Origin of the sequence: Chryseobacterium lactis (assembly GCF_003815875.1) — a bacterium.
Taxonomy (GTDB): domain Bacteria; phylum Bacteroidota; class Bacteroidia; order Flavobacteriales; family Weeksellaceae; genus Chryseobacterium; species Chryseobacterium lactis.
The window spans coordinates 691,828-807,170 of record NZ_CP033924.1 but is presented as its reverse complement, the minus strand read 5'-3'; the positions used below and the strand labels follow the sequence as shown (position 1 = coordinate 807,170).

At 37.4% G+C, this 115,343-nt stretch carries 77 protein-coding genes, 6 tRNA genes and 6 rRNA genes (2 of these 89 only partly in view); 55 read left to right on the top strand and 34 right to left on the bottom strand.

Translation table 11 applies throughout. From position 1 onward, the window contains the following. The 21 genes from topA to rrf (EG342_RS03320) all read left to right on the top strand — a co-directional run. Positions 1 to 794, top strand: partial view of a type I DNA topoisomerase gene (topA, locus tag EG342_RS03420; protein ID WP_103288418.1) — the final stretch only. It extends 1,768 nt beyond the left edge of the window; 794 of the gene's 2,562 nt are visible here — the last part of the coding sequence; the start codon falls outside the window, past its left edge; it ends in the stop codon at positions 792 to 794. A gap of 147 nt (positions 795 to 941) precedes the next feature. Next, positions 942 to 2,012 carry a formimidoylglutamase gene (locus tag EG342_RS03415; protein WP_103288417.1) on the top strand — a complete coding sequence of 357 codons (1,071 nt, stop codon included), beginning with the start codon at positions 942 to 944 and terminating at the stop codon, positions 2,010 to 2,012. A 3-nt stretch (positions 2,013 to 2,015) separates the two neighbouring features. Continuing rightward, entirely contained in the window at positions 2,016 to 3,017 is a 1,002-nt protein-coding gene (locus EG342_RS03410; RefSeq protein ID WP_103288416.1) for a glycosyltransferase family 2 protein, read from the top strand. A gap of 104 nt (positions 3,018 to 3,121) precedes the next feature. Next, positions 3,122 to 4,240 carry a glycosyltransferase family 4 protein gene (locus EG342_RS03405; protein ID WP_103288415.1) on the top strand — a complete coding sequence of 373 codons (1,119 nt, stop codon included), beginning with the start codon at positions 3,122 to 3,124 and terminating at the stop codon, positions 4,238 to 4,240. 35 nt (positions 4,241 to 4,275) lie between these two features. Continuing rightward, a complete protein-coding gene (locus EG342_RS03400; RefSeq protein ID WP_103288414.1) occupies positions 4,276 to 5,142 on the top strand; it encodes a polysaccharide biosynthesis/export family protein in 867 nt (288 codons plus the stop codon). Positions 5,143 to 5,147: 5 nt separating this feature from the next. Next, positions 5,148 to 7,640 carry an exopolysaccharide transport family protein gene (locus EG342_RS03395; protein ID WP_103288413.1) on the top strand — a complete coding sequence of 831 codons (2,493 nt, stop codon included), beginning with the start codon at positions 5,148 to 5,150 and terminating at the stop codon, positions 7,638 to 7,640. 213 nt (positions 7,641 to 7,853) lie between these two features. After that, entirely contained in the window at positions 7,854 to 8,744 is an 891-nt protein-coding gene (gene porG / locus EG342_RS03390) for a type IX secretion system protein PorG (RefSeq protein WP_103288412.1), read from the top strand. A 5-nt stretch (positions 8,745 to 8,749) separates the two neighbouring features. Continuing rightward, positions 8,750 to 9,499, top strand: a complete 750-nt coding sequence (locus tag EG342_RS03385; RefSeq protein ID WP_103288411.1) for an isoprenyl transferase — start codon at positions 8,750 to 8,752, stop codon at positions 9,497 to 9,499. 27 nt (positions 9,500 to 9,526) lie between these two features. Further along, positions 9,527 to 12,061 (top strand): outer membrane protein assembly factor BamA, encoded by a 2,535-nt coding sequence (gene bamA / locus EG342_RS03380; RefSeq protein WP_103288410.1) that lies wholly within the window; start codon positions 9,527 to 9,529, stop codon positions 12,059 to 12,061. 8 nt (positions 12,062 to 12,069) lie between these two features. Continuing rightward, complete coding sequence (locus EG342_RS03375; protein WP_103289244.1) at positions 12,070 to 12,618, top strand: OmpH/Skp family outer membrane protein; 549 nt, start codon at positions 12,070 to 12,072, stop codon at positions 12,616 to 12,618. Between the two features lie 64 nt (positions 12,619 to 12,682). Next, a complete protein-coding gene (locus EG342_RS03370) occupies positions 12,683 to 13,186 on the top strand; it encodes an OmpH/Skp family outer membrane protein (protein WP_103288409.1) in 504 nt (167 codons plus the stop codon). A 70-nt stretch (positions 13,187 to 13,256) separates the two neighbouring features. Continuing rightward, entirely contained in the window at positions 13,257 to 13,742 is a 486-nt protein-coding gene (locus EG342_RS03365) for an acyl-CoA thioesterase (RefSeq protein ID WP_103288408.1), read from the top strand. Between the two features lie 36 nt (positions 13,743 to 13,778). After that, on the top strand, positions 13,779 to 14,642 hold the full coding sequence (rfbD, locus tag EG342_RS03360; RefSeq protein ID WP_103288407.1) for a dTDP-4-dehydrorhamnose reductase: 864 nt from the start codon (positions 13,779 to 13,781) through the stop codon (positions 14,640 to 14,642). A gap of 4 nt (positions 14,643 to 14,646) precedes the next feature. Continuing rightward, on the top strand, positions 14,647 to 15,327 hold the full coding sequence (locus EG342_RS03355) for a hypothetical protein (protein WP_103288406.1): 681 nt from the start codon (positions 14,647 to 14,649) through the stop codon (positions 15,325 to 15,327). A gap of 854 nt (positions 15,328 to 16,181) precedes the next feature. Then, a complete protein-coding gene (locus EG342_RS03350; RefSeq protein WP_123868022.1) occupies positions 16,182 to 17,402 on the top strand; it encodes an IS4 family transposase in 1,221 nt (406 codons plus the stop codon). Between the two features lie 790 nt (positions 17,403 to 18,192). Beyond that, a 16S ribosomal RNA gene (locus EG342_RS03340) occupies positions 18,193 to 19,709 on the top strand. A gap of 197 nt (positions 19,710 to 19,906) precedes the next feature. Then, a tRNA-Ile gene (locus EG342_RS03335) sits at positions 19,907 to 19,980 on the top strand. A gap of 90 nt (positions 19,981 to 20,070) precedes the next feature. After that, positions 20,071 to 20,144, top strand: a tRNA-Ala gene (locus tag EG342_RS03330). Between the two features lie 52 nt (positions 20,145 to 20,196). After that, positions 20,197 to 20,269 (top strand) — tRNA-OTHER (locus tag EG342_RS25060). Between the two features lie 203 nt (positions 20,270 to 20,472). Then, positions 20,473 to 23,239 (top strand): 23S ribosomal RNA (locus EG342_RS03325). Between the two features lie 142 nt (positions 23,240 to 23,381). Next, a 5S ribosomal RNA gene (gene rrf, locus EG342_RS03320) occupies positions 23,382 to 23,489 on the top strand. The 16S, 23S and 5S rRNA genes sit together here with 3 tRNA genes alongside, the layout of an rRNA operon. A 766-nt stretch (positions 23,490 to 24,255) precedes the next feature. Here rrf (EG342_RS03320) and EG342_RS03315 read toward each other — a convergent pair. Further along, positions 24,256 to 25,254, bottom strand: coding sequence for a GntR family transcriptional regulator (locus EG342_RS03315; RefSeq protein ID WP_103294393.1), 999 nt, complete (start codon positions 25,252 to 25,254; stop codon positions 24,256 to 24,258). A gap of 88 nt (positions 25,255 to 25,342) precedes the next feature. Here EG342_RS03315 and EG342_RS03310 point away from each other — a divergent pair, with 88 nt between their 5' ends. The 13 genes from EG342_RS03310 (at position 25,343) to EG342_RS03250 (ending at position 44,119) form a co-directional block, all read left to right on the top strand. Then, positions 25,343 to 26,296, top strand: coding sequence for an aldose epimerase family protein (locus EG342_RS03310; protein ID WP_123868023.1), 954 nt, complete (start codon positions 25,343 to 25,345; stop codon positions 26,294 to 26,296). Positions 26,297 to 26,320: 24 nt separating this feature from the next. Beyond that, complete coding sequence (gene galK, locus EG342_RS03305) at positions 26,321 to 27,505, top strand: galactokinase (RefSeq protein WP_246008726.1); 1,185 nt, start codon at positions 26,321 to 26,323, stop codon at positions 27,503 to 27,505. Further along, positions 27,489 to 28,550, top strand: a complete 1,062-nt coding sequence (locus EG342_RS03300) for a UDP-glucose--hexose-1-phosphate uridylyltransferase (protein ID WP_103294390.1) — start codon at positions 27,489 to 27,491, stop codon at positions 28,548 to 28,550. Before galK ends, EG342_RS03300 begins: the two co-directional genes overlap by 17 nt. Next, complete coding sequence (locus tag EG342_RS03295) at positions 28,543 to 30,213, top strand: sodium:solute symporter family transporter (RefSeq protein WP_103294389.1); 1,671 nt, start codon at positions 28,543 to 28,545, stop codon at positions 30,211 to 30,213. Before EG342_RS03300 ends, EG342_RS03295 begins: the two co-directional genes overlap by 8 nt. Positions 30,214 to 31,009: 796 nt before the next feature. Further along, the gene (locus EG342_RS03290; protein WP_123868022.1) at positions 31,010 to 32,230 is read left to right on the top strand and encodes an IS4 family transposase; all 1,221 of its coding nucleotides are present in this window, start codon (positions 31,010 to 31,012) and stop codon (positions 32,228 to 32,230) included. Between the two features lie 790 nt (positions 32,231 to 33,020). Continuing rightward, positions 33,021 to 34,537, top strand: a 16S ribosomal RNA gene (locus EG342_RS03280). A 197-nt stretch (positions 34,538 to 34,734) separates the two neighbouring features. After that, a tRNA-Ile gene (locus EG342_RS03275) sits at positions 34,735 to 34,808 on the top strand. Positions 34,809 to 34,898: 90 nt separating this feature from the next. Continuing rightward, a tRNA-Ala gene (locus EG342_RS03270) sits at positions 34,899 to 34,972 on the top strand. A 52-nt stretch (positions 34,973 to 35,024) separates the two neighbouring features. After that, a tRNA-OTHER gene (locus EG342_RS25055) sits at positions 35,025 to 35,097 on the top strand. Between the two features lie 203 nt (positions 35,098 to 35,300). Next, positions 35,301 to 38,067: ribosomal RNA gene (locus EG342_RS03265) — 23S ribosomal RNA — on the top strand. A 142-nt stretch (positions 38,068 to 38,209) separates the two neighbouring features. Beyond that, a 5S ribosomal RNA gene (gene rrf / locus EG342_RS03260) occupies positions 38,210 to 38,317 on the top strand. Positions 38,318 to 39,299: 982 nt separating this feature from the next. Further along, positions 39,300 to 42,206 carry a SusC/RagA family TonB-linked outer membrane protein gene (locus EG342_RS03255; protein WP_103291727.1) on the top strand — a complete coding sequence of 969 codons (2,907 nt, stop codon included), beginning with the start codon at positions 39,300 to 39,302 and terminating at the stop codon, positions 42,204 to 42,206. 17 nt (positions 42,207 to 42,223) lie between these two features. Continuing rightward, positions 42,224 to 44,119 carry a SusD/RagB family nutrient-binding outer membrane lipoprotein gene (locus tag EG342_RS03250; RefSeq protein ID WP_103291728.1) on the top strand — a complete coding sequence of 632 codons (1,896 nt, stop codon included), beginning with the start codon at positions 42,224 to 42,226 and terminating at the stop codon, positions 44,117 to 44,119. A 114-nt stretch (positions 44,120 to 44,233) separates the two neighbouring features. Here EG342_RS03250 and EG342_RS03245 read toward each other — a convergent pair whose 3' ends face one another. From EG342_RS03245 to EG342_RS03200, 10 genes are all read right to left on the bottom strand, one after another. After that, complete coding sequence (locus EG342_RS03245) at positions 44,234 to 44,806, bottom strand: hypothetical protein (protein ID WP_103291729.1); 573 nt, start codon at positions 44,804 to 44,806, stop codon at positions 44,234 to 44,236. Between the two features lie 9 nt (positions 44,807 to 44,815). Next, positions 44,816 to 45,337 (bottom strand): hypothetical protein, encoded by a 522-nt coding sequence (locus tag EG342_RS03240; RefSeq protein ID WP_103291730.1) that lies wholly within the window; start codon positions 45,335 to 45,337, stop codon positions 44,816 to 44,818. Further along, the gene (locus EG342_RS03235) at positions 45,334 to 48,078 is read right to left on the bottom strand and encodes a COG1470 family protein (RefSeq protein ID WP_103291731.1); all 2,745 of its coding nucleotides are present in this window, start codon (positions 48,076 to 48,078) and stop codon (positions 45,334 to 45,336) included. The genes EG342_RS03240 and EG342_RS03235 overlap by 4 nt, the downstream gene beginning before the upstream one ends. Then, positions 48,071 to 48,871 carry a WxL protein host-binding domain-containing protein gene (locus EG342_RS03230; protein ID WP_103292150.1) on the bottom strand — a complete coding sequence of 267 codons (801 nt, stop codon included), beginning with the start codon at positions 48,869 to 48,871 and terminating at the stop codon, positions 48,071 to 48,073. The genes EG342_RS03235 and EG342_RS03230 overlap by 8 nt, the downstream gene beginning before the upstream one ends. 95 nt (positions 48,872 to 48,966) lie before the next feature. Beyond that, positions 48,967 to 49,545, bottom strand: coding sequence for a hypothetical protein (locus EG342_RS03225; protein WP_103291732.1), 579 nt, complete (start codon positions 49,543 to 49,545; stop codon positions 48,967 to 48,969). Positions 49,546 to 49,741: 196 nt separating this feature from the next. Further along, the gene (locus EG342_RS03220; RefSeq protein WP_103291733.1) at positions 49,742 to 52,087 is read right to left on the bottom strand and encodes a phosphocholine-specific phospholipase C; all 2,346 of its coding nucleotides are present in this window, start codon (positions 52,085 to 52,087) and stop codon (positions 49,742 to 49,744) included. 83 nt (positions 52,088 to 52,170) lie between these two features. Then, complete coding sequence (locus EG342_RS03215; RefSeq protein ID WP_103291734.1) at positions 52,171 to 53,691, bottom strand: SusD/RagB family nutrient-binding outer membrane lipoprotein; 1,521 nt, start codon at positions 53,689 to 53,691, stop codon at positions 52,171 to 52,173. Positions 53,692 to 53,709: 18 nt separating this feature from the next. Further along, entirely contained in the window at positions 53,710 to 56,868 is a 3,159-nt protein-coding gene (locus EG342_RS03210) for a SusC/RagA family TonB-linked outer membrane protein (RefSeq protein WP_103291735.1), read from the bottom strand. A gap of 268 nt (positions 56,869 to 57,136) precedes the next feature. Continuing rightward, positions 57,137 to 58,741, bottom strand: a complete 1,605-nt coding sequence (locus EG342_RS03205; protein ID WP_103291736.1) for an autotransporter assembly complex protein TamA — start codon at positions 58,739 to 58,741, stop codon at positions 57,137 to 57,139. A gap of 148 nt (positions 58,742 to 58,889) precedes the next feature. Beyond that, entirely contained in the window at positions 58,890 to 59,678 is a 789-nt protein-coding gene (locus EG342_RS03200) for an SDR family oxidoreductase (protein WP_103291737.1), read from the bottom strand. 343 nt (positions 59,679 to 60,021) lie between these two features. On the opposite strand from EG342_RS03200, the gene EG342_RS03195 reads away from it, so the two are divergent. The 3 genes from EG342_RS03195 (at position 60,022) to EG342_RS03185 (ending at position 66,469) form a co-directional block, all read left to right on the top strand. Continuing rightward, a complete protein-coding gene (locus EG342_RS03195) occupies positions 60,022 to 62,958 on the top strand; it encodes a SusC/RagA family TonB-linked outer membrane protein (RefSeq protein ID WP_103291738.1) in 2,937 nt (978 codons plus the stop codon). Positions 62,959 to 62,984: 26 nt separating this feature from the next. Next, on the top strand, positions 62,985 to 64,490 hold the full coding sequence (locus EG342_RS03190) for a RagB/SusD family nutrient uptake outer membrane protein (protein ID WP_103291739.1): 1,506 nt from the start codon (positions 62,985 to 62,987) through the stop codon (positions 64,488 to 64,490). Between the two features lie 152 nt (positions 64,491 to 64,642). Then, complete coding sequence (locus EG342_RS03185) at positions 64,643 to 66,469, top strand: alkaline phosphatase (protein ID WP_103291740.1); 1,827 nt, start codon at positions 64,643 to 64,645, stop codon at positions 66,467 to 66,469. A gap of 377 nt (positions 66,470 to 66,846) precedes the next feature. Here EG342_RS03185 and EG342_RS03180 read toward each other — a convergent pair whose 3' ends face one another. The 5 genes from EG342_RS03180 to EG342_RS03160 all read right to left on the bottom strand — a co-directional run bounded on the left by EG342_RS03180 (position 66,847) and on the right by EG342_RS03160 (position 71,858). Beyond that, positions 66,847 to 67,845 (bottom strand): phosphatidylinositol-specific phospholipase C, encoded by a 999-nt coding sequence (locus EG342_RS03180; RefSeq protein WP_246008725.1) that lies wholly within the window; start codon positions 67,843 to 67,845, stop codon positions 66,847 to 66,849. 218 nt (positions 67,846 to 68,063) lie between these two features. Then, a complete protein-coding gene (locus EG342_RS03175; RefSeq protein ID WP_103291741.1) occupies positions 68,064 to 68,744 on the bottom strand; it encodes a hypothetical protein in 681 nt (226 codons plus the stop codon). A gap of 83 nt (positions 68,745 to 68,827) precedes the next feature. Beyond that, the gene (locus EG342_RS03170) at positions 68,828 to 70,048 is read right to left on the bottom strand and encodes a 3-phosphoshikimate 1-carboxyvinyltransferase (protein ID WP_103291742.1); all 1,221 of its coding nucleotides are present in this window, start codon (positions 70,046 to 70,048) and stop codon (positions 68,828 to 68,830) included. Positions 70,049 to 70,122: 74 nt separating this feature from the next. After that, positions 70,123 to 70,449, bottom strand: a complete 327-nt coding sequence (locus EG342_RS03165) for a nucleotide pyrophosphohydrolase (protein WP_034731670.1) — start codon at positions 70,447 to 70,449, stop codon at positions 70,123 to 70,125. Beyond that, a complete protein-coding gene (locus EG342_RS03160; protein ID WP_103291743.1) occupies positions 70,449 to 71,858 on the bottom strand; it encodes a hypothetical protein in 1,410 nt (469 codons plus the stop codon). The genes EG342_RS03165 and EG342_RS03160 overlap by 1 nt, the downstream gene beginning before the upstream one ends. A 184-nt stretch (positions 71,859 to 72,042) precedes the next feature. On the opposite strand from EG342_RS03160, the gene EG342_RS03155 reads away from it, so the two are divergent. From EG342_RS03155 to EG342_RS03115, 9 genes are all read left to right on the top strand, one after another. Next, positions 72,043 to 72,294 (top strand): type B 50S ribosomal protein L31, encoded by a 252-nt coding sequence (locus EG342_RS03155; protein ID WP_002976190.1) that lies wholly within the window; start codon positions 72,043 to 72,045, stop codon positions 72,292 to 72,294. A 424-nt stretch (positions 72,295 to 72,718) separates the two neighbouring features. Further along, complete coding sequence (locus EG342_RS03150; RefSeq protein ID WP_103291744.1) at positions 72,719 to 73,879, top strand: GlmU family protein; 1,161 nt, start codon at positions 72,719 to 72,721, stop codon at positions 73,877 to 73,879. A gap of 99 nt (positions 73,880 to 73,978) precedes the next feature. Continuing rightward, on the top strand, positions 73,979 to 74,488 hold the full coding sequence (locus EG342_RS03145; protein ID WP_103291745.1) for an RNA polymerase sigma factor: 510 nt from the start codon (positions 73,979 to 73,981) through the stop codon (positions 74,486 to 74,488). Continuing rightward, on the top strand, positions 74,463 to 75,143 hold the full coding sequence (locus tag EG342_RS03140; RefSeq protein WP_185126897.1) for a hypothetical protein: 681 nt from the start codon (positions 74,463 to 74,465) through the stop codon (positions 75,141 to 75,143). The genes EG342_RS03145 and EG342_RS03140 overlap by 26 nt, the downstream gene beginning before the upstream one ends. Before the next feature lie 58 nt (positions 75,144 to 75,201). Further along, a complete protein-coding gene (locus tag EG342_RS03135) occupies positions 75,202 to 76,482 on the top strand; it encodes a DUF4252 domain-containing protein (protein ID WP_103291746.1) in 1,281 nt (426 codons plus the stop codon). A 10-nt stretch (positions 76,483 to 76,492) separates the two neighbouring features. After that, positions 76,493 to 76,993 (top strand): DUF4252 domain-containing protein, encoded by a 501-nt coding sequence (locus tag EG342_RS03130; protein WP_103291747.1) that lies wholly within the window; start codon positions 76,493 to 76,495, stop codon positions 76,991 to 76,993. Positions 76,994 to 77,022: 29 nt separating this feature from the next. Then, positions 77,023 to 77,727 (top strand): hypothetical protein, encoded by a 705-nt coding sequence (locus EG342_RS03125; protein WP_103291748.1) that lies wholly within the window; start codon positions 77,023 to 77,025, stop codon positions 77,725 to 77,727. Between the two features lie 199 nt (positions 77,728 to 77,926). Then, positions 77,927 to 79,387: an IMP dehydrogenase gene (guaB, locus tag EG342_RS03120; RefSeq protein ID WP_103291749.1), complete on the top strand. Its 1,461-nt coding sequence runs from the start codon at positions 77,927 to 77,929 to the stop codon at positions 79,385 to 79,387. A gap of 392 nt (positions 79,388 to 79,779) precedes the next feature. Further along, on the top strand, positions 79,780 to 81,657 hold the full coding sequence (locus EG342_RS03115; protein ID WP_103291750.1) for a GEVED domain-containing protein: 1,878 nt from the start codon (positions 79,780 to 79,782) through the stop codon (positions 81,655 to 81,657). A gap of 54 nt (positions 81,658 to 81,711) precedes the next feature. Here EG342_RS03115 and EG342_RS03110 read toward each other — a convergent pair whose 3' ends face one another. From EG342_RS03110 to EG342_RS03100, 3 genes are all read right to left on the bottom strand, one after another. After that, entirely contained in the window at positions 81,712 to 81,909 is a 198-nt protein-coding gene (locus tag EG342_RS03110; protein WP_103291751.1) for a KTSC domain-containing protein, read from the bottom strand. Positions 81,910 to 82,024: 115 nt separating this feature from the next. Continuing rightward, complete coding sequence (locus tag EG342_RS03105; protein ID WP_103291752.1) at positions 82,025 to 83,887, bottom strand: AAA family ATPase; 1,863 nt, start codon at positions 83,885 to 83,887, stop codon at positions 82,025 to 82,027. 14 nt (positions 83,888 to 83,901) lie between these two features. Then, positions 83,902 to 84,972, bottom strand: a complete 1,071-nt coding sequence (locus EG342_RS03100) for a DUF4407 domain-containing protein (RefSeq protein WP_103291753.1) — start codon at positions 84,970 to 84,972, stop codon at positions 83,902 to 83,904. A 224-nt stretch (positions 84,973 to 85,196) separates the two neighbouring features. On the opposite strand from EG342_RS03100, the gene EG342_RS03095 reads away from it, so the two are divergent. Next, positions 85,197 to 87,131 carry a M43 family zinc metalloprotease gene (locus tag EG342_RS03095; RefSeq protein ID WP_103291754.1) on the top strand — a complete coding sequence of 645 codons (1,935 nt, stop codon included), beginning with the start codon at positions 85,197 to 85,199 and terminating at the stop codon, positions 87,129 to 87,131. A gap of 58 nt (positions 87,132 to 87,189) precedes the next feature. Here EG342_RS03095 and ruvC read toward each other — a convergent pair whose 3' ends face one another. Next, the gene (gene ruvC, locus EG342_RS03090; RefSeq protein ID WP_103291755.1) at positions 87,190 to 87,744 is read right to left on the bottom strand and encodes a crossover junction endodeoxyribonuclease RuvC; all 555 of its coding nucleotides are present in this window, start codon (positions 87,742 to 87,744) and stop codon (positions 87,190 to 87,192) included. Between the two features lie 103 nt (positions 87,745 to 87,847). Here ruvC and EG342_RS03085 point away from each other — a divergent pair, with 103 nt between their 5' ends. Both EG342_RS03085 and EG342_RS03080 read left to right on the top strand, forming a co-directional pair. Then, positions 87,848 to 88,345: a hypothetical protein gene (locus tag EG342_RS03085; RefSeq protein ID WP_123868020.1), complete on the top strand. Its 498-nt coding sequence runs from the start codon at positions 87,848 to 87,850 to the stop codon at positions 88,343 to 88,345. Further along, on the top strand, positions 88,342 to 89,703 hold the full coding sequence (locus EG342_RS03080; RefSeq protein WP_103291757.1) for a T9SS type A sorting domain-containing protein: 1,362 nt from the start codon (positions 88,342 to 88,344) through the stop codon (positions 89,701 to 89,703). The genes EG342_RS03085 and EG342_RS03080 overlap by 4 nt, the downstream gene beginning before the upstream one ends. Before the next feature lie 25 nt (positions 89,704 to 89,728). On the opposite strand, the gene EG342_RS03075 is transcribed toward EG342_RS03080, so the two are convergent. After that, entirely contained in the window at positions 89,729 to 90,262 is a 534-nt protein-coding gene (locus EG342_RS03075) for a 2'-5' RNA ligase family protein (RefSeq protein WP_103291758.1), read from the bottom strand. A 14-nt stretch (positions 90,263 to 90,276) separates the two neighbouring features. Then, positions 90,277 to 91,383, bottom strand: a complete 1,107-nt coding sequence (locus EG342_RS03070) for a serine hydrolase domain-containing protein (protein ID WP_103291759.1) — start codon at positions 91,381 to 91,383, stop codon at positions 90,277 to 90,279. Positions 91,384 to 91,548: 165 nt separating this feature from the next. Here EG342_RS03070 and EG342_RS03065 point away from each other — a divergent pair, with 165 nt between their 5' ends. After that, positions 91,549 to 92,958 carry a pyridoxal phosphate-dependent decarboxylase family protein gene (locus EG342_RS03065; RefSeq protein WP_103291760.1) on the top strand — a complete coding sequence of 470 codons (1,410 nt, stop codon included), beginning with the start codon at positions 91,549 to 91,551 and terminating at the stop codon, positions 92,956 to 92,958. 34 nt (positions 92,959 to 92,992) lie between these two features. Here the strand turns inward: EG342_RS03065 and EG342_RS03060 are convergent, their stop codons facing one another. Beyond that, positions 92,993 to 93,703, bottom strand: a complete 711-nt coding sequence (locus EG342_RS03060; RefSeq protein ID WP_103291761.1) for a Dph6-related ATP pyrophosphatase — start codon at positions 93,701 to 93,703, stop codon at positions 92,993 to 92,995. A 130-nt stretch (positions 93,704 to 93,833) separates the two neighbouring features. Between EG342_RS03060 and EG342_RS03055 the strand changes: the two genes are divergently transcribed. Next, positions 93,834 to 96,566, top strand: a complete 2,733-nt coding sequence (locus EG342_RS03055; RefSeq protein WP_103291762.1) for a M16 family metallopeptidase — start codon at positions 93,834 to 93,836, stop codon at positions 96,564 to 96,566. A gap of 59 nt (positions 96,567 to 96,625) precedes the next feature. Here the strand turns inward: EG342_RS03055 and EG342_RS03050 are convergent, their stop codons facing one another. Then, complete coding sequence (locus tag EG342_RS03050) at positions 96,626 to 99,973, bottom strand: methylmalonyl-CoA mutase family protein (RefSeq protein WP_103291763.1); 3,348 nt, start codon at positions 99,971 to 99,973, stop codon at positions 96,626 to 96,628. Positions 99,974 to 100,228: 255 nt separating this feature from the next. Between EG342_RS03050 and EG342_RS03045 the strand changes: the two genes are divergently transcribed. Beyond that, on the top strand, positions 100,229 to 100,561 hold the full coding sequence (locus tag EG342_RS03045) for a hypothetical protein (protein ID WP_103292152.1): 333 nt from the start codon (positions 100,229 to 100,231) through the stop codon (positions 100,559 to 100,561). Positions 100,562 to 100,600: 39 nt separating this feature from the next. Here EG342_RS03045 and EG342_RS03040 read toward each other — a convergent pair whose 3' ends face one another. After that, a complete protein-coding gene (locus tag EG342_RS03040) occupies positions 100,601 to 101,707 on the bottom strand; it encodes a DUF3667 domain-containing protein (protein WP_103291764.1) in 1,107 nt (368 codons plus the stop codon). Positions 101,708 to 102,058: 351 nt separating this feature from the next. Here EG342_RS03040 and rplM point away from each other — a divergent pair, with 351 nt between their 5' ends. The 3 genes from rplM to rpsB all read left to right on the top strand — a co-directional run bounded on the left by rplM (position 102,059) and on the right by rpsB (position 103,851). Continuing rightward, positions 102,059 to 102,514 carry a 50S ribosomal protein L13 gene (gene rplM, locus EG342_RS03035; protein ID WP_047385928.1) on the top strand — a complete coding sequence of 152 codons (456 nt, stop codon included), beginning with the start codon at positions 102,059 to 102,061 and terminating at the stop codon, positions 102,512 to 102,514. 6 nt (positions 102,515 to 102,520) lie between these two features. Continuing rightward, positions 102,521 to 102,907, top strand: coding sequence for a 30S ribosomal protein S9 (rpsI, locus tag EG342_RS03030; RefSeq protein ID WP_123868019.1), 387 nt, complete (start codon positions 102,521 to 102,523; stop codon positions 102,905 to 102,907). 182 nt (positions 102,908 to 103,089) lie between these two features. Then, complete coding sequence (gene rpsB, locus EG342_RS03025) at positions 103,090 to 103,851, top strand: 30S ribosomal protein S2 (protein ID WP_045501217.1); 762 nt, start codon at positions 103,090 to 103,092, stop codon at positions 103,849 to 103,851. A 71-nt stretch (positions 103,852 to 103,922) separates the two neighbouring features. Here the strand turns inward: rpsB and EG342_RS03020 are convergent, their stop codons facing one another. The 9 genes from EG342_RS03020 to EG342_RS02980 all read right to left on the bottom strand — a co-directional run. Then, positions 103,923 to 104,108, bottom strand: coding sequence for a bacteriocin-like protein (locus EG342_RS03020; RefSeq protein ID WP_103291766.1), 186 nt, complete (start codon positions 104,106 to 104,108; stop codon positions 103,923 to 103,925). A gap of 198 nt (positions 104,109 to 104,306) precedes the next feature. Next, a complete protein-coding gene (locus tag EG342_RS03015; protein ID WP_103291767.1) occupies positions 104,307 to 104,744 on the bottom strand; it encodes a DUF6759 domain-containing protein in 438 nt (145 codons plus the stop codon). A gap of 6 nt (positions 104,745 to 104,750) precedes the next feature. Further along, positions 104,751 to 105,440: a DUF6759 domain-containing protein gene (locus EG342_RS03010; protein WP_103291768.1), complete on the bottom strand. Its 690-nt coding sequence runs from the start codon at positions 105,438 to 105,440 to the stop codon at positions 104,751 to 104,753. A 17-nt stretch (positions 105,441 to 105,457) separates the two neighbouring features. Beyond that, positions 105,458 to 106,135 (bottom strand): tRNA (guanosine(46)-N7)-methyltransferase TrmB, encoded by a 678-nt coding sequence (gene trmB / locus EG342_RS03005; RefSeq protein ID WP_103291769.1) that lies wholly within the window; start codon positions 106,133 to 106,135, stop codon positions 105,458 to 105,460. A 96-nt stretch (positions 106,136 to 106,231) separates the two neighbouring features. Next, positions 106,232 to 107,005 (bottom strand): DUF6759 domain-containing protein, encoded by a 774-nt coding sequence (locus EG342_RS03000; protein WP_103291770.1) that lies wholly within the window; start codon positions 107,003 to 107,005, stop codon positions 106,232 to 106,234. Positions 107,006 to 107,299: 294 nt separating this feature from the next. Next, positions 107,300 to 108,091 (bottom strand): hypothetical protein, encoded by a 792-nt coding sequence (locus EG342_RS02995; RefSeq protein ID WP_103291771.1) that lies wholly within the window; start codon positions 108,089 to 108,091, stop codon positions 107,300 to 107,302. 266 nt (positions 108,092 to 108,357) lie between these two features. Further along, the gene (locus EG342_RS02990) at positions 108,358 to 111,759 is read right to left on the bottom strand and encodes a T9SS type B sorting domain-containing protein (protein ID WP_103291772.1); all 3,402 of its coding nucleotides are present in this window, start codon (positions 111,757 to 111,759) and stop codon (positions 108,358 to 108,360) included. A gap of 112 nt (positions 111,760 to 111,871) precedes the next feature. After that, the gene (locus EG342_RS02985; RefSeq protein ID WP_103291773.1) at positions 111,872 to 114,718 is read right to left on the bottom strand and encodes a T9SS type B sorting domain-containing protein; all 2,847 of its coding nucleotides are present in this window, start codon (positions 114,716 to 114,718) and stop codon (positions 111,872 to 111,874) included. Positions 114,719 to 115,060: 342 nt separating this feature from the next. Continuing rightward, positions 115,061 to 115,343: the 3' end of a T9SS type B sorting domain-containing protein gene (locus EG342_RS02980; protein ID WP_103291774.1), read on the bottom strand. It continues 2,570 nt past the right edge of the window; 283 of the gene's 2,853 nt are visible here — the last part of the coding sequence; the start codon falls outside the window, past its right edge; it ends in the stop codon at positions 115,061 to 115,063.

Here is a 115,343-nt window from a genome sequence, read left to right as displayed (position 1 = left end):
TTGATCCGAAAACCGGTAAAAACGTTCACGCTAGAATCGGTAGATTTGGAGCAATGATCCAGATTGGGGAGACGGATGATGAGGAAAAGCCAACTTTTGCTTCATTGATGACAGGTCAGAATATCGCTACCATCACTTTCGAAGAAGCGATAGAGCTGTTTAAACTACCTTTCGATCTGAATGAATTTGAAGGACAGCCGGTTTCTGTTGGAGTCGGAAGATTTGGACCTTACGTGAAATGGGGTGATACATTCATCAGTATTCCAAAAGGTGAAGATCCTCTTTCTGTTGGTCAGAACCGAGCTGAAGAAATTATTAACGAAAAGAAAAAAGCAGACGCTCCGATCGCAACTTACAAAGGAGAACCCGTAACTAAAGGTTCAGGCAGATTCGGACCGTTCATCAAATACAAAGACATTTTTGTAAACGTTCCGAAGAAATATAACTTCGATAACCTTTCTCAAAGTGATATCAATGAGCTGATAGATGCCAAACTGGAAAAAGAAGCCAACCGATATATTCAGCAATGGGAAAAAGAAAAGATTTCTATTGAAAACGGAAGATGGGGGCCATTCGTTAAATTTGGAAAAGCAATGTTTAAAATTCCAAAGAAAAACGATGATACCAAATACGATGCAGAAGAATTGAAAGACGTTTCACTGGATGACGTAAAAAAATGGATTACCGACCAGGATAAAAATGCCTTCGCAGAGAAGAAAAAACCTGCAGCAAAAAAGACAACCGCTGCGAAGAAAACAACAACAGCAAAGAAACCTGCTGCCAAAAAGAAGTAATATTAAAATAATAATACGAAGCCGTTAACAAATAAGTGTTAACGGCTTTTTTATGAACAAAAGACACCGCGGCCTACCAAGTTGCTGTGGTTTTTTTGTATGTTTGTTAGATCAAGAAATTAATAAATTATCACATTTAAGTAAAATATGGATTTTGAAGACTTTATCATTTCACCAAGAAATTTCAAAACAGAAAGCTGGCAGATTGGAAGTCGGATCACAAAAGATATAAAAGAAGACAGCATTGTTCTGCTATTTATATCAGATTACAGAGGTGCAGGCGGAGAAGCTGAAGTGCAGGATTTCACTGCTGTCAGAAAAGAATTTTACAAACTTTCACAATTGGATTTTGAAATTCCGATTGTTGATCTTGGAGATCTGGTTTCAGGGAAATCTGTGCAGGATACCCATTACATATTACAGGAAGTTTTATCGGCTTGTCACTACAAAAGAGCCCTTCCCGTTATTATCGGAGGCTCCAATGATTTTGCTTTTTCATTATTTTCTACGTTAAATTTCCACCAGAAAAATATAAACTACACACAGATCAGCAATATTATTTCCCTTAAACAAGGGGAGGAAATTAATGAGCATACGTTTCTCAGTAAAATGTTTGGTGCCAAGAATTTTTCTATTAAAAACTATCACCACCTGGGTTATCAGAAGCATTTGAACGAAATGGATTCTATCCGGCTGATTAAAGAAGTGGAATTTGATATCATCCGTCTTGCTGAAATGATGAATTCCACAGAAAAAACGGAACCGTTCTTCAGAAAAGCAGATCTTGTGACAGTAAATTGTGACGCGATAGAAAGCTTTAGTGAACCTTTCTCCATGAATCCACAGGTAAATGGCTTGAATAGAAGAGAGATTTGTGCTTACATGAAAGAAATTGGTTTGAGTGAAAATCTGAAATCCGTAGGGATTTTTAATTATAATATTTATTCGGAAAATCAACTGAACCATCAGCTTTTAGCACAAATGCTCTGGTATCTGATCGAAGGAATCAACATCCAACGTTCACATCCGAAGGAAAGGCATTATGAATTGTTTTATGTTCTGGTTGATGACAGGCAATATGCATTCAGGCGTGATACTTTCAGCAATTTGTGGTATTTTGGTGATGATGAAAATATAGAAAACTGTATTCCATGCTCAAGGAAAGACTTTGATGAAGCTAAGAAAGGCTGGCTGAATGCACGATTTACGAAAATTTAATGTATGACAAACGTTCCCTCAAAAGTTTCCATCATTGTTCCTGTTTATAATGTCGAAAATTATTTGGCAAAATGCCTTGATTCTCTGATTAATCAAACCCTTGGAAATATTGAAATTCTTGTGGTGAATGATGGAAGCAAAGACCGTTCTGAAGAGATCATTAAAAATTACAGTCAAAAATATCCTGAGAAAATCAAAGCTTTTACCAAAGAAAATGGCGGATTAAGTGATGCTAGGAATTTTGGAATTGATAGAGCTACAGGAGATTACATAGGTTTTGTAGACAGCGATGATTATGTTACAGAAACAATGTTTGAAGAAATGCTCTTTCTCGCAGAAAAATACCATGCGAAAATGGTGATTTCAAATATTCAAAAAGTGAATGAACATGGGCAGGTGACTCAAAAGCTCACCCAGATTCCCAATTTGCCGGAAAAAATTGAATTAAATGATCATTTTTCTGTTTTTTCAGATCTTAGCTATTTTGCCTGTAACAAATTATTCAGAAAAGATCTTTTTCAGGATAAAAGGTTTAAAAAAGGAGTCCATTTTGAGGATATTCAACTCATTCCACAACTCTTATTGGAATGTGACACCATTGCCCAGACACAGAATTTTCATTACCAATACCTTGAGCGGACCGATTCTATCTCAAAGACCCATACCGAAAAAGGACTGGATATTCTAAAGGCCGTAGAAGATGTAGAGAAAATATTTGAAAAATCTAAATATGCTCACAAAAGAAAAGAACTGAAAAATTTTCAGATTTTTGAAGGAGTTTATTCTTTTCTGGCCTATCTGGCGTTTGTAAAAAAACAAGAAACTTTTTTTGAAATGGCTGATCAATTGGACGTTTTCATGAAAGAAAGACAAATAAAAATTCAAGATATATTGAACTATAGTCGTTTTGGTAAAAATTATCTTTTATATTTGCCACTGAAAAAAAAGATTTTTTATCTGTTATTTTTTGCAGGGCAAAAGAGATTGATAAGAAAATTGATGTAAACACAAATGTAAGTACTATTGTTTCGATAGGTAACATATGATGCTTCTGTAGCGGTATTGTACGTTTTTTTACGAAACATACAAGAGTACTGGATAAGAAAAAAATGAAAAATTTTGAATTGTTCTTAAGCGAATCGGGAATCTCTATTTTCTATGTGAAAATAGGGTTTGGCTTTGTATTCTCGTTTTTAATTACTTTTTTCTCTATTCCTACCATTGTAAAGATTTCACGAAGAAAAAATCTGATGGACGAGCCGGGAATAAGAAGTTCTCACCTCAGAAAAATTCCAAATCTGGGCGGTATAGCCATCTTTTATTCAATAGGAATCTGTGCTTCTATTTTTGCCTATGAGCTATTTGACCTCTATAAGTTTTTATTTGCATCATTGATTATCCTCCTGTATGTAGGAGTGATGGATGATATTGTAGTCATGAGGGCCTATAAAAAGCTCGTGGCACAGATTATCGTGTCCTCATTGGTCGTTATTGGCTCAGATATCAGGATCAGAAGCTTATTTGGGATATTCGGAATATATGAACTCGGGTATTTTGTGAGTGTTCTGTTCAGTATCATTACTTTTATTATTCTCATCAATGCATTCAATCTTATTGATGGGATAGATGGTCTTGCGGGGGGATATTCTATTATTTGCAGTGCTTTGTTTGGTATAAGCTATTACAGATTAGGTGAATATAATTATCCGTTGGTGGTTCTTTCCGTTGTCATTATCGGAACTGTGCTGGCATTTTTATACTATAATCTTTCACATTACAGAACCAATAAAATATTTATGGGGGATACAGGTTCTATGTTACTGGGCTTTTTGCTGGCATTTACCTCTATTTGTTTCATTGATATTTTTATTGATAAAAAGCTTGCCGGCGTACCAAGATATCACCTGCAGTCTGCACCTGCCGTTGCCGTTGCTATTTTGATTTTGCCTATTGTAGATACGTTGAATGTGATCTTTGTAAGGCTTTACAATAAAAAATCACCATTTGATGCCGATAAAAATCACATCCATCACAAACTTCTGAAGCTTGATCTTACACACAGAAGATCCACATTTTATATTATTCTTTATTATTTAATGATTGTGGGGATTGCTTATTATTTAAGACATATGAACATCAACCTGTTGTTATTGGTCATTATTTTATTAGGCTTTTTCGGTGCTTACCTGCCGGATTTTGTATATCGATTAAGAAATAACAAAAATTAACAATTAAATATTACTTTTGTAAACAATATTCAAATATGATGAAGAACTTTAAGTATTTATTTTTAATATTACCTTTTTTACTTACCTCATGCATTACTACAAAGGATGTAAGATACTTACAGCCGAGTGAAAGTCTTGTCATTAACGAAGAAGGTCTTGTTCCCTACAATATTCCTGTGTACAGGATTACAAAAAACGATTTACTTAACCTTAATATTGTAACGACTCCCAAAGGAGATGCTGCACAGTTCTATTCTTCCTACAATACATCAGGAGGTGTTGGCGGATCTTCGGCAAACGCTGCAATGGCGGGAGGAAGAGTCGGGAGTACCGGTGGTGCAAGTTTCGGAGGAAACATCAACTTTTATTTTAATGGATTGAAAGTTGACAGCAATGGAGATGTTAATGTTTTCGGAATAGGCTACATAAAAGCCGAAGGAAGAACATTGGATGATGTAACAAAGGAAATCCAGACTAAGGTTAATGAAAACTTCCAGGAAGGAAAATCTGAAGTAAGATTAAACACCGACGGAATCACATACTACATCCTTGGTGACGTAGAATCTACCGGCTTATCCGGAGAAAAAGTGGCCCATAAAAATACCCTTACGATTACCGAAGCTCTGGCCATTAATGGAGGTTTGAACAGAACAATCGACAGAAAAGACGTTGTAATTCACAGAAAACTGCCGGAAGGAATCAAAATCGTCAGAATAGATCTCACCCGCGAAGATCTGATGAACTCTCCTTATTATTACTTACAAAATGGGGATGAAATCTATCTTAACACAAGAAAGAAAAGCTTGAACGGATTCGGAAAAGATCCTATTCAGACGCTACTTACCAGTGTAACGGCGATTACAACGGCATTAACATTATACACAATCCTACAAAGACTTTAATCCGTATGATTCCAGGAAAAGATACACAAGTAGGAAAAAGCGAAACCCAGAAAGAAAAGTACGGGGCATTTGCATTGTTTGATATAGAACATTTTTTAAGAAGAATACTTAAGAACTGGTATTGGTTTGTTTTTATGTTATTTATTGGTTACGCCATTTCTTGGGTGTACAGTAAATATTATGCACAAAATGTATATGCTTCAGACCTGTCTTTAAGTATATCCAATAATACTTCCAGTTACTTCACTCCTAACCAGTCTATTAACTTTATCTGGGGACAAGGAGGGAATCAGGATGGAGTATATTTAAAGAAGATGCTTCTTTCGAGATCTCATAATGAGTTCTTGGTTAAAGAACTTGGTCTTTATTTGAATTATTCTACCAAAGGAATGATCAAGTCCACTTATCTGGATAAATATGACTCTCCTGTATTTGTTGAAATTGATAAAAAACACCTTCAACAGGTTAATTATCCTATCACATTATTGCCAAAAAGTAATGGAAGTTATGAAGTGTCATTGCCGGAAGAGGGGCAATCTACTAGTTTGTATAGCTATGAATCTGAAGGTTTTCAGAACATCAATGTCTACAACAGGCCTCCAAATAAGATCATTAAGGTTAATGAGTGGTATACTACTCCTAACCTGAGGTTTAAGTTGGTTCAAAATCCGGGTACGCCTACAATAAAATTAGATAATATTATTGTCAATCTGAGTGCTGTTAATCAAAGTGTAAATGATATTGTATCAACCATAGGTGTGGATTTCGATAAAGAGATTTCTACGATTATGATTATCAGCAAAAAAGGATATAATCTTAACAGTACGGTAAGCTTTCTTAATAAATCAGTAGCAGAGCTGCAGAAAAAGAGACTTGAAGATAAGAACGTTGTCAATAGAAACACTGAAACGTATCTGCAAGGTAATCTTGATATTATACGAAGAAAGCTTGATTCCAGTGCAGCAGTACTGAACTATCTGAAGACTTCAGAAAAACTTTATAATATTAAAGACAGGGATGAGAAATCTTTAGATAGGATTAAAGAGCTTGAAGCAAAAAAAGCAGATATCGTAAGCAAAATCAGCTCACTGAATAACATCAAAAATACGCTGCAGTCTCAGAATTTTGATAAAATGATCGCTACCAATGCAGCAGGGTTCGAAGATGGTTTCTTCTCTGCTTCCGTTACAGAGCTTAAAGCATTGTATACGAAAAGAGCAGAGATGGCACAGATCTACAAACCAAATTCTGAGCCGATAAAAGAGGTGAACAGACTGATCAATGAAGCAAGAACAGGATCTTTCAACAGCTTGAAAAATTATTATACCAAGTATTATGATGATATTAACAAAATAGATCGTCAGGTATCAGATGCAAATCTTGATTTGTCTTCATTCCCTGAAAAGCAAAGGAAATATCTGGATGCTGAAAGAGGATATAATATGATAGAAGCTACTTATAACAGTCTTTTGGGAAGACAGAACGAAACCCAATTGAACGTAGCAACGAATCAGTCTGATATTACAGTCATTGACCCTGCCAAGAATTTGGGACAACATCCGATCAGTCCTAATATAAAGATGGCTAAAATAGGTATTATATCAGGAATGTTGTTGTTACCGGTCTTATTCATTTTAATCGGTGAGTTACTTGATAATAAAATCAGAAATATTAAAGAATTGCTTGGTGCTACGAAAATTCCGCTTCTCGGGGTTATCGGAAACAATAACAATGAAAATATGCTTACTGTACTTGAGCAGCCAAAATCATCTGTATCAGAAGCCTTTAGAGGAATAAGAGCCAGTGTACGGTTCCTGATGGATAACCAGGAAGAAAAAGGGAAGGTGATATTGATTACATCATCCATTGGTGGTGAAGGAAAAACGTACATTTCCATTAATTTGGCTTCCGTATTGGGATTAAGTGATAAAAAAACTATCCTGTTGGGAATGGACCTTAGAAAACCTAAGATTTTTGGAGATTTTAAAATTGATAATAAATATGGAATTTCAAATTACCTGACAGGAGAAGTTGGAATAGATCAGATTATTAACAAAACAAATATCCCTAATCTGGATGTTGCGACATCAGGTCCGATTCCTCCAAATCCTTCTGAACTTTTAATGAGCCAGAGAAATATTAATTTTATAGAAGAATTGAAAGAAAAATATGATTTTATTATCATAGATTCGCCACCTGTTGGGTTGGTAGCAGATTCTTACGAATTAATGAAGTATTCTGATGCTAATATATATGTCGTTCGTCACGAGTATACTGAAAAGTATATGCTGAAAATGATTACCGAAAAGTATCATAACAACGAAATTGAACACTTGGGTCTTATTTATAATGACTATAACATTAAACAAGGCTATGGTTACGGGTATGGATATGGGTATGGCTACGGCTATGGATATTTTGATGAAGATAAAAATTATAAAGAACCTCTGTTGATCAGAATCAGAAATAGAGTTCAGACGATATTTAATAAAAAATAGAGCTTTAAACCCTCATTTATTGGGGGTTTTTTCATACTTTGTCGGTTTTCAATCTATGAAAAAAAGAATATTTTTGCCACTTTGCCGTTTACTTTATAACAAATTATGTTTTTTTGTTTATTTTTAACTAAACATTAAGATTATCATTAATATAAAAATGTTTTATATTTGCAAAAATTAAATTTTAAAATAACCATAAATCCGTATTCTTTTATGAATAAAAAATTATTGTTTAGCTTCCTTGCCTTCCTCGGAGTGGTAAGTGTTAAGGCACAAAGAAACGAATTGGGAGTTCGTCTAGGTATGAGTAACCTAGTGGGAGATGTAGGAAGGACAAATTATATTTTACAAAAGCCGTTGGATTTAAGCAGAATGTCAGATTGGGGAATCCCATTTTACGGAGGGGTGTTATATAGATTTAATTTTAACCCGCATCAGACAATTAGATTGGATCTTGGATATAACCAGATTCAGTTTAGTGATAAAGCTGCGAAAGAAGAATATAGAAGAAATAGAAACTCATATGGGAAAAACAATGTATATGAGGCAAGTTTAATGTTTGAATATAACTTTTTCCCGGTAAATAATGAGCAGATAAGTATGGTAAGCCCATATATTTTTGGAGGTATTGGTGCCTTAATGTTTGATGCACCGAAAGCAAATCTGGTAAATGATTTTAGAAGAGATGCGGATGGGGTAGCTCAGGCTCCGATTAATGAACTGGATTTTAAAACCACAACAGAATATTCATTAGGAAAGAAAGTAACCATGCATATTCCTTTTGGAGTAGGTTTGAAATATAAATTTAACCATACCTGGGCAATATTTGCAGAAGCTACATTTAGATATACTTTGACAGATCAGTTGGATCATAGTCAGATATTATCTAAAGATGTAAAGACTTCATTTAATGCAGATATTTTAGACCCTGTTACTGGTGGCTCATTACTGCAGTCCGGCAATTATTATGCGGTGGCTAAAGAAAGAGAAAATGAGTTTGTGAACAAGAGAAATATTGGAGATACTAATTCTAAAGACTGGATGAATACTTTCAGCTTAGGATTAACTTTCTCGTTTGGAAGACCTCCATGTTATTGTGATTAATTAATATGTCGTTGATTAAAGATAAAATAGATTCTGAGAATTTACCAAAGCACGTGGCTATCATTATGGATGGCAATGGAAGATGGGCAAAATCTCGTGGCGAAGAAAGAACTTTCGGTCACAAAAATGCCATTAATGCTGTAAGAAATGCTATTAATGCTTGTAATGAGGTCAATATCCCTTATTTAACATTGTATACGTTCTCTTCAGAAAACTGGAGTCGTCCGGCCGAAGAAGTGAATACCCTCATGAATCTGCTTGTGGAGACCTTACTGCTGGAAGCAGAAGAGATTTTCAGCAAAGGATTGAGAATGCATGTCATAGGGAACCTGGAAAAACTGCCCTCTTTAGTAAGAGATCAGTTGCTGCGGGTGGTAGAACTCACAAAAGAAAACACAAAAGGAAACCTTGTATTGGCAATAAGCTATGGCTCACAAAATGAAATACTGAATGCCGTAAAAAATATAAGTTCGGATGTAAAAGAAGGGAAGGTGGATGTTGAGAATATTGATGAGAAACTATTCGAAAACTATCTTTATACCAAAGATTTTCCTCCCGTAGATTTACTAATCAGAACAAGTGGCGAAATAAGAATAAGTAATTTCCTTCTTTGGCAGATTGCTTATGCCGAATTACAGTTTTTAAATGTCTTGTGGCCCGATTTCACCAAAGATATCTTCTTCCAATGTATTGTTGATTATCAAAACAAAGAAAGAAGATACGGATTAACCGGAGAACAGCTACAAGGCCAATAATTTTTAAGAAAAGAAAGACTCGATAAAATGAAGTTTAGACTATTACCCATCATTATGTTTGCTGCTTCTGCACATTTTTATGGACAAGTTACTCCACAGGACAGCACAAAGGTAAGTAATGCTGTACACGCAGAAAATGAAGTAGGCACTTATACACTTAAGGACATTGTTGTGGATGGGGTAAAAAAATACACACCAGCCCAGATCTTAAGATTTACAGGCTTAGCCAAGGGAGAAAGTGTAGACATTCCGGGGCAAAAAATCAGTAATGCTGTTAAAAAGCTTTGGGATACTCAATCTTTTTCTGAAGTTGAAGTATACGTTCAAAGTATCGACGGCCAGACTGTAGTTCTGAGATTCTACCTTCAAGACCTGAAAGAACTTGGAGAAGTGAAATTCACTGGAAAAGGGATTGGTAAGTCTAAAAGCGAAAAGCTTGCTAAAGACAATAATCTGAAACCTGGAACCAAGATTACCCAAAATTTAGTGTCAAGTCTTAAAACAAATGTCCCTAAAGACTACATTAAAAAAGGTTTTGCAGACGCTAAAATCACTATCCAGGATAAGATAAATGCAGGAGATCCTGCTTTAGTAGACTGGACGATCAACGTAGATAAGGGGAAAAGAATTAAGATCGATCATATCGAATTTGAAGGAAATCAAAGCGTTACTGACAGTAAGCTTAGAAATAAAGCCTTTAAAGAAACTAAGCAAAAACGTTTCGGTATTGGTGGAATTCTAAAATCTTCAAAATTTATCGAGGAAAAATATCAGGAAGACAAGCAAAGTCTTGTTAACTATTATAACTCATTGGGATATAGAGACGCTAAGATCGTTTCAGATTCCGTTTGGAGAAACAAAAAGAACAACTATGAGATCAATGTAAAATTGAACGAAGGTAAAAAGTATTATATCGGAGACATTACATTCACCGGAAATACAGTGTACCCTACAGAATATTTACAGAGATTATTAGGATATAAGAAGGGAGATATTTACGATGCCGTAGGATTCAACAAAAAAGTTGGTGAAGACGGAGGTAAAGAAGATGACTCCGATATCAAGTCCGTTTATATGAACAACGGTTACCTTTTCTCTAATGTGACGCCAGTAGAAAAATCGGTATCGGGAGATGCCGTAAATCTGGAAGTTAGAATTACAGAAGGAGAACAGGCTACCTGGAATAAAGTAACCTGGCAGGGAAATACAACTACCCATGACCACGTTATCTTAAGAGCATTAAGAACAAAACCTGGAGAACTATTTAAGAAGACCGAGATAAAGAGAACTTATTTTGATTTAGCAGGGATGTCTTTCTTTGATCCACAACAGATCGGACAAGATATTCAGCCGAATCAGCAAGATAATACCGTGGACCTTAACTGGAAGCTTGTAGAAAAAGGATCCTCTCAGGTGCAGTTACAGGCTGGTTACGGTGGTAATAGCTTTATCGGTACTTTAGGGTTAACGTTTAATAACTTCTCGTTAAGAAACTTCCTTAAATTTAAAGACTTCAAACCTGTACCACAAGGAGATGGGCAAACTTTCTCTATCCAGGTTCAGGCAGGACAGTATTTCCAAAACTATGGGGTATCATTTACAGAACCTTGGTTGTTTGGAACAAGAGCAACAGCACTTTCTGTAAGTTTGAACAACTCAAGAGTAAAATATTCCGATGCATATGGAGGTTCTCAAAAACTTAACATATTCTCGGCATCAGTTGGTCTAAACAGATTATTGAATTGGCCGGATGACTATTTCTCACTTTACACTGGGATACAGTTCCAAAAGTATGACTTTAATAACTATCCGTTCCAGTTTGGTGATACTACAGAATATAACGGAAATGCGAATAACTTTAGTATCAATTTAGGATTAAGCAGAAACTCTGCCGGGATAGATCCAATCTTCCCTACAGTAGGTTCAAATATTGAACTTTCGGCAAAGCTGACACCTCCATATTCATTATTTAGCAACAAAGACTACTCTAACATGTCACAAGTTGATAAATACAAGTGGATGGAGTTCTATAAAATTAAGTTTAAAGCAGACGTATATAATGAAATCGTTGGGAAACTTGTGTTGAGATCTTCTGCTGAGATGGGATTCATGGACGGCTATAATAAACAATTGGGAGCTCCGCCTTTTGAAAGATTCTATGTTGGAGGTACCGGTTTATTTGGAGGTAGATACGATGGTAGAGAATTGATTCCTTTGAGAGGATATGAAAATGCCAGCACATATGGAGGTGAAGACACAGATATTACTCAAAAAGGAGGAGGAACAATCTACAACAGATTTACCTTAGAACTTAGATATCCAATTTCGATGAACCAGACAGCCAAAATTTATGCATTAACTTTTGCTGAAGGAGGTAACGTTTGGAATTCTTGGGGAAATTATAACCCATTCCAGTTAAAGAGATCAGTCGGAATCGGAGTTAGAGTTTATATGGGAGCATTTGGATTGATTGGATTTGACTTTGCATACGGATTTGATAAAACACTCGGAGGAAATCCATCCGGATGGAGAAACCACTTCTTGATGAACCAATCACTATAATTATAAATATGAAGAACTTTAAAATAACTTTCACATTCCTGTTGCTTTTATTTTTCGGGCTTAGCAACGCTCAGAAAATAGGAGTGGTAGATACTAATGAAATTTTAAATAAATTACCTCAGTATAAAGAAGCCGAAGCAAGATTAAATTCTCAAATCGATACCTGGCAGTCTGAACTTCAGAATTTACAGTCAGAATACGAAAGAAAAAAAGCGGCTTTTGAAAGTGAAAAAGTGTTATTGATAGGGGATCAGCTTAAACTACGAGAAAAAGAAGTCGTAGATCTTGAAAAAAATGTTAAAACGACAACAAGCTTACGTTTTGGAGCCAATGGCGAGATTACGAAGTTGAGAACAAACCTTGTTCTTCCGTTTCAGGATCAGATCTGGGGAGCCATCAAAACAATGTCCGAAAAAAATGGATTGGGCATAGTTCTTGATAAAAGCAATAACATTAGTGTTATTTTTCTTCAGGGAAAATACGATTATACAGAAAAGGTGTTGACTATTTTGCTGAAAGGATCAGATAAAAAAGAAAAAACTAACAGCAAAAAGTAATAGAAAATTAACCTTTGCTATATTTTAAAATCTAAAAACAAATTAAATTATTTATTTACCAATTATGAAAAAATTAAGTGTATTATTTGCAGCAGTGATGATGGTTGTGTCTGTAGGTATGGCAAAAGCTCAAAAAATTGCTACTTTAGATGTAATGGGAGTTCTTAATGCAATGCCTGAAAAGAAAAAAGCAGATGCAGATCTTAAAACATTCTTAGATACTAAACAAGCTGAGATTAAGAAGAAAGCAGATGCAGGACAAGCTAAATTAAAGCAGTACAGCGAAGAAGCTCCTAAGAAAACTGCAGACGAGAACAAAGCAAGAGAAGCTGAATTACAAAAAATCCAGGAAGAAATTGCTCAAATGCAAGACAAAGCTCAAAAAGACTTACAAGCTAAACAAGATGTAGCTTTTGGTCCAATTGAGAAAAAATTGAACGAAGCAGTTGAAAAAGTATCTAAAGCTAACGGATATGAGTATGTGATGGACGCAAACTCTCCAGCTTTCCTTTACAAAGCAGGGGCGGATGCTACACCAGCTGTAAAGAAAGAATTAGGAATTCAATAATTTCAGCAAATTAACAAAGATTTATAAAACTAACCACCTCTTTTAGAGGTGGTTTTTTTATTTTTGCGGAATGGAAAAAGAAGTATCAACCACGGTAAAAGTTAGGTTTAGTGATTGTGATCCGATCGGGCATTTAAATAATGTCAAATATCTCGACTATATGTTCAATGCCAGAGAAGATCATGTGGAGACATTTTACGGATTCACGTATGAAGAATATACTAAACAGACCGGCTGTACCTGGATTGCGATTCAAAATGAAATTGCCTATTTAAAAGAAGTAAGATATAATACCCAGGTGGTGATCAGTAGCAAAACCATCGATATACAGGACAGAACAGCGAAAGTTGAAATCTTAATGAAAAGTTTAGACGAAAAAACTGTTCATGCTGTGCTTTGGGTTACCGTAATTTATTTTAATGTTAAAACAAGAAAATCTGAAATTCATCCTGAAGATATAAAAGACGTATTTCAGAAGTTTTATGTAGATTTAATTCAGAAAGACTTCCAGTCAAGAGTCAAGTTCTTAAGATCTCAGAATGCAAAAAATTCTTAAGTGTAAATTTTTATAATTTAAAACTAATAAAATTAGATGAAAAAAATACTAGTAATAGGGAGTAATGGACAATTAGGAAACTGTATCAGAAAAATTGCCCCTGACTTTGAACATAAATACGAATTTTTATTTACAGATTCTACAACCCTGGATATTACAAACGAAGAGCAGGTCAATGATTTTTTCTATGATAATAAACCAGACTACTGTATCAATGCTTCTGCTTATACAGCCGTAGATCTTGCAGAAAAAGAAAAAGAGAAAGCATTTGCCGTGAATGCAGAAGGAGTAGCACATCTCGCTCAGGCTTGTTTTGATTCCAAAAGTATTTTAATTCATGTATCTACAGACTATGTTTTTGATGGAGATACCAATCTTGCCTATTCCGAAGATGATTTTACCAATCCAATAGGAGTATATGGAGAATCAAAGAGAAGAGGAGAAGAACTGGCCTTGGAAATTAATCCTAAAACAATTATCCTTAGAACCTCGTGGCTTTATTCAGAGTTTAATAAGAACTTTGTAAAAACGATGCTTAATTTATTTTCTCAAAAAGAAGAATTGGGAATTGTTGCAGATCAGTTCGGACAACCTACAAATGCTAATGATCTTGCCGAAGCAATTTTGGAAATTATCGAAACCCCTAATAAAAGCTTTGGTATATTTCATTTCTCAAACTATCCGGAAACCACATGGTTTGAATTTGCAAAAAAAATTGCTGAGTTTTCAAAGTCTTCTGTCAAATTAAACCCTTTAACTACGGAGCAATACCCAACTCCGGCGAAAAGACCGGTGAGAAGTACCATGTCATTAGATAAAATAGAAGATACCTATAAAATAGAACCAAAACATTGGGAAAATAGCCTTGAAGAATGTGTTGAAATACTTTTACAACAATAATCATATGAAAAATCTAGCAATCATCTTTTCTGTAATCTGTACCCAGCTATGGAACGCACAAAATGTTTATCTGAGTAAAGTAGAAAAAACTATTGATAATAAGGATAAATTCTTCTATAAAAAAGCTGAATCAATAAATGATGCTGTTTACTTAGGTATAATCGAAGTTCAGGGATTCTCAAAAGATGATGGAACCGTGTTTTCATTAATATATAAGAAGGCAAAAGAGATTGGTGCCAATACATTTGAATTGAAACCTTTTGAAAATATTGACGGCACACCCCAGCCATTCAATCCTGCAAACTATAAGATCGCACTATATTATACACCGAAAGAAAAGCTGACTGTCCAGAATGCAGATATGTATGTATTCGCTTCTTCAGAAAAAGATCAAAAAATAAACATCAATAAGAAGGATTATGTCCTGTCACCGAGATCTTTTTTAAAATTAAGAATAGTTCCCGGAGAGGTTTATACGATCTCAACAAAAAAACTATTAGGATCAACGATAAAGGTACAGCCTAAAACAGGAGATGATAATCTGTATTTTCAGATTTCGCCTTTAAAAGTTAAACCGGATAACACAGGAACCGGAGGTCTAAATCTGAAATCCGGTGATATTGTAGGATTAGAAAAATCCTTTGCAGAGTTTTTAAGTATGATTTATAAAGAAGATAAACAATAAAAGTATATTGTATAAATAGCTAATACCTGGTTTTAATAATAGCCAGGTATTTTTTATATATTTTGTTTACTTTTTTCATTGAAAAGATTCTTGCATCATAAATAGGTGTCTTTTATCGTTCGACAGACTTCAAATTGCACAAATAAAACATACCACCCCCTTTCGCTACTCTCCAACCCTCTTACTCTCAAACCCATTCAGGAGCTTTCTCCCGCTATCCACTCATACTCCTCGCGCCCGCGCTGTCATCCTGAGCGTAGCCGAAGGATCCAACGCTTGCTGCGGGGTATCCGTTGCTATCGGGGCTAGGGATATAAGTAATGAGTAATAAGTAATAAGTAATAAGTAATAAGTAATAAGTAATAAGTAATGTTGCATTCCCTAATACCACTTGGTTACTTTATTTTCTTTCAACTCTCTACTTTCAATTCTCCATTCTCCATTTTCAATAATATAAGTTATGATAAGATTAGGGCGACTTCAATTTGTTATCCTCATTATTATTCCGATATAAACTCTCTTTTGTCATCTCGCAGAGATCCGGGGAGCATTATCCATAATTCGGGTATTTCAGTTAAAGCGATATTATCAATAGCAACGGGCTTTAGCCCGTTGTACTTTATTTCCAGAACCTGGATCCTTCCAGGATGACAACTATAGGGTTAGATCAAAACAATAGTGACAACAATGAATAGAATACCTATATAAATACAGAATGATAATTCCTTCACATTAATAAAACGCTCGGCCATCAATAGGAGTGGGCTTTAGCCTAGTGGTGGTCGGAAGATTTTTTCTTCCGATTTTCATTTTTGGTTACTTAAGTTTTATCTTTGATAAGTATACTTATTAATATGTCCATTTTCAACGAACACAAAATTTCAGTTTCCCAGTTGTTAAGCTTTATTCCTGAAGCCCTTTTATCCCATCTTTCAGCCAATACTAAAGTAGATCATTATTCTAAAGTTCTTCAAGGCAGAAAGATGTTTTATCTTCTATTATTTGCCATTATCAGCAGTGAAAAATTAAGCCAGCGAACACTGGAAGACACATTTAAAGATCCTGTATTTAAGGCTTTATTCAATCTTGATGAAACTGAAACTGTCAGACGCAGTTCTATTTCTGAGAGGCTTTCGAAAATCGATTCAGGATACTTTAAAGAAATCTACGATTGTATTTATAATATGTTCTGTGATTCCTATAACCCGGCAGAAAGAGAAAAATATGATTTAATAAGAACAGATAGCACTGTTATTGGTGAAGCCGCTGGAAAATTAAAAGAAGGCATTGCTCAAAACGGAGGTAAGAAATTTATTAAGTACAGTGTCTTATTTGATGGACTACTTCCTTGCGGAGTTGAAATTTACAATACTCCCAAATACTGTGCAGAAGATAATGCTCTTTCTGAAGCTGTATTGCAACATGTGAAAAGAGAAAAAGAACATGCCAATATTTATATTATAGATAAAGGATTGGGTTCTGCCCAAAGAATGAAAGAATTTGATGATAAAGGGGTGTTTTTTGTTATAAGATCTAAAGAAAATAGAAAACATGAAGAAATAAAGTCTTTTATTGAAAAAGATCAGAATATCGACTTAGGAGAAATTGTACTGATAAAAGACAGTTTAGTAAAGCTATATTCGTCAAAACCTGTCCCAACTCAAAAAGGGAAAACTTATAATAAAGAGGAACAAATTGAAACACATTTCAGATTGGTTGTAGTAAGCAGCAAACAGCAACCTGAAAAAGAATTTTGGTTTCTGACCAATGACTTTCAAATCTCTGCAAAAGATATTGCGAATTATTATCGAAAAAGATGGGATATTGAAGTTTTTTTTAGATTTCTAAAACAGGAACTTCATGCAAGTCATCTTCTTTCACTCAATAAAAATGGTATAGAAGTAATGATTTACATGACTCTTATTACAGCTATGCTTATACTGATCTATAAAAAAGCAAATAATATAGGATATAAAACAGCCAAAAGAAGATTTGCTATGGAGATAAGAAACCTTGCCATATCCATATTAATAATAGGGGCAGGTGGAAATCCTGATAAAGTCTTTAAAACTTAAAATAAAATGGTCGGACATTCTTCCGACCACCACTAGGCTTTAGCCCACTCAAATAAATAAATCATATTCCCCTGGCTTTAGCCCAAACGTATTTCAAAATGATTTTTGAAAACTGCACCACATTATATATATGGCATATCTTCCATTACCCATTACCCATTACCCATTACCCATTACCCATTACTCATAATAGAAAACTCCCCAGACCCTCATTTTCCCTCCCACTCTCCAACGCTCTGACACTTCCACCTGATCCTTCAAACATTTGTTTAAAATTTTTCTTCTTGCCTACCAGTACTTTACCTTTAAATATTACGGAAAAGTAAATTTTATGTTAAATAAAGTTGCGTGGTATGATGGAAGTTTCTATCTTTGCCCCACTGAAAAACGAAAGATATTCGGTAAGCGCAGAAGGGCTTTTAGATAAGCATAAACATTAAGATCTACGAAAGAAACGAGACGAAAAAAAACTTTTACTTTTTAATAAAAAAGGTTGCGAGTTAAAATAAAGTTAGTATCTTTGCAGTCCCAATTAAGGGAGCGCAGGAGTAGATAGATTGAGGGTTAGAGAGGAATTAAGGTTACAAAATAAACTTTAAAATTTTCTTCAAAAACATTTGGTCATTAAGAAATAAAGTTTTACTTTTGCACTCGCAAATACGGAGCGCCACTGACAGAAGAGAGTGCTTCGTTGAAAAGCGAAAGACAAGAAGTTCATTGAAATATAATATAACAACCAAGTAAGGAAAAACTAAAGCGTTAAAAAACTTTGAGTGAGTCAGACAAACATACAATGGAGAGTTTGATCCTGGCTCAGGATGAACGCTAGCGGGAGGCCTAACACATGCAAGCCGAGCGGTAGAGATTCTTCGGAATCTTGAGAGCGGCGTACGGGTGCGGAACACGTGTGCAACCTGCCTTTATCTGGGGGATAGCCTTTCGAAAGGAAGATTAATACCCCATAATATATTGAATGGCATCATTTGATATTGAAAACTCCGGTGGATAGAGATGGGCACGCGCAAGATTAGATAGTTGGTGAGGTAACGGCTCACCAAGTCTACGATCTTTAGGGGGCCTGAGAGGGTGATCCCCCACACTGGTACTGAGACACGGACCAGACTCCTACGGGAGGCAGCAGTGAGGAATATTGGACAATGGGTGAGAGCCTGATCCAGCCATCCCGCGTGAAGGACGACGGCCCTATGGGTTGTAAACTTCTTTTGTATAGGGATAAACCTACTCTCGTGAGAGTAGCTGAAGGTACTATACGAATAAGCACCGGCTAACTCCGTGCCAGCAGCCGCGGTAATACGGAGGGTGCAAGCGTTATCCGGATTTATTGGGTTTAAAGGGTCCGTAGGCGGATCTGTAAGTCAGTGGTGAAATCTCACAGCTTAACTGTGAAACTGCCATTGATACTGCAGGTCTTGAGTGTTGTTGAAGTAGCTGGAATAAGTAGTGTAGCGGTGAAATGCATAGATATTACTTAGAACACCAATTGCGAAGGCAGGTTACTAAGCAACAACTGACGCTGATGGACGAAAGCGTGGGGAGCGAACAGGATTAGATACCCTGGTAGTCCACGCCGTAAACGATGCTAACTCGTTTTTGGGCTTTCGGGTTCAGAGACTAAGCGAAAGTGATAAGTTAGCCACCTGGGGAGTACGTTCGCAAGAATGAAACTCAAAGGAATTGACGGGGGCCCGCACAAGCGGTGGATTATGTGGTTTAATTCGATGATACGCGAGGAACCTTACCAAGGCTTAAATGGGAAATGACAGGTTTAGAAATAGACTTTTCTTCGGACATTTTTCAAGGTGCTGCATGGTTGTCGTCAGCTCGTGCCGTGAGGTGTTAGGTTAAGTCCTGCAACGAGCGCAACCCCTGTCACTAGTTGCCATCATTAAGTTGGGGACTCTAGTGAGACTGCCTACGCAAGTAGAGAGGAAGGTGGGGATGACGTCAAATCATCACGGCCCTTACGCCTTGGGCCACACACGTAATACAATGGCCAGTACAGAGGGCAGCTACACAGCGATGTGATGCAAATCTCGAAAGCTGGTCTCAGTTCGGATTGGAGTCTGCAACTCGACTCTATGAAGCTGGAATCGCTAGTAATCGCGCATCAGCCATGGCGCGGTGAATACGTTCCCGGGCCTTGTACACACCGCCCGTCAAGCCATGGAAGTCTGGGGTACCTGAAGTCGGTGACCGTAATAGGAGCTGCCTAGGGTAAAACAGGTAACTAGGGCTAAGTCGTAACAAGGTAGCCGTACCGGAAGGTGCGGCTGGAACATCTCATTTTAGAGCGTCTTTTAGACGATAAACAAAATTAGTATCTTAGGATACAAGTACTTACTTAAAGTAAAGCTTTAGTTTTTTGTTTGGTTGATTATATAAAAAAATACAACACCCACTAGAAATTAGTATTAGGGAAAGAGATTGAGCAATGCAGAGGAAGAAGGAATTACTTATTACTCATCATTCATTACTCATAACAAAGTCTCGTAGCTCAGCTGGTTAGAGCGCTACACTGATAATGTAGAGGTCGGCAGTTCGAGCCTGCCCGAGACTACTAATTTTGAGTACAAGAGTTTTAGAGTATACGAGAATATGAGTTTAATGCTCAAAGGCTCAAACCCTACTACTCCTACACTCGACTAGAGGGGAATTAGCTCAGCTGGCTAGAGCGCCTGCCTTGCACGCAGGAGGTCAAGGGTTCGACTCCCTTATTCTCCACATAGTTACAGTAATGTAACAAGAATAGAAGATATTTATAAAATAAAACACAGGATTTTAGCCGATAGGGGCTAGAGCGTCCCGATTCATCGGGAAGGTCAAGGGTTCGACTCCCTTATTCTCCACAGTTTTGAAAGCTTAATTTAAAAGTTACGGATAGAGCCAAAAACAATATCTGTTCATTAAGCTGACAAGAAGACATTAAGATCATTGACATTAACGGTAAAGACATCACAAAGAGATAACCGAGCACTTTCGAGTGCCGAGTTTATAAAAATATCGATAAATTAAATTTTATCAAAAAATACTGAACTAATTTAATATTAGGAAAGAAATCGTTAAGGGCGTATGGCGGATGCCTAGGCTTTCAGAGGCGACGAAGGACGTGGTAAGCTGCGAAAAGCTGCGGGGATTGGCACACACGAATTGATCCGCAGATGTCCGAATGGGGCAACCCGGCATGTTGAAGACATGTCACTCTAAATTTATTTAGAGAGCAAACCCGGAGAACTGAAACATCTAAGTACCCGGAGGAAAAGAAATCGAAGAGATTCCGTAAGTAGTGGCGAGCGAAAGCGGATTAGCCCAAAAGCTGATATATGTTTAATAGAATGTTCTGGAAAGAACGGCCGTAGAGGGTGATAGCCCCGTATATGAAAGGCATATTTGAGTGATAAATGAGTAGGGCGGGACACGTGAAATCCTGTCTGAATATGGGGGGACCATCCTCCAAGGCTAAATACTCCTGAAAGACCGATAGTGAACAAGTACTGTGAAGGAAAGGTGAAAAGCACTTCGAATAGAAGGGTGAAATAGAACCTGAAACCGTACGCCTACAAGCGGTCGGAGCACCTATATGGTGTGACGGCGTGCCTTTTGCATAATGAGCCTACGAGTTAATTTTACTAGCGAGGTTAAGGTATTAAGTACCGGAGCCGGAGCGAAAGCGAGTCTGAATAGGGCGTATAGTTAGTAGGATTAGACGCGAAACCTTGTGATCTACCCATGGGCAGGTTGAAGCTCTGGTAACACAGAGTGGAGGACCGAACCGGTTGACGTTGAAAAGTCTTCGGATGACCTGTGGGTAGGGGTGAAAGGCCAATCAAACTGGGAGATAGCTCGTACTCTCCGAAATGCATTTAGGTGCAGCGTCGTATATAAGTTTATTAGAGGTAGAGCTACTGATTGGATGCGGGGGAGTCAAATCCTACCAATTCCTGACAAACTCCGAATGCTAATAAATGTTCTACGGCAGTGAGGGCATGGGTGCTAAGGTCCATGTCCGAGAGGGAAAGAACCCAGACCAACAGCTAAGGTCCCCAAATATATGTTAAGTTGAAGCAACGCGGTTGGACTGCATTGACAGCTAGGATGTTGGCTTGGAAGCAGCCATTCATTTAAAGAGTGCGTAACAGCTCACTAGTCGAGCGGTCCGGCATGGATAATAATCGGGCATAAACATATTACCGAAGCTATGGATTTGTATCTTAGGGATACATCTGGTAGGAGAGCATTCTATTTGCGCCGAAGCAGTACTGTGAGGTATTGTGGAGCGGATAGAAAAGAAAATGTAGGCATAAGTAACGATAAAGGGGGCGAGAAACCCCCTCACCGAAAGACTAAGGTTTCCTCAGCCATGCTAATCAGCTGAGGGTTAGTCGGGACCTAACGCGAACCCGAAAGGGGTAGTGGATGGACAATGGGTTAATATTCCCATACTTGCTCACACTAAAAAGGGGACGGAGTGCCGTACTTACTGGAGACTGACGGAATAGTCAAGGCCTAGCCTTCGGGCGAAGCTGCTGTAGGGAAAGTGCTTCCAAGAAAAGCCGAAGTGAAGCAACCCGTACCAAAACCGACACAGGTAGTCGAGGAGAGAATCCTAAGGTGCTAGAGTGAATCATGGTTAAGGAACTAGGCAAAATAGTCTCGTAACTTCGGGAGAAGAGACGCCATCAGCAATGGTGGCCGCAGTAAAGAGGCCCAGGCGACTGTTTATCAAAAACACAGGACTCTGCAAAATCGAAAGATGCAGTATAGGGTCTGACACCTGCCCGGTGCTGGAAGGTTAAGGAAGGTGCTTAGGGTTAAACCGAAGGCATTAACTGAAGCCCCAGTAAACGGCGGCCGTAACTATAACGGTCCTAAGGTAGCGAAATTCCTTGTCGGGTAAGTTCCGACCTGCACGAATGGTGTAACGATCTGGGCACTGTCTCAACCATGAGCTCTGTGAAATTGTAGTCTCGGTGAAGATGCCGAGTACCCGCAATGGGACGAAAAGACCCTGTGAACCTTTACTATAACTTCGTATTGACTTTGAGTAAGTAATGTGTAGGATAGGTGGGAGGCTGTGAAGCGGGCACGCTAGTGTTTGTGGAGCCAACGTTGAAATACCACCCTTTACTTACTTGGAGCCTAACTTCCTTTGGGAAGGACATTGCGTGGTGGGTAGTTTGACTGGGGTGGTCGCCTCCAAAAGAGTAACGGAGGCTTTCAAAGGTACCCTCAGCACGCTTGGTAACCGTGCGTAGAGTGTAATGGCATAAGGGTGCTTGACTGTGAGACCTACAAGTCGATCAGGTGCGAAAGCAGGACATAGTGATCCGGTGGTTCCGTATGGAAGGGCCATCGCTCATAGGATAAAAGGTACTCCGGGGATAACAGGCTAGTCTCCCCCAAGAGCTCACATCGACGGGGAGGTTCGGCACCTCGATGTCGGCTCGTCACATCCTGGGGCTGGAGAAGGTCCCAAGGGTTGGGCTGTTCGCCCATTAAAGTGGCACGCGAGCTGGGTTCAGAACGTCGTGAGACAGTTCGGTCTCTATCTATTGCGGGCGTTAGATGTTTGAGAGGGCTTGATTCTAGTACGAGAGGACCGAATTGAACAAACCTCTGGTGTATCAGTTGTACCGCCAGGTGCACTGCTGAGTAGCTACGTTTGGAAGAGATAAGCACTGAAGGCATATAAGTGCGAAACTCGCCTCAAGATGAGACATCTTTTAAGGGTCGTGGGAGATGACCACGTTGATAGGCTATAGGTGTAAAGACAGTAATGTCATAGCCGAGTAGTACTAATTACCCGTAGATTTATAGCCTGATATGGTACTGCGAAAGTGCAGCAAGGTTAGCTCTTTGTGAAAGTTTTTATCGATTAAAATGCAAAAGGCAAACAGCAAAAAGTGATTGGCAAACAAGCCAGGAGCCCTATGCAATAAGCCAGATGCTATATACAACCTTTAGGGTGGTTTTAGCGGTGGGGCTCACCTGTTCCCATTCCGAACACAGAAGTTAAGCCCACCAGCGCCGATGGTACTGCGAAAGCGGGAGAGTAGGCCGCCGCCAGTTTTTATTTTATTTTAAAAGTCTCATACAGTCATGTATGAGACTTTTTTTTGGTATATACCCCTAGGAATAGGTAATGAGCAATGAGTAATGAGTGATAAGTAATGTTGAATTACCATATACCACTGGGTTACTTTATTTTCAATCTTTCAATCCCCAACCTTTTTTCTACTCCCTTCAACTTTCAATTCTTCATTTTCAATAATATAAGTTATGATAAGATTAGGGTGACTTCAATAATTTGTTATCCTCATTATTATTCCCTGATATGCACCTGTTTTGTCATCCTGAAAGGATCTGGACGGTTGAAAAGAGATATGCAGCATTATATTCTAATTAAATAATTGAATAATGCTGCTTGGATCTCTGCGAGATGACAAAGATTGCGGATATGCGTGTAGATAAGGTTTCTAGGTTTTGGCTAAAGCCGATGGAAGGATTGATTATTTGTACAACGGGCTAAACCCGTCGCTATTGATGATGATAACTTATACAGAACCGCAGAATTATGGTAATGCTATTCAGATCTCTACGAGATGGCAAAGATTGTATACGTACCTGTTGATTGTTGAGCCATGATTGCTCATTACTTATTACCCATTACTCATCAAATAGCCCTGATAGCAACGGATACCCCGCAGCAAGCGTTGGATCCGTGGACCAGGTTCAGGATGGCAGCGATAGCGCGAGGAGTATGAGTGGATAGCAGGATAAAGCTACTGAAATTTAAATATTACTTAAAGAAACAATAAATCAATATCTGGGACTATTATAATGATTTTCTAAGATATAGTTTGGAAGGATTTTCTATTTGGACCTTTTCATTTTTTATAACCATTTCGGCAAGCCTTTTACCCATTGATGAAAAATCTGTAGACAATGTAGTAATGCCTTCTTCAACTACTTTTTTTAAAGGGGTTTCATTATATGATATAATGCCGATGTCTGTGCCTAATTTTAATTTTTTCTCTTTACACTTTTCTACAGCCTGTACTAATTGCCGATCGTCAGGAATAAGAAACATCTGACCCTTTCTGAAGCTATGTCTTTGAAACCCGGATATGATCGAATAGTTTTTGTGGAAAGTTTCACAATATTTTACAAAGCCATTCACCATATCAATAGGCTCTTTTTCTCCGGGAAAGACAATAATAAAATGATTATATTTTTGTAATACCTGCGAGTAGGAAGTCATTGCTTCGAATATATCTTTTACAAAGTTTTGATAGATTCCCGGATATTGCTTCAACGTGTCCCGCATCTGATCTATAATGTAAACATCATCCTTTGCAAGGCTTTCCAAAAAAGGTTCAATGGCTTCTACATTTCCTGGCATTATAATATACTTGTTGTAATTTCCTGTATTATCTTTAATAAGCTTTCTGAACATGGAGTAGTTAAAGTGATGGAAAAAAATATCAACATGCCCTTTCTTTCCAATACCTTTTAAGAAGGAATTCAGTAAATCTTCTTTAAATGAATTCAGCTCATCAAATAGTAGAAAATAGCGTTTTTCGTAGGTGAAATCTTCCGTTCTTACATAATAACCCTTTGCAGGAATAGCCTGAATAATCCCTTTCTTTTTAAGTACATCATAAGCCAGTAGCACCGTATCTCTTGAAACCTGATTTTCCATACAAATTTTGTTGACAGAGGGTAATCTGTCATTTCTGAACAATCTTTTAGAAATGATGGCCTGCTCTATACATTCAATAATTTGTTTGTAGATAGGCGTATTGCTTTCTTTGTCTATAATAACAAGTTTCAAAACTGGTGGTATAAAATTAAAAACAGGTAGGTATTGGGATGTAAATATATTCAATCTTTATATCTTGAACAAGACTTTTTATTTTACCATGGAGAATATACTTTTCAGAAAGCTTGTTAATCAAAAAGGTTTTGAAGTTACATTCTGTAATTTCGGGGCAACAATTACTTCATTTAAAATTCCAACTTCTGATGGGAATCAAATTGATGTTGTTTTGGGATTTGATACTATTGAAGGGTATAAGAAATCATTTGAACTTCAGGCGCAACCTTTCCTGGGTGCTGTTGTTGGACCACATGCCGGAAGATTAGCGTTTGGAAAATATATGGACGATGGAACAGAAATCCAACTTGAAAAAAATTGTGGTGAACATCATCTTCATGGGGGAAGTATTAATCTTAGTAATCAATTTTGGGAATTAATATTACAATCAGATGATCGGTTGGTTTTTGAAATTGCCACAAATGATGGGCAGACAAAATATACTGCAGAGTATTTTTTAAATGATGATACCTTATTTACGAATTTAAGAGCAACGACTAAAGTTAATACCTTAGTGAATCTTACTCAACATTCTTATTTTAATCTTGAAGGTCACCAAGGGAGCATTTGTAATTTAAAAATGAAATTGCTATCCTCGGAATTTCTGGAAAAAAATGCTGATCTTCTTCCTACAGGGAAATTACTGAACATCAAAAATACACAATTTGACTTTTCTGAATTCGGAACCTGCCCAGCTGAGATTGATACGTCGTTTGTGCTCAGTGGAAAAAATCCCGGGGCGATCCTAAGGAATGATAAAAATGGATTGAGTCTAAAAGTCTATACCAATCAACCAATCATCCACGTATATGTGGGCGGCAATACTCAGCCTCTTATAGGAAAAGAAAATACGGAGTATCATAATACAAGTGGAATTTGTTTTGAAGCACAAAATTTCCCGGATTCTCCCAATCACAGTAACTTCAAAAACGGGATTCTCAGAGAAGGTGAGAACTATAGTAATGAAATTGCTTTTAAGTTTGAGATTGATTCAATTTAAAAATAATAAAGACCACTAATTAAGATGAAAGGACTTATTGCAGCAACAGAAGACGCATTCCGATTACATTTCGGAACCAATGCTGATCATATTTTTCTATCACCAGGTCGTGTTAATATTATTGGTGAGCATCTCGATTACAATGATGGGTTTGTACTTCCTGCTGCTATTGATAAATATATATGTTTTGCTGTGAGAAAAAATTCGGAAAGCTCGGTCTGCCGGATTTTTGCAACAGATTTCAATGAATTATTTTCTTTTGAAATTAATAATAAGGTAAACGGACAATGGCCGACATGGGTAGGCTATATTCTGGGAGTGATTAACGAAATCCGGCAACTTGGTAAAAACCTTCGTGGATTGGATGTCGTTTTTAAAGGAAATATTCCTATGGGCGCAGGAATTTCTTCTTCTGCGGCTTTAGAATGTGGCTTTGCTACAGTTTTGAACACCCTTTTTAATCTGCAGCTTCCCAAAAAGGACATTGCATTACTTAGTCAAAGAGCTGAAAATAATTTTGTAGGAGTGAATTGTGGGATCATGGATCAGTTTGCATCCGTGTTCGGGCAAAAAGATAAAGTGATCATGCTTAATTGTGATTCACTCGAATATCAATACTATGATGCAAAGTTAACAGATCATAGTTTCATTTTGTTGGATAGTTGTGTGAAGCATTCACATCTTTCATCAGGGTATAATGAAAGAAGAACAGAAGTTGAAACCGGAAAAACAATCATCAGAACTAAATTTCCTGAGATGAGATCCTTCCGGGACTGTACACCTGAAATGCTGGAAGCAACCAAAAATGAATTGGGAGAGATTCCTTATAAACGTTGCTTGTATGTCATCGAAGAAATGGCAAGAGTCGTAAAAGCAGCAAATGCTTTGAAAAACGGGGACTTAAAATTATTAGGAGAACTTTTGGTCCAAACCCATTTCGGACTTTCCCAACAATATGAAGTGAGTTGCCCGGAACTCGATTTTCTGGTTGATCAAGCTTTACAGCTTGATGGTGTGATGGGGGCAAGAATGATGGGCGGTGGATTTGGCGGTTGTTCAATTAATTTAATCGAAAATAATAAAGAACAATCTATTGTTGAGGAAATGAAACTTCGATATCATAATGAATATGGAATTGCATTAAAAGTATACAAAGTAAAGATTTCACACGGTACCAAAGAATATAAAAAAGATGAAGACCAGATTTAGTTCTAAAGATCATCCGCACAGAAGGTACAATCCTCTTCTTGATGAATGGACTCTTGTTTCACCTCAAAGAGCAAAACGACCGTGGCAAGGGCAGCAGGAAAAGGTTTTTATGGAAAATAATGAAGAATACGATCCCAATTGCTATCTCTGTTCAGGAAATACAAGAGCTAACGGAGTGCAAAATCCGATCTATAAAGGAGTATATGTTTTTGATAATGATTTTGGATCCTTACTTAATGATGAAGTATCCAGTCCAGAGACGAGTCACGAGTTTTTTATCATGAAGCCCGAGCGTGGAATAAATCGGGTAATATGCTTTTCCGAAGATCATAGTCTTACCCTTCCTGAAATGAATACGGAAGATATTGTAAAAATAATTGAAGCCTGGCAGCAAGAATATAAAGACCTTGGAAGCCTCGATTACATTAATCACGTTCAGATTTTTGAAAACAAAGGAGCAATTATGGGATGTAGTAATCCACATCCGCATGGTCAGATCTGGGCCCAATCTTCAATTCCTTCCCAAGTTATCATAACAGGAGAGAATCTTAAGAAATATTTTGAAAAAAATGGGCGTTCCCTTCTACTGGATTATTTGCATGAAGAGCAAAAAGCCGATGAAAGAATTGTTTCGGAGAACGAAGATTTTATAGCACTGGTTCCTTTTTGGGCAACATGGCCCTATGAAACCATGATCATCAGTAAAAGACATCTCAGGAATATTACAGAATTTACTCAAAAAGAAAAAATAGCATTGGCTGAAATTATTAAAACACTAACCATTAAATATGATAATATTTTTGAAACTTCTTTTCCATATTCTGCTGGAATTCATCAGGCACCTACTGATGGAACCCTGAATTCTGAATGGCATTTCCATATGCACTTCTATCCTCCCTTGCTACGTTCTGCAACAGTAAAGAAATTTATGGTAGGATATGAATTGCTTGCCGAAGGCCAAAGAGATAGTACTCCCGAACAAAGTGCTGAAATTCTGAAGAAATTATCAACCTTCCATTATAAAAACAAACACACAAATGAATAAATTAACTACAATTGATTACATCGTCTTTACATTGTATTTTGTGACGATTGTTATTTACGGAATTTATATTTTCAACCGAAAAAGAAAAAAAGAGGCAGACAGTAAAGATTATTTTCTGGCCGAAGGTTCATTAACCTGGTGGGCGATTGGGGCATCCCTTATTGCCAGCAATATCAGTGCAGAGCAGTTCATAGGAATGAGCGGAAGTGGGTTTAGTATGGGATTGGCAATCGCTACTTACGAGTGGATGGCTGCTTTTACCCTGATTATTGTTGCTGTTTTCTTCATTCCTGTCTATCTTAAAAATAAAATTTATACCATGCCGCAGTATCTCCATAAAAGATACAACGAAAAAGTAGCATTGATTATGTCTGTTTTTTGGCTGATGCTTTATATTGTCGTCAACTTAACATCCATTCTCTATCTGGGTGCATTGGCGCTCAACGGCATTTCAGGATTTAATCTCACCTTATGCATGAGCTTTCTTGCAATTTTTGCCATCATGATTACATTAGGAGGTATGAAAGTAATTGGTTATACAGATGTCATTCAGGTTTTTTTTCTGATTTTAGGAGGACTCGTAACAACCTATCTTGCGGTCACAATGATTTCAGAAGGTAAAGATTTATCTTCATTTGCAAAAGGGCTTACCTCAATGAGGAAATTGGCTGATGATCATTTCCATATGATTTTCAGGAAAACAGACCCTCATTATATTGACCTGCCAGGTATTTCTGTTCTCATCGGCGGAATGCTTATTGTAAACCTCAATTATTGGGGATGCAATCAATACATTACACAACGTGCCTTAGGAGCCGATCTTAAAACAGCCCGCAACGGGATTTTATTTGCTGCTTTTCTAAAACTATTAATGCCGGTGATTGTAGTATTGCCTGGTATTGCCGCTTATATATTGTACCAGAAAGGATTATTTCAGCAGGAAATGCTTCAGGATGGTAGCCTAAATCCGGATCGGGCTTACCCAACTTTACTTAATCTTCTTCCTTCAGGGTTAAAAGGTTTGTCATTTGCTGCCCTTACTGCTGCCATAGTCGCTTCTCTCGCCGGAAAAGCCAATAGTATTGCCACCATATTTACATTAGATATCTATAAACAATACATCAAAAAGGATGCTTCAGAAAACAAACTTGTACAGATCGGTAAATTTGCCGTAGTTGTTTCTATTATCCTTGCGGTAATCATAGCTCCTTTTTTAGGAATAGATAGAAAAGGAGGCTTTCAATATATACAGGAGTATACAGGCTTTGTCAGCCCGGGTGTCTTTGCCATGTTTATTCTGGGATTCTTCTGGAAAAAAACAACTCCCAATGCTGCACTTTTTGCAATAATTGCTGGATTTATCTTTTCAATAGGCTTGAAATTTGTTCCATTATTCGTTGATCTGTCTTTTTTATATCCGGTCAATTTTGCCGTTCCAAATGCCGAGGGAGTTTACGAAATCGCATTTATTGATCGTATGGCGGTTGTTTTTTTATTCTGTGTACTGGGAATGTATATCATTAGTATCAAGGAAACCCGACAAGGATTGAAAACAAATGCCTTGAAAATTGATTATTCCATGTTCAGAGTCGACAAGACATTCGCAATAGGAAGTATATTGATAATAATAATTCTCATTATTCTATATACGTGGTTCAGGTAGCATACAATTAAAACAATCACCTCTTTACAAAAGAATAGGGAAGGAGGAGCAATCATTTCATTCATACTCCCAGCTCTCATAATTTTACCCTCAAACCCTTAAACTCTCTCACTCTCAAACCCTCTTACTTTCAAACCCATTCAGGAGCTTCTCCCGCTATCCACTCATACTCCTCGCGCCCGCGCTGTCATCCTGAGCGTAGCCGAAGGATCCAACGCTTGCTGCGGGGTATCCGTTGCTATCGGGGCTAGGGATATAAGTAATGAGTAATAAGTAATAAGTAATAAGTAATAAGTAATAAGTAATAAGTAATGTTGCATTCCCTAATACCACTTGGTTACTTTATTTTCTTTCAACTCTCTACTTTCAATTCTCCATTCTCCATTTTCAATAATATAAGTTATGATAAGATTAGGGCGACTTCAATTTGTTATCCTCATTATTATTCCGATATAAACTCTCTTTTGTCATCTCGCAGAGATCCGGGGAGCATTATCCATAATTCGGGTATTTCAGTTAAAGCGATATTATCAATAGCAACGGGCTTTAGCCCGTTGTACTTTATTTCCAGAACCTGGATCCTTCCAGGATGACAACTATAGGGTTAGATCAAAACAATAGTGACAACAATGAATAGAATACCTATATAAATACAGAATGATAATTCCTTCACATTAATAAAACGCTCGGCCATCAATAGGAGTGGGCTTTAGCCTAGTGGTGGTCGGAAGATTTTTTCTTCCGATTTTCATTTTTGGTTACTTAAGTTTTATCTTTGATAAGTATACTTATTAATATGTCCATTTTCAACGAACACAAAATTTCAGTTTCCCAGTTGTTAAGCTTTATTCCTGAAGCCCTTTTATCCCATCTTTCAGCCAATACTAAAGTAGATCATTATTCTAAAGTTCTTCAAGGCAGAAAGATGTTTTATCTTCTATTATTTGCCATTATCAGCAGTGAAAAATTAAGCCAGCGAACACTGGAAGACACATTTAAAGATCCTGTATTTAAGGCTTTATTCAATCTTGATGAAACTGAAACTGTCAGACGCAGTTCTATTTCTGAGAGGCTTTCGAAAATCGATTCAGGATACTTTAAAGAAATCTACGATTGTATTTATAATATGTTCTGTGATTCCTATAACCCGGCAGAAAGAGAAAAATATGATTTAATAAGAACAGATAGCACTGTTATTGGTGAAGCCGCTGGAAAATTAAAAGAAGGCATTGCTCAAAACGGAGGTAAGAAATTTATTAAGTACAGTGTCTTATTTGATGGACTACTTCCTTGCGGAGTTGAAATTTACAATACTCCCAAATACTGTGCAGAAGATAATGCTCTTTCTGAAGCTGTATTGCAACATGTGAAAAGAGAAAAAGAACATGCCAATATTTATATTATAGATAAAGGATTGGGTTCTGCCCAAAGAATGAAAGAATTTGATGATAAAGGGGTGTTTTTTGTTATAAGATCTAAAGAAAATAGAAAACATGAAGAAATAAAGTCTTTTATTGAAAAAGATCAGAATATCGACTTAGGAGAAATTGTACTGATAAAAGACAGTTTAGTAAAGCTATATTCGTCAAAACCTGTCCCAACTCAAAAAGGGAAAACTTATAATAAAGAGGAACAAATTGAAACACATTTCAGATTGGTTGTAGTAAGCAGCAAACAGCAACCTGAAAAAGAATTTTGGTTTCTGACCAATGACTTTCAAATCTCTGCAAAAGATATTGCGAATTATTATCGAAAAAGATGGGATATTGAAGTTTTTTTTAGATTTCTAAAACAGGAACTTCATGCAAGTCATCTTCTTTCACTCAATAAAAATGGTATAGAAGTAATGATTTACATGACTCTTATTACAGCTATGCTTATACTGATCTATAAAAAAGCAAATAATATAGGATATAAAACAGCCAAAAGAAGATTTGCTATGGAGATAAGAAACCTTGCCATATCCATATTAATAATAGGGGCAGGTGGAAATCCTGATAAAGTCTTTAAAACTTAAAATAAAATGGTCGGACATTCTTCCGACCACCACTAGGCTTTAGCCCACTCAAATAAATAAATCATATTCCCCTGGCTTTAGCCCAAACGTATTTCAAAATGATTTTTGAAAACTGCACCACATTATATATATGGCATATCTTCCATTACCCATTACCCATTACCCATTACCCATTACCCATTACTCATAATAGAAAACTCCCCAGACCCTCATTTTCCCTCCCACTCTCCAACGCTCTGACACTTCCACCTGATCCTTCAAACATTTGTTTAAAATTTTTCTTCTTGCCTACCAGTACTTTACCTTTAAATATTACGGAAAAGTAAATTTTATGTTAAATAAAGTTGCGTGGTATGATGGAAGTTTCTATCTTTGCCCCACTGAAAAACGAAAGATATTCGGTAAGCGCAGAAGGGCTTTTAGATAAGCATAAACATTAAGATCTACGAAAGAAACGAGACGAAAAAAAACTTTTACTTTTTAATAAAAAAGGTTGCGAGTTAAAATAAAGTTAGTATCTTTGCAGTCCCAATTAAGGGAGCGCAGGAGTAGATAGATTGAGGGTTAGAGAGGAATTAAGGTTACAAAATAAACTTTAAAATTTTCTTCAAAAACATTTGGTCATTAAGAAATAAAGTTTTACTTTTGCACTCGCAAATACGGAGCGCCACTGACAGAAGAGAGTGCTTCGTTGAAAAGCGAAAGACAAGAAGTTCATTGAAATATAATATAACAACCAAGTAAGGAAAAACTAAAGCGTTAAAAAACTTTGAGTGAGTCAGACAAACATACAATGGAGAGTTTGATCCTGGCTCAGGATGAACGCTAGCGGGAGGCCTAACACATGCAAGCCGAGCGGTAGAGATTCTTCGGAATCTTGAGAGCGGCGTACGGGTGCGGAACACGTGTGCAACCTGCCTTTATCTGGGGGATAGCCTTTCGAAAGGAAGATTAATACCCCATAATATATTGAATGGCATCATTTGATATTGAAAACTCCGGTGGATAGAGATGGGCACGCGCAAGATTAGATAGTTGGTGAGGTAACGGCTCACCAAGTCTACGATCTTTAGGGGGCCTGAGAGGGTGATCCCCCACACTGGTACTGAGACACGGACCAGACTCCTACGGGAGGCAGCAGTGAGGAATATTGGACAATGGGTGAGAGCCTGATCCAGCCATCCCGCGTGAAGGACGACGGCCCTATGGGTTGTAAACTTCTTTTGTATAGGGATAAACCTACTCTCGTGAGAGTAGCTGAAGGTACTATACGAATAAGCACCGGCTAACTCCGTGCCAGCAGCCGCGGTAATACGGAGGGTGCAAGCGTTATCCGGATTTATTGGGTTTAAAGGGTCCGTAGGCGGATCTGTAAGTCAGTGGTGAAATCTCACAGCTTAACTGTGAAACTGCCATTGATACTGCAGGTCTTGAGTGTTGTTGAAGTAGCTGGAATAAGTAGTGTAGCGGTGAAATGCATAGATATTACTTAGAACACCAATTGCGAAGGCAGGTTACTAAGCAACAACTGACGCTGATGGACGAAAGCGTGGGGAGCGAACAGGATTAGATACCCTGGTAGTCCACGCCGTAAACGATGCTAACTCGTTTTTGGGCTTTCGGGTTCAGAGACTAAGCGAAAGTGATAAGTTAGCCACCTGGGGAGTACGTTCGCAAGAATGAAACTCAAAGGAATTGACGGGGGCCCGCACAAGCGGTGGATTATGTGGTTTAATTCGATGATACGCGAGGAACCTTACCAAGGCTTAAATGGGAAATGACAGGTTTAGAAATAGACTTTTCTTCGGACATTTTTCAAGGTGCTGCATGGTTGTCGTCAGCTCGTGCCGTGAGGTGTTAGGTTAAGTCCTGCAACGAGCGCAACCCCTGTCACTAGTTGCCATCATTAAGTTGGGGACTCTAGTGAGACTGCCTACGCAAGTAGAGAGGAAGGTGGGGATGACGTCAAATCATCACGGCCCTTACGCCTTGGGCCACACACGTAATACAATGGCCAGTACAGAGGGCAGCTACACAGCGATGTGATGCAAATCTCGAAAGCTGGTCTCAGTTCGGATTGGAGTCTGCAACTCGACTCTATGAAGCTGGAATCGCTAGTAATCGCGCATCAGCCATGGCGCGGTGAATACGTTCCCGGGCCTTGTACACACCGCCCGTCAAGCCATGGAAGTCTGGGGTACCTGAAGTCGGTGACCGTAATAGGAGCTGCCTAGGGTAAAACAGGTAACTAGGGCTAAGTCGTAACAAGGTAGCCGTACCGGAAGGTGCGGCTGGAACATCTCATTTTAGAGCGTCTTTTAGACGATAAACAAAATTAGTATCTTAGGATACAAGTACTTACTTAAAGTAAAGCTTTAGTTTTTTGTTTGGTTGATTATATAAAAAAATACAACACCCACTAGAAATTAGTATTAGGGAAAGAGATTGAGCAATGCAGAGGAAGAAGGAATTACTTATTACTCATCATTCATTACTCATAACAAAGTCTCGTAGCTCAGCTGGTTAGAGCGCTACACTGATAATGTAGAGGTCGGCAGTTCGAGCCTGCCCGAGACTACTAATTTTGAGTACAAGAGTTTTAGAGTATACGAGAATATGAGTTTAATGCTCAAAGGCTCAAACCCTACTACTCCTACACTCGACTAGAGGGGAATTAGCTCAGCTGGCTAGAGCGCCTGCCTTGCACGCAGGAGGTCAAGGGTTCGACTCCCTTATTCTCCACATAGTTACAGTAATGTAACAAGAATAGAAGATATTTATAAAATAAAACACAGGATTTTAGCCGATAGGGGCTAGAGCGTCCCGATTCATCGGGAAGGTCAAGGGTTCGACTCCCTTATTCTCCACAGTTTTGAAAGCTTAATTTAAAAGTTACGGATAGAGCCAAAAACAATATCTGTTCATTAAGCTGACAAGAAGACATTAAGATCATTGACATTAACGGTAAAGACATCACAAAGAGATAACCGAGCACTTTCGAGTGCCGAGTTTATAAAAATATCGATAAATTAAATTTTATCAAAAAATACTGAACTAATTTAATATTAGGAAAGAAATCGTTAAGGGCGTATGGCGGATGCCTAGGCTTTCAGAGGCGACGAAGGACGTGGTAAGCTGCGAAAAGCTGCGGGGATTGGCACACACGAATTGATCCGCAGATGTCCGAATGGGGCAACCCGGCATGTTGAAGACATGTCACTCTAAATTTATTTAGAGAGCAAACCCGGAGAACTGAAACATCTAAGTACCCGGAGGAAAAGAAATCGAAGAGATTCCGTAAGTAGTGGCGAGCGAAAGCGGATTAGCCCAAAAGCTGATATATGTTTAATAGAATGTTCTGGAAAGAACGGCCGTAGAGGGTGATAGCCCCGTATATGAAAGGCATATTTGAGTGATAAATGAGTAGGGCGGGACACGTGAAATCCTGTCTGAATATGGGGGGACCATCCTCCAAGGCTAAATACTCCTGAAAGACCGATAGTGAACAAGTACTGTGAAGGAAAGGTGAAAAGCACTTCGAATAGAAGGGTGAAATAGAACCTGAAACCGTACGCCTACAAGCGGTCGGAGCACCTATATGGTGTGACGGCGTGCCTTTTGCATAATGAGCCTACGAGTTAATTTTACTAGCGAGGTTAAGGTATTAAGTACCGGAGCCGGAGCGAAAGCGAGTCTGAATAGGGCGTATAGTTAGTAGGATTAGACGCGAAACCTTGTGATCTACCCATGGGCAGGTTGAAGCTCTGGTAACACAGAGTGGAGGACCGAACCGGTTGACGTTGAAAAGTCTTCGGATGACCTGTGGGTAGGGGTGAAAGGCCAATCAAACTGGGAGATAGCTCGTACTCTCCGAAATGCATTTAGGTGCAGCGTCGTATATAAGTTTATTAGAGGTAGAGCTACTGATTGGATGCGGGGGAGTCAAATCCTACCAATTCCTGACAAACTCCGAATGCTAATAAATGTTCTACGGCAGTGAGGGCATGGGTGCTAAGGTCCATGTCCGAGAGGGAAAGAACCCAGACCAACAGCTAAGGTCCCCAAATATATGTTAAGTTGAAGCAACGCGGTTGGACTGCATTGACAGCTAGGATGTTGGCTTGGAAGCAGCCATTCATTTAAAGAGTGCGTAACAGCTCACTAGTCGAGCGGTCCGGCATGGATAATAATCGGGCATAAACATATTACCGAAGCTATGGATTTGTATCTTAGGGATACATCTGGTAGGAGAGCATTCTATTTGCGCCGAAGCAGTACTGTGAGGTATTGTGGAGCGGATAGAAAAGAAAATGTAGGCATAAGTAACGATAAAGGGGGCGAGAAACCCCCTCACCGAAAGACTAAGGTTTCCTCAGCCATGCTAATCAGCTGAGGGTTAGTCGGGACCTAACGCGAACCCGAAAGGGGTAGTGGATGGACAATGGGTTAATATTCCCATACTTGCTCACACTAAAAAGGGGACGGAGTGCCGTACTTACTGGAGACTGACGGAATAGTCAAGGCCTAGCCTTCGGGCGAAGCTGCTGTAGGGAAAGTGCTTCCAAGAAAAGCCGAAGTGAAGCAACCCGTACCAAAACCGACACAGGTAGTCGAGGAGAGAATCCTAAGGTGCTAGAGTGAATCATGGTTAAGGAACTAGGCAAAATAGTCTCGTAACTTCGGGAGAAGAGACGCCATCAGCAATGGTGGCCGCAGTAAAGAGGCCCAGGCGACTGTTTATCAAAAACACAGGACTCTGCAAAATCGAAAGATGCAGTATAGGGTCTGACACCTGCCCGGTGCTGGAAGGTTAAGGAAGGTGCTTAGGGTTAAACCGAAGGCATTAACTGAAGCCCCAGTAAACGGCGGCCGTAACTATAACGGTCCTAAGGTAGCGAAATTCCTTGTCGGGTAAGTTCCGACCTGCACGAATGGTGTAACGATCTGGGCACTGTCTCAACCATGAGCTCTGTGAAATTGTAGTCTCGGTGAAGATGCCGAGTACCCGCAATGGGACGAAAAGACCCTGTGAACCTTTACTATAACTTCGTATTGACTTTGAGTAAGTAATGTGTAGGATAGGTGGGAGGCTGTGAAGCGGGCACGCTAGTGTTTGTGGAGCCAACGTTGAAATACCACCCTTTACTTACTTGGAGCCTAACTTCCTTTGGGAAGGACATTGCGTGGTGGGTAGTTTGACTGGGGTGGTCGCCTCCAAAAGAGTAACGGAGGCTTTCAAAGGTACCCTCAGCACGCTTGGTAACCGTGCGTAGAGTGTAATGGCATAAGGGTGCTTGACTGTGAGACCTACAAGTCGATCAGGTGCGAAAGCAGGACATAGTGATCCGGTGGTTCCGTATGGAAGGGCCATCGCTCATAGGATAAAAGGTACTCCGGGGATAACAGGCTAGTCTCCCCCAAGAGCTCACATCGACGGGGAGGTTCGGCACCTCGATGTCGGCTCGTCACATCCTGGGGCTGGAGAAGGTCCCAAGGGTTGGGCTGTTCGCCCATTAAAGTGGCACGCGAGCTGGGTTCAGAACGTCGTGAGACAGTTCGGTCTCTATCTATTGCGGGCGTTAGATGTTTGAGAGGGCTTGATTCTAGTACGAGAGGACCGAATTGAACAAACCTCTGGTGTATCAGTTGTACCGCCAGGTGCACTGCTGAGTAGCTACGTTTGGAAGAGATAAGCACTGAAGGCATATAAGTGCGAAACTCGCCTCAAGATGAGACATCTTTTAAGGGTCGTGGGAGATGACCACGTTGATAGGCTATAGGTGTAAAGACAGTAATGTCATAGCCGAGTAGTACTAATTACCCGTAGATTTATAGCCTGATATGGTGCTACGAAAGTGCAGCAAGGTTAGCTCTTTGTGAAAGTTTTTATCGATTAAAACGCAAAAGGCAAACAGCAAAAAGTGATTGGCAAACAAGCCAAGAGCCCTATGCAATAAGCCAGATGCTATATACAACCTTTAGGGTGGTTTTAGCGGTGGGGCTCACCTGTTCCCATTCCGAACACAGAAGTTAAGCCCACCAGCGCCGATGGTACTGCGAAAGCGGGAGAGTAGGCCGCCGCCAGTTTTTATTTTATTTTAAAAGTCTCATACAGTCATGTATGAGACTTTTTTTTGGTATATACCCCTAGGAATAGGTAATGAGCAATGAGTAATGAGTGATAAGTAATGTTGAATTACCATATACCACTGGGTTACTTTATTTTCAATCTTTCAATCCCCAACCTTTTTTCTACTCCCTTCAACTTTCAATTCTTCATTTTCAATAATATAAGTTATGATAAGATTAGGGTGACTTCAATAATTTGTTATCCTCATTATTATTCCCTGATATGCACCTGTTTTGTCATCCTGAAAGGATCTGGACGGTTGAAAAGAGATATGCAGCATTATATTCTAATTAAATAATTGAATAATGCTGCTTGGATCTCTGCGAGATGACAAAGATTGCGGATATGCGTGTAGATAAGGTTTCTAGGTTTTGGCTAAAGCCGATGGAAGGATTGATTATTTGTACAACGGGCTAAACCCGTCGCTATTGATGATGATAACTTATACAGAACCGCAGAATTATGGTAATGCTATTCAGATCTCTACGAGATGGCAAAGATTGTATACGTACCTGTTGATTGTTGAGCCATGATTGCTCATTACTTATTACCCATTACTCATCAAATAGCCCTGATAGCAACGGATACCCCGCAGCAAGCGTTGGATCCGTGGACCAGGTTCAGGATGGCAGCGATGGCGCGAGGAGTATGAGTGGATAGCAGGATAAAGCTCCTGAAAAGAAATGACTATTTAATCAATTTTTGTGGGTGTTCTATTCAAGATTTTTATTCTGAATTTATTATTTCTTACTACTAAGACTTATTTTTTGTATTCCAAAATTTCCAATCATGTGATAATTGTGACTTTATTTTATTATGAACTATAAGGCTAACTCACATGATATCAATGTTATTTATTGGCTTTTTATTTATTTTTTAATGCTATATTATTAAATACTGTTAAAATATTATATTTGTCTCAAACCACTGTGTATAGATATGAATAAATTAATAGTTAAGATTGGACTTCTCCCATCTTTATTTTTTGGTCTGAATGGTCTGTATGGACAAAATACGGATTCTACGAAGGCTGCAAAAATTGATGAAGTTGTGGTAACAGCTTATGGGGTGAAAAAGGAAAAAAAGACCTTGGGATACTCTTTCCAGGATGTAAAGGGACAAACACTAGTTGATGCAAAAGAAACGAATGTTACAAACGCACTCGTTGGAAAAGTTGCAGGGCTACAGGTAATTAAAGGAGGCTTTGGCCCGGCATCGTCGTCAAGGATTAATCTTAGAGGTTTTAATTCTCTTAAGGGAGACAGCCAACCTCTTATTGTTGTGGATGGTGTTCCTTTGAGTAATGGGATGGGGGTGAAGCCTAAGCAGAATAATGGCTACTTTAATAATGATTTCTGGAATCCGGATCTGGATATGGGAAATGGACTGAATGATATTAATGCAGATGATATAGAAAGTATGTCTGTTCTTAAAGGTGGTGCTGCTTCTGCATTGTATGGATCCCGAGGTGGTAATGGTGTTATTTTGATTACCACAAAGACCGGTAAAAGACGAGGAGGCGTAGGGATCACATATTCCACAAGTTTAGGTTTTGAAAGTATTTTTATGAAACCTGATATGCAGAATAGCTTTGGTTTGGGACTCAACGGTATTGGTAACCCAGCGAATAGTGATAATACAAGCTCTTGGGGGCCTGCAATTGAAGGATCTAATATGAAGCGGTATGATAACCTGAGTAATTTTTTCAGAACAGGGATTAATTCGCAACATACCTTGAATTTCCAGGAAAATTTGGGTGAGGGAACAAGCTTATATACTTCAGTTAATTATTTAAATGATAATAGCCAGATTCCAAATTCTAAGTTTGAGAGATTCAATTTTATGGCTAAAATGAATTCAACTTTTGGCGCTCAAAAAAGATGGACATCTGAAGTAAAAGTACAATATATTAGTAGTAAGGCTAAAAACAGACCTTCGGGCGGAAGGGGAGATGGAAATTATTATTCTAATATTCTCCTTATGCCACAGAACATAGACATCAGAGATTATCGTGAAGGGCAGACTCAGAATAATGTGAAATCAAACTGGATTACTCCGAATGGTATCAACCCTTATTGGTCTGCATATAATAGCCTTAATGCAGATAAAAAGGACCGCATGTTACTCAATGGCTATCTTAAATATCAGTTTAATGACTGGTTAAGTGCTGATGTAAGATTGGGTACTGATTTTTATGCTTTAAATGCCGATGCTAAGGTATGGACAGGCTCTTCAAGAAGAAATGCCTACGCAACCAGTGAGGAAAAGTTTTATGAAAATAATTATATTGCAAGTATCACTGCAAAAAAAGATAATCTGTTTGGTAAATGGGGAGGTTCAGTCTCTGTGTATGGACAAATGATGGAAAGCAGGACAAAAGCCCTTTATTTTTCTACTCAAAATCTTATCGTACCAAATGTCTTTAGCGTAACCAATACCAGCGATCTTGCCGGTATAGCGAATAGTGAGATAGATTTGTGGAAGAAGATTAATTCAGTTTTTGCTGCTGTAGAAATTAACTACGACGGATACTGGTTTATCAACGCTACGGCAAGGAATGATTGGTCTTCAACTTTGAATGCACAAAACAGATCGTATTCCTATCCTTCAGTGAGTACCTCTTTAGTGCTAACAGAAATGTTGAATAAGCTAAACGGAACAACTTCTAAAGTTTTAACTTTTGCTAAACTTCGTGCAGCTTATGCCGTAACGGGAAACTCTTTAGATCCCTATGAATTATATAATACTTACAGACTTGCTGCAGATCCCACAGGACATGCCATTTTAGGAAGGGAGAAAGTGTTATACGATCCCTATCTGCAAGCCGAGCAATTAAATACTTTTGAAGTAGGAGCAGATCTTAAATTCTTCAACAGGCTTTCTTTGGACGTGAGCTATTTCAATAATACTGCAAAAAAACAATTGATTAATTTACCGATGAATCCGCTTTCAGGTTATGAGTCCAGGAAAATTAATTCAGGAAAAATTCATAACAGCGGAATTGAGATTGTTTTAAATACTGATATTTTTAAGAAAGAAAATTTTAGCTGGAATATGAATGCAAACTTTTCAAAATTGAAAAGTGAAGTAAAAGAACTTGACGGAACTATTTCCAAATATCCTTTAGGTGGATATGACAATGTTACATTTTTTGCTGAAATAGGTAAACCTTACGGGGCTATTTATGGAACAAAGTTTTTAAGAGTTGAAGATCCCGGTAACCCTAATTATGGGAAAATTATTGTTGGGGAGAACGGATTACCTCAGGCTACACCTGATCAATATTACTTAGGAGATCAAACTCCTAGAGCATTATTTGGGTTTACCAATAGTTTTAACTATAAGAATATTGGCCTCTCTTTCCAGATAGATGGGCGTATTGGTGGGAAGTTTTATTCAGCTACTCAGTCAGCTTTACAAAAAGTAGGACTTGCAGCAGACACAGCTCCTGGTGGAAGACGTGATAATTTTGTGCTTGATGCTGTGGTACAGCAGAGTGGTGGCGGATATGCATCCAATACAAAAGAAATCACCCCGCAGGATTATTGGGCTGCAGTAACTGCCGGTAACCTGGGAATAACAGAGCAGAATATTTATGATGCTACTAATATCAGATTAAGAAATATTCAGGTGTCTTACAGTTTCCCAAAGAGTTTGTTTCAAAAATTTGCTCTTCAGAGTGCTAAAGTCTCCTTTACGGCCAATAATGTATGGATGCTATACAGTAAAGCAAAAGGTATTGATCCGGAATCTGTATTTGCGATCAATTCTAATGCAGTGGGATTTGAGAATCTTTCTTTTCCTACTACAAGATCTTATTTATTCACTATTACATTAGGCTTTTAATTATTAATCAAAAAATCATGAAAAAATATATCATATCTTTCATAGCACTGGCCACAGTTCTTAGTTCGTGTAACGACTTTGAAGACATTAATAATAATCCTTTCACTGTAGATATTAATAAGGCAGAACCTGAATATTTCCTTAATAATTCTATCCTTGGAGCACAGCAGGATCCTAATATTGCGGAACGTGTTTTTGTTCTGTACTGGAAAACTGCAGCAAGACAACATCTGACCACAGGAATTGCAGGGGGTTCCTATGATGACTCATGGACCGTTGAGTATTGGAAAGGAATTTCGGAATGGCTTAATAATGCTAATGCTGCGATTGAAATTGCTAATCAGAAAAAAGCGATCGGGCAGGGGAAACCCTATTATGACAATTTGATTCAGGTTTCCAGAATTTGGAGAGCTTACCTGATGAGCGAATTCTCAGATAATTTCGGTCCTCAACCTATCCAGGCATTTAAAGGAACAAATCCTCAGTTCAACTCTGAAAAAGATACCTATTACTTTATTTTGGATGAATTGAAAGATGCTGTTGCTAAAATGAATGTCAATCAGGGAGCTCCTGAAAACCCTAATGCTTATGACATGGCCTATGGCTTTAATTGGGGGAATTGGGTGAAATATGCCAATTCTATGAGGATGAGAGTTGCGATGAGAATTGCAGAAGTTGATCCTGCAAAAGCAAAAGCTGAATTCGAAGCTGCAGCTAATTCAAATATGTTGATTACTACAAGTGCTGATAATTTTACCGTAAAAGAAGACACAGGCTGGAATCCTTTATCAGGGGTGATGTCCAGAGAATGGAACTCTCAGATCTTATCAGCGACCCTAAATAATATGTATATAGGTTTGGGAGGAATTAATTCTACAGACCAGTTACCGGCAGGTCAGCATCCAACAGTGAAAGCATCTGATTATATCGGAATCAAATACGATGAACAGTTTACAACAATGACCAATGACCCAAGTGCAGGATATTGGCTGGATGGGCTTCCCAACAAAATAGACCCAAGAGCCTATAAAACATTTTATATTCCCGGAGATCTTACCAATCCAATTTATTCTCTTTATCCTACTTATACCAACCAGGCAACAACAAATTATGGTGATCTGACATTTGCAGACAACTCGAAAGTTACCATCAATACCGTTAATACCTGGAATGCTTACACTATAGGTAACTGGGGAGTTAAAGGTCAGCGAAACGGTCTTAGAAATGTGGTTGGATGTATGCCTGCTCTGGGTAAACAGTACAGAGAAGGTAAGAATTCAAGGATATTCTTTGCCAGCTGGGAGACCTATTTCCTGATGGCTGAAGCAGCATTAAAAGGCTGGGCTGTTCCGATGAGTGATGAAGCTGCTTATAATAAAGGGATACAAGATAGCTTTACCTATAATGGCGTTTCACAATTCTATGGTCAGTATATTGCTTCAACAGATTATAACCGTGATGGGACTTCTGTTTCGTATAGCCATATTACAGAGCCTGGAGGCAGCCATACTATGAAATATAAAGATCCTTCCACAGGAAATCTGGTTTCTGTTGATATCAAATATCCTGTGAATACCATTTATAAAAATGGATCAGTTAAAAATGATAAATTAACGAAAATCATTACACAGAAATATATTGCCAATATGCCTTGGCTTCCTTTAGAATCCTGGAATGATCAAAGAAGACTGGGACTACCATTCTTTGAGAATCCTGCGGTAGAGACTCCATTGGTTAATCTTCCTAATCTGAATTCAGGAAATTATATGACCAATTCTATTCAGAATTTCCCTCAGAGATTGAGGTATCCGAGTACATTCAGAAATACGGATCAGCCGGGATATGATAAGGCTGTTCAGTTACTGGGCGGTGCTGATGCAGTATTAACACCTCTTTGGTGGGCTAAGCATTAAGTGTATAACCTAAAAAATAAATCCTTCTCAACATTTGAGAAGGATTTGTTTTTTATACATATGCGTGGAAATAGAATTTCAGAAACTCACGATTCCTGATTGTGTTTACAAATATTAATTAGCGGCCACTGTGAAAACGACCCGAGTACTATATGAGGCGGCGGGAATGGTAACAGAAACACCGGATAGCTGCAGTTGTAAATTTATATTTGAAAAGTTGACACTATTGCCCAAGCCCAAAAGACCAACAAAAGTTATTGTTACAAATGTGACATCCGTTGCCTGTGGGATGGCTGTGTATGTAGTACCACCATTGATCGTCGCCGTACAGGCAACACAAAGGCCATTAATTGAAGTGGTTCCTCCTGTTCTTTTTGCAGAAAGTACTAAAGAGTTATTCCAGACGGTAATTGCTTGGTGCATGGTGATTTTAGCTCCATTACTGGATAAAAGATTTAAGAAAGATCCGGGTAATGTTCCGGAAATTGTTATGGGACTACTAGGGCTGGTATTATCATAAGTACCTGTATAATTATTGCCAGCTTCAGTAATAGCTGGAATCGTGGGAGCCCAGTTTCCTGATACCGTTACTGTTTGTGCTCCTAAATAGCTACTGCCTAATATAAGAATAATGTACAGATATCTTTTTAGAAGATTCCCTCTGAGAAATTGGTTATTCATTTTCATGCTTCTGTTTTATTCTGTGATAGTATAAACGATGGTCACAGTGGTATTGGTTTGTGCAGATAAATTGGCATAAGTACCGGGAACCAGAGAAATTGTAAGGTGATGTCCGTTATTGGCTCCGTTCCCCGTATAGGCTCCTCCGATGCCGCTGATAATTGTAGTTGGCGTGCTGGTAAGTGTAACCTGTCCAGCCGATGTTCCCAATGTACCTCCACCTGCTCCGGAAGCGGCGGCTGCCTGTAACCTTATATTTACCCCGGCAATAGCGGGACTTGCAGATGCAGTAATCCTTCTGGAAAGCCCCCCGGAAGCAATTGCAGAAGAATAATTGATCCATTTTGCAGTATTGGGTGTGGGGTTTCCAAGCGCATTTCCGGCTTCGGTAGGTGCTGTAAAATTTAGAGCAATACTTCCTGCAGGCTCGATATCCATTAAAGTAACCAATGGTAAGGTAAAAGTAACATTGGCCTGAGAATACAATAAACCGGACAACATAAAAGTTGTTAATAAAAGGGAGCGCTTTAGAATCATTTCTTATTTTTTATTTCATTATATCCTACCTTCAAGGATTCCTGTTGGAACTTAATTTCTATTTGCTGCTTGACTATGTGGATGTTTAATTTTTTTGTTTCTGCAGGTTGTAAAGTAAACTGAAATGTATCGGTTGAAATTTTATACCGTTTATCAAGCCCGTTTCGATACAATTTAACTGTCCAGTCCCCGGGCCTGAGATAAGTAAAATCAAAATCTTCTCCTATAAAGCATATTTTTCGGTACGTCTGATTATTACCTATTGCTTCTACCACGATGCTCTCTTTTTTATTTTTCTTTTTTCTTTCCTGTAGTGCTGCAAAATCTGCTTGATTTTTGTCCTCTGTTTCTATAAATTGAATATAGCCCTGTACAGTCGCTGCTGTAGTTAACCCGAAATTAAAAGTGTTTTCCTTATTGGCAAGAGCAATTGCCGCTGGAAAAGCAACAGTGGGAATATCATTAATCTCAGTCGTTGACCGGTCTATTTCCAGAAAATAATTTCCTGGAATTATATTTTTAAATATAAAATTTCCATCCCTGTCGGTTACAGATAAATAACTGCCCAGCATTAATCTTACCCCTTCCGTTCTTTTGATTCCAAGGTTACTGATATTGCCGGATAGAGAAGTATATTCTGCTGTTTTCTGCACCGGAATATTAGGACGCCAGGTATATCTCAATGAAAATATAAAATCTTTATCTCCTATCTGTCCCCGTTGTAATGAGTATCTGCCCGAAAGGTCAAGTTCATTTCCCGGAAATAGCTGCTGATGAAACAAAAGCTCAAATAAGTTTCTGTCCTTAAAATATTCTTCCGGAATATAATTGTTCTGATAAAAAATACTCAGGCTTGTCTTATCAGAGAAACGACTGAAAACTCTTGCTCCGTAATACAGTTGTTTTTGATTCTGCAATTGATACCTCGAAGTAATGGCATAGCTTCCAAAGATGCTAAACGATGTTCTGAATTTTTCAAATGATACATTAGCCGAATATAAACTTGAATTTCCATTAAATCCCGTCAGGTAATTATCCGTTTTTCCAAACTGTCCTTCCAGATTAACCTGGAATATTCCGATATGCTGATCTACGCTAACTCTGAAAAAACGTTCATAGTAATCAAATTGTTTAGGCTCCAGGCGATCCTGGTATTTTTGAAACCCGTTTGTAAGAATGACGGATCCGCTTGTCATATATTTGTACTGAATTCCGTAATGAAAATATTTTCTGTAGGGAGCGGCCAGAAATAAAGTATCTCTCTGGAAATTCTGGGCATCCTGCATATAGTTGGCCAGAACTGTGATCTTTTTAGATATTCTGTACTGGATATTTCCGCTGAATGTACTTGTATTGGTAAAATATCCTGCAAATTGAGGACTTGCCTTCATGTACATGATATTCCCGTTGAGCCTGTTGAAATTCACTTCAGCCTGAGCCATATAAGCTGTTCCTTCTGTTTTTTCTGTTGTACTGTAAGCGAATTCTCCCGAAAGATTAATATTTCTCGAAATCTTAAACTTTCCTTTTGCATAGGGAAGGTGTGCCTCAGAGTCTAATTTCATACTTCCAAAATTGGCTTCTTCCTTTCTGGGCATCTTATAAAGATATCCCACCGAAATTTCCGATTCTTTTCTGATTTTAAATGCTGAATAAAAATTAAATTCATCCTTAATATCCCTGAAAAAACGGGGATGATTATAAAAACCACCCAGACTTATTTTATTAAAGTCATACCGGACCTCAGCGCCGCGGCCATACCTTGCAAACTCTGTAAGGTAAGAAGATGAATAAGTTTTATCACCAAGATGAATAAAGAGGTTATCTCTTCTATAATTCACAAAATATTCTTCATATTGAGTAAAAGTATTAAGCTCTACAGGATTGTGGGTCACCGCTCTGAACTCAATCTGGTTTTTATTTTCTTTATCCAGAGTTCCCTTACCATAAAGTTCCCCCTGAAAACCATCATGATACTCTCCCATATTCTTCATGCCAACAAAAGACAATGAGGCAGCAATGGGAAGTCTGTGATAGATATCATTATCCTGCGGTTTCACAGAGATAATCTGGACACTGGCATAAACATTTTGGTCTTCCTTAGGGTTTTCGTTAGAGCTTACCGAAAGATTTAGGTTTTGAAACTCATTCTGGCCAAGATCAGGATTCGTTACCTTGTGGATAGATATTATCTTGGATTCATTAGGAGCTAAAGTTATTGAAGCGTCATGATCAACCACAGCATTCTTGCTTTGGAGAATAAGATTTTCTGTAATATTTCCATTATTTTTCAGAAGAAAAGAAGAGCGAATGATTTCTCCGGCTCTTACGTACTCAGGAGAGTCCAGCACAATAATGGACAATTTCCTGTTTCCAATAACAGAAATCTGAGAGGTTTTGGTAATCTGTATTCCTGTATTTTTTTCAGTCCCTTTTAATGTGATGGAATAGGAACCTTGAGCCGCTTCAGCAGCGATACGAAACGGAACAAGATAAGCTGTACTTTGGTGAGCATCCAGCTTAAATTCTCCCTTCGCTAAAATCGGAATGATATACGGACTTGAACTACTGATGGAAATATCATATGTTTTGTTTTCATCGGTAGTATTTTCTAAAGCAAAAGAAATAGAAGTAGACATTCCCGGCATTAAACTATCCTTTTTACTAACCAACTGTTGTTGAGAAAAAGCAAATACCGGAAATAAGAAGAGGATTATATATATAGTCCAGGTTTTAATCATTTTTTACTTCTAGTTCCACATTAAGGGCAAAAGCATTTTCATCCTCATCCGTTGTTATGATTACAGCTTTATAGGGGCCGGGCGGCACCTTGCTGATATCAATATCAAATGATTTGGATGTCTGAGGCAACAAACCCATGGGCAGGCTGGAAAAATTTCCTATTTTTTCACCTGTTTTGCGATTATAGATTTCAATGGAAGCAGTAGGTCTGCAATATAGGTTTCCCTGGTTGGCAATAGCAATCTTTACCAACTGGTTCTGGTCCTGTTTCTCGACTTTCACACCCTCAAACTTAAGATCAGGTTTGGCTTTTTCTGAATCGTAATCGGTAATTACCTGAATGGCATACCGGATAACAGAGGTGATATTTACACCTGCTTTCTTATCGCTTGGCTTTATATCTTCTACAGGTTCCACGATAACCACACTCCAGTAGCTTCCCGGATCTACAGCCTTATCAGGTACTGTAATTTCATAAAGTATCTCCGATTTCTCTTTCCCCTTTAAAGTGACAAGATTCGTATTGAGTTTGATCCAGTCCCCATTAGTCCTGTTATTGGTATGAAGGTTTGTATAACTGGTTGTTCCATTGGCATTATAGGTAAAGTCCTGTAAAAATATTTTCACATTTTGAGGATTGCTACCCGTATTTTCGATGGAAATTTTTCCTTTGTAAACTTTTCCGTTTTCTACTTTATAGGAATGCGTAAGACCATTGAGCACCACAATACCGGCATGTAAAAAGCAAAACTGCAAAATCAGGGAGATCAAAATAAGGACACGCTTCATCATAATCATGTAAAGTTTAATTAAATCAAATGGTAATAAAAACCCGGAAGAAACTGATAAACAATTTCTTCTCGCTCGGTTTTTAAGGTAAATTTCTTCTAGTTATCTGATATGGTGTAGGTAACTGTTGCTACAGTAGTAGCTGTTGCCTGTAAATCAGCATAAGCTGCAACTCCTCCGGGACCACTTCCGGCAGCAAGTGCGTACGTAAGATTATGTCCGTTGTTGGCACCATTTCCTGTGTAAGCACTTCCGATACCTGAAATAATAGTCTGATCAGCTGCACTTAATGTTAAAAGTCCCGCAGATGTTCCTAAAGTACCCCCTCCGGAACCGGTTGCTGCAGCAGCCGTTACGTGAATATCAACTCCGGGAATAATAGCATTCATCTTTACCGTTACATTACGGGTAGGATCTGCAACAGATTTGATGGAAGAGTAGTTCAACCAAAGTGTAGTATTGGCAGCACTTGCTACCACCGGGTTTCCTGCTTCAGTTGGAGCTGTAAATCCAAGGGTTATATTTTTTGTAGCGGCAGGCTCAATATCTACCAGTGCAACTTCCGGGATGGAAATCGTGATTGTGTGGTTATCAGTATTCGTATCTTGTGCGCTTAGATTTCCGGATACTGCAACTGCAAATAATGACAATGCAATCGTTAAGTTTAATTTTTTCATGATGCTGAAGATTAGTTAAGTGAATATAACAAAATTCGATATACTATGAAAAAAATATCATATATTTTTTATATTGTTAAAAATATACACTTTATATTTGAATATGATTGATAAATAATAAAGCGAATTTTCCTTTCTATAAAAGAAAATCCTGTACAATTTGTACAGGATCAGTTTGTGAGTTATTTAATTTGTTCTAAGCCCAGTGAGGATCCGAAACAGAGATTTTTCCGGTTTCTATTCTTCCGGCAAAATGCCAGATATGGCTTTCATACGTTATTTTTAAATCATACCAGCCCTTATTTTTGCTGAGATCAACAGCTATTTTTTCTTCCTGTTTAGGTAGAGAAACTGTTTTTTTTGTTTTTTCATACAGGTTTTCTATGCTGATAGAGATCTTGCTGTTTTTGCTGTTGTTGAAAATTAATTCAACCTGATTTTTAGAGGCATTATTGATTAGTACAACTTCCAATTCCGGGCTTGCAGTTCCTGCAAATTTTCTGAAAAAACCGTTCGGCCCAAAAACTTCATAATCGTATGCTCCGGCATCTACAACATGTGACAGGTCCTGCTTTGCATATAAGGCATAAGAGAAATGATAACGGCCATTATTAAACTTCGTTCTGTCATAAACCAACAACGGAACGCCATTATCTTTTAAATTCGTCATTCTGATCTTTCCTTCCAGCATATTGACATGGAAATCATAAGGAAGCGGATTGGACGGTTTTATCCCCCTTTCCTGAATATCCAGAAGTTGATTATTCAGTTCATTTTCTGTGTACCATTTCAGATTGGGTACCGGTTTATTTTTAGCTGCATTAATGGTTTTAGCAAAATCTTTTTGATTTAAATAATCCATCTTTGGAGCTTTTACATTCGGAGAATTAAAGGCAGAGGTGAGGTCTCCGCAAATCGCTCTTCTCCAATCGCTGATATTATCTACATGAACATTTTTGTTGAATTTTTTCGTGATAAATTTCTCAAGAAACTGCAATACTGAAGTATGATCCGACACTTCCGAATTCACAAAACCTCCTTTCGTCCATGGTGAGGCTATGATCATGGGAACTCTGTAGCCCAGGCCGACTGTTCCTTCAATTTTTTCATAATCTTTTAATGACGGATCAGACATATATTGCTGAGATTGATCAACATATTCTACACCCTCTTTTCCGTTCAGATCTACAGGCTGGCTAGGATTCATCGGGGGAGCAAAAGGAAGTACGTGATCAAAATAGCCATCATTTTCATCATAATTAATAATAAAGATGGTTTTTTTCCACATTTCAGGATCTTTGGTCAGAATATTCAATACCTCTGAAATATACCATGCCCCATACCATGGAGATCCGGGATGATCCGAAAAATGTTCCGGCGCTACCAGCCAGGATACCAATGGAAGCTTCTTTTCTTCCACATCTTTTCTGAACTGGAATAAGACATCGCTTTTAGGAACTACCAGTCGTTCTCCGTTTTCATCTTTACCGATTTCAAGATTCCAATAATCAGGATCATTGGAGTTGGTCGTAAAAGCTTTTTCGTGAAGGCTTTTCTCTTCCTGAGAAAGTTTTGAATAATTATCCGGGTGATATTTTACCTGATCTTCCTTTAACTCGGAAATCATGGCTTCCAATCTTTCTTTTCGATCCGGATTTTTTGTGATTTCCTGTTTCAGATAGGCAATGATATTCGGGATATTCTGATAGTATCCTTTTGAAAACTTGACATTATACTTTGAGAACCATTCAATCGGGTTATCGGTAAAATTGCTCAACCAGGCTTCCTGCTCTCCGGACATTCCTTTCGGAAGACTGATTTCATTTTGATAAATACGCCACGAAACCTGCTGTTCTTCTAAAATTTCCGGGAAACTTTTCCATTTTGCCTGTCGGGCTTTATCATAATCAATATTGTCATTGTAGACATTGGCTTTTACCTTTCCGTTTTGCTGTTCCCTTAATGTTCCAGTCCAATGAAATAACCTGTTGGGAGTTGTTCCTGTCAGTGAAGAACAAAAATATTGATCAAATATGGTAAAAGCATCTGCCAGCTGATAATAAAAAGGAAGGTCTTCACGGTCATAATAGCCCAAAGTCAAAGGAATGTCTTTATAATCTTTATTTCCGGAAGCCTTTGCCTGAAGCCATTGGTCATATTTACCTTTATTTAAGGCTTTCTGCTGATTGTCCCATGAGTGGGGAAGTGAGCTCATCCAGGTTGCTTTGGTATTTCTGAGATCCAATCGGGCCGGAGAAGCGTATTTTCCGTTATTCCCTTTTTGGAAGAAAACGGAGTGGTTGTCCTGTTTTACAAATGCTCTTTTGTCTAAAAAGCCACGAACCCCTTTAAGAGTACCGAAAGCATGATCAAATGAACGGTTTTCCTGCATCAGAATAACCACATGTTCTGCATCATAAAAAGTCGATAACGCAGCCGGTTCAATAGCTAAAGCCTTTAAAATAGAAGGATGAAGAACACTTGAAGTTCCTAATCCTGCTAATAAAAGACTTGATTTTTCTAAAAATTCTCTTCTGTTCATGTTCAATCGTAATAAGAAAGAAACCGCAAGTTAATAGGATTTTCCTGCGATTTCTTTGTTTTTAAATAAAAATAATCAGTTTTTTATTGCAACCACCAAGGTTTGGAGTTAATATTATCATTTCCTCCGTATTGAGTGGCAAGTGCTGCTTTCAGGTTGTTGCTGTTATAATTATATTCCGATTGTGGATATCTGAATCTGAATGGAGCAGGAACCCCCGCTTTCAACGGATAATTAGGATATCCTGTTCTTAAATAATCATAATAAGAAGTCCATTGTGACTGGTGGAACATGGTCATGTATTTTTGGGTCATAATTTTCTCCAGTTGTGTTTGCAAAGGAGCTGAATTATCATAAACCACCAAAGGAGTTGCCAGGTACTGATTTACGTCAAAGCCTGTGAAATATTGTCCCGGATTTTTTACATAAGTCTGATAAAAAGTAAAACTACCTTTGATTCCGTTATCGTAATGCGTTTTTGCAGAACCTGAAATCCAGCCTCTGGCAGTAGCTTCTGCTAAAATAAACTCTAATTCCGGGTAACTTAAAACAGAAGAAGGCTCGTTGGTCGGATCTTTATAGAAACGATCGTTAACTTTAGAAATATTTTTTGCCTTAATCAAATCAGCATTATCAGAATATGGAGATGTAGGATTTCCTCCGTTGTATGCTGTGAAATCCGTAATCGCTTTTCCGGCTTCCTTTGCTCCCGTAGTCTGGGATGCAAAAGTAAATAACCTTGGATCATGTCTGTCTTTGAATAGATTGATAAAATAATCCGCCATATATAAGCTGGATCCGTATCCACTATTATTGAACATCGTATATCTGCTGTCTGCTGCATCTACGAATTTAAGTTCACCGTTGTCTGTAATGGAGGTCATTATCGGCTGGCTTCCTGCAATAGAAGCAAATTCCGTTGCAATGGTATAACTTCCTACTGTAGTTTTTTTAGAAAGTGTAATTAAGATTTTCAAACGGAAAGAGTTGATCAGCTTTTTCCATTTTGAGGCATCTCCATTGAAGATAATATCACCCTCAATTGTATCAGTGGTATTAATAAGATCATTGGCCTCTTTTAATTCTGATAAAATTCCGGCCATAATAGCGTCCTGACTGTCATACTTAGCCTGCGTAATTCCGGATTCGCCTTTCACAGCTTCGGAATAAGGAGCGCTTCCTACTTTTAAACTGATATTAAAGAAGTGATACGCTCTGAAAAATTTTCCGATGGCTAGATAGTTTTTATTCTTTCTTTTTTCAGCTTCCTGCATCATTTTTACAGTATTCAAAAGTCCTTTTGTGTAGACTTCAAAGGAAGCATCATTCCATTTCATATATTGGTATGTATTTTCACCATCCGTACCAATCATCATCCTTGAAGCATACATATTGTCGCCATTCACCTGAAAGGCATCTTTTGCAACAAAGGTCAGAAGATATTTAGGATCGATACTTGCCTGATCATTTGGGTTTTCATTGATTGTATCAAGGCTGGATTCACATGAAGTCATTGCTAGTATTCCTGCAGAGAACACTGCTGTTAGCAATCTTTTTGTTTTTTTACTTCCTGATCCTTTCATATTGAATATGTTATTTTTCATTGTAATGTCGACTTTAAATTAAAACTTAAGATTAAATCCGATTCCGAACCATCTGCTTGAAGGATCCTGAATGTCATTGGTAACATCACCCGTTCTTCCGGATCTAATCTGGAAATCAGGATCAGAATAAAGGTTCTTGGATTTTTTCCACATTGCCAGATTATAGGCAGAAATATTAGCTGTGAAGCTTTTGACTATTCCTTTAGGATTAAGAAGGTAAGAGAAATCATATTCCAATACTACAGATCTTAACTTGACGAAAGTTCTGTCAAAAACATTCGCAAATTCTTCGCTCTCGCTTTCTGTTACTCTGGCCTGGTAAGGATAGTTCTGTGCCCAATCCTGGAAGCTTATGGCTTTGGTATGCGGTGTGTAAAGACCGGTTGCCGGATTATAGTTTACACCGTCCGGTACGAAATAATAAGTTCCCGGGTTAGCATATTCAAGATCTCTGTAGGCTACAGAATTCGGATGCTTTCCTCCCCACCACATTTTTTCCACTACCTGAGATCTCATGACACCACCGATGCTTCCGTCGATTCCGATATTTAAAGTGAATTTTTTATACTTGAACGAGTTGTTGATTCCAAAAGTCCAGTCCGGGTTAAAGTGGCCTAAGTTGGTTTGATTATTTGCTCTTGTCGGCATTCCTGATTTGGCGTCCAGAATTACTTTTCCGTCCGGAGATTTTTGCCATTGGTAATCATAGTAGCTGTCCATTCTTTCACCCAACTTGATGTTGTTATAGTTTGGCATATTATCATAAATGGAAGTCAGTTTTTGTTCATAGGTGCTCCAGTTGATTAACGCTTTCCATGTAAAATCAGAAGTTTTTACCGGAACCAAACCAAGGGAAAGTTCAAATCCTTTTGTAGTATACTCATTACCGTTTACGTACTGAGAAGTGAATCCCGATGATTCAGCGCTTGGAAACTGCAGAATATTATTATAATCTAATGTTCTGAAGTACGTGGCATCAAAAGTAATTCTGTTGTTTAAGAATCCTGCGCTTAAGCCTAATTCGTAAGACTTTGTTTGCTCAGGTTTTAAAGAATTTTCTATGTTAAGTGTGGTAGGATAATAATAGGTTGGATTACCATTGAAAGTAATTCCTTTATTGTTTAAATAATAATTTCTGGTCGAATAAGGCTGGAAATCATAAGCCACCTTTGCCCATGAAGCAGAAACTTTTAACATATTAACAGCTTCCGGCATTTTTACCAGATTGGAAATCACAGCACTGATGGATGCTGAGGGATAGAAGTAAGATCTGTTTGCTTTTGGTAGGGTAGAAGACCAGTCGTTACGTCCTGAAATATTGATGAAAAAAGCATTATACAATCCGATGTCAATGGTTGAGTAGGCACTGTAAATTAATTTTTCCTTTAAATAGGTGTAATTTTTAAGAGCCCCAATTGAGTTCTCGAAAGAGTACACTTCAGGAACTTTTAATCCATCGGTAGATCTTTCATCCTTATTGTTTTTATAATAAAAAGTGGAAGCTCCGGCATTGATGGTAAAATCAAAATTTTCTGATATTTTTTTCTTGTAAGTAGCCAATACATCATAGTTGAGGTTCCAGGTTTTTTCATCTTTCACAATATACCCTCCGCTTCTTGGCGCACTGTAATTGAAATAAGAATAAGGACTTAATATTTCTGTTTTGCTATGATTTTCAACGATTGATATTTTTCCTTTTACCGAAAAATCCTTTGTTGCTTTATATTCTAAACCGGTTTGGGCATTGATAATGTCGGTTCTGTTCTGATTTTTATAATATTCTGCTCCGAACCAAGGGTTGTTGTACCACGCATAATTCCAGTTGGCTTGTTGTCTTCCTTCCTGTCCAGGAATCCACATATGATTTTTCAAAGCCTTTCCGTCCACATCACCTCCCATCCAAATCAGGATGGTATACATGTGACCGCTGGGGTTGTAATCGTAGTTGGGAATATTAGGAGTAAATGCCTGATTAAAATTGAATTTGGTATCAAAAACGAATTTATCTCCAAAATGATTTTCAGAAGAGAAATTCACTCCATATTTCTGTAAATAAGAATTAGGAACCCTGTCATCGTAGTTCATGAAATTCCCCGATAATCTGTAGATATCTTTATCGTTTCTATAGCTGATCGCAAAATTGTTGTTATTGATGACTGCAGGCTTTAAGAAAGTACTTAAGTTATCATGGTATTTCCAGTCAATAGGAACCCTTTCATATCTGGACTTATCATTATACTGAGATCCAGATACAGCACCATACCATGGAATAACCTGTCCGGTTACCTTATCTCTTATCGGGCTGTTCCATTGGGCGATTTGTAAGCCCGGAACAAATTTTGGACCCCAGATCATATCTCCGTCATTTACTCCACCATCAGCTCCGTCCCAGAATTCATACTTTCCATGAGAACCGTTTCCGTATTCGGTTTGTGTTTTCGGAAGATTGGTAAAGCCTCCTGTAATCATTGTGTTTTGGGAGAATTCTACTGAGAAACCTTTCTTTTTAGCACTTTTTGTGGTGATCAGAATTGCTCCGTATCTTCCTCTTGAACCGTATAGTGCAGAAGCTGTAGCTCCTTTTAAGACGTTGATATTTTCAATATTGTTTGGATCAAGATTTTGGAAAACTTCTTTTTCTACAATAACCCCGTCAATTACAAAAACCAAATTCGAGTTTCCTCTTAAGGTAAATTGTGGAGCCTGCTGCATTCCCGTTGGATTAGAAACACTAAGGCCAGACACCTGCCCGGAGAAAAGGTTTCCGATGCTTGGGGTGGTAATGGTTTCAAATTGTTTGGTTCCTACTTCCTGTGTAGAATATCCGATTTTCTCCTTCTTTTTAGCAATCCCTAAAGCGGTAATCACAACGCCTTCAATCTGCTTTTCATTCGTTTTCTTTAAGACAACAGAATACTGCCTTTTTGAAGAAACCTCCACAGTGTAAACAGAAAATTCAGGTGAAAGAAATTCAAGAATGTCTCTTGGGTTGGCCGAAATAGTGAAATTTCCATTTTCATCTGTGGTTGCTGTCTTACCTGTGTTTTTGTCGGTGATATTTACACCGGATACACTCGAGCCGTTTTCTGACTTTACATTTCCGGAAATATTAATTTCCTGAGCGGTAAAATAAAGGGGTAGCAAAAAAACGGCAAAAGTAGCTAAAGTTCTCTTCATTTTTTTGAAGGCAAATTTAGCGGGACATTGTTACCTAAATTTTAAGGACATATTAAAATAAAAATACGATTTAAATATTTTTTAACAGAATTAATTAACAAAATGGTAAAGTGGAAAATGTCTTTTGTATAGGTGTTTTTGCTTTATTATAATGAGTTGGGGCGGAAGTTTTTGAGATTTTTAAAACAGCTGAAACGCATTCTATTAACTGTTTAATGATAGGTAATTATTAAAAACGGTAACTTCATGCTTCCCGCTTCTTTTCTCTTTAAAACCTACTCAGGATTCCCCAGTGGATTTTTATATCATTGAATTTAAATGGATTTCCGAATTCATTACCGTTTGAGAGCTGAAAACTCATCAGCCCAATGGGAATAAAAAAGTTGAAACCGAGCCCGACACTGTAGAGTTTAGGTTTAACATTTAAAGATTTATTATTGAGCTGTCCGTATTGCCCGAAGAGGTCAAAAAAGGCCTGATTGCCGATGAGGTACCGGTATTCCAAACTTCCGTAATAATAGAAATCGGCGGCAAGAGAATTTTCATTAAAGCCCCGCATAGAATTCCATCCTCCGAAACGGTATAATTCGTTGGCAGAAAATTCCATTTTAGAATCCATCATGGCTCCTTCACCCTTTATATTGAGAAAATGGTTCCCTGAAATGTGGTAGTTGTGTTCTCCAAAGAAATAAAACTGGTTCTGCGTGGATTTGATATTTCCTTTGGTGTAAGTTGTTGTCAGAAAATCATAACCGACATTAATTTTTGTTTTATACAGGAACAGGTCAATGTCTGTAGGTTCGGTCATTTGATACCAGACTCCAATCCCTCTTTTGTTGTAATCTTTTCCTGCAGCATATAATGAATCAATAATAGTTGAGGTTTCTAAAGTAGCTCTGAACCCTATCTTGTTTCGGTTATTGAGATGGTAATAAAAAGCCGGAAGGAATTTTACGTTGGCAAAAGTAGAGTCCTGTCTGTAAATATTCACTTTTGCATTCATCCCTACATTTGATTTAAAAAGATAGGGGATATCTACCTGGAGGTCAAAAGTCTGCCCTCTATCCGGGTTTCTCTGCCAGTATAAACTGATGGCTTCAAAACCATTGAACATATTTCTGAAATTGACATTCATGGTACCGTTTAAGGTAAATTTATCCTTTTTATCATTTCCAAAACCTATCACTCCATCAAAAGTATTGGTTTTTTTCTTTTCTAAAAACAGATAAATATTGGTAGAATCCTTAGTAAACAATGTCTGTGGCTGACGCTCTAACGTTAAGAAGGGGTGACTTTGGAAGTTTTTATTAATGGCCAGAAGATTCTGGTCATCATAGTTTTTACCTTTGAATTCCTTCTCCAGGTTTTTGATAAATCTTTTAGGAACTTTTTCGTATCCCTTTACCACAAATCCGTCGATCGTTCTTTTATCATTCTTATTAATGTCAAGCTCTACGATGGGAAACCCGTTTTTCTGACCTTTATATTTCGATTTAATTCTGCTGAAAGAATACCCGTCATCAATATAGCTTTTGTTAATGCTTTTCTTGGTTGAATCTAAATTTTTGGTAAAAAATCCTTTCTGAACTTTTAACTTTTGAACAATAGAATCAGAAAGATCTACATAAGTTTGATTGAAGTTTTTTCCTTTATCATAAAAGATTTCCGTACTGTCACCTTTTATCTTTACCTCTTTCAATTGAGTAAAGAAATAATTACTCTGTGCCAAAGAGTCCAGAAACTTGACAGCAGAAACAGAATCTTTTACTTTTCTCTTGACTTTGGTTTCAGTATCAATCAGCCAATACTGTTTTTTCTGCGCTTGTACAAAAACGCAGAAGAAAACAAAAAATATTTTCAGAAATAACTTCAATGCTAAATTTATTTAAATCATTAAGAATTAAGTTGCATTCCGATTAATCATTTTGAGCTTAAAAGTGAAGCCATTCTCAGTCGTTCTTCACTCCTTAATATCCCTTAATGGTTTAAATACAGTTAATAATTTTTCTAAATAACTGAAACTAGTCCAGTTTATTATATTTTTTCATTAAATTCTCATAAACTCCCTGAGGAAGAATCCATTTCAAAGGAACTCCGATTTTCTGTCCGAATTTACCAAAATAATAATGAGCGTTCCATTTATTCTTTGATAAAAGCTTTTCAATATAAGCCGCCACTTCTATAGGATCATTTCCATCGTCCACATGAGAGTTCATCAGGCCATACACTTTATTGAAAATGTTTTTATACGGTTCAGAAACCTGAGCAATGACCCTGTTTTCGGCGATATTGGTTTTAATATCTCCCAGGTGAAGAGAGCATACATCGATATTCCATGGGTATACTTCATACCTCATCGCTTCAGTTACTTTGTCTAATGCCGATTTTGAAGCGGAATAAAATCCACGAAAAGGTAATCCCATTTCACTTCCTATACTGGAAATATTGATGATTTTTCCAAATTTGTGATCACGCATTATAGGCAGAACGGCACTCATCATCTGAACAGGTCCTGCTAAATTCAGGCTGAAAAGTTTTAAAATATCATCTTTAGTAGAATCCTCTACAGCACCTACCATTCCCATCCCGGCATTGTTGATCAGAACATCAATTCTGGATTCTGTCTGCAAGACTTCTTTGATTGCGTTTTGTACAGCGGTATTGTCGGTCACATCCGTTGGGATAGATTTGAAATACTGACTTTCCGTATGCTTTCTGCTCAATCCGTATACTTTGTGTCCTTTTTTACCAAAATATTCGGCCAGTACAAATCCGATTCCTGATGAGGTTCCTGTGATGATAATGGTCATGTAATCTGTATGATTTTAATTTCAGCAAATGTAAAAAAAGAAAAATGAACTCTGTTATTTATTATATCTGAAAAATGATTCAATCAGATACTGATTTAATTTGTGATCCCTGATGTGTTGATTCATTGTAAACTTAAAACAAACTTAATACGAAGTAAAATGGGTCTTAAAAATGGAATGATTACATTATTTGCGTATCATGTTGAAATACAGTGTGTTATTTTTGTTTTGTGGTAAGGCTTGTTCGAATAAAGCTAAAATTTCTTAATAAAAACATAAGAAACTCTTAATGAGCTGGGGAAGGAAGCTGATCTAATTTTGCATCTAATTTAAAAAGGATGTCATGAATGTATTTAAAATCCCCGTCTCTGTAACGTATCTAACAGGCCGGGTATTACTTATTGGTGCAATATCAGCTTCGCCGATGTTCCTCGCTCAAAAAAAAGACAGTATAAAAGAAAAATCCATTGACGAGGTTGTCGTTGTTGGATATGGGACACAGAAAAAAAGCAAGGTGTCTGGTGCTGTTTCAGAGGCTTCATTGGATAAGGTGAGTTCCAGATCTTTGTCCGGAATAGGAGAAGTACTTCAAGGGAAAGCTCCGGGAGTAACGGTTGTGAATGAAGGAGGAGATCCTAACGGTTCACCCAAAGTTAATATCCGTGGTTTGGGAGGAGTTAACGGGGAAACGCCGCTATATGTTATAGACGGTGTTGTTTTTAACGGAGGTTCATCCAATAATCCATACGGTAGAGGAGCTGCACTTTTTAAAGAAACCCCAAATATTAACCCAAATGATATTGAAGATATTTCCATCCTTAAAGACGCTTCAGCAGCAATTTATGGAGCAAGGTCCTCAGGTGGAGTTATCCTTATTACCACAAAAAGAGGTAAAAAGGGAAAGCTGACAGTAGATTTTGATGTTAAATACGGTATCAATCAGGCATGGAAATTAAAAGAATCTTTAAATGCTGCTGAATTTCAGGATGTAATGCGTCAGGCCTATGACAATGCAGGAAAACTGAGCAGTCTTCCATTGGCTTTTAATGCTGATAAATATTCTGACGGGAGAATTACCAGAACCAACTGGATGAAAGAGATTTTCCGTACGGGAACCATTCAGGAATACAATGTAAATTTGAGTGGAGGAAGTGAAAAATCCAGATTCTTTGTAGGAATGAACCACAGGAATCTTGAAGGAATTCTGTTAAATACTCAGGCAAAACGATATAATTTCAGAGTAAATTCTGAACACAAGGTGAAAGACTGGTTGACGATCGGGGAGAATATGTACTATAATTACTCTGACGGAAATACAGCAGATACAAAAAATGGATATACAGGAGCGCTGGTCGCTGCCATGTATTATCCGCCGAACGTTTCAGTGTATACCCCAACTGGAGCTTATTCAGGATTGCCGATTGATGTGGCGGGAGGCTATGGAGATATGATCAACCCTGTTGCTTATCTTAAAAGGATTAGTATTCAAAATCCAACCCATGAGATTTTGATCAATCCGTATATCGAAGTTGCATTGGCTAAAGATTTGAAATTCCGTTCCAATTTTTCTCAAACCTTTAAAATCGGAAATATCAAGGAATTTACCTCCAGAGTGTTAGAAGTTGGAAAAATATTCGATACCAATAGTTTAGAATATCAGTCTAATACAGTAGCAACTTCTCTAGCTGAGCAGCTCCTTACCTACAAATTTACGCTTGGCAAACATAATTTTGATGCTCTTGCAGGGTTTACTTTTCAGAAAACAACTGAAGACGGGTTCAGGGCAAAAGCTTTTGATTTCAGAAGCGAAGCAGAAGCCTTCAGGTATCTTCAGAATGCGGCAGACACGAATAAAGAAGTATTTAGCTACAAATATAAACAGGCTCTGACATCATATCTGGCAAGGTTCAACTATGACTATGCGGGAAAATATATCATTAGTTTACTAGGAAGAAGAGACGGAACCTCTATGGTGTCTAAGCAAAATCAGTTTGCAAATTATTATTCCGTTTCGGGAGCGTGGGTGGCTTCCAAGGAAAATTTTTTAAACGAAATTTCCTGGCTTTCCAATCTGAAATTAAGAGGGAGTTACGGGATTTTAGGAAACCTTGGAGGGGTCTCTTATCAGGCAGTAAATCCATTAATGACACGTGATAACAATATTATCTTCGGACAAGATCCGACACAGAATATTGCTTATTATGCTACGACAAAAGCTAATCAGAATCTAAAATGGGGTAAATCCGAACAAACCAATTTCGGTGTTGATGCTTCTTTCTTCCGTAACAGCCTTTCTTTACAATTTGATTATTTTGTTAAAAACTCAACAGATCAGATCTTCAATGTCAACCTTTCGAGTACCGAAATGTATAATGATCGATATGTTAATGCAGGGTTGTTTCAGGATAAAGGATTTGAACTAGGGATCAATTATAACAGTAAAAGCAAAGGTGACTTTACCTATTCAATCGGGGCGAGCATTAGTCAACTAAAAAATACGGTTAAGCAATTGGCTGGTGTGGATGAGATCTTTGTTAACAGTAATAATGTGAGAGGAGTATTGAAACCAACCCGTATAAAAGTAGGTGAATCTCTATATTCATATTATGGATATAGAACTGATGGAATTTTCCAGACTCAGGCCGATATTGATAATTATAAAGATGCAAATGGTAATCTCATTCAGCCTAACGCTAAACCGGGAGATATTAAATTCCTGAAGAAAGACGGAAATACCGGAACACTGAATAACAATGACTTTGTAAATCTCGGAAACCCTTACCCTAAATTTTCTTACGGATTATCCTACAATATGGCATGGAAGAACTTTGATCTTAACTTATTCTTCCAGGGAGTATATGGAAACAAAATCTTCAACGGATTGAAATTTATTTCATTAAATCCAGGTGGAACCGGGCAGAATTATAACATGGACAGAGATATCCTGAATGCCTGGACGCCCCAGAATGCCAACACCAATATTCCTAGGGTAGTACAAGGTGATCCAAGCGGTAACTATTCCAAAGTATCGGATTTTTATGTAGAAGACGGTTCTTATCTGAGACTTAAAAACCTTACAGTAGGATATTCTTTACCAAAAGAACTTTATAATAAGCTTAATGTGAGTAAAATCAGAGTGTATGTAACCACCAATAACCTGTTTACCATTACCAAATATACAGGTTTTGATCCTGAAGTAGGAATGGAAACTTATGGGGTGGATACCGGAAGATATCCTCAAGCCCGTTCATTTATTTTCGGACTTGAAGTCGGGTTTTAATCTAAAATAAATTTAAAAGTAAAAAGATGAAAATTTTCAATACAATCATTTTAATAACAGGGCTGTCGGCATCATTGCTGTCATGTACCAATGAGCTTGATATACAACCGGAAGGAACTCCAACGGAAGCCAGTTTCTGGAAAACTGAGAATGACCTGATTACAGGAGCTAATGCTATGTATAAGCCCCTTTCCGACAGTGAATTTTATGGGAGAGGTTTTTTCTGGTTCATCAATGCCAGTGACGATATGGTAACAGGAAGATCAAAAAGTGAAGCGGATAACGTGAAGAATTTTAGCAGCAATTATATCGCTGCAGGAGATCTGGAAACGCAATGGAACAAAAGATATACAGTGATTGGGGTGGCAAACCGTGTTATTCGTAATGTTGATAATATCCAGGCAGCACAGGCAACCAAAAACAAGTATTTGGGCGAGGCATTATTTATGAGCAGCAGAATGTACTTTGAATTGGCATATAGCTATGGAAATGAAAAAGCGGGCATCCCTATCGTAGACCGTACCAAAGAACCGGAGGGACCGACTCCGAGAGCAGCCAATGTGATGGAAAACTACAACTACATCGTTAATGATCTGAAAAAAGCGGCAGAATTATTACCAAGTCAGGCAGAACTTCCTGCGAAAGATTATGGAAGACCTCATAAAGCTGCAGCTTGGGCGCTTTTGGCGAAAGTATATCTGTTTATGAAAGACTGGCAGAACGCTTCGTATTGGGCGAATGAAGTAATGACGAAAGGGAACAGAAACCTGTTGAATAATTACACAGATGTTTTTAAAGCTGAAAATAACTACAGTTCAGAGTACATATGGTCAGTTCCGAGTACTCCTAAGTTTAATTCGGTAGGTAGCATCCTTCCCGGAGTTATGCTTGAAAATAAAGGTTGGGGCGAATACAACGGATGGGGTTACTTCCAGCCTACGAAGGAATTATATGATGAATATGAAACGGGAGACCTTAGAAGAAATGCTACCATTCTTAAGTTAGGCGATAAGTTTACGTTTAACGGAACAGAAAGAACATATGCTTCTTCCAACTCATTGACGGGGTACCAGTTCAATAAATATATGGATGCTTTCAAATATCCTTTAAGCAGTGGCCACGTGAGTGCCAACGGAGATTATCCGTGTACGGATCTTGCCATCCCGATAATGCGTTATTCTGAAGTGATTCTTATTAAAGCAGAAGCTTTGCTGATGTCAGGAGGAAATGCAGATCAGGAAATCAATATGATCAGAAAACGTGCAGGACTGGCTCCTAAAAACGGATGTACAATGGCAGACCTGAAGCATGAAAGACGTTGTGAGCTGGCAGGTGAGTGGTCAGATCGTCACAGAGATCTTGTTCGTTGGGGAGATGCTCAGGCCAATTATGCCAAGCCTTTACATGGTATCAATGGGCAGGTAGTTTGGGCTGCAAGAAATTTTAACCCTTCTGTACACAATGTCTGGGCTGTGCCACAAGCAGAGATTGTAAACAGCTATGGAATTATTAAACAAAATGAAGGTTGGTAAAAAGTTAACCTAATATATTATCCTCTATATCATTGCAGAACTTCTGTGATGATATAGTTTTTTTCAAGGTATGATGAAACGGGCCGATTCTGTTAAATAGAAATATGATATAAGGCGCTTCATCCAACCTTTAGAAACAATAAAATAAACGAATGAGACTATCAAAAATATTGGCAATACTGGCTATTGCTGTTTTTACTGAAAATCAGGCACAGAATTATTTGAATTACAATGTGGGAAATGCACATTCTCACAATGACTACATGCAGGAAATTCCTTTCTGGCAGGCCTATTATGCTAATTTCGGTTCTATTGAGGCTGATGTTTTTCTTGTAAAAGGGAAACTTTGGGTTGCTCACACTGAAAAGGAACTTTCGCCGGACAGAACATTGGAAAATCTTTATCTGGATAATATATCAAAGCAGATTAAACTGAACAAAGGAAGTATTTATCCGGATGCTGCTAAAAAACTCCAGCTTTTGATCGATATTAAACAGGATTATAAAACATCTCTGGCTGCATTGGTTGCCACTTTAAAAAAGTATCCTGAGATTACCGGAAATTCAGGAATAAAAATTGTGATTACGGGAGGAAGACCTCAGCCGACAGAATTTAAAAATTATCCGAACTACCTTTATTTCGACGGAGATTCTGATAAAAATTATACTGCTGACCAGTTGAAAAGAATCGGAATGTTCAGTGCCGATTTACCCGGATTGGTAAAATGGAACGGAAAAGGAATTCCGAGAGATGAGGAAACCGGTAAAATAAAAGCAGCCGTAGACAAAGCACATGCTCAACAAAAGCCGATGCGTTTTTACGGAGCTCCGGATTTTCCCAATGCATGGGTAAATCTGATGGATATGGGGGTAGATTACATCAATACCGATCATATTCCGGATCTTAAAAAATTTATGAATTCGATTCCAAAGAATTTCTATAAAAATACAAAGGAATATATCACCTATACTCCGACTTATAAAACGGATGGAGTTAATAAGAAAGTGAAAAATGTAATCCTCCTGATTCCGGACGGAACTTCTTTACCACAGTATTATGCTGCTTTCACTGCAAATAAGGGAAAGCTTAATGTTTTCAATATGAAAGCGACCGGGCTATCCAAGACCAATTCATCCAATGCTTATATTACAGACTCGGCACCGGGATCTACGGCATTTGCAACAGGAGTGAAAACAAAAAATACATTTGTTGGAGTGGATAATTCAGGGAAGGCCTTAGCACAAATTCCCGATATTATTGCTGCTAAAGGAATGGTTTCAGGGTTGATTTCAACCGGAGATCTTACGGATGCCACTCCTGCAGATTTTTATGCACACTCAGACAACAGAAACAGCTCAGAACCAATTCTTAAAGATTTTGCCACTTCCAAAACAAAAATTCTGATCGGAGGTCCTACCAGCGGACTGACTCAGGAAGCCGAACAAAAGCTTAAAGAAGCAAAAGTCAACATCTATCATGATCTCAAATCTGTAGGAAAAATAGACAATCGTTCCCTGATCATTGATCCATTGGCTTCTCAGAGAATAAGCAACGGAAGAGGAAACTGGTTAGCTGATGCTTTTGATCTTACCCTGAATGATCTTAAATCTAACAAAAAAGGGTTTTTTATGATGATTGAAGCTTCCCAGACAGATGGTGGCGGACACAGCAACAATATTGAACAATTAGTTACCGAATTATTGGATTTTGATCACGTTGTAGGAAAAGCAATGAAGTTTGCCGATGAAAATAAAGAAACCCTGGTGATTGTTGTAGGAGATCATGAAACCGGAGGCTTAACGCTTTTGGACGGAAGCCTTAAAGAGGGCTGGATATTTGGAAATTTCAGTACGAATGACCATACCTCAATCCCATCCAGTGTTTTTACTTACGGCCCAAACTCTAAAGAATTTACGGGGCTATTTGAAAACACAGAGATCTTCAACAAAATATTAGCCGCTTACGGTATTGAGAAATAATTTCTGAAGTCATTTTAATTTGATTTAAAAAGTGTAGCCCTTAAACTAAGAGCTACACTTTTATTTTGTTGTAACCATAAGAGCCTTAGATTTTTAAACACTTAAGTTTTTTAAGTCGAAACTTTGTATATAGAAAGTACACTTAAGTTTAATGAAAATCTTGGATTTTCTTGCGCCTTGAAAACAGCACAGTTTTTTTATTCTTAGCGTCTTAGCGATATTCCAACAAAATTAGTATACTTTTTTAACGCTGAACAATCTGCGTAATCTTCTTTATTTGGAAGAAATAAATGACTTAATCAACCGGATTGCCAATAAAATAGGCTGTCTCAAAAGTGAGGCAGCCTATTTTTGAAAATATCTAGCAACTAATTAACTTAGAAATTGGTCTTTACAATCAGTTCAGATAATTCTGCATTTACAAAATCAATTGGCATTACCCCAAAAGATCCCTTGGTGTTATTCTGAAAGAAAGTTTTAAGTCTTGGATTAATATTGTTGGAAACGGTAGGAATACTTGGGATTCCAAAGATTCCCGGCTTGTATCCACTGGTAAAATTGATGAAAAGTTTGTTATTGCTGTCATTTTTAGCATCATTAAGCAAACCTGAAATTCCGTTCCACTTATCATCATTATTTGTTACTTTATAATAATCCTGAACCTTTAATGCTGCTCCCGGATTATTGATTTCAAAAGTTGTATTATCTGCCCATGAAGTCGCATTGATTCCTTTTGCAGTTCCTGTAGAGAACCTTCTCAATAATTTGATTTTTCCTCTTACATCGCCCAATGAAGGAATGGTAGTTCCCAAATCCCATTTGGAAGAATTTTTCTGAACATACGAATCAAAAGTCTGTTCAAAACTTCTGGTGTTATTCGAAGGGTCATGTTCTTCCTTTACAGACATGATAATCGTTTCTGACGGATGGCTATTCAAAAAAGCATAACATGCCGTAAGAACATCATCGAAATTTAAATTTTGGTAAATGGCTCCATGATGAATGGTGAAAGAATTATCAATATGTCTGCAACGGATGTCCAGAAAGCGAACACCGGCGTTAAGCTGTTCAGCAATGCTGAGGTTTTGAGTTTTCGCAGTACCTGATACTACAGGGGCATCAATACGCGCTCCGGAATCATGCGTTCCCGGAATTGAAATTTTTGAAATGGAAATATTATCCTGAAGACCGGCCATCCAGCTGTTCAATTCAAAAGGAACTAAAGAAGCTTTCGCATTAACATTTCTTAAAGAAGCCATGGATGTCTCGTTAGAATCTCTTTCGATAATACTGTCATTTGAGCAGGAGAAGAATAGACTTGCCGTAGCAATACCTAGAGTGATGGTCGTTAAACGCCTCATGTTGGATTTGAACATAGTTTTTTTTTATATTTTTAGTGTAACCTAAAAATAAGAATATATCAAACGTGCAGGAGTTAATTTAACTTTAAGAGATGATTAAGTTGTTGAGAATAGAAAGGAAGAAGTCAGAAAAGGGAAGTTCTTGAGATCAAAAAAGGCTTCAATGTTTTAAATCAATATCCAGAGTTATAAAACAAACTGTTGAGTAGTATTCCCAGCCTGCGGTTCTCTGCTTAAAAAACAAAATCTTCTTTTGAACCGGGAATTTTAAACTTATGTTCCCCGATTTTAAAATCATTCATTTTCACCAATGTTGGTAATTTGTGGATAAACTCTTTATGGTAATTGGGAGGTACTTTAGAATCCTCATCACAAGATGAATATTCTCTGTCAACGACTACTTTCCCGGTCGAAAAATTGATAACATTCATGAAATTAAATTCACAGGTATCTTCAAACGTATCCTGAGAACCTATTAAATAAAAATCATCATTCTGGAATCTGAAAGTATGGGTATACCCTTGTGTATGCCTTGAATTGGTAGAAAACTGTTGTACAACAATCAGACAATTGTTTTTAATAGAAAATTCAAGAATATTATTTTCAGGATAAAAGCCGATTCCACTTGATAAAAGAAAGGTGGAATTCGTTTTCCAAATCTTAAGATGATTGTTTTCATTTTTCAGGATGTAAAAAATTCTCTGTACATCTTTTCTTCCTGAATAGTCCTCCATCTCTGAAGCCTTTGTATCGGTATCAAATGCAATAATAATTTCATTCTGGCCGTCTTTATCCAGATCTCCTTTTACTTCCGCAATCTTTGTATATCCTTTCGGTGCTGAAAAATCTTTCAGACTTTGAGCATAAAAGCTTGTGAAAAATAATAGCGTCAGAAAAGAAAGAAAAATCTTCATGAAGTATGGATATAAAAAAATGTGGTAATTGAATAGAAGATCATCGACCTGTTTTCAAATTACCACATTTTAAAATTTTTAAATTAATTTGTTACGCTGGCAAGATCTACCCAGAACATAGGATAAGACTTCTCAACAACATCTTCCTCTTCAATGTTGAGCTCTTTGATCAGGCAGAAAGGAGCAAAACTCATGGCCATTCTGTGATCCTGATACGTCTTGATAGAGATATTGTCTTCCGGTTCTCCGAAACCAATTGATTTGATCGTTAAATCTGTAATCTCCGTTTCAGTGCCGAGCTTTTTCAGTTCATTATATAAAGCCAGTAGTCTGTCGGTTTCCTTCACTCTCAACGTTCCCAATCCTGAAATTTCGAAAGGTATCTTCAAAGCCGCCGCCGTTACACAAAGTGTTTGTGCAATATCGGGGCAGTTGTTCATATCCAGAATGATTTTCTCCGGGAATGAAAAATCCTGTTGAGGTTCCAAGGTGATTTTATGTTCCTCCTCAGAGAAGGTTGTCGTAATTCCGAAGAAATCTTCATAAATTTTGGCGATCGCAGAATCTCCCTGTGTAGATTCTTTGTAAAAGCTTTTCAGATAAATGGTTTCTCTTCCCAATGCGCAGATCGAATAGAAGTACGAGGCAGAGCTCCAGTCACTTTCTACTTCATAAGATACTGTTGAAGATTGATGATCAGGATGGAAAGGTTCTACTTTAATGGTATTGCCTTCAAAACTGTTTTTGATTCCGAATTTTGTTAAAATATCAAGGGTCATCTCGATGTACGATCTTGAAGTCACTTCACCCACAAGATGGATCTCCAGGCCGTTTTCAAGTTTCCCTGCAATGAGAAGGAGAGAGGTGATAAACTGGCTTGAGATATTTGCCGGCACATTGACCGAAGTCTGAGTGATCTTTTTGCCGATAATTTTTAAAGGTGGAAATCCTTCATTTTCCAGATATTCTATGTCTACCCCAAGATCTCTCAATGCATTCACCAGATTTTTAATAGGTCTTTCCTTCATTCTTTTAGACCCGGTAAGAATGGTTGTTTTCCCTTCCTTGATAGAATAGAAGGAGGTTAGAAAGCGCATCGCCGTTCCTGCATGATGAATATCTACCGTTTCTGTGTTTTCAGATAATGCTTTTTTCAGTAATTGCGTATCCTGAGAATTAGACAAATTCCCGATTTTTATATTGCTAAACAGGCTTTCCAAAATCAATAAACGATTCGAAATACTCTTCGAACCGCTGATCTGTACTGTTTTATTTCCTATCAATGTTGATTTTTCTAGCTTCATTGTGGTTTACTTCATTATATTAAAAAAATGATGAGTTAAAAATTTATGAATCATTCATAACTCATCATTGATAATTATTTAAGTTTTTCATTATTCTGATGGCGTTCCTTATCGCGATCAGTTTTTATCTTCATTTTCTTGTCAAAAGCTTCTTGTAGATTCACTCCGGTTTGATTGGCCAGGCATAATGTCACGAAAAGTACATCAGCCAGTTCTTCACCTAAATCTTTGCTTTTATCACTTTCTTTTTCACTCTGTTCACCATATCTTCTGGCAATAATTCTGGCAACTTCGCCAACTTCTTCTGTCAGCATCGCCATATTGGTGAGTTCATTAAAATATCGTACACCGATGGTTTTAATCCACTCGTCCACCTGCTGTTGTAATTGAGTAATTTCCATTATTGATAAGCTCCTAGAGTAGGGTTAGTCGTTCTGGATACATTAACAATATCAACAGGTACAGTTCCTGCTATCCCAACATTTCCTTTTCCTCTTGCCGGAGAAGTTGACTTCACCCTTAGATTCATTTTAGCCATAAAATAATTGACAAATTGCGGATCTTCATTTTTTATACTCTGTATCACATTAGGGCTGTTATCAAAAGTATAGCCTGATTCCGATTTTCCTGAATATTTGACCAGACAGTTTTGCAGTAAAAATTCAAATTGCTGCCCTGAAGTCGGTTCAACGTGAACGGAATTATCTCTGTCAGAATAAACAATACTATTCCTTATATTAAGCTGTTGTAAAGCGCCTTGTTCTACTTGGCCCGCATCATTTTTCCATTCGTTGGTGGCAAAAATTCCTTCTCTGTCAAATGAACCCATCGATTTAGAATAGTTGGCAATCGTAGCATGAGTATAATTGTGATTTCCACCTCTGAAGATTCCGATACAAGATAATCCACAATTGTTCATGACTAAATTATTAGCATTAACGGTAGATCCTACGGCATAAATTCCATATTCAAAAAAGGTATGGATGAATGAGTTGGTGATCGTTGCTGTAGTCTGCTTCATTTCCAGTCCTCTTGTTCCCCCGAAAAGTCTTGCATGGTTCATATTAAGAATAGAATTCGCTTCCATCTTGATAGAATTCCAGTTTTTGGGAATGGTATCATAAGCCGTATCATTTCTGTCACCACGAAGAATGACCTGCTGATCCTGCGTTCCGTTGATATTTAAAACACCTCCGGAAGCGACTTTCATCCCACTGTTTTTATGAAAATATACTTTTGTTCCAGGTTGGATGTCTAACGTTACACTTGGGTTAATGGTAAGATTTCCGTAGATAATCTTGGCCTTATTATTACTCCAGGTTGTAGAATTGGAAATAACATTTGGATTGGTAGGTGTCTGAATAAAAAATTCAGCATCCTGCACTACAGAAAATAATGTGACGTGTTGTTGTCCCGTAGGCCCTGTGAAAACAACCCTGTCTTCAGCAATCGCTTCAGGTCCTGTTGCCTGAGGAGAAATTTCAACAAAAATAAAAAGGCTGTCTTTCTTTCTTAAAGGAACATCTTTAAAATCATATCCCGGTTTTCCGTCTACATTGATTCTATATAAGGATGCAGCTCCCTTTTCAAGATTTACTCTCGGAATCAGAATATCTTTATCCTCATTATTATATACTTTTACAACGTAGGTTTCTGAACGTACCTGATGATATACCGTATCACAGAATACCGTATCTTTTGAAAATCTTAATTCCTGTGAAGGAGCATCAAACGTAATATCATCCTTATTACAAGATACCGTTACAAGTAACATCCAGAAACAAAAAGCCAGTAATAATTTGAATTTCATCGAAATTAAAGTTTAAGTAGGTTCCAAATTTAACGAAAATACTTTGAATTTCTTATCATTAAAAAAATATTGAATTCAGTATTTGGAAATTAGAAAAATTGTTGTACTTTTGCAACCTAAAATTAGCAGAGAAATATCCATTACTATTTCGAAAGCAAACTTTAATTTTTTTAAAAATTGTATTATGAAAAACGGAATTCACCCAGAAAATTATAGACTTGTTGTTTTCAAAGATATGAGTAACGACGAGGTGTTTCTTTGCAAGTCTACTGCAGAAACAAAAGATACTATCGAGTACGAAGGACAAGAGTACCCATTAATTAAAATGGAAATCTCTTCAACCTCTCACCCTTTCTACACTGGTAAAGTGAAATTAGTTGACACTGCAGGTAGAGTTGATAAGTTCATGAACAAATACAAAAAATTCGCTAAGTAATTTTTTGATTATCAAAAATATTAAAGTCTTCCAGTTTTGGGAGACTTTTTTTGTGCGCTGAACCAGGAGTCTCACATTAAGAGCTAATGCAGACAGTTATATAAAATTCCAATTTTTGAAGGAGATGATATTCAATAGTAACGGGCTTTAGCCCGTTTAATAATGAAGAAAATTTCTATTGGCTTTAGCCGAAACTTATTGCAGTCATAAAAATAAGCACATTCAGAGTGGCTATATATTTTGTGTTCAGAGAAAGAAGCTTTCCGTCTATTATCTTTTCGTCTTTCTCCCTTCATCTTAACAATCCCCAATCTTCAGTTCATACTTTTCACATCTTTTCGTATTTTTGTTTTAGATAGAATCCGGAAACCACGATTAATTTTTTGGTCTCTGATTTTTAACCTCTAATCTTAATTTCTAAAAAATGCAATTAGTATTTTCAGACGCACAATATTGGGAAGATTTTCTTCCGCTTACCTTTACCCGTCCGGTTGCGGCCATGCGATGCGGAATCCTTACATTCTCCGAGAGATGGCAAAAGATCCTGGAAAATACCGAGGTGTCTTATTTTACGGAAATGTACCTTCAGGATAAATTTAAAAGTCCGGAAGAAACAGAAAGCCTTTTTCTTGTTCCAAACTTCATCCCGACTGAAACTGTAATTCAGCAGATTAAGGATCTTAAACAAGGAGAAGCACTGGTTTATGAAGACGAACTGATTGCTGCAAAAATTAATATGAAAGGGTTTTCTTTACATCAGATCGAAAAAATGACTGATATTAAAGAAGAACTGATATTCTTTAAAAGACCGAAAGATTTATTTACCTATAATCACCACGCGATTAATTTTGATTTTGATTTACTTACCAAAGGAAGAGCCTCACAGGAATTATCTTCCACCAACGGTTTTTTAGGCGATAAAAAAGATCTTTTCATTGAAGAAGGAGCTTCCATCGAATTTTCAACTATTAATACTAAAACAGGGAAAATATATATCGGTAAAAATACCGAGATTATGGAAGGTTGTCATCTTCGCGGACCTATTGCGCTGTGTGATGATTCTAAATTTAACCTGGGTGCTAAAATATACGGAGCGACTACTGTTGGCCCACATTGTAAAGTTGGAGGTGAAGTGAATAACATTATCATTTTCGGATACTCCAGCAAAGGGCATGAAGGTTTCGTAGGAAACTCTGTCATTGGTGAATGGTGCAACTTCGGGGCAGACAGCAATTCTTCCAATATGAAAAATAATTATGGAAATGTAAAATTCTGGAATTACAGAACCAAAGCTTTTGAAGATACAGGATTACAGTTTGCAGGTCTTATTATGGGAGATCATTCCAAAACAGCCATTAATACGCAATTGAATACCGGAACCGTAATAGGTGTTGCTTCCAATATCTTTAAAGCAGGTTTCCCACCAAACCTTATAGAAAACTTCTCATGGGGCGGATTAAAAGATGATGAAAGATTCAGATTAGATAAAGTATATGAAGTAGCAGAAAGAGCAATGGCCAGACGAAAAGTGCCTTTAACAGAGGAAGACAAGGCTATTCTGAAACATATTTTTGATACGTATTAATACCATTTATAAAAAAACTTCAAATTTTTTTGAAGTTTTTTTATTTTTGATGTAATAGATTTGAAACAGCAGTTGTCTTACCTATAAGAAACAAAACTCATGACCCAAGAAACTTTTAAGAATACGGTGTTTATTCTCAAAGACGAGATGTATCGTTTTGCGAAAAGATTCGTCATGAGCAGTGATGAGGCTGAAGATGTGGTGCAGGATCTGATGATGAAGTTCTGGCAGAAAAGGGATGAACTGGAGCAATTTGGAAATTTCAAATCCTATGCGCTCAAATCCGTCAGGAACGAATGTCTGAACCGGTTGAAGCACCACGATGTAAAGATAGGTTTTGCAGATATGCAGCTTCACCGATCGGAGCTTTATAGTATGGAAGTCGATAACCTTAAAGATTATATCATGGGATTTATCAATCAGCTTCCGGAAAAACAAAAAATGGTCATCCATTTGAAAGATGTAGAAGAGTACGATGTTTCCGAAATTTCTGAAATGCTGGAAATGGAGGAAAATGCAGTAAGGGTAAACCTTATGCGGGCAAGACAAAAAGTAAAAGAACAAATCTCACAACTGATGAGCTATGAAAAAAGATCAATTACAAGATAAATACGACGAAATCTTCCGGGATATAAAGGAAGAGAAAATGGATTGGAGCTTTGAAGATTTTCTTCAAAAGACAGAAAGTCAGGAAACTGAACAAAATGCTGCTCCTGTTATTCCATTAGCAGAAAAAAATAAGCCCTCTTTTCCTAAATGGTTCTGGATGGCTGCAAGTATACTGCTGCTTTTCAGTATCGGATTCTTCTTTTATAATCATGATTCCAATACAAATGTAGGAGCTTTTGATAAAGAGAATTTGGTGAAAAATGAAGTGTTGAGACAAAAATCAGATTTCATTGAAGAAAATAATGATCACCAGGGACAGGTAGCCGTTAATCATACCGACTCTATTTCAGGAGCAAAGAAAGATTCAATCCTTCAGGAAAATCATGTGGCTGAAAAAGATGCGTTGGATGAAATTCTACCCAAAAGAGGAAGACTTAAAAAAGAAAGAAAGCCAAGATTTGTTGACAATTCTTCTTTTAAAAATAAAGCTTTGAAAGACTCTACAGGATATGAAAATTCTTATGTTATTGTTAATGGCAAGAGAATCGATAATGTAGACGAAGCCATCAATGTGACTAAGTATTCATTCCAGATATTTGCAAATAACGTTAGTGAAAAATTGGTACAACCTAAAGTGGTAGACGATGATTATTAGCCGAAAAGATACAAATCTGAAGTGGCATAATCATTAACTTAAAAAATAAAATTGACTCATGAAAAAACTATTCATAATATTCGCACTTGCTTTTTCTCATTTCTTTAATGTATATGGGCAAAGAGATAAATTCGACCAGCTTTTTGACAAATATCAGGAGGTAGAAGGCGTTACTTCTATTAAAATTGCCAAGCCTATGTTTGGGATGCTCAGCAGTTTGAACATCGATGATTCTCAGCTTGATCAGATCAAACCTTTGTTGTCAAAAATCAACGGATTAAAGATTTTGATTACAGAAAATCCTGAAAAATCGAATACCTCCGATGGACGCAGGGTTCAGAATAACCTTTCTCAGTTAAGCAGAGATATTTCCTCCTATCTGAAGAATCTGAATTATAGTGAAATCATGTCTGTAAATAACTCCGGAGCAAAAATAAAGTTCCTTTCTGCCGAAGCGAAAAATGGTATCCTTGATGATTTGCTGTTGAGCATTGATGGAGGAGGTGGAGAAAGCATTTTTGTAATGCTTGACGGTAAACTATCCATGGATGACGTCAGTAAAATCATCAGCTCCAGCGAAACGAAGAAAAATCCGATTTCCAATACAAGAAATACCCTTACTTCAGAAAGTAACCCTTCCTATTTGAATGGTGAAGCAAGAAATGTCGGTGATTTCTCCGGAATTCAGGTGAGTACGGGAGTTAATGTAGTGTTCAAGCAGGAAAAGCCAACGAGTGTAAAAGTGATTGCTGATTCGGATAAACTACAATATATCATTACCAAAGTAGAAAATGGAGTGTTGAAGATTTATATTGATAATAAAGGTGTTAGGAATTTGAGATTTAAAAATATGAGTGTAAATGTTTCCTCTCCGAGAATGAGCAGTATTGATGTCTCATCGGGATCAAACTTTACAGTGGTCAACTCCATTCAGGAGAATAATATGAGAATTGATGCTTCATCAGGAGCTAACGTGACAGGTGATTTTAAAATCTCGGGAGCGACAGATATTTCTGCTTCTTCAGGATCCAATGTCAGAGCAGGAATTACAACCGGAAATATTGCCGTTAAAAGTTCAAGCGGATCCAATACAAGCTTAAATGGAAGTGCCGAATCCGGAACCATTGATATCAGCAGCGGGGCAGTTTGTAAAGCAGATGATTTAAAACTTACTTATCTGGAAACAGAAGCTACATCAGGAGGAAATCTTTCTGTAAATGTATCCGGAAAATTAAAAGTAAGAGCATCTTCTGGAGGATTGGTAAAATATAAAGGAAGACCGGAAATAGAATCCAATATCAGCAAAACATCAGGAGGAAGTTTAAGACCAATGGATTAAAAAACTGACTATGAAAATTTTTAAAAACATTTTCCTTGTTATTCTGATGATTGGCGCACTTGAATCCTGCGTCGTTTCAAAAAAACCAAATATGGATTTCTTTTCAAATTCAGGGTACGATTTCAAAGGAGCAAAATTTACAAGCTTTAATGTGCCGATGCTTTTGGCTAAGCCTTACATAAAGAAGGCACTGAAAGAAGATGGAGAAAGTGAAGAGTTAATCAATCTCGTAAAGAAAATTTCCAAAATCAAAGTTCTTACCGTAGAGAATGGAAGTAAAGAAATGCTTAAAGACTATGCCCGATATTTAAATGACAATCATTATGAAGACTGGGCAACCATAAAGCATGACGGAGATAATGTAAACGTAAGAGTGAAACAAACCGGTGATGCTATCAAAAATATGCTAATTACCGTGAACTCAGATAAAGAATTGGTTTTTGTAGATGTAAAAGGGAGTTTTACAGCTGATGACATTTCCAGAATGATCAGCGCCGTTTCAGATAAGTAATTATCTTTAGGGCAAAAACTTAACTTAACATGGAAAAACTAATCAAAGAAGTACGCATTCTTAAAATCTATGCTTTTTCACTTACCATTGTATGTATATTATTCTCTATTCTGGCTTTTAAAAATCAATCATCTAATGAGCGATTTAAAGAAATAGATGTAGAACGGATCAATATCGTTGAAAAAGATGGCACCCTGAAGATGGTAATCAGTAATAAAGAGCGTCAGCATCCCGGAATGTCGAATCATAAAAGTATGAAGCCACGAGACAGAGAAGCAGGACTTATTTTCTTTAATTCATTGGGAGACGAATGTGGAGGACTGGTGTATGATGCCAATGAAAAAGGATCAGGAATGGTATACTCCGTAGATCAAAGAAAAACGGATCAGATTATGCAGCTGCAGTATTTTGAATCACCCGGGAAGGAGAAAAACAGGGTCTATGGTTTAAAACTTTGGGATCGCCCGGACGACTTTCCGCTAGAGGCTGTTATTCGGTTTGATGATTCTATTAAAAAGCTTAATGATCCTGCAATAACAAAAAAGGCGTATGCTAAACTAAGGGAAGAAGGTAAGCTTGGAAGTGAAAGATTTTTTGCAGGAAAAACTGCCAATGGAGATGTAGGTGTTTTCATTCGTGATAACAAAGGAAAAGTAAGATTAAAATTATACGTCGATAAAAATAATCAGACCCACGTCGAAACTTTAGATGAAAATGGGAATGTGGTGAAATAACCGATTTTTATTTGATTAACACAATATATTAACCTTAAACAAGTAGTTTCAATAGAACTAAATTTATTTTGTACAGTGACCGTTCTTGAAAAAGAACGGTTTTTTTGATTTAACTTATTGATTATTAAATTTTATGTAAACTATTAAAAAGGATTTTCATATGTCATCAAAATAGCCTAATTTTGCAAAGAAAGTAAAGATGTCTATTCATAACAAAATTGTAGAGACAGCCATCACTTTCGATGACGTTCTTCTAGTCCCTTCTTATTCAGAAGTTTTACCTAACCAGGTTTCATTAAAATCAAGACTTACCGACAAAATCATGCTGAATGTTCCGATAGTTTCCGCTGCGATGGACACCGTTACTGAAGGAGATCTTGCAATCGCTCTGGCAAGAGTGGGAGGTTTAGGTTTCATTCACAAGAACATGACGATCGCTGAGCAGGCTGCACAGGTGAACAGAGTAAAACGTTCCGAAAACGGAATGATCTCTGATCCGGTAACCCTTTCCAAAGATCATACTTTAGCACAGGCTAAAGATCTGATGTCGAGATATAAAATCTCGGGTTTACCAGTAGTAGATAATGATAATGTTTTGATCGGAATCATCACCAACAGAGATGTAAAGTATCAGGAGAATCTTGATATGAAAGTAGAGGAGATCATGACCAAAGAAAACCTGATCACCTCAGATAAAGATACCAATCTTGAAAAAGCCAAAGAAATTCTTCTTAGAAACAGAGTAGAAAAACTACCGATCGTTGATAAAGATAATAAGCTAGTAGGTTTAATTACCATCAAAGATATCGACAATCAACTTGAATATCCTAATGCCAACAAAGATCAGAACGGACGCCTTATCGTAGGAGCCGGAGTTGGAGTTGGAGAGGATACTTTAGACAGAATTGAAGCATTGGTAAAAGCCGGTGTTGATATTGTGGCAATAGATTCTGCTCATGGTCACTCTAAAGGAGTATTAGATAAAATTTCTGAAATCAGAAAAGCATATCCGGACTTAGATATCGTAGGTGGAAATATTGTAACAGCTGAAGCTGCAAAAGATCTTATCAAAGCTGGAGCAAACGTTCTTAAAGTAGGAGTTGGGCCAGGTTCTATCTGTACAACCAGAGTGGTTGCCGGAGTAGGAGTTCCTCAATTATCTGCTATTTATAACGTATATGAGTATGCTCAATCTCAAAATGTAACGGTAATTGCTGATGGTGGAATTAAGCTTTCAGGAGATATCGTAAAAGCAATTGCAAGTGGAGCAGGAGCAGTAATGCTGGGATCTCTTTTAGCTGGAACAGATGAGGCTCCGGGTGAGGAGATTATCTTCCAGGGAAGAAAATTCAAGTCTTACCAAGGGATGGGCAGTCTTTCTGCTATGAAGAGAGGAGGTAAAGAAAGATACTTTCAGAGTGAAGCCAAGAAATTTGTTCCGGAAGGAATTGAAGGAAGAGTACCTCACAAAGGAAAATTGGAAGATGTAATTTTCCAGTTGACAGGAGGTTTAAGAGCAGGTATGGGATATTGTGGGGCTAAAGATATTGAAGCTTTACAAAACGATTCCAAATTGGTTATGATCACAGGAAGCGGGTTGAAAGAATCGCATCCGCATGATGTAATCATCACACAGGAAGCTCCGAATTATTCATTGTAAATCATATATAAATAATATACAAAAGCCGCACAAATTTGTGCGGCTTTTGTATTTATAGTGTCCAAATAGGGAAATATGGAAAAAATAATTAAAATTTTTAGAATTGTTTTGAGCTATTATGAGAAAAAGTAATAGTTCTCTGATTTTTAGCTGGTTGAGGTTTTGTGATTTTTCAATACCTGATTAAAATACTATGTTTTGTGAATATTTTGTAAAGAAATTTTTAAATTAATATTAAAAAAACATAGTAAAAAGTGTAACAAAAAAGTTATTTGTTCGACTAAGTATTAAAATTTTTAATACTTATTTATTTTTTAGTGCATAATGGTGCATATAAATAGTATGATAGGTTGATAAGATTAAATATTTGAAAACTTTTAAAAATAATAAAAATGAAGAAAACTTTCCTTTATGGAGCAGCGCTATTTTCGCTTTCGTTAACAGCACAGCAACATCAACAACCATCAAGAATATGCGGTTTTGATGACGCTTTAAAAATGCAGGATAGAGAAAACCCAGGTTTAAGACAGGTTTTTGATAAAGTAATCAAAAAAATTCAGGCAGAGAAAAAAGCAAATCCTCTATCTGCTACTGGTAAAACAGTAAACGGAGTTTATGAAATTCCTGTTGTAGTTCATGTAATTGAAGGAAACAATGCTTCCTATACGAGAACAGATGCCCAAATCCAGACTTGGTTGGATAATGCTAATAAAATGTATGCAGGTACATATCCTTGGCCGGCAGCAGGTACACCAGCAGATTTCGGAACTTCAGCTGTTTTTCCAATTAAACTTGTTTTGGCAAAAAGAGATCCTAACTGTAATGCAACTACAGGTATTGTAAGATACAACGGGACATCACTGGCTGGCTATACAACTTCAGGGATGGCTTACCAGACAGGAAACGGAGCTTCAAGAGCGGCAATCAAAACTTTGGCTCCGCACTGGTCGGAAACTTCATACTTTAATATTTATGTAATTACTACTTTTGATGGAAGTAACACTCCAACTGCAGGGCTTATGGGATTTGCAGCATTTCCAAACAGTACTGATGCAGGATATGAATCTTTTATGAAAACGGGGGTTGTAACGAATCCACACGATACGACATTCGCTCATGAATTCGGGCATGCAATGGGATTATATCATACTTTTGAAGGAGGAAGGTATGACGCTGTACCTGGTGATAACGACTATTGCCCGCCTACAACTGGTGTTTGTGGTGAAGATGATGATGAGGTGTGCGATACTGAAAGAGCAGGAAGTGCGTACACTTTCTGGCCTGTTATTCCTTCCAATTCTACAATTAATCCTTGTACTGGTGCAAATTATCAGGGGGTGCAGTATAATATGATGAATTATACCAATACTGTTGCTCAGAAGTTTACTGCTGGTCAGGGAGATAGAATTGAAGATTTCTTTATGTTGATCAGAAGCAGCTTAACAACTTCTAAAGGAGCTACAGCTCTTCCTGCAACACCGGTTTCAACAACTCCTATTGCAGCTACATGTAACCCTACAGGTGTTGCTAACCCTAGCACAGCAAGTGCGTTTCTTGCAGGACCTACGTCTGTAAAATTAGGTGATATCAACAATTCATCTGCGGCTACGTGGCCAGGTGCTCCTGCTTTCTATGTAGATTATACTACCAAAGCTTGTGTTGCTAATTCTTATACTCCATTAGTGGTAGGGCAGCAGCAAACTGTTGAGGTTGGATTCTTAAAAGCTACTAATCTGGATCAATCAATAAGAGTATGGATTGACTACAACAATAATGGTGCTTTTGAAGCAAGTGAATTAGTAGCATCAGGTAACAACGTTCAAGCTGGAGCAGGTGGTTACGGAACATTTACAGCTAACTTCACACCTCCGGCAACTGCGGTACAGGATACTCCACTTCGTATGAGAGTTTCAGCAGACATGGGTGGTGCCAATGTAGCTTGTGGACAATTAGCATATGGACAGATTGAAGACTATTCTGTAAGATTGGTGCAAAATCTTGGAACCTCTGAAGTAAAAACTGACAAAGATGATTTAGTAATCTATCCTAACCCGGTTGCTACTGGTGATAAAGTATTTATCAAAGCTAAAAATGCTAAGAACTTAAAGGTTTCTATTTCTGATATGTCAGGAAGATTGGTAGTAAGCCCATCTGTATCTGAAGAAAGAACCGGAATTTTCAAAATAAACCAAAACCTTGAAAAAGGAGTTTATATGATCCAGGTTTCTAACGGAAAAGATAGCAAAACATCTAAATTGATCATTAAGTAATTCTGATTAATATATAGAATACATATCAATGCCTCCAGTAAAATGGGGGCATTTTTATTGAACCCTGGTATATTTAAATCTAGGTTTGATTACCTTATTCAGAAAAGTTCCTTTAGATTTTGCCTCGCTGAATTTTTTCACAATATAAGCCGGTACTTTAAGATAATCATATACTGATCCCGACTGATATATAATTCTTAATATTTCAGTGTCTGGAAAATAAATGAAATGATTCACTACACTTGATGGCATATAGAATTTTCTGCAAAAAATATTCCTTTACCTATTTAGCAGGATGTTAAAATCAAAAAGCCTTTCAGTACTACTAAAAGGCTATTAAGTTATATTTTATTCTGAGAATGACCTCCTACGAATTAAGCATTTTATGATAATCAACTATATGGAGATGTCCTTCCTCTCTGATGTCCACAGTAAGCCCATGCTTTTTAGCAATATCAGAAACCTCTTTGGGTTGCAGGCTTCCTTTTTCACCAAGCTGTTTGCTTATGTTTTTCAAAAGAACCAGATGCTGGATCAGATCTTCTTTTGTTTTCCTGGCGAGTTCCTGCATTAAGTTTTCAACCCTTTCATCGGTAATATGCTGCTGCATGCGATGAGGATATTCTTCAAGGTTATAAGTAGCCTGATAATTTACTTCGAAACCGTATTTCCGGATATAGTCAATAGCAAGGATAGTTGCCTGCTCCCTGTCATGGCTTCTTCCGATACTGGCGTTTTTATCACCAAAAACAATTTCTTCAGCAATTCCTCCTGCAAGATAAATTTTAACCCGATCCAAAATACTTTCCTTGGTGTCATGAATCTGATGGGGAAACGTAAAACCAGCTGCATAGCTGCTTGCCACTTTGCTTTTAAGTTGAAGCGGTACAAAACCTGTGTAAAGCATATAACAAACGGCATGACCGCATTCGTGGACACTGATGTTAGCCACTGCGTCCTCTAGGTTGGATTGTCGTATTTTATCTATTTTTCCCAGATAAGGAATTTCAATAACTCGGTTTCCTACCTTTCCGGTAATTATTTTCTGTTGTTCCAGATAATCAATTTCTATAGACTGATCTTCATGGATAATTGCTTCAAAAAGAAACTTACTCAAGTTCGTATCCAAAATATCAACCACACTACTGAAAACGGGACGAACGCCCTGCACCGGAAACACACCATTTCTGTAGATGAGGTCATTGATGTTTTTATTTATTTTTAAACCAACCCCAAATTTTGTTTTGGTATTATGTTTCAGGGTATTGATCTCCCTTTGAATCAGTTTATTGAAATCCTCTGTCTTTAATGAAAAATAAATCAGGTGAATATTGCCAAACCGGGCCACCTGCTCAGGGCGGAACTTTCTGGATAAAGCATTCTTAATGTCTACAACCGTTATTTTTTTTGTAAAGGCATGATAAATATTGGCGTCTATATCTGCCTCGCTGGTTTCCCGGGACATTTGAAACGCTTCATCTAAATTTCCGCTGATGATAATCAGCATTTTGCTGTAATTTACCGGCTCATAAATTTTCTTTTCCTTCTGCTTTTTACGGATCAGCTTGATCATGTCTTCCTCTTTCATATCAATAATGCTCATCACATCATCATCCATACTGAGGTATTTTTTGAGTTCTTTAGCATCCCATAAATTAAGATAAGGATTTTCATCCAGCTCTGTTTCTCCGTTTAATTTGCGCCTGTCATTTTCTTTTTTACGCAAAAGATAAGAGAATAGATAATGTTCAAGATCTTCGCGTTCTCTTTTGCTTAAACGTCCATCGCTTAATAGTTCCCAGAAATCTGTAAATTTAGTTTGTGGAACCGGAGTGCCATCAGGGTCAAGAGTATTAAAACGTTGAATTTCATCAAAAAGTACAATACTCGGCTTCTCATCACTCAGACCATTGCTTTGGAATATGTCAGAAACGCTTTTACTCCAGGAAGTCTCATCAGAATTACTGAGTTCGATTTCGACAAAGCGGTTCTGAAATTCAAGGAAGCGTACCATCTTTCTTACCAGATCTGTTTTTCCTACTCCCGTCATTCCCCAAAGGTTGATGACCACGGGGCGTGTCAGAATTTCCGGCATAAGATACCAGATCTGGATATATTCCATTATGTCATCGATGATCTTGTCTATCCCGATAAATTCTTTTTTCAGGAATGCTTTACAATCATCCAGCTTTTTCTTTTTCTTCTTGATTTCTTCTTTGTCAATAATCATAGATGAAAAATACACTAATTTTTTAAATTATCTTTAAAATCTTCGATACGAAAATCAGTCAGAGCGTTTCCTTTCTCAATTTTTTCTTTGGAGTAGAGCCTGAAATCATTTTCTGTTTTTTCAAGAAGATAGTCATAGGGTCCTACATGAGATATCAATTTTACAATAACCGGCGAGATCTCAAGACAAATAAATAAGCCCATGATAAAAGCTGCCGCGAGTCCTATAATGGCAGAACTTTTACCAAGCTCATCCAGCGCCTGAAGTCTGGCTGCAAATCCGTTAAACTTATCTTCAAAAGTTTCAGTAGATTTTCTTTCTGTTTCCAGGTTGGTATATACTTTAGATATTTCTTTATCTAAATAATCCAGTCGTGGAGCGGATTGTTTTTGATAGTTCTCAAGATCAAGTCTGCGCCGTTCCTTCAATTGCTGCTTCCGTTTGGCATTTGATCCAAACCCTTCTTTACCACTGGTTAAGCCGGTTTGCTTTCCTAAAATTTCTTTTTCAAGCTCTACCGAGGCTGAATCATATGCTTTTTGGTACTGGGCTGTTTTTTCTGAAATTTGTTTTTTCTCAGTTTCAAAAGGTCCGCTTTGTTGAAGAATTCTTCCGGTCATCTCACCCTGAAGCTGTTTTTTATTTCTTTGAATAATGGTGTTCAGCTGCTTATTAACTTCCTTTTCAAAAATTTTAAGCTCTAAAGGTTTTGAAATGATAATTCCTAAGAAGGTAGCGAGTACCAATCTGGGAATGGCCATAAGAATCTGATTCCACCATGTTCCGGTTTTTTTAATCGATGAAACAATATATCTGTCCAGGTTAAATATCATTAGACCCCACAGGATTCCAAAGCCTGTTGCTGCCCAGATGTTATCAAATACCGTATACATCGCATAGCCTGCGGATAAAGTAGCAAATACTGCAGTGAATAGTACAATTCCTCCGATGCCTGAAAATTTATTCCATTCGCTCGGAGTCTTTCTTAAAATATGGATATTTCCGCCGGAACATACCATAAGAAACTTCTGGAACCAGTTTATTTTGTGATTCGCTTGATTTATAGTTTGTTGGTTTGTTTTCATAAGTGAAAATTTATACAAATGTACTACTAAAAATCATACCAATGTAAAAGATAGTATTATGTTTTACCAAGTAATTGTAATGATTTGCATAAATAACTGTTATTGAATTATATATTCTACTCTTACGTGAAATTTGAAATGATTAATTTTTTAGCAATAAAATTCTATGTTAGATTTATTAAATTATTATATTTGAAGCTAATTAATAATTAATAATTAAGTAAATGAAAAGAATTAATATTATTTTGATAATTTTATTATCTATTAATGTGTTTTCTCAAAATCGTGAAAATTTTTGCGGTTTTGATGAAAGTATGCGAAAATTAGACATTAAATATCCTGGGTTAAAGGAAAGACGTGAAATTGTAGAGGAACAATTAAGAAATATGGACAAACAGTCTTTTCTTAAAAAAAATGGGGGAACGACCTCCTGGAATGGACTTTATAACGGTCAGATATTTGAAATTCCGGTTGTTGTTCATGTCATTGAATCCAGTGCGGCGACTAATGCTAATCTAAAAGTAACTGATCAGGAGATTATTAATTGGCTAGACAGGGCCAATAAGATGTATGCCACTACTTACGGTAATGGATTCTATCCTGAAGGGGCAGGTCCTGACGGCGGAAATGTGATTCCCTTTAAACTGGTATTGGCAAAAAGAAGCCCACAGTGTACATCTACTACAGGAATTGTAAGATATAACGGAAGCTCAGTTCCTTTATATGACGCAAGTGGGGTAAAGTTCCGTTTATCAGCAACAAATCTCGGAACTGGGGCAAGTGACGATGCGATTAAAGCACTGGCTCCACATTGGCCTGAAACTTCCTATTTTAATATCTATGTCATCATTGGCTTTAACGGGCAACAACAAAACGGAGGTGGAATAATGGGGTATGCTAGAACTCCTGATGCTTATGATTATGGATATGAAAGCTTTATGAAGGTTGCTACAATTAAAAGAGCACATAATACAACATTAACCCACGAATTAGGACATGCTTTTGGATTATACCATACTTTTGACGGAGGAGATTTTTTAGCTCCTAGTGGAAGTCCGGGATATTGTCCTCCTACAGAAACCGATTGTATGGTAGATAATGATAAAGTTTGCGATACAGAAGTATCTGGTGCTGCCTATTACCAGGATCCGGCTCCTTCAAACTCGGAGATTAATCCATGTACTGGTAAAAATTATCAAGGTGTTCAATACAATATAATGAATTACTCAAATACCAATAGGAAGTTTACAGCGGGGCAGAGAGAGCGAGCGATTATGTTGATGATGGAATACAGAAAAAATTTAATCAACTCAACGGCTGGCCAGGATCCCTCTGTCGTTGTTCCTTCACCGGTCACTATTGTAGCGGCACAATGTAATCCTTCAGGAATTGCACATCCTACCAATAATAATTTTGCTATAGGACCTTACAGAGTACAGATGGGTACTATAAGCAGCATGACTAACGGGTATGATTCAGATGAGTCTGCTCCCATTTTTTATGCGGACTATTCAACAGCAACATGTATAAGACCTGCTTTCTATACAGATATTTCGGCAGAATCAGGTACAGAATTGAAAGTAAGTTACCTGAATGGTTTTGGCCAGGCTGATAAATTTAAAACAAAAGTATGGATAGATTATAATAATAACGGTTCATTTGAAGATTCTGAACTGGTAGTTGATAACACTTCAGCAAATCCTGTGGCTAGAGGAGCAACAGTTGTATTAGCTAATACTATTACTCCGCCACAAAGTGCGGTAAAGAATACTTACCTGAGAATGAGAGTTGCTGTAGATGCGGCAACTTTTAATAGTGTTGCGGTTCCGGATATGGCAACGGCATGTTCTCAGTTGCAATATGGACAAATGGAAGATTATGCTGTAAGAATAACAGGAACTTTGGGAACTTCTGAAACTAAACTTAATTCAGATTCAAAATTACTATATGTTAAAGCTGAAAATAAACTCAGACTTGTAGGAAATAAGAATGATGTATTTGGAGATTATCAGATTTATGATCTGAGTGGCAAACTTATTCAAAAAGGAGCTACTAAGACAAATGAGATCCGAATTGAGAGAGAACTTCCAAAAGGAGCATTTATTATCAATTATTCTGATAAAAGTAAAAAAGAATCTAAAAAGTTCTTAAATAACTAAAATTAAGCCTTTTGGCTTAGATTGCCTCTGAAAAGTAAAATTCTTTTCAGGGGCATTTTTATTTCAACCGATCCGGATTCTGCTTTAGAAAGCTTTCCCAACCTGAGTAGGATTTTGTATCTGCTATCGTTCCGGAGTTAAAATGATGGCAAACAGCAACAGCAAGACCATCAGAGGCGTCTAAGTATTTTGTAGGAAATTCCTTTAAGTTAAGCAAATTTTGAAGCATTCCTGCAACCTGCTCTTTGCTGGCATTTCCGTTTCCGGTAATAGCCATTTTTATCTTTTTAGGAGAATATTCAGTGATGGGAATATTTCTGTAAAGGCTGGCTGCCATCGCTACCCCTTGTGCACGTCCCAGCTTCAGCATACTTTGTACATTTTTTCCAAAGAAAGGGGCTTCCAACGCCACTTCGTCTGGATGGAATTCGTCGATAAGCGACAAGGTCCTTTCAAAAATATATTTGAGTTTGGTTTCGTGATTAGGGTATTTCTTTAATATCAATTCGTGGATAGAAACCATCTCCATTTTACCTTTTTTAACGGAGATAATACCAAATCCCATGATGGTTGTACCTGGGTCAATACCTAAAATTATTTTCTCTGAAATCATTGCTTCAAAGATAGGACTTTCTGAAATGTTTTATACCATGAAAAAAAATTCAATGATTGGTGATTTGTATTTGAATCTTTATTAACTTTAAGAAAAAATGATCATGAAAAATGTACTTAATTTATTTATTATTCCCTCTTTACTGTTATGTAGTTTTCAGAAACAGAGTGAATTAGCCCCGAATGGGCATTTGGCTGTAGAAAATACGGTTAAAAAAGCCGACCGGATTATGTATTTGTTTTTTAAGGCAGATGCAGATCAATCCGGAAGTGAAAAAATTGTACTTCAGGAAAGCAAAATCTCCGAAGGCAGAATGAAGACGCTTCCTTCTTTTGACCGTGATCAGGTTCAAAGCGGTGACTTTATTATTACGGTTTTTGCCGAAGATGGAAAAGAAGCGTCGAAGCACCTTATTAAAGATCCTTTACATCCTGAACTGGAAGTCTATGAGAAAGATGGAGTGTCCAGACACAAAACGTCTCTTCCCAATGCAGAATTCAGTGTAAGATTCCCTTATTCTGAAAATATCCGGTCTGTAAAAATTGAAAAAGTAATGACCGACCGTGTACAATTAATATTCACTCAAAAACTATCATCATGAAAAAACTTTTATTATCCCTTTTAATTGGAAGCAGTTGTTTTGCCCAGGTATTTGACAAGGTTCCGCTCCTGCAAAGCGGAAGTAATGATAAACGAATTATTATTGCTGTTCTGGGAGACGGATTTACCACTGCACAACAAACATCATTTGTTTCGTCAGCCCAATCAACCGTCAATTATCTCTTTACCAAAAGCCCTTATCAAGAGTATAAAAATTATTTTAACGCCTATGCGGTCAAAGTAGTTTCTGCTGCTTCTGGAGTGAAACATCCGGGAACTGCTACCGACGTTACAGAGCCGGTTATCCCGGTTTCAAATCCTAATAATTATCTGGGATCCAGCTTTGATAATGGAGTTCACCGATGCATTTACAGCAGTACAACCAATAAAGTGGGACAAGTATTAGCTGCCAATATTCCTGATTATGATATCACTTATGTTTTAGGCAATTCTACCGAATATGGAGGGTGTGGCGGGACTTATGCCTTTGCCTCTTTAAATAGCTCAGCTAATGAAATTGTAGTGCATGAACTGGGACATTCTTTTGGAAAATTAGCCGATGAATATTGGTTCGCAGGTTCTGGTGAATCTCCTAATAAAACACAAAATTCCAATACTGCCACTGTAAAGTGGAAAAACTGGGTAGGAGTAAATAGTGTAGGAGTTTACCCTTACACTGAGAGTCCAAGCTGGTTCAGACCCCATCAGAGCTGTGAGATGAGATATTTGAATCAACAGTTTTGTTCTGTATGTAAAGAAGCTATTATTGAAAAAATTCATTCATTAGTTTCCCCTGTAGATTCATATTCTCCCGCTAATACTGCGACTGTAAATGCCAATGCTAACGTAACCTTTACCGTGAATGAAGTTCTTCCCAATCCAAACACCTTGGTAAATTCCTGGAAACTTAACGGGACAACACTCAGTGGAACAGGTAATTCAATAACAATCACGCCTGCTCAACTTAACAGTGGAAATAATACGTTGCTTTTTTCGGTAACAGATAACAGTCCGATGCTTAAGGTAAATAATCACAGCACGGTTCATTTTACCAATGTCAGCTGGACACTTAATAAGTCAGCTGCTAAAGTTTCTAAAGTTTCTGCCAAAGAAAAAGGGTTTAGCATTTACCCGAATCCTACTGATGGAGTATTTTACATCAGAGGAAAACAGGATTTTTCGAAAAATACCAGAGTGGAAGTATATGATGGGTCAGGAAAATTAATTTCTGCAAAGTCTGAGTTGAAAGATGCATCGACTTTGTGGGTGGATATCAGGAATGTTCCGGCCGGATCTTATTTGTTAAATATAACGGAAGATGATCAACCGATAATTTCTCAAAAAATAATCAAAGAATAAATGTAAACCGGCTGTAAGGCCGGTTTTATTTTGAAGTATTTGTAAGCTTTTTTTCAGCTATAGGAACCCATTTTCCATCATGACGCAAAAGTAAAATCTTATCGACTAAGAATTTAGTTTTATATTGAATATTCTGATATTTATCCCATGCTTTTAGAAAATTCTCCCAGGTAAGATCCCGATATCCTACCGTCATATGAGGCGTAAAAGAGTAACTGATAAAATTAAATTGTTGTTTTACTCTTTGGTAAAGATCTGTCAGATTGGGATTAGCTTCAGGCTGAATAAATATGACCGGGTTTTTGGGCTGCGCAAAGCTTCCGAATCCATTGAGTTCAATTTCAAAAGGATCCAGTCCGGTATCTATTTTCTGAAATGCCGTGAAGATATCTTCCTCCCAATCAATTTCTCTCGAAAAAGGAGGAAAAAGAGTAATATGGGCGTCATTTTTTAATGCTTTAGAATTACCATAAGAATCGGCGAGATCTTTTTTAAAGACTTTTACTTCTTCCATGATATTTTCAGGTGGATAGACTGCAATGAAGTACAATTTTTTCATGACGCCTAAGGTATTTAATTTTTTTGTTTGAGCTGTGAAAGTGTATTTTCAAGATTGTCTGTAATCTTTTTCACCTCTATATGTGGCCTAAAAGTAAAGCCTTTCCCTTTCTCTTCATCTGCAATATTAGAAAGGATAATGACTGACGTTTTGGTGTCCGGATAATAAATATTTAACGAAGGAGATCCTTTTATATAGCCGCTATGAAAGTAAGAATTTGGTTTTCCGATGTTCAGCATGATTCCGTAGGCATAGCCCATTTTACCAAAAATAGCATGACGTCTTTCGGCACTTTTAGCCATGAACATTTTTAGGGTTTCCGGTTTGAGAATTTTTCCTCCATAAAGAGCATTATTCCAGGTATGAAGATCCCGAATGGTAGAAAGGATACCTCCTGCAGGAGTTCCGATTTCCTTTCCGCCCAGTCGTTTTGGCATGTTTGGAACTTCTTCTGCTTTGGTTCCATTTCCCAGGTAAGCACTGGCAAAATTATTTCCTTTGAAAATATCTCCTGTGGAAGAGCTGGTCATGCCTGCTTTTTTTAAGAGTTTTTCAACATTCTGGTCATAAGATTCTCCGGACACTTTTTCAACAATTTTTCCCAATGCATTAAATCCGTCATTAGAATAGAAAAAGTCAGAACCGCTTTTAAACATGAGTTTTCCTCCTAAAAGATTTAATCCCGAAGTATGATTCAGAAGCTGATGAATGGTTATATTTTCGTACTCTTTATTCTGGAATTCTTTAAGGTATTTGGACGCTTTGTCTGTAACATTCAGTTTTCCCTGCTCCATCTGAAGAAGAACAAGAGCTGCTGTAAATTGTTTACTGACAGATCCAATGGCAAAAATGGTATTGCTGTCAATTTTAGTTTTTCGCTTAAAATCCGCATAGCCGCTTTCTTTTCGATAAAGTTGTAATGAATCTTTAAAGACGGCAATACTTCCATTGAAATGATACTTTTTAAAAACAGAATCAATTTGCTGTTCTAAAAGCGTCTTTTGAAATGCAGTAATCGTAGAATCAATGATGGCCTTTTTGTCGACCGGAACTTGAGGGGTTTCCGTTTTACATGAAAATAAAAAACAAAAAAGCAGAAGGAACGTTAAATTTTTAATCACGAGTGTCTTATTTTTTTAGTTTGATTTTAAAATAATGAAATGTTAAAAAGTCTTAAAGGATACAAAATTCGTGCTAGAATAGGTTTTTTCTATCATGATAAATAGACAATTCCAGGTTAAGGAGGATTTAATACTTTTGAACAGATTATTAATCAATCAACAATCATGAAAGAACATTTGAAGAACGACCTGGAAAATATTAATCACCTTTTAGATATTACGAAAAAGCAAGGTGTTGAGTATCTGGATTTTATTACAAACAGACCAACATCAGTACATCATATTCCTGTATGGGAACAGCAGGGTCTTCCGGAGTCCGGTTATGGTACAGAAGAAGCCTTGCAAATATTTAATAAAAGATTTGAGCCTGTTATGGTAGGTTCATCCGGGCCAAGATACCTTGGGTTTGTAACGGGAGGTACTACACCTGCTTCCATTGTAGGGGATTGGCTGACTACCATTTATGATCAGAATACACAATCTACAAAAGGGCAGGGAGATATTTCTGCCAATATAGAGCTGGAAACCATACAATTGATATTAAAACTTCTAGGCCTTCCGGATAGCTTTCTTGGAGGTTTTGTGACTGGGGCGACGATGTCTAATTTTACCTGTCTGGCGGTTGCACGTCAGTGGCAGGGGAAAGAGCAGGGCAGAGATGTGGCTAAAGAAGGAGTTTCCGGCCCGGTTAAAATCCTAACAGCTACACCACATTCTTCTTCGATAAAATCTTTGTCACTTTTAGGATTGGGAAGCAGCAATATTATTAAGGTTAAAACTGCCGGAGATGATAGGGAAGCTATTTGTATACAGGATTTAGAAGATCAGATTGTAAAGCTTAACGGGGATCCGTTTATTTTAATTTCAAGTGGAGGAACGGTAAATACGGTTGATTTTGATGATTTTTCAGAAATTAAAAAGCTAAAGGATAAATATCGTTTTTGGTGGCATATTGATGCGGCTTTCGGAGGTTTTGCGGCCTGCTCTACTACTCATAGCCATTTGGTAGAAGGCTGGGAGTATGCAGACAGTATTACGGTAGATTGTCATAAATGGCTGAATGTTCCTTATGAAAGTGCTGTATTTTTAATCAAAGAACAATACAAAGTCTTACAGGTGGAGACTTTCCAAAACTCCAATGCTCCTTATCTGGGAGATCCTTTGGAGAATTTTGGCTACCTGAATTTTCTGCCTGAAAACTCCAGAAGATTAAAAGCTCTACCTGCATGGTTTTCGCTTATGGCATATGGTAAAAAAGGATATCAATATATCATCGATAATAATATATCATTAGCCAACCAATTCGGACAAATGCTTGATGGTAGTCAGGATTTTAAATTACTGGCTCCCGTACGTCTGAATACAGTTTGCTTTACCCTGAGAGATGATGAAAAGCAGGATGAGGTGGGACGATTTCTTGAGGTGCTTAATAACACAGGTAAAGTTTTCATGACCCCCACTTTTTATAATGGGCATAAAGGTATCCGGGCGGCATTTGTTAATTGGATGACCAATGAAAATGATATTCAATTGATTTTTAAAACCATGAATGATGTCATTGCAGAATTAAAATAATACTACAAAACCCACTGGAAAGCTTCCGGTGGGTTTATTTTAAGATCAAATCACTGAACCAGAACACATACTCACCGGTTTCAGTTTCAGAATCAGTTTTTGGTTTGGGGTATGTTTTCTTTACTGTTTCTCCGATTTCAAATGATATAGGGCTTTTAAATATAGGTCCATCAAAAGTGAAGGTGTGGAACTCTCCGTTTTCTCCGCATGGATCAACATTTTTCGGTAAATCTTTGATGAAATCATGATCAATAATTCGTCCTGCAAAACTTTTGTCCAGATATGTTCCGTTCACACAGGTTACAATGGTTTTAAAGCCAAGATCCAGAAATTCTTGAATAAGATTGGATGTATTTTGTTTCCAGAGAGGAAATACTGCCTTCATGCCAATAGCGTTTAATTGTTCCTCTCTGTATTTTCGAAGATCTTCCAGAAAAATATCTCCAAAAATAGAATGTGTAATTCCCTGAGACTGTATTTCAGTCATCGTTTTACTCATGATTTCCTGATACTCTTCCATTGAAGGTTCTTTGGGTAACTCCATTTTAACCAAATGAATTTCAAGACTTTCTGCTTGTTTTTCTAAAAGAGAAACATGAACCCCATGCATAGAGATCCTCTGAAACTCCCGATTAATGCTGGTAAGCAGAGTGCTGATCTCATATTGATCTTGCTGTAATATTTTATAAAGGGCAAGAGCAGAATCTTTTCCGCTGCTCCAGTTAAATAGGGCTTTTGGCTTCATATATGGACCATGTTTTATTTAAATTTTAATATAAGTGGCAGAAATTGTAACAGTTATGTGGGTTATATTGTCTTACTTTTATAGAGGTACAAAAAAAATCGTGTATATTTAACAAAACTAAACAAAACACATGAGAAATCTATTATTCGGGACGGCTGTCCTATTTTTTACCGGAATTGCGAATCCTGTATTTTCGCAAAAAAATGAGGCTCCAAAATTCGTAAGCAATACGGAAGGAGTAAAAGAATATTCTTTAAGTAACGGAATGAAGGTACTCCTGATTCCGGATCCATCTCAAAGTAATATGGTGGTAAACATTGTTTATAGGGTAGGTTCAAAAGATGAAGGCTATGGCGAAAAGGGCATGGCGCATCTACTGGAACACATGCTATTCAAGAGTACCAAAAATCTTGGCGATATCAAAAAGCAACTTTCTGATAAAGGAGGAAGGGCGAATGGTACGACTTGGTTTGATAGAACAAATTATTATGAAATCTTCCCTTCCAGTGATGAAAACTTAAAATGGTCCTTGCAGATGGAAGCAGACAGAATGATTAATGCTACCATTTTGCAGACTGATCTGGATAAAGAATTTTCTGTTGTAAGAAACGAATTTGAAATCGGAGAAAATAACCCGACAAGAGTAATGATACAAAACGTATTTTCCACAGGATATACATGGCACAATTACGGAAACAGTACGATCGGAAGCAAGGAAGATATTGAACGTGTAAAAGCGCCTACCTTAAGAAAATTCTACGAAAAATATTATCAGCCGGATAATGCAACCCTTATTGTTGCGGGTAAGTTCGATGAAAATAATGCCCTGAAATATATTACGGATTATTTTTCTGGCCTGCCAAAGCCTGGTCGCGAACTGGGAGGAACCTATACTGTAGAGCCTGCACAAAATGGAGAAAAATATTTTGAGATTAAGAGAAACAACGATCAACAGATCATAGCAGCAGGTTACCACACTTCAGCCTATGCAGATAAAGATTATGCAGCTTTAAAGGCTCTATACGAGATTTTGACTTCCGATCCTTCAGGGTACCTGTATAAAAGTTTAGTAGAAACCCAGAAAGTTTCAGGGATCTGGGCATTCACCCCGGTCGTAAGAGATCCGGGAATGGTTTATTTCAATTTTGATGTTCCGAAAGATAAAAATCTTGAACAAACGACAGGACTTGTAAAAGCAGAACTTGATAAAGTCTCAACGATAAAGTATACCGAAGAGGATCTTAAAAGAGCCAAAGCCAAGCTGGCTAAGGATATTGATGATGCGAAAAATAATACCATCAATTATGCGATTGGCCTCACAGATATAATTGGAGCAGGGAATTATAAACTGGCATTTATGTATCGGGATAATGTCGAAAATCTGAAGTTGGAAGATATCAACAGAGTCGCTCAGAAATATTTTAAAAATAACAATCGTACTATTGGCGTTTTCAAGCCGTCTTCAAACGAGGAAAGAGTTTTTCCGGCTGAATTCAGAGACAACCAGATTGCAGATTTGGTAAAAGATTACAAAGGGAAGGCGCTGGAGAAAGAACCGGCTCCATTTGAAGCTTCTATCGCAAACCTAAAGAAGAACCTTACAGAAGGGAAATTATCCAATGGTATGAAATACGGATGGATTAATAAAGAGCTGAAAGGTGAAAAGGTACAGGGAACATTCAGATTACGTCTTGGAAATGAGAAAGATCTTCAAGGTAAAAATGCCATCGGGAAAATGACTGCTTCCTTATTAAAATCAGGAACGAAAACTAAAACCAAAGAACAGATTCAGGATGAATTGGATCAAATGAAATCTTCTGTTGATACTTATCTTTATGGACAAAATTTTATCATTGTTGTAAATACTTATAAACAACATTATCCAAAAGTAATGGCTATTGTGGAGGATATGTTAAAGAATTCTACCTTCCCTGAAAATGAACTGACTAAGTCTATTACAGAAACTAATACATGGCTCGAAGGGCAGTTAAAAGATCCTAATGCAATTGCAAATAATGAATTACAAAGATTAACTTCACCATATCCGAAAACAAGTATTTTTTATGAGCCTTCTCTGCAAGAGCAAATTGACGAAAATAAAAAAGTTACAAAAGCTCAGGTAGTAGACTTCTATCAAAATATTATGGGAGCCTCAGAGGGGGCAGGAACAGTGATAGGGAATCTTGATTCTAAATCGGTAGCTGCAGAACTGGAAAAAACATTTGGGAAGTTTATTTCAAAATCAAAATTCTCAGAAGTAAAGCCAACTTTCTTTGAAACTAAAAAAGAAGATAAAAATATTCTTACTCCGGATAAAGAAAATGCCGTAGCATTAGGAACATTAAGTTTCAAAATGAAACAGGATCATCCTGATTATCCGGCATTGGTTTTGGCTAATGAAATTTTAGGAAGCGGTGGTTTTCTTTCTGCGAGATTGCCGATGAGGCTTCGTGAAAAAGAAGGAATAAGTTATGGTGTAGGCTCTTATCTTAGTGTACCCGTTTCTAATGATGTTGCTTCATGGAATTATTATGCATTTTTAAATCCAACAAAAAGAGCAGCAGTGGAAGCGGCTATTAAAGATGAAGTAGGGAAAGCTCTGGCTTCCGGTTTTACGCAGGAAGAATTAGATTCGAATAAAAAAAGTTATGCTAACGGGAGAAAAACGAATTTAGGAACGGATAATATGCTGATCAACCTGGTGAATAACAAACTTATTTATGATATTCCATTGGAAAGTTTTGATGAGCAGAATTCAAAAGTTCAGAATCTGAAACTTTCTGAGGTTAATGCAGCTCTTAAGAAATATATCTCTACAAATAATTTGACATCAGTTTTTGCCGGAGATTTTAATAAAAAATAAATACCAATAAAAAAACGCAGAGAAATCTGCGTTTTTTTTGTCATATATTGATCTTTCATTTACATATTTCTTCTGTACTTACCACCCACTTCAAACAAAGCATTGGTAATTTGTCCTAAAGAACAATGTTTCACTGCATCAATCATTACTTCAAATAAGTTTTGCTGGTTGATGGCTGCGTGCTGTAATTTCTTTAATGCTTCTTCAGACTGATCTTCATTCGCTTTCTGGAAGTTGTGAAGTGCTTCAATCTGTGCCTGCTTTTCTTCTTCAGTAGAACGGATAACTTCTCCCGGAAGAACAGTTGGTGACCCATCTTTTCCAAGGAAGGTATTTACTCCAATAATTGGATATTCTCCGGTATGCTTCAACCATTCGTAATGCATGGATTCTTCCTGAATTTTAGAACGTTGGTACATTGTTTCCATCGCTCCAAGAACACCCCCTCTTTCTGTAATTCTGTCGAATTCCGTATACACAGCTTCTTCCACTAAATCCGTCAGTTCTTCAATGATAAATGATCCCTGAAGTGGATTTTCGTTTTTAGCCAATCCTAATTCTTTGTTGATAATCAACTGAATGGCCATTGCTCTTCTTACAGATTGCTCGGTAGGTGTAGTAATTGCCTCGTCATAAGCATTCGTGTGAAGTGAATTACAGTTATCGTAGATTGCATAAAGCGCCTGAAGCGTTGTTCTGATATCGTTGAAATCAATTTCCTGAGCGTGAAGAGAACGTCCGGAAGTTTGGATGTGGTATTTCAGCATCTGGCTTCTTTCGTCGGCTCCATATTTCAGTTTCATAGCTTTTGCCCAGATTCTTCTTGCCACACGTCCGATTACAGAGTACTCAGGATCAATACCGTTGGAGAAGAAGAAAGATAAGTTGGGCGCAAATTCGTTGATATCCATTCCTCTTGATAAATAGTATTCCACATAAGTGAAACCATTTGCCAGAGTAAATGCCAGCTGAGAAACAGGGTTTGCTCCTGCTTCAGCAATGTGATAACCCGAAATGGAAACAGAGTAGAAGTTTCTTACTTTTTCCTTAATGAAGTATTCCTGAACATCACCCATCAATCGTAAGGCAAATTCAGTAGAGAAAATACAAGTATTCTGAGCCTGGTCCTCTTTTAGGATATCGGCCTGAACTGTACCACGAACTGTAGCAATGGTTTTAGCTTTAATTTCAGCATATACCTCCGCAGGAATTATTTCGTCTCCGGTTAGTCCCAAAAGCTGTAATCCCAAACCATTGTTGGATGGAGGAAGTTCGCCGTTGTATTGAGGTCTTTCCAATCCTTTATCATCAAACTTTTCTTTCAGCTTAGCTTCAACTTTTGCCTCTAATCCGTTTTCTTTGATATATTTTTCAACATTCTGATCGATGGCTGCATTCATAAAGAAAGCCAGTAGCATTGGAGCAGGACCGTTGATTGTCATGGAAACTGAAGTCAATGCATTGACCAGGTCAAATCCTGAATATAGTTTTTTAGCATCATCCAAAGTGGCAATAGAAACTCCGGCATTTCCGATCTTGCCATAGATATCCGGTGGTAAAGCCGGATCCTGACCATATAATGTTACCGAGTCAAAGGCTGTAGATAAGCGTTTTGCAGGCATTTCTGCAGAAACATAATGGAATCTTCTGTTGGTTCTTTCAGGACCTCCTTCTCCTGCAAACATCCTTGTAGGATCTTCTCCTGTTCTTTTAAACGGATAAATTCCGGCTGTATAAGGGAAGCTTCCCGGAAGGTTTTCCTGGCCTTTCCATTGGATCAGATCACCCCAGTCATTATATTTTGGTAAGGCGATTTTTGGAATTCTTAAATGAGATAAAGACTCCGTTGAGGTTTCCACTTTAATTTCCTTACCTCTTACATAATAAGAGTAAAATTCAGCATGGAAAGCTTTTTTCGTATCATCCCATGTTCTTAGGAAATCGATGTTTTCCTGTTGAAGGTGTTTTTCTGCTTTTTGATATTCAGTATCAAGAACTTCATTGGAAATAATCTTTTTTACTCCTTCAATATGATACATGGTTCTGGCCAACTCGGCCTGTTTTTCAACATTGGCATCATATTGTTTGTTGTTTTCAACAATTTCAGACAGGTAACGTACTCTCTTTGGTGGGATGATCGTTACTTCGTCCGTAATTTCCTGTTCAACAAAAGTAATTAAATTTAAATCTGAAAATTTCTCATTTACTTTTGAAACCAGTCTGTTATAAAGCTCTGTTGTCCCGTGGTCATTAAACTGAGAAGCTTTTGTGGCATATACAGGCATATCCTCCAATGGGCTTTCCCATAAAAGGTGGTTTCTCTGGAATTGTTTTCTTACTGCCTGAAGGGCATCAAGAGCACCACGTTTGTCAGATTTATTTAATGCTACCAAATCTGCATAATCCAGCATGTCAATTTTTTCCAGCTGTGTGGATGCTCCGTATTCGGGAGTCATCACATACATGGAAACATCAGCAAAATCAGAAACTTCCGATCCGGATTGCCCGATTCCTGAAGTTTCAAGGATGATCACATCCGGGTGAGCCAGTTTCAATACATTCAAAGCAGAATGAATGAACGGAGAAACAGAAACGTTGTTTTCTCTCGTAGCCATTGAACGCATATATACCCTGGGGTCATTGATGGCATTCATACGGATTCTGTCTCCTAATAAAGCTCCTCCGGTTTTCTTTTTCGAGGGGTCAATAGAGATAATAGCAATTTTTTTATCCGTATTGGAACGTAAAAAACGTCTTACTAGTTCATCGGTTAAAGAAGATTTTCCCGCACCTCCGGTACCTGTGATACCGATGATAGGGATATTAAGATCTTTAGATTGTTCGTCGATTGCTTTTACCAATTCAGGTTTTTCATCTGAAAAGTTTTCAACGGCAGAGATAATTCTGGCAATACTTGTTGAGTTTTCAAAGCTGATCGCATCCAGATCTTGTGCAGTAACATCTTTTCCGGTTGCAAAATCAGATCGGTGTACCAGATCATCAATCATTCCCTGAAGGCCCAGTTCACGACCGTCATCCGGAGAATAAATTCTGTCGATACCATACGTCATCAGTTCTTTGATCTCTTCCGGCAGGATAACACCGCCGCCACCGCCAAAAATTTTGATCTGTGGTGAATTCTTTTCTCTTAAAAGATCATAGATATATTTGAAATATTCGTTGTGACCTCCCTGATAAGAAGTTAATGCAATGGCATTGGCATCTTCCTGGATGGCTGTATTCACAACTTCCTCTGCTGATTTGTCGTGTCCAAGGTGGATCACTTCACATCCTGTTCCCTGGATGACACGACGCATAATATTGATTGCAGCATCATGCCCGTCAAATAATGAGGCAGCTGTTACAATTCTTACCTTGTTGGTTGGAGTATATTTTTGGGTTTCCATAAAAATTCTAGAAAGTTTCTAAGTTCTCAAATATAACAATAAAAAAAGAACCTTGTGTTTGAATTTATGTTATTGATTTTCATTAATTTAATATAGTTTATTTAATTATATCTCCCCTATTTTGGGTTTGAAAATTTGAAAGTTGAAAAGTTCGGTAGTTACAGAATTAAAATGAGTTACGCGTTTTCACTTCAAATGGAGTCAATTTTAATTTCTCAAATTAAAATTTCTACTTTTGCAGAATATTTTACAGACATGCAAAAAGCTTTGATATATTTCGCGTTAGGAACAGCAGTAAGCTTCCTTATCAATTATTTCTTTTTAAGCTCTCAAAACCTGGGACTTGATATTTACTATGCCTTTGCTTTTGGTTCTGCATGGGGAATTGCGTACTATCTGGATACTCCCGACATTACATTGCCTCAAAAAATGGGGTTATCTTTTGTAGCCATGGGAATTCTGGTTCTGATAGGAACCTTGATTTTTGAATTAAAGTTGGCAATCCCGTCCATTTTAAAATTCTCTACAGTTTTTGTAGCTTATTATTTATTTGCCAGCTTCAGAGGAAGTAAGTCATTAAGAAAATAAAAAAAAAGAGGCTGTCAAATTTGACAACCTCTTTCATATCTAGTGGATCATCAGGAAACTTACCAGGGCAAGACCGACAACCAAAATCATAAATGCAAATAAATTCAGAGCAAGCAAAATACCTCCGATAAAGAAACTTACTATTCCGTGTGTATGATAAACACGGCGGTGTGCAACGAAGAAGTAAGCGATAATATAGATTAGTAACACAGATAATATCAGATATAGAATAGCGTTAATAGCCCCAATATCTGTAAGACTGGTCAATTTAACAATAAGGAACACAAATAAAATATTCAGCAAAAGGAACGAGAAATAATGGAGAGTGAAAATTCCATGATCAAAATACCACCATCTTTTTTTGTTGTGAAAAATCCATAAAAAGAAAGCGAACAATGGAAGATATATGAAAAGAGCCTTCGGCAGGTTGTGAAAGGATGTTGCAGTAAGATTTTTCGCAATCTCACCTTTTGTAACCCCCTTTTCTTTAAGCTCGAAGAATTTATGAGCTATCGGTATTTGGATAAAATCAAAAGCGGAAGGATTTTTGGCTGCCGCAGAATCATAAGATTTTCTTGTCTTGTAGCCTCCATATTGAACATCCTCATCTATTTTATTACTCATATCAAAAGCTTCCTCCAGGTCATCTACTTTAGCAGAATCCGGTAAGACATTTAAACTTTTAATTGTTGTAGAATCTTCTCTCGTCATTATAGGTTTAGCTTTTATACTATCCACTATTTTATTTGTGTTAAGAGCTCTCATCTTATCGAAAACACTCGCTTTGTCCGGGCCGTGTTGCTCCTTTGCTCCATCAAAGTTTAAATTAACCAATGGGAAAAGGGCAAATACAAAAAAGGTAATAAAACTGACGAAGATATAGAGCTTTACCGGAGGAACGAATTTTTGTCTCTTTCCTTCAAGGTATGTATTGGTAAGAGCTCCGGGTTTAAACATGAGATTTTTCAATGTTCCCCAAAACTGCCCGTCATAATGGGTAAAGTCTTCTACAAAATGGGTAAAAAGGTAATAGAAAGGATGTCGGCTTTCAATATTTTCCTGTCCGCAGTGGGGGCAGAATCTTTCTTCGACCTGGTGCCCACAGTTGAGGCAGGTTTTGTCTTCTCTTAATTTTCCGTGGCTCATGGATTACAGAATATGATCGCCACAAATATAAATATTTAGAGGATATAGTAATGATATCGTTAAGTTTTCACTGTAAATCTTAAAATAAAATTAATAAAAGAAAGAGTTGAGGGACCAAACTCTTTGCTTTATCACCCGTGTTCTTAGAATCCTCTAAACGTATTTTTTCATCGCAACAACTTTTTACAAGATTTATGCCAAAAGCTTAAAAAGTGTTAAAATCTATTGATAGAGCGGGAGAGAACTCCTATACTATAGATTAAATGAAATATGTTTTTGCGTTACAAAAATAATTTGTACCTTTGCACACCCTTTTAGGGGTAAATTATGTTTAATCTTTAACTAAAACGTGTGAATACATTAAGTTACAAAACTGTTTCAGCGAACAAAGCTACTGCTAATAAAGAATGGGTTGTGGTAGACGCTGAAGGACAGCCGTTAGGAAGACTAGCTTCTACGGTTGCAAAGATTTTGAGAGGTAAGCACAAAACGAACTTTACACCTCACGTAGATTGTGGTGATAACGTAATCGTTTTGAATGCTGGGAAAATTACGCTTTCCGGAAATAAGTGGGCTGATAAGACTTACATCTGGCATACAGGTTATCCTGGTGGACAGAAGTCTATGACTGCGGCTGAACTTCAAAAGAAAGATTCTTTAAAAGTATTAGAGAAGTCTGTAAAAGGTATGTTACCTAAAAACAGATTAGGATCTGCTATTCTTAAGAACCTTTATTTATATGAAGGAACTGAGCACAAACATGAAGCTCAACAGCCTAAAACAATTAATGTTAACGAATTTAAATAATTAATTATGTCTATAGTTCATAAAATCGGAAGAAGAAAAACTTCTGTAGCAAGAGTTTATGTAAGACCAGGTTCTGGTGTTATTACAGTAAACGGTAAAGATGCTACAACTTATTTCTCTACAGACGTGATGGTTTATAAATTAAACCAACCGTTTATCCTTTCTGAGACTGTTGGTCAGTATGACGTTACCGTAAATGTTTTCGGTGGTGGTAATACAGGTCAGGCAGAGGTTATCAGATTAGGTATTTCAAGAGCTTTATGCGAGATCAACGCTGAGTTCAGATTAGCATTGAAGCCTGCTGGTTTACTTACAAGAGACGCAAGAATGGTGGAAAGAAAGAAGCCAGGTCAGAAAAAAGCAAGAAAGAGATTCCAATTCTCAAAACGTTAATTTTCAGACTTCAGATACAAGGTCTCAGATTTCAGAATTTTTTTGGTCTGTTATCTTATGTCTAAAATCTATTTATCAAAACAAAAAATTGCCCGTTACGTTTAGCATCCAAACGCTTCTCCCATCTAAAGAAGTTGTTGATTGTTTAAAAGACGGAAAGTAAACTAACAAAAACAGAAAACATGGCAAAAGCAAATGTAAAAGACCTTTTAGAGGCTGGCGTACACTTCGGTCACATGACTAGAAAGTGGAACCCAAATATGGCTCCATACATTTTTATGGAGAAAAACGGTATTCACATTGTAGACTTACATAAAACAGCAGTTAAATTGGATGAAGCTTGTAGCGCTTTAGAAAAATTAACTTCTGCAGGTAAAAAAGTTCTTTTCGTAGCTACTAAGAAGCAAGCGAAAGAAGTTGTTGCAAAACACGCTTCAGAACTTAATATGCCTTATATTACAGAAAGATGGCCAGGTGGTATGTTAACGAACTTCGTTACTATCAGAAAGGCTGTAAAGAAGATGAACTCTATCGACAAAATGAAAAAAGACGGTACGTTCGAAACTTTATCTAAAAAAGAAAGATTACAAGTTGACAGACAAAGAGCTAACTTAGAGAAAAACTTAGGTTCTATCTCTGACATGGTTAGACTTCCTTCTGCAATCTTTGTAGTTGATATCTTAAGAGAGCACATCGCTGTAACTGAAGCTAAGAAATTAGGTATTCCAGTTTTCGGTATCGTTGATACGAACTCTGATCCTAGAAAAGTAGACTTCGTTATTCCAGGAAATGATGATGCTTCTAAATCTATCGATATGATTTTGAGTATTGTTTCTGATTCTATCAAAGAAGGTCAGTCTCAAAGAAAAGCTGATAAAGAAAAATCTAAAGAAGAAGGAGAAAAAGTATCTGCTGATACAGATGCTGATTTCGATGCTGAATAATTAAAGATTTTCTTTAATATAGAAAAACGCTGGATTTCGATCCAGCGTTTTTTTATTATCTATAACAGTAATTATTTCTTAGGACATACTGTGAATTCAGGGAAATCCGGGTCTGTAGTCGGAACAACGACTCCGATTCTACATACACCGCCACAGCACATTTCTCCCATTTCCATACTGCAGCCATCCAGACAGCTTCTGTATCCTCCTGTAATTGTTCTTAGCTCAGTTCTTGAGACTTTCTTTAAATTTTTCATGGTTTTTAGTTTTAGTTTGTTTCCTACTCTATAAGCTTTTCGGATTCCGCATTTATATGTTTTAAATATAATTAAATATTTAATATAATACGTAGAATATTTAATTAGCTAATAAATTTTAGGAAAATTGCTATTTATTGTAGATTTAATTTCAAACTTATCAAATAAAAAACCCACAGAATTCTGTGGGTCTATTTTTTAGTTTCTAAGCGTTATAGAATAGGAGCTTGTAATGTATTTATTAGATTGATATCTCGAATTACAAACCATTCCGGACAAACTGTAATTTTGATTTTTAGGAATCATTGTATAGCCTATTTTTCCGGCACCGATAGGAATCTTTTTAAAGAAATTGTTTCCGCTTATAGTTAGAACCATATTACAAGGTGACTTATTTTCTACCGAGATAGATGTTCTCAGGCTGGCAGGATCATCATTATTAAGAAGATCACTAAGAACCTCAGCCGTTTCGGGTTTGTAGGTCTTCAGCAGTTCATTATATTCTCTATCTGTATTGGCTATGCTTCCGCCGGAATTACCGCCAGGATAGGAGGTTCTTATAGGATAACCTCCATAATTAACATTACAACTGGTTAGCATGGAAGAAATTCCGATAAGGACTAATAGCTTTTTCATACCCGTCTATTTTTTTATTTTCTTTTTTTTCAAAGGTTTTTCCGGCTCAGGATCTTCTATGGTATTTTTTGATTCTGCTCCTGGCTTCCCCGGATTATCAATCGTTACAAATATACTTCTTTTTATGTCCTTCAGGGAGGTATATTTCATATCACAAACATTACTGTTCAAGGTGTAAGAACCTTTGTTGAGCACAATGAAATTCTCTCCATGAGCAGGCACAGCAAGATTGTAAAAACCTTTTCCTTCAATTCTGAGTACAATATTACAATCCGAATTATTTTTGAACAAAAGAATAGCTTCCTTCTTTGTAATATCTTCATTAAGCATGGCATTCAGAAGTTGTACGGTCTTGCTCTTATGCTCAGCAGATGTTTCTGCAAGTAGCCGTTTGAATTCTTCTGCCTCATCAGAGGTCGGATTTCTCATGACACTCTTAGGAATGTCTGAAATCACAGGCCTTGCTTCCATAGGTCTGGCATTCTTTTTCCCTTTTGTCCATTCGGAGTTTTTTAAAGCAATGAGCTTAGGTTTCAGCACGCTTCTCTTTGGATCGTCGGGATGCGAGTTCTTTAGGTATTCTTCAATTTCCGGGATATTTGTGCTTTTTAAAATGTCTTTACTCCCTTTTTGTGCGAAAGTAAAGCCTGGGAAAAGAAATGTGAAGAATAAGATCGTTAAAAAATTTTTTTTCATCAATTAAGTTTATTTCATCAGCTTATCCGGAATTTTATATAAGTTATTGTTTTTCCTTTTGCCGAGAATAGCTCTTCGTAATACGTTTTGATGTCTCTCAAATGTGGTGTATCAGGATCGTATTCCGGCGCACCATAGATATCGTGGTGAGCGGAAATGATTTCATAACCTGCTCCCTGCAAATACCCTAAAGTATATCCATGTAAAAACTCTGAATCTGTTTTTAAATGAATAATACCACCAGGTTTCAGGAACTTTTTATAACGGGCTAAAAAATCCGGATGGGTTAATCTGTGTTTTGTTCTTTTGTATTTAATTTGTGGATCCGGAAAAGTAATCCAGATTTCGTCCACTTCATTTTCGGCAAAAAAATAATCTACAAGTTCGATTTGTGTTCTTAGGAAAGCCACGTTATTCATATTGTTTTCTACGGCTTCTTTTGCGCCAAACCAGAATCTTGCACCTTTGATATCAATCCCGATAAAGTTTTTTTCAGGAAATGTTTTGGCGAGTCCTACAGAATACTCTCCTTTACCACAACCTAATTCCAGGACGATAGGATTATCATTTTTAAAGAAATTTTTTCTCCAGTTTCCTTTAAGTTCGTAACCTTTTAAAGCATCCTCTCTTGTTGGTTGCATTACGTTTGGTAAAATCTTATTTTCTGCGAATCTCGCTAATTTATTCTTGCCCATGAGTCATTTAAAATGACTGCAAAAATAGTAAAATTTGCATAGACTTCCTGTCTTTTAGAGGCAAAAGACATTATTGACGATGGTTTACTGTTCTGATTATGGGGCTACTGCACTTCCAAGGGCCACCATGATGGGTCTTTCTATAGTTTTCTGTGAGGCATACTGAGCTCCACAAACCAAACTTGTGAATAGATATTGCCCTTTTTCAATCACTATTGAGGCTTCGCCCTGTGCCGGCACTGCAAGCCTGTACTTGATGGTACCTACCCCTTCCATCCGGACAATGATGTTACAATCTGATTGATTCCGGATCAGAACGATACATTCCTTGGCGTTGGGATCATTGTCAAATAGAGAATTGAGGATTTTTACCGTTCTGTTTTTATGTTCCACAGGATTGACGGCCATCAGCAGATTGAATTCTTCAGCTTCGGCATTGGGAATGGCAGCGTTAGCACTTGCGTTTACGACAAAGGTGTTTTGAGCATTGCTGGGTGTATATACTGTGGTTGGCTGTTTTGCTGCTAATTCAGCCTTATATTTTGCGATTTGTTTCTGTTTGATGATGGCATTCATTTCATCAAAAGTAATCTTTGTAGAAGGCCTTCTGCGTAATAATGCAAGCATTTCCTGCATATCTTTTACTTTCTGATCTGCCGGATGAGCATTTTTGATGTATTCCTTCATCATTTCCATAACCCGTGGCTTTAGAACCGATCTTCGGGGATCATCGGGATGGGCGTCTCTGAGGAAAGCATTAATTTCGTAAATATTATTGCTTTTTAGAATTTCACTGTAATCCTTTCCCTTTTTTTGGGCAGAGAGACTGAAAAACAGGACCGTGCAAAGAAGTAAAAGTATTTTTTTCATTAATATATAATAAGTTAAAGATTTGGTACTTTTTCTTAATTTGTGTTTAGGCCATTAGTCTTTATTATGATAACGGAATACCACTCTTTTTATTTTAAACACTTAATTGTGATATAAAAATAAATATATTTTTGAATATTAAATAAATGTATGCATAAAAAAATAAATTATTCAGATTAAAATACATAACGCATGGTAAAATGGTAAGGAACTGTTTTACCATAAAAAAATCCATGTAAATTTTTACATGGATTTCTTAATATATTGGACTATTTATCTTCTTTATTGAAAATGCTATTGAGTAATAACTTCCTGAAGATGGGAGTTTCTTAACCTTTTTTGATAGATAGGCAGATATTTTTCAATAGGTATTTTTACTGCTTCAAAATTACCGGCTGATATATAAGGCTGAATATTTTCAGAGCTGTAAACAAATTGCAGGAAGTTGTCAATAAGGTTTTCGGGAATCTTAAACCTCAGGAAATAATCTTTACCCAGGTAATTTTTGATCTGAGTAACCGAAGAATTCATCTTTTCAAAGGCCTGATAACGTTGTTTTTTCTTTCTTTCCCCGGAAAGGATATCATAAATACTTTCCAGACTGAAGGTAAGTCCGCCGTCCCTTAATCCGGCAACCGGAAGCTCAGGAGGAGTACCGTCCCCTTTAGGCTGAGGAAGTCCGATCACTTTTTTAATAGCCAGTGCCTTATCCTCTTTTCTTAACGAATTAACATCATATCGCAGGTTTCCCGTTGGTTTAAATCTATTGAGGACAATTTCCTGGATTTCATAATAAGCAATTTTTAGTTCAACCAGGTTTTTCTGTTCCATCATCTGAGGAGTCAGTTTGATATCCTTTCTTTCAGTAACGATAGAGGTAAAACGGATGACATCTCCGGGGTTGGCCGGAACATTAAAATTACCGTTATAATCTGTAAGAACTGTTTTTTGAGTGTTCAGATTGGTAACATATACCTGGTTAAGATATAAAATAGAATTGTCTCTTAGAAATACTTCTCCAGAGTATATTTGAGCATTGATTTTTGCCAGAAAAACCAATAGTAGTAACGTAAATAGTTTCTTCATATAATTGGCAAAATTACATAGAAATAAAGCAATTTGTACTTTATTGGATAAAGAATAGTGGTTAAAATTATATTAAACTTTAGCATTAAATTGTTAATGATTGTTATAAATGTATCTAAAGCTTATCAAAACCACTATTATCATACATGAAATCAGGAAAAAAGCGGTGAAATATTCTTTTTAAATATTCAAAAAAAACCGGTTATATGATGATAACATCAATCCGGCTTTTATCTTTATTTCACGAAAATTTTACTGATTTCGTTTTATCGATGTTTTACCAGAAGCCAGCTCGAATACTTTATGGAAATAGAAGAGCCAAATTCTGTCCAGGTAAGAAAATACCAATAAGTTGCAGTAGGTACCCATCTGCCGCCTATTCTTCCATCCCAGGTATATCTGTTTTCCGGGCTGCCTCTGAAAACTTCTGCACCATATCTGTCAAAAATCCGGAATACAAGATTGTCATTAGCCATCAGCGCCGAGTAATCAACCACTTCATTATGTCCATCTCCGTTGGGGGTAATAGTATTAATGAGATTAATAATAGCAAATGCTTTTTTCACCTCTTCACAATTTTTTGAATCTCTTACGAATACGGTATGTGCTCCTCTTGGTACATCATAAAAAACGTTGGAACTTTGCCAGACTACTCCGTCTAAAGAGTATTGGTATGGAGGTGTGCCACCGCTTACTCCGACCTTTACAGTAGTTCCGTCTATCTCAATGGAAGTGATCTGCGGAATTGGTAATTCGGTAACATTGACGTATTGTTTATACACACAACCGTTATTCGATGTTAATTCTACCCAATAACTTCCTGCAGGAACATTGGTGATGGAAGGGCCAGTCGCGCCGGTACTCCAAAGGTATCTGTCGAATCCCGGGCCGGCGTCCAGTGTTGTAGTTGTTTTCGGACAAATTGCCTGATCTTTTAACAGATCTGATTTTTTAGGAACTTTAATTGTAATGGTAATTGATCCCACTTCAGGACATATTCCATTTTTTTCAAAACGAATATAATAGGTTTGTGAAGTCGTAATATTTACCGTAGCTGAAATAGGGTTGATGTTGTTTTGAGCATCAGCTAAACTATTATGAAAAGTATAGGTAACATTAGGATCTATGGTAAACTGAGGGATAAATTGTGTCAGATTCACTGATTTTATTCCATCCAAATCATCATCACATACATTTTCTATAGCCGCTGGCTTTGATAATAAAAGTCTCGCTCCGATACTGAATTGTAGCGGTTTAACGACAAATGCACATCCATCAGGGGAATCTACTCTGATATAAATCGTTGTGGTAGCAGTATAGCTCCAGGTATTGGGGAGGATATTGGCATTTCCGGCATTGGCATCAGCAAGATTTGCATAATATCTGACGTTTGTAAAATAGGTAGGGTTATTAAGTACAATATTGGTTATATTGGATAGTACAATGGTAACGGTTCCGTCAAAGTTATCATCACAGAAAGAACCGTTGTAATTATCTTGTATAATAGCTTTATTAAAGAGAGAAAGCGTTATTTGTGCAATACTTTTACATCCGATATTATTTTTGACTACCGCATAGACAATGGTACCATTAGGTGCTGAATAGGCATTTTGATTCGTAATCAATGCTGCGGGATTTTCAGTTTGGGCATCAACAAGAGTCGGATAATAAGTGATCGTCACCGGATTATTTAATGTCACATTCGCGGTTGTCAGGTTAAAGGTTCCCTGTCCGTTGATGTCACATGCATATAAGGTGGTATTGGTAACCGTAAGCGCTTCAATATTGATATGTACTGTCACTGTTTCACAATCCGGGAAATCAGGATCATTGCCGCAGAATGTATAAGTGAAAGTATCATTTGCAACAGTTCCGGGTGTATTAACTGTATAAGTAATAACTCCGGTTGCAGGGTTTATCACAGCAGTACCTAATGCTGGTGGCGTTATAATGGCCACTGTTGCAGGAACAGGAGTCTGTGATGAATTACTGAATGTGGGAGTTATAGTTTGAGTCGTACATACATTATATGAGGTATTTGTGAGCTTGGTACAGTTTAAAACTTTATATTGTTCAGTGACCAAAGGTGCACAGCTTCCCATGGTTACAGAACATGTATAATATCCGGATTGTGTAGGGTTGAAGGAACTACCTGTAGCATTGGGAATAGCTATTCCGTTTCTGTACCATTGGTAAGTATCATAAATAATAGGATCTACTGTAAGCACTATTCCCGGGGCGCAATTGCTTCCCGATTTTATAATTACAGGTTGCGTAGGGAATCCAGCGAAAAAGCCTCCATATCCTACGGCATCACTTCCGGCAGTAATTCCGGCAGTAATTGCTTTATCAGAAACCACTGTTATCGTTCCGGTTACATTGGGAATTCCATAAGTTACCCAGTTATTGGTTCCTGTCATATCGTATGGGCCGGTGGCTGCGGGAGGGATGCCGCCATTTACCGTAACAGTTGCTCCTCTTTGGGTAATCAGATTCAGTTTTGTAGGAATATTCAGAATGCCACCCAGGTTTGCGTTGGAATGAACAAAATTTTCATTGATCAACCCAAGTTCGTTGATTTGTTTCGGAAGGTAGCAGTTCAGAGCCGGGATAAAATTAAATCCTCCGGTAGCCACCTCGTTTCCCGTATTGGAATCTCCGGCCAGAATCTGGTAAACATAGGCATTTTTAGAAGTCCTGATATATAAATTATAATGTCCTCCGCCTTGAAGCATGTATTTAGTGTCGGGAATTACAAAATAACTGCCTGTGTTAATTGTTGCAACAGGGATAGGTTCGTTATTGACATAAATTTGAGTATTATCTTCCGTAGCAATAATAACAGCTCCTTCCATATTGGCTCCGATACTTCCGTTACCCTTTACAAGTGCAAACTCATTCCCAAGCCGGTCAACAGGTACTGCCTGATCCATTAAAATATCAGAACTGGAAGCAAAATTACCTGCATACTGGCCATTAAAATTTCCATTGGTGATATTGACATGTTTGTTTGAGGTCACTTTTGCTCCGATAAATCCATCAAAATTTCCTGTAAGGTTTCCGATTCCGTCAATAATATAAGATTGTCCTTTATTGAGGGAGAAAGTCATTGTGGGGTTGGTAACTCCGGTAGTCCCGTTTGAAAACTGTACGGTGGGCTTGTATCCTGAGATCGTAACAGTTGTATTGTCTTCTGTTGCCAGAACACTGGTCATGAAGTTTAAAATATCATTACTGACCGTAATGGGAGCTGAAGCAGTGAAGAAATTTTTTCCGGTAGAAGGAATACCCTTAGAAGTAATAATTTCTGCATGGTTGAATACTGAAAACCTTAAATTGGCATAAAACGGAAATTCCGCCTTGAGATATAATCCTTTTGTTGTAGGCGTGAATAAGTCTATCTGCTCAGTGGTAATGATATAGTTTCTTAAAACGTCAAATTTCTGCGGGTTTCCTTTGCTTATGGTAACCGTCCCGATCAAAATATTATTGTTATATATGTTTACAGGAAACGGGGTTGTTCTGTTGGTAGAAAGATAAAGCTTCTGGTACTGATTAGGTGCTCCTGACCGGTCTATCATCGGCGCAAACCAATGCTCTCTATCTAATTGAGCAAAGGAAAAGGCGAAAATATAAAATATAAATAAAAAAGATAGAGTTTTCTTCATTCAGGATTAGTATTTATCACAAATTTAATAATAAAAAGTATTGAATGTTTGAAAAAATAATAAAAAACCATGATTTTGAAATCATGGTTTTGAAAATTGTATTTGTAAAAGATTATTCCCTGTTTTTTACAAGAATCCAGCCTGTGTATTTTATAGCGGTCTGCTTACTGTTAGGCTCATTCCAGCTTATTTCATACCAATAGCTTCCGGTAGGAACTTTAGTTTTGCCACCGGAAGTTCCATTCCATTTGTAACCATTAGATTTATCAGCCTGAAAGATCTTTGCTCCATAGCGGTCAAAAATAGAAATAACAAGATTTTTTTTGATGGCAAATGATGAATAATCAATCACATCATTTATCCCATCCTCGTTGGGAGTAATTACATTAATGAGGTTCGCAATTGTGATCTCTATATTGATCGGATTACAATTATAATTATCCTTTACGTATACATTTGCATTACCTCTTGGCATATTAGTGAATACATTTGAATCCTGCCAGTTGATATTATCAACAGAGTATTTGTAAGGTGGTGTTCCTCCTATGACATAGATCGTTACAGTATTTCCGGAAATATCAATATTGGTAATCACAGGGTGTTCAGATGCATATATTTTAACCGTTTGAGTCGTGATACATTCTCCCGTTTTTAGTTTTACCCAATAAGTTCCTACTCCTGCGTTATTAATAACTTGTGTGGTAGCTCCGGTGCTCCATTCGTAACTTTTGAATCCTGGTCCTGCATCCAGGGTTGTTTTGCCTTCCATACAGATGATTTTGTCAACCAGAACGTCGGATTTTACCGGAGGCATTACAGTGAGTGTCACTTGAGCAATCCTATAACATCCGTTTGCATTGGTTACCCTTACATAGACAACTCCGGTAGGTGCTGTATAAGTAGTTGGATTCAGAATCTCATTGGTTCCCGCCTGGGCATCTGCAAGAGATGGATAATACTTTTTAGTAATATTTGTGGTGGTTGTTACATTCGCAGTGGTAAGATCAAATAATCCTGTCGCAGCATTAGTTCCCAGGAAGCACGTTCTCAATGAGGTGTCGTTTACTACCGGATTTGCTGATACTGTTAATTTTAAAGTGACTTCTTCACAATCTGTAAAATCAGGGTTGTTTCCACAAAACTTATACACAACAGTATCGGGACCTGAATAATTAGTATTAGGAGTATAGGTTATTACACCGGTTGTGGGATTGATAACTGCAGTGCCATTTGTAGGTGGGGTGATAATAGTTACTGTTCCGGGAACGACGGTTTGAGTAGAACTTGTGAAGTTGGGTGTATATTGTTTCGCACCATCACATAATGTGTCGTTGATAGTTGTTTTTTTAACGCAGGTATAGACTTTATAAACAGGAGTAGTTACCGGAGGACAAGTACCTATCGTAATTTTTACCGTATAATTTCCTGATTGTGTCGGGGTATAAGAGTTAGATGTTGCCCCTGTGATCAGAGTATTATTCCTGTACCATTGATAGGTATCAAAGCTATCGTCTATTTCAAGTACCAGTCCAGGGATACATTCTCCGTTTTGTTTGGCGATAACAGGAATAGAAGAGAATCCGGCAAAGTAACCACCATAGCCTACAGCACCACTTCCTCCAGAAATACCTGCGGTTACAGCTTTTGTAGAAGCTACTGTGATATTACCTGTGACATTAGGTACGGAATAAGAAACCCAATTACTGGTGCCGCTTACCGGATAAGGACCTTGTGCAGCAGGTGGGGTAGCCCCGTTTACCGTGACAGCTGCTCCGGTTTCCGTCAGAATATTTAATTTGACGGTGTTGGTAGTAGGCGGAAGAATATTAATCATGCCTATTTCGTCTATTTTTCTTGGTAAAAAGCAATTAAGAGGGGGTATATAATTGAATCCGCCTGTTGCGCGACCACTATCATTAGCAACTCCTGCCAATAATTGATAAACATAAACATTTTTAGTTGTTCTTATGTACATGTTGTAATGGTTGTTCCCTTGATTGATATAGTTGGTATTTGATAGTTCATTCACTCTGTAGCTCTGCCCTTCATTGAGAGTGACGGCGGGAGTAGTAGCATTGTTGATAAATACTTGGGTGTTATTCTCTGTGGCAATAATCAATGCATCTTCCATCTGTTCATCAACATTCGCATTCCCTTTTACTACTACAAATTCATTCCCTAACCGGTCTACGGGAACTGATTGATCCATAATAATATCTGTTCCGAAACCAAGCAAGGAGCTAGCCAATGAAAATTGCCCGTTGAAATTTCCGTTGGTAACAGAAATAGGTTTGTCTGCTTCAATTTTTGCTCCTATAAAACCTTTACGATTTTCTGTTGTATTTCCATCTCCTTCAATGATATATGATTGCCCTTTATTCAGTGTAAAAGACATTGAGGGATTAGTCGCTCCTGTCGTATTATTTGAAAATACTACAGTAGTTGAATATCCGGAAACAGTAACTTTTGTGTTGTTTTCCGTAGCCATTATTCCAGTGGTAAAGTTTAAGCCACTAACATTTGTTTGGGTTATAGGTGCCATTGCCGCATAAAATTGCTTACCTATTCCCGCTTTTCCCTTAGACGTTAATATTTCAGCATGATTAAGCGATGAAAACCTGAAAGTTACGAAGTACGGCTTGGTTCCCTTAGTATACAAACCCATGGTAACAGGAGTGAATAAATCTGTCTGAGAAGTTGTAATCATGTTTTGAATAGGAACATTAAAAACCTGTGGATTTCCTTTACTAACTGTGATGGTACCAATAAGTATATTGTTATTATAGATTTCTACCGGGAAAGGAGTAGTAGAGTCTGTAGAAAAATATAACCCCTGTTGCTCCGCTGAATTTGTATTTCTCTTCATCATTGGTGCAAACCAGTGTTCTGTATCTCTTTGGGCAAAAAGTAATTGGATCGGAATTAATAGTAAAAAAATAGTGAGTAATATTTTATTCATTTTTGTGTAATTAAACTGCATAAAAATAATTAAACATTTAATATGTTTAATGAAACGGTATTTTTTTTGATGATTTTGTTGTTTTGTGTTAAATGTTGGTAGTTAAAATTGATTTTTATGAATTGTTTTTTGTCAATTTTGTTTTCTTGTTTATGGGGGAATTTCTTTTTACTAATTAATTTCTGTTATAAATGAAGATTTTGAGGCAATCTCCTTTAATGTATAGATAATCTAAAAAAATAAATAATGCTAATTCCCAGAGAAAGAAATAGAAGGGTGGTGTAAAAACAAAAGCTGCTTCATTGCGAAACAGCTTTATTAAAAATTTTATTTAGTGAAGTATTATTCTCTGTTTTTTACCAGAATCCAGCCTGTGTATTTTACAGCGGTTTGTTTGCCATTGGGCTCATTCCAGCCTATTTCATACCAGTAGTTTCCGGTAGGTACTTTCTTGCCACCACCGGAAGTTCCATTCCATTTGTAGCCGTTGGATTTGTCTACCTGGAAGATTTTGGCTCCGTATCGGTCAAAAATATTAAATACTAAATTGTTTTTACGGGCTAATGATGAGTAGTCGATTACATCATTTACTCCGTCATCATTTGGAGTAATAACATTGATGAGG

Excerpts from the sequence above, each read along its gene's own strand:
- EG342_RS03105 (WP_103291752.1), bottom strand. The coding sequence starts at position 83,887 with ATGATTATTGACAAAGAAGAAATCAAGAAGAAAAAGAAAAAGCTGGAT.
- EG342_RS03175 (WP_103291741.1), bottom strand. The coding sequence starts at position 68,744 with ATGAAGATTTTTCTTTCTTTTCTGACGCTATTATTTTTCACAAGCTTT.
- EG342_RS03300 (WP_103294390.1), top strand. The coding sequence starts at position 27,489 with ATGAAGACCAGATTTAGTTCTAAAGATCATCCGCACAGAAGGTACAAT.
- EG342_RS03180 (WP_246008725.1), bottom strand. The coding sequence starts at position 67,845 with ATGTTCAAATCCAACATGAGGCGTTTAACGACCATCACTCTAGGTATT.
- EG342_RS03350 (WP_123868022.1), top strand. The coding sequence starts at position 16,182 with ATGTCCATTTTCAACGAACACAAAATTTCAGTTTCCCAGTTGTTAAGC.
- EG342_RS03140 (WP_185126897.1), top strand. The coding sequence starts at position 74,463 with ATGAAAAAAGATCAATTACAAGATAAATACGACGAAATCTTCCGGGAT.
- EG342_RS03045 (WP_103292152.1), top strand. The coding sequence starts at position 100,229 with ATGCAAAAAGCTTTGATATATTTCGCGTTAGGAACAGCAGTAAGCTTC.
- EG342_RS03160 (WP_103291743.1), bottom strand. The coding sequence starts at position 71,858 with ATGAAATTCAAATTATTACTGGCTTTTTGTTTCTGGATGTTACTTGTA.
- EG342_RS02985 (WP_103291773.1), bottom strand. The coding sequence starts at position 114,718 with ATGAATAAAATATTACTCACTATTTTTTTACTATTAATTCCGATCCAA.
- EG342_RS03410 (WP_103288416.1), top strand. The coding sequence starts at position 2,016 with ATGACAAACGTTCCCTCAAAAGTTTCCATCATTGTTCCTGTTTATAAT.
- EG342_RS03055 (WP_103291762.1), top strand. The coding sequence starts at position 93,834 with ATGAGAAATCTATTATTCGGGACGGCTGTCCTATTTTTTACCGGAATT.
- EG342_RS03155 (WP_002976190.1), top strand. The coding sequence starts at position 72,043 with ATGAAAAACGGAATTCACCCAGAAAATTATAGACTTGTTGTTTTCAAA.
- trmB (WP_103291769.1), bottom strand. The coding sequence starts at position 106,135 with ATGGGCAAGAATAAATTAGCGAGATTCGCAGAAAATAAGATTTTACCA.
- EG342_RS03210 (WP_103291735.1), bottom strand. The coding sequence starts at position 56,868 with ATGAAGAGAACTTTAGCTACTTTTGCCGTTTTTTTGCTACCCCTTTAT.
- EG342_RS03000 (WP_103291770.1), bottom strand. The coding sequence starts at position 107,005 with ATGAAAAAAATACTTTTACTTCTTTGCACGGTCCTGTTTTTCAGTCTC.
- EG342_RS03290 (WP_123868022.1), top strand. The coding sequence starts at position 31,010 with ATGTCCATTTTCAACGAACACAAAATTTCAGTTTCCCAGTTGTTAAGC.
- EG342_RS03215 (WP_103291734.1), bottom strand. The coding sequence starts at position 53,691 with ATGAAAAATAACATATTCAATATGAAAGGATCAGGAAGTAAAAAAACA.
- EG342_RS03085 (WP_123868020.1), top strand. The coding sequence starts at position 87,848 with ATGAAAAATGTACTTAATTTATTTATTATTCCCTCTTTACTGTTATGT.
- ruvC (WP_103291755.1), bottom strand. The coding sequence starts at position 87,744 with ATGATTTCAGAGAAAATAATTTTAGGTATTGACCCAGGTACAACCATC.
- EG342_RS03365 (WP_103288408.1), top strand. The coding sequence starts at position 13,257 with ATGGAAAAAGAAGTATCAACCACGGTAAAAGTTAGGTTTAGTGATTGT.
- EG342_RS03060 (WP_103291761.1), bottom strand. The coding sequence starts at position 93,703 with ATGAAGCCAAAAGCCCTATTTAACTGGAGCAGCGGAAAAGATTCTGCT.
- porG (WP_103288412.1), top strand. The coding sequence starts at position 7,854 with ATGAATAAAAAATTATTGTTTAGCTTCCTTGCCTTCCTCGGAGTGGTA.
- EG342_RS03065 (WP_103291760.1), top strand. The coding sequence starts at position 91,549 with ATGAAAGAACATTTGAAGAACGACCTGGAAAATATTAATCACCTTTTA.
- guaB (WP_103291749.1), top strand. The coding sequence starts at position 77,927 with ATGTCTATTCATAACAAAATTGTAGAGACAGCCATCACTTTCGATGAC.
- bamA (WP_103288410.1), top strand. The coding sequence starts at position 9,527 with ATGAAGTTTAGACTATTACCCATCATTATGTTTGCTGCTTCTGCACAT.
- EG342_RS03100 (WP_103291753.1), bottom strand. The coding sequence starts at position 84,972 with ATGAAAACAAACCAACAAACTATAAATCAAGCGAATCACAAAATAAAC.
- EG342_RS03170 (WP_103291742.1), bottom strand. The coding sequence starts at position 70,048 with ATGAAGCTAGAAAAATCAACATTGATAGGAAATAAAACAGTACAGATC.
- EG342_RS03095 (WP_103291754.1), top strand. The coding sequence starts at position 85,197 with ATGAAAAGAATTAATATTATTTTGATAATTTTATTATCTATTAATGTG.
- EG342_RS03110 (WP_103291751.1), bottom strand. The coding sequence starts at position 81,909 with ATGCCATCAAGTGTAGTGAATCATTTCATTTATTTTCCAGACACTGAA.
- rfbD (WP_103288407.1), top strand. The coding sequence starts at position 13,779 with ATGAAAAAAATACTAGTAATAGGGAGTAATGGACAATTAGGAAACTGT.
- EG342_RS03370 (WP_103288409.1), top strand. The coding sequence starts at position 12,683 with ATGAAAAAATTAAGTGTATTATTTGCAGCAGTGATGATGGTTGTGTCT.
- rpsI (WP_123868019.1), top strand. The coding sequence starts at position 102,521 with ATGTCTATAGTTCATAAAATCGGAAGAAGAAAAACTTCTGTAGCAAGA.
- EG342_RS03230 (WP_103292150.1), bottom strand. The coding sequence starts at position 48,871 with ATGATGAAGCGTGTCCTTATTTTGATCTCCCTGATTTTGCAGTTTTGC.
- EG342_RS03050 (WP_103291763.1), bottom strand. The coding sequence starts at position 99,973 with ATGGAAACCCAAAAATATACTCCAACCAACAAGGTAAGAATTGTAACA.
- EG342_RS03225 (WP_103291732.1), bottom strand. The coding sequence starts at position 49,545 with ATGAAAAAATTAAACTTAACGATTGCATTGTCATTATTTGCAGTTGCA.
- EG342_RS03220 (WP_103291733.1), bottom strand. The coding sequence starts at position 52,087 with ATGAACAGAAGAGAATTTTTAGAAAAATCAAGTCTTTTATTAGCAGGA.
- EG342_RS03400 (WP_103288414.1), top strand. The coding sequence starts at position 4,276 with ATGATGAAGAACTTTAAGTATTTATTTTTAATATTACCTTTTTTACTT.
- EG342_RS03130 (WP_103291747.1), top strand. The coding sequence starts at position 76,493 with ATGAAAATTTTTAAAAACATTTTCCTTGTTATTCTGATGATTGGCGCA.
- EG342_RS03200 (WP_103291737.1), bottom strand. The coding sequence starts at position 59,678 with ATGACCATTATCATCACAGGAACCTCATCAGGAATCGGATTTGTACTG.
- EG342_RS03040 (WP_103291764.1), bottom strand. The coding sequence starts at position 101,707 with ATGAGCCACGGAAAATTAAGAGAAGACAAAACCTGCCTCAACTGTGGG.
- EG342_RS03165 (WP_034731670.1), bottom strand. The coding sequence starts at position 70,449 with ATGGAAATTACTCAATTACAACAGCAGGTGGACGAGTGGATTAAAACC.
- rpsB (WP_045501217.1), top strand. The coding sequence starts at position 103,090 with ATGGCAAAAGCAAATGTAAAAGACCTTTTAGAGGCTGGCGTACACTTC.
- EG342_RS03385 (WP_103288411.1), top strand. The coding sequence starts at position 8,750 with ATGTCGTTGATTAAAGATAAAATAGATTCTGAGAATTTACCAAAGCAC.
- EG342_RS03245 (WP_103291729.1), bottom strand. The coding sequence starts at position 44,806 with ATGAAAATGAATAACCAATTTCTCAGAGGGAATCTTCTAAAAAGATAT.
- EG342_RS03020 (WP_103291766.1), bottom strand. The coding sequence starts at position 104,108 with ATGAAAAATTTAAAGAAAGTCTCAAGAACTGAGCTAAGAACAATTACA.
- EG342_RS03015 (WP_103291767.1), bottom strand. The coding sequence starts at position 104,744 with ATGAAAAAGCTATTAGTCCTTATCGGAATTTCTTCCATGCTAACCAGT.
- EG342_RS03250 (WP_103291728.1), top strand. The coding sequence starts at position 42,224 with ATGAAAAAATATATCATATCTTTCATAGCACTGGCCACAGTTCTTAGT.
- EG342_RS03355 (WP_103288406.1), top strand. The coding sequence starts at position 14,647 with ATGAAAAATCTAGCAATCATCTTTTCTGTAATCTGTACCCAGCTATGG.
- EG342_RS03010 (WP_103291768.1), bottom strand. The coding sequence starts at position 105,440 with ATGAAAAAAAATTTTTTAACGATCTTATTCTTCACATTTCTTTTCCCA.
- EG342_RS03240 (WP_103291730.1), bottom strand. The coding sequence starts at position 45,337 with ATGATTCTAAAGCGCTCCCTTTTATTAACAACTTTTATGTTGTCCGGT.
- EG342_RS03115 (WP_103291750.1), top strand. The coding sequence starts at position 79,780 with ATGAAGAAAACTTTCCTTTATGGAGCAGCGCTATTTTCGCTTTCGTTA.
- EG342_RS03255 (WP_103291727.1), top strand. The coding sequence starts at position 39,300 with ATGAATAAATTAATAGTTAAGATTGGACTTCTCCCATCTTTATTTTTT.
- EG342_RS03415 (WP_103288417.1), top strand. The coding sequence starts at position 942 with ATGGATTTTGAAGACTTTATCATTTCACCAAGAAATTTCAAAACAGAA.
- EG342_RS03195 (WP_103291738.1), top strand. The coding sequence starts at position 60,022 with ATGAATGTATTTAAAATCCCCGTCTCTGTAACGTATCTAACAGGCCGG.
- EG342_RS02995 (WP_103291771.1), bottom strand. The coding sequence starts at position 108,091 with ATGAAGAAACTATTTACGTTACTACTATTGGTTTTTCTGGCAAAAATC.
- EG342_RS03145 (WP_103291745.1), top strand. The coding sequence starts at position 73,979 with ATGACCCAAGAAACTTTTAAGAATACGGTGTTTATTCTCAAAGACGAG.
- EG342_RS03235 (WP_103291731.1), bottom strand. The coding sequence starts at position 48,078 with ATGATTAAAACCTGGACTATATATATAATCCTCTTCTTATTTCCGGTA.
- EG342_RS03135 (WP_103291746.1), top strand. The coding sequence starts at position 75,202 with ATGAAAAAACTATTCATAATATTCGCACTTGCTTTTTCTCATTTCTTT.
- EG342_RS03375 (WP_103289244.1), top strand. The coding sequence starts at position 12,070 with ATGAAGAACTTTAAAATAACTTTCACATTCCTGTTGCTTTTATTTTTC.
- EG342_RS03310 (WP_123868023.1), top strand. The coding sequence starts at position 25,343 with ATGGAGAATATACTTTTCAGAAAGCTTGTTAATCAAAAAGGTTTTGAA.
- EG342_RS02990 (WP_103291772.1), bottom strand. The coding sequence starts at position 111,759 with ATGAAGAAAACTCTATCTTTTTTATTTATATTTTATATTTTCGCCTTT.
- EG342_RS03075 (WP_103291758.1), bottom strand. The coding sequence starts at position 90,262 with ATGAAAAAATTGTACTTCATTGCAGTCTATCCACCTGAAAATATCATG.
- EG342_RS03185 (WP_103291740.1), top strand. The coding sequence starts at position 64,643 with ATGAGACTATCAAAAATATTGGCAATACTGGCTATTGCTGTTTTTACT.
- EG342_RS03080 (WP_103291757.1), top strand. The coding sequence starts at position 88,342 with ATGAAAAAACTTTTATTATCCCTTTTAATTGGAAGCAGTTGTTTTGCC.
- EG342_RS03190 (WP_103291739.1), top strand. The coding sequence starts at position 62,985 with ATGAAAATTTTCAATACAATCATTTTAATAACAGGGCTGTCGGCATCA.
- EG342_RS03395 (WP_103288413.1), top strand. The coding sequence starts at position 5,148 with ATGATTCCAGGAAAAGATACACAAGTAGGAAAAAGCGAAACCCAGAAA.
- EG342_RS03295 (WP_103294389.1), top strand. The coding sequence starts at position 28,543 with ATGAATAAATTAACTACAATTGATTACATCGTCTTTACATTGTATTTT.
- EG342_RS03150 (WP_103291744.1), top strand. The coding sequence starts at position 72,719 with ATGCAATTAGTATTTTCAGACGCACAATATTGGGAAGATTTTCTTCCG.
- galK (WP_246008726.1), top strand. The coding sequence starts at position 26,321 with ATGAAAGGACTTATTGCAGCAACAGAAGACGCATTCCGATTACATTTC.
- EG342_RS03125 (WP_103291748.1), top strand. The coding sequence starts at position 77,023 with ATGGAAAAACTAATCAAAGAAGTACGCATTCTTAAAATCTATGCTTTT.
- EG342_RS03405 (WP_103288415.1), top strand. The coding sequence starts at position 3,122 with ATGAAAAATTTTGAATTGTTCTTAAGCGAATCGGGAATCTCTATTTTC.